The sequence below is a fragment of the Gemmobacter sp. 24YEA27 genome (assembly GCF_030052995.1).
In the GTDB taxonomy this organism is placed as follows: Bacteria; Pseudomonadota; Alphaproteobacteria; order Rhodobacterales; family Rhodobacteraceae; genus Pseudogemmobacter.
On record NZ_JASJPW010000001.1, the window covers coordinates 2,390,789 to 2,504,897 of the forward strand.

Genomic DNA, 114,109 nt, shown 5'->3' on the forward strand with positions numbered 1-114,109 from the left:
CATGTCGGGGGCAAATATGCCAGTGACCCGCAGAGGACAGGGGCTGAAATCCGGGATCAGGTCAGGGTGGCAGGACCCGATGGGGTCATTCGGCGCCTGTTAGCGCTAGCGGGGAACCTGCCCGAACGGATGGGGCGTTTTTCCATCCCAAAGCGTCGTAAAGCGCTTGCACTTTCCGCCGGGTAAGGGAAAAGTCCGCCTCAGATTACGCTTTCGTGATCCTGCGTCACAATGTCGCGCAACAAAATTGCAAGTCAAAAGTATGGATTGTAATTTTATTGCCGGATGCTATTGGGACTGCGCCTGCTCAGAAGAAGGGGGAGAACGCACTTTGAAAATTGGTGCCTTGAAAGAGATTTTCGCGGGAGAGAACCGGGTCGCGATGACCCCGGATTCCGCGTTGCAGCTGCAGAAGCTGGGTCACGACTGTCTGATTGAGACTGGTGCCGGGACCAATGCGGGGTTCACCGATGAGGCCTATAAGGCCGCAGGTGTCGCCGTGCTGCCTTCGGCGCAAGCGGTGGCGGATGCGTCGGATGTGGTCGTCAAAGTGCGCGGGCCGGAACCGGCCGAACTTGACCTGCTGCATGAGGGCGAGACGGTGATCTCGTTCTTCTGGCCGGCACAGAATCCCGAGCTGCTGGAACAGGCCAAAGCGAAGGGCGTCACTGCCGTCGCGATGGATATGGTTCCCCGGATCAGCCGCGCCCAGAAGATGGATGCGCTGTCTTCCATGGCCAATATCGCCGGCTACCGCGCGGTGATCGAGGCTGCGAACAACTTCCCGCGCTTCTTCACCGGCCAGGTGACGGCGGCGGGCAAGGTGCCGCCGGCGAAAGTGCTGGTGGTTGGAGCGGGCGTGGCCGGCCTTGCCGCGATTGGGGCCTCGGTCTCGCTCGGCGCGATCACCTATGCGTTCGACGTGCGCCCGGAAGTGGCAGAGCAGATCAATTCGATGGGCGCCGAATTCGTCTATCTTGATTTCACCGAAGCGCAGACCGATGGGGCTGCGACCGGGGGCTATGCGGCGCCGTCTTCGCCGGAATTCCGCGACGCGCAGCTGAAGAAATTCCGCGAACTCGCACCGGAGATCGACATTGTCATCACCACCGCGCTGATCCCGGGCCGTCCGGCGCCGAAGCTCTGGACCGAAGACATGGTCGGGCTGATGAAGCGCGGCTCGGTCATCATCGACCTTGCAGCGGAACGTGGTGGCAATTGCGATCTGACGGTTACCGACCAGAAGATCGTCACCGCCAATGGCGTGACGATTGTGGGCTATACCGATTTCCCATCGCGTATGGCGACCCAGGCATCGAACCTTTATTCCAACAATATCCGTCACATGCTGGCCGACCTTACGCCGGGCAAGGATGGGGTCATCAACCATAATATGGAAGATGACGTGATCCGTGGCGCGACCGTTGCAAAGGCAGGCGAGATCACCTTCCCGCCGCCGCCGCCGAAAATTGCGGCCATCGCGGTGCAAAAGCCGAAAGAAGCTGCGAAAGAGCTCACAGCGGAAGAGAAGCGCGCCGCAGAAGTGGCTGCGTTCAAAGCACAAACCCGCAACCAGTTCACGCTTCTTGCCGTGGGCGGCGGGCTTCTGCTGCTGGCAGGGCTTTATGCGCCCGCAAGCTTCATGTCGCATTTTATCGTCTTTGTGCTTTCGTGCTTCATCGGGTTCCAGGTGATCTGGAATGTGGCGCATTCGCTGCACACGCCCCTGATGGCGATCACCAATGCGATCTCGTCGATCATCATCCTTGGCGCTTTGTTGCAGATCGGCTCGGGCAACTGGCTGGTGATTGTTCTGGGGGCGCTGTCTGTCCTGATGGCCGGGGTGAATATCTTCGGCGGTTTCCTCGTCACACGGCGCATGCTCGCCATGTTCCAGAAGTCGTAAGGGAGGGGGAAACAGATGCATCTTGGTTTCACCACCGCCGCCTATGTTGTCGCGGCTGTTCTTTTCATCCTCTCGCTTGGCGGGCTCTCGAACCAGGAAAGCGCGAAACGCGCCGTCTGGTACGGGATCGCCGGTATGGCGCTGGCGGTTATCGCCACGCTGGCCGGGCCCGGCGCCGGTCTCTGGTGGCTGTCGGCGCTGCTGATCGCGGCTGGCGGTGCGGCGGGCTATGTGGTCGCGACCCGCGTCCAGATGACCGAAATGCCGCAGCTTGTGGCAGCGATGCACAGCCTTGTCGGTCTTGCGGCGGTGTTTATCGGCTTCAACACCCATATCGAGATGGCGAGCCTTGGCGCGCTCCTTGGGGCCGCCCAGGATCCGGAGGCGTTGCTGAATCTTGCCCTCGGCTCTGAGGCAGGTCTGCAATCCTTGCAGGATCTGGCGGCGACCCCTCCTTCGGGTTTCGTGGCGACCCTGATCGGTAAATCTGCGGCTGAGATCTCTATCCTGCGGGTCGAGACCTTCCTTGGCGTCTTCATCGGCGCGGTGACCTTTACCGGATCGGTGATTGCCTTTGGCAAGCTCGCGGGCCGCGTCGATGGCAAGGCGAAGAAGCTGCCGGGTGGCCATGTTCTGAACGCATCAGCCGCGCTGATCTCACTGGTGATGCTGGTGGTCTATCTGCAAACGGGCTCGTTCTGGGCGCTTGCGGTGATGACGCTGGCGGCTTTGTTCATCGGATACCACCTGATCATGGGGATCGGCGGCGCGGATATGCCGGTCGTTGTGTCGATGCTGAACAGCTATTCCGGCTGGGCGGCGGCGGCGATCGGCTTCTCGCTGTCGAATGACCTCCTGATTGTGGTCGGCGCGCTGGTCGGCTCTTCCGGGGCGATCCTGAGCTATATCATGTGTAAGGCGATGAACCGCTCGTTTGTCTCGGTGATCCTTGGCGGCTTCGGTGGCACCACCGGCCCCGCGATGGAGATCTCGGGCGAGCAGGTGGCAATTGATGCCGATGGCGTCGCCTCGGCGCTGAATGACGCGGATTCGGTGATCATCGTGCCGGGTTACGGCATGGCGGTGGCCCAGGCGCAGCAATCGGTGTCAGAGCTGACCCGCAAGCTTCGTGCCCGTGGCAAGAATGTGCGTTTCGCCATTCACCCGGTCGCGGGCCGTCTGCCGGGTCATATGAACGTGCTGCTGGCCGAGGCGAAGGTGCCTTATGACATCGTTCTGGAAATGGATGAGATCAATGAGGACTTCCCCGAGACCGATGTGGTGATCGTGATCGGCTCGAATGACATCGTGAATCCGGCGGCGCAGGAAGATCCGAACTCGCCCATCGCCGGTATGCCGGTGCTGGAAGTCTGGAAGGCACGACAGGTCTTTGTCTCAAAGCGCGGCCAGGGCACCGGCTATTCCGGCATCGAGAACCCGCTGTTCTACAAAGAGAACACGCGGATGTTCTATGGTGACGCGAAAAAGTCGATCGACCAGCTGCTGCCGATGCTCGACTGAGCGGACGGCGTGAAGCGATCGAAATGAAAGGGCCGCCCTTCGGGGCGGCCCTTCCGGTGTCTGCCCGGGGCAGGGGCGATATCGGGAAATCCGGCCGCGATCCCTTGCCGGAGCACCGGCACCCGCAATACCTGGGGGACCGGTTGCCGCGGGCAGCCATCGGAATTGCAGTTGATAACCCGGTGATGATTGTTCCCGGCCAGGGGGCGAAACGCTGGCATGGGTTAAGCGCGCATCATGCCGCCTTGCAGAACGCGAGGCCTATCCGGGCTCTGGTCAGGCGGTGGCACATGCAAAGGCGAAGGCGGGTTCGAAATGGCGCATCAGCGCCGCGTCGAGGTCGTTCAGGCTGACCGGCAGTCCCAGATCGACAAGGCTCGTCACCCCGTGATCCTGGATGCCGCAGGGCACGATGCCGGTGAAATGCGACAGATCCGGCTCGACATTGATCGAGATGCCGTGAAAGCTGACCCCCCTCCGGATCTTGATGCCGATGGCCGCGATCTTATCCTCTGCCGGGCTGCCATCGGGGCCAGGCGGGCGGTCGGGGCGCGTGACCCAGACGCCGACGCGGCCGGGGCGGATCTCGCCCTTCACCCCAAACTCCGCGAGCGTGTCAATCACCCAACGCTCCAGCGCGCGCACGAAACAGCGGACATCGCCGCCATTCGGGCCGCCGCGTTTCTTAAGATCGAGCATGGTATAGATCACCCGCTGGCCGGGCCCGTGATAAGTATATTGCCCGCCACGCCCGGCCGCAAAGACCGGAAAACGGTCGGGTTGCACCAGATCCACCGGACGCGCCGAAGTGCCGGCAGTATAGAGCGGCGGATGTTCCAGCAGCCAGACCGCCTCATCCGCTGCGCCGGCGGCAATGGCGCCGGCACGCGCCTCCATCAGGGCAAGCGTCTCGGTATAGGGCGCAAGGCCGGGAATATGGGTCCATTCGGTCACGACAGGGGCCTTCTGGCGGTTGAGAAACGGGACAGTTGGCGCGCATCGGGCGGGCAGGGCGCACGCCAGGAGTCAGCCTGCCCCAACACCTCTCTTTTGCCATGAACCAGGTGGCGCAGGCAACAAGCGGGTCGCAGCACAGACGGCAGTTCTGGCAAAGACAGGGGTAAGGCGTCGGGCCGGGGCATGATCCTGAGATAACCCTTCGGAAAGGCTGAAAAAGTATCGGCGCGAAGAAAGTTCATCTCAGGCCTGAGAAAGTTGAAATTACCCCTTTCCTTCGTCCGATAGTAAAGCTAAATACCCGCCAGCTGATCTGAAAGTGCGGATGTGGCGGAATTGGTAGACGCGCAGCGTTGAGGTCGCTGTTCCTTAACCGGAGTGAAAGTTCGAGTCTTTTCATCCGCACCAGATCAGTTTGAAGAACCCCCGGTTTCCCACCGTTTATGGGAAATCCGGGGTTTTTTCGTTTCCCGGTCTTCTTCGGCTATGCCATTTCGCTAGGTTTTTCGGATGCACCTGCATATGGCAATCGTCTGCGATGAAATAGCCTGCTTGAAAAAAAACGACCTTCAGGAAACGAGAGGGGCGAAGTTGCCCCCAGGGCGCGTGACCAGTCCACGGTTTTTCCGACTTGGACAGGCTGCGAAAGTGCGGGCCGCGCGCGATACATTGTTGAATCGCGAGGAGCATTGAACACAGCCTGGCCATGGCAATCTGAGGGATCCCTTGCTGCGCTATGCCGCGTCGGGATTCTACGGATCTGCCCGGGCTGAGATCGCCTCGACCATTTCCCGGAAATTTTCAGCACAGGCAGACGATCTCGGGCATGCCGGAAGGTGTGAAGCCAGCTCGCCGGTTCGTTTGGCCGGTGACAGCCGCAAGGCAGAAGGCGCGCTGCATGGTCTTGCGTCGCGGACAGGGGTGGTGGTCTGGTCACGGGTTGCTAAGGCTAGGGTCAGGACCCATTGATGTTGGGGTTTCAGTCTGATTCAGGCTCCGCAAGGAGACTGATGAATGAGCAACCTTTACTGGCTGACGGATGCGCAGATGGCGCGTCTTGAGCCGTTTTTTCCGAAGAGTCATGGAAAGCCGCGTGTCGATGATCGTCGCGTTTTGAGCGGTATTATATTTATAAATCGCAATGGGTTACGGTGGCGAGATGCACCCAGGGAATACGGTCCTGCGAAAACCCTCTACAACCGATGGAAGCGGTGGAGCGACCGGGGTGTGTTCGCCCGCATGATGCATGGCCTGGCGGCAGAGGCGGCGGTTCCGACGACGGTGATGATCGACGCCACATATTTGAAGGCGCACCGCACGGCCTCCAGCCTGCGGATAAAAAAGGGGGCGCAGACGACAGACGGGGGCGCGCAATCGGTCGAACCAAAGGCGGGATGAACAGCAAACTGCACGCCGTGGCTGACACGACGGGACGCCCGATCCGGTTCTTCATGACCGCAGGCCAGGTCAGTGACTACACTGGGGCCGCCGCGTTGCTGAGCGGCCTGCCACCCGCTGACTGGCTGCTTGCAGACCGTGGATACGATGCAGACTGGTTCCGAGAGGCCTTAAAAGACAAGGGGATAAAGCCGTGCATCCCGGGCAGGAAATCCCGAGCCAAGCCCGTCAAATATGACAAACGCCGCTACAAGCGCCGAAATCGGATCGAGATCATGTTCGGCAGACTGAAGGACTGGCGGCGGGTCGCAACGCGATATGACAGGTGCCCAAAGGTGTTCCTCTCGGCAATCGCCCTCGCCGCAACCATCATCTTCTGGCTATGAAACAACAACGAGTCCTGACCCTAATTTAAGGAGGTTTCATCCGGATTATGTGGTGCCGCAGATGCGTTATCCGCCCAGGTCTTAACTCGGCCAGCGTAGTGACGGGTCAATAGTGAAGCGGTGGACCAGCCGGAAGACGGGAGGTAAAGAGCCGAACCTGTGTGGAAAGTCGGCTTTATGAAAGAATTCGGCGTGGCTGAGCGGGATTGCCGTGTCGGGTTTTAACGAAGGCGTTGCGCTTGGGCTCGGCGGTCCTTTTCCCGGATCGGCTTGAGGACCGGGTCGATGAGGATCGCCTTGTACGGCTGGTCGCTCTCTGTACTGACGAACCCGATCTGGTGGGCCCGGGGTGTGTGCGGTCCGCACCGGCGCTGACGGGGCGGCCGGCAACCATCCTGCCGCAAGTCTCGTGCTGATCAAATATGGCTGGCGGAAACGTATTGCGCCCAGCTGCAGGCTGGAGAGCCAACGGGGATTTGACGTGGATGACACCCCGGCTCGCTCCTGACCTTAAGGGATCGCCGATTTTCGCCGCGACACCAGCCCCGGCATCCGCCGCACCCGCGCTCGGTCCGTGCAGCTGTGCCGCCGAAGCTTTCTGCTGAAGGGCGCCTGCGTTGCCATCGACGGCAGGAAGTTCCGCGCTGTGAACTCCCATGATCGCAACTTCAGAAAGGAAAGATCGCCAGCCGCATCGCCGATCTGGTGGCCGACATCTAACGCGATATCGCAGAGATGGTTTGGGTTGACCGGCGGGCGGACAGCGAGCTCCGGGCCGCGAAAATTGCGCAACTGGTCATGCGGTATGGCTGCGTGCCGCACCACATCCAGCATCCGCAGGCGAGGGAACAGGCGCTGGCTGATGCTCCTGACCGACCCCGATGCCCGCATGCCGGCGAGCGGTGCCTGCAACGGCGGCATGGTCGATCATAACGTCCAGACGCGCCGTCGACGCCGAGACGCATCTGATTGCCGCGCATGATCTTCTATCAGGGCCATGACCGCGATCTGCTGGGCCCTTGCCGTTTCATGGTCGTTTGAGCCTTTGGCGCGACCCTGCTTCATAGTCATGATCCCGGGCGGGCCGAACTTGGGTATCGCCGCGTTCGGCGCTTCGATACAGAAGTCGGACTTCCTTCGCCATGGTCCCCGAACCGGTGGCGGAACATGGCCCGATCTTCGGGATCCGCGAGGACAGCACATTGCGGTTGTGCCAGTCTCTGATCGCCACGGGGCAGAGGACGCCCACGCCGCATGGCCAGGCAGGTGTTGTCCGAGCACCAGACGCAGGTATCGGGCGATCGACCTGCAGTTCTCCTGGCGGATATGGATAGCTCTTGTGGCCCTTCGCTGGCCTGATGGTGGTGGGTTTCCAGATGAGATCGGCATAAGCCACAGAAAGCGCCTCAGCCGGCGTATCCGGCTTTCGTTGACGGGCGGGGTGTCGTTGCGCAGGTGCCGGGTCACTCTGCGAATCCCGAGAATCGGGGTCTGCGGGAACTGGCTGCCGATCTGGCGTATCAGTTTGAGGTTGTGCCCGGTTTCACACCTGGGCGAGTAAAAGAAAACTGCGCGCGATCGACCGCAGCTTGCCCTGCTGGCCCATGGACAGATCCGGGTGCTTCAGGCTCCCATACCCAGCTTCGGGCAGTGCCCCTCGCCAATGTTTTCAGGCCAATTGCGGACAAGGGCTCGATCTGTTGATGGATCATCGTCTGATGCACCCCCGACCGGTCGCCAGTTCGGCCGCGGTCTCCTCGCCTTTCAGAGCAGTGAGCGCGACGTTCGCCCTGTACTCAGATGCGTGCTGCCTGCGTTCAGACATCCCTGATCTCCTTTCCGTCGAAGATCGGCAGATCGCGGATCAAAGCCTGTGTCAGCCTTCGGTTTACGGTGGGGAGTTCACAAACCGATCCGACACTTCGCCGACTGGATAGCCCAACTGGGTAATCTGAGCGACCGCATCACGCCTGAACCCGACAGTGAGATTGGTGTGCCTGTCAGGGCTTCCTTGCCTGAAATCAAAGAAAATGGCGTCGACGAAACAGGGGGTTATCAAGATCGCACCGCAGTGAACCTTGCAACACCCGCTTGTTCGTCTCTGAATTCTTGTGTTTCAGCTGACGCATAAACCTGCAGCTGAGCAAGTAGTGTTCCTGGATAATAGTCAAGTTATCTCAAATCATTACGTGCAATCTTCTGCTCTCTCTTTCGGGAATATTTATCGACACAAAGTAAGATTTTCCCATTTTCTGTCGTTAAATATCCCGGCGGATTCCTCGCAAAGCGAGGACTGGGGCAGGCCCCCATTGCGGCTCAGCTCACTTGTTGCGCGTAGGTCTGTCGAACACTTTCCTGCCCATCAGCGAGCCGACCAGATCCACCATCAGCCGCGTGGTCATGCCGCGATCATCGAGGAAAGGGTTCAGTTCCACGAGATCAAGCGAGGTCACCAGCGCCGATTCATGCAACAGCTCCATCACCAGATGCGCCTCGCGGAAGGTGGTGCCGCCGGGCACGGTCGTGCCGACAGCCGGCGCGATGGCGGGGTCGAGGAAGTCGACATCGAGGCTGACATGCAGCATTCCGTTCACAGCGCGCACATGGTCGAGGAATTCCCGCAGGGGCGCCACGATGCCGCGCTCGTCGATCACCCGCATATCGTTGATCTGAATGGCGCGCTCCTGCATCGCCGCATGTTCCGCCTGATCGACCGAGCGGATGCCGAACATGCAGATCCGCTCGGCGGGCACTGGCGCGGGGAAGGGCGGGAAGCCATCAAAGCCATCGCGCCCGTTGATATAGGCCAGCGGTGTGCCATGCAGATTGCCGCTGGTTGTGGTCAGCGGCGTGTGGAAATCCGAATGTGCATCCAGCCAGAGGAGGAAGAGCGGTCGCGCCTGCGCTGCGGCCCAGGCGGCCGCTCCGGCGACCGAGCCAAGCGCCAGGGAATGATCGCCCCCATGATCACCGGAAGGCCGCCATCCTTCAGCGCGTCTTCCACGGCGACCTTCAGCGCCATGGTCCAGCCGACGGTCTCGGTCATCTGATCCACGGCAGGATTGGCACAGGGCACCGCCGCCAGGGGCGTCGCCGTGACATCGCCGCGATCTTCGACCTCATGGCCCTCCAAGGCAATCGCGCGCGCGAGCCCCGCCACACGGTAAGCCGGGGGGCCCATCAGGCAACCCGGCCGGCGTTGGCCCGAATCGACCGGGGCTCCGATAAGAATGATGCGGGTCATGGGGCCTCCGGTGAGTTTGCGCCATCCTGGCACCTCCTGCGGCGTCATTCCAGCCAGGGCGCGACCGATAAGCGCAGTAAGGTGGTACAACCAGGCATTGGAGACGCGCGCAGGGACAGCTAAGATACCCGTGATAGGGAGACAGCCAGATGTTGATCGAGCTGGGGCATTTTGCCCTGATCCTGGCGCTGATGGTGGCGCTGATACAGACCATTCTGCCGCTTTGGGGGCGCATCGGGGCAATCATATGCTCATGGCGCTGGCCGGGCCTGCGGCGGTGGTGCAATTCGCCCTGGTCGGCTTTGCCTTTGCGGTGCTGATCCACGCCTTTGTCACCTCGGATTTCTCGGTGGCGCTGGTGGTGTCGAATTCGCATTCGCTGAAGCCGATGCTTTACAAGGTCTCGGGCACCTGGGGGAATCATGAGGGCTCGCTGCTTTTGTGGACACTGATCCTCGCGCTGTTCGGGGCCTCTGCGGCCTGGTTTGGCGCCGGACTGCCCGAGCGGCTGCGTGCCCGTGTCATCGGGGTCCAGGGCTCGATCGGGGTGGCGTTTCTTGCCTTCATGATCCTGACCTCGAACCCGTTTCTCAGGATGGTCGAGGCGCCGATGGACGGGCGCGATCTGAACCCGTTGCTCCAGGATCCCGGCCTCGCCTTCCATCCGCCGTTTCTCTATCTCGGCTATGTCGGGCTTTCGATGTCTTTCAGCTTTGCCATTGCGGCGCTGATCGGGGGCAGGGTCGATGCGGCCTGGGCGCGGTGGGTGCGGCCCTGGACGCTTGCCGCCTGGATCTTCCTGACCATTGGCATCGCGCTCGGGTCCTGGTGGGCCTATTACGAGCTTGGCTGGGGCGGGTTCTGGTTCTGGGATCCGGTCGAGAATGCCAGTTTCATGCCCTGGCTCCTCGCCGCCGCGCTGTTGCATTCCGCCATCGTGGTCGAAAAACGCGAGAGCCTGAAAGCCTGGACCATTCTTCTGGCGATCCTCGCCTTCGGCTTCTCGCTGATCGGCACTTTCATCGTGCGCTCCGGTGTGATCACCAGTGTGCACAGCTTTGCCTCGGACCCCGAGCGCGGCGTGTTCATCCTTGCGATTCTTGGCTTTTTCACCGGCGGCGGCCTGGTGCTGTTCGCCGCGCGCGCGGGCACGATGGAGGCGAAGGGGATATTCGGTCTCGTCTCGCGCGAAAGCGCGCTGGTGGCGAATAATATCCTGCTCGCGGTGGCGGCTTTCGTGGTCTTTGTCGGCACCATGTGGCCGCTATTCGCCGAACTGGTGCTGGGCCGCGTGATGTCGGTGGGCGAGCCGTTCTTCAATGCCGCATTCACGCCGTTCTTTGTGGCACTGGCGCTGATCCTGCCCTTTGGCGCCATGCTGGCCTGGAAGCGGGGCGATCCCGGCCGGGTCATGGCCGATCTTGGGCCGGCGGCGCTGGCGGCGGCCGGGGTCGCGGTGCTCTCGCTTGCCCTGCTGGCGGGCCAGGGGATGATCGCGGCTGTGGCGCTGGTGGGGGCGGGCGCGGGGCTTGCCACTGTCTGGAAACAGATCCCCGCGTGGTTTCGGGCGCGGCTCCCGCTTCTGATGCTGGCGCTGGCGGTGCTGGGGCTCGTCTGGGCGGTGCAGACCGGGCGCTCGGCGCTCGGGCCTTTGGGCGTGATGCTGGGCTCCTGGGTGGTCTTTGGTGCGCTGACCGACCTTTGGGGGCGCAGCGGGCGCGGCGGTGACCGGCTTGGCCGCCTGCTGCGGCTTCCCCGCGCCGAATGGGGCAAGGTGGTGGCCCATGCCGGAATGGGGGTCACGGTATTCGCTGTCTCGGCCATGCTGGCCTGGAAGGTCGAGGAGATCAGCATCGTCAAAGAAGGCGAGAGCTTCCGCCTTGGCCCTTATGATGTGCAGCTGGCAGATGTGCGCGAGGTGCGCGGCCCGAATTACATCTCGACCATGGCCGAGATGGTGGTGACGAGGGGGGGCGCGCGGGTTGTGGTGCTTTACCCGGAAAAACGGGCCTATCCGGTGCAGGGGATGCCGACGACCGAAGCCGGGATAGATTATGGCTGGTTGCGCGATATCTACCTGGTGATCGGCGACCCGCAGGAGGGCGGTGGCTGGGCAGTCCGCGCCTATATCGAGCCCTTTGCCAACTGGCTTTGGGGCGGGTGCCTGATGATGGCATTTGGCGGTCTGATCAGCCTGACCGACCGGCGTTACCGGGTGGCTGCAAGCGGGGCAAAGGCTGCGCCCAAAGCCGCAAAGGTGCCAGCGGAATGAGGCTTAAGGCGTTTTTTATCGCGGCGCTGTTGCTCGTGGCAGGGCCGGTTCTGGCAGTACAGCCTGATGAGATCCTCCAGGATCCGGGCCTTGAAACCCGGGCCCGCATGATCAGTCGCGAGATCCGCTGCCCGGTCTGCCAGGGCGAGACCATTGACGATTCCACGGCGCCGATCAGCCGCGATCTGCGGCTGATCATCCGCGAACGCCTGCTGGCGGGCGACAGCAATGACGAGGTCATCGACTTCGTGGTGGAGCGCTATGGCGAATTCGTGCTGTTCAAGCCGCGCGCCTCAGGCTGGAACTGGGTTCTGTGGCTGTCGGGGCCGGTGGCGCTGCTGGCTGCGGGGGGCGGGATCTGGCTGACGCGCCGCCACCGCCAGGCTGCGCCGCCCGGTCCGCCAGCGCCGCTGAGCGCCGAAGAAGAGGCGCGTCTGGCCGAGATTCTGAAGGACTGACGCGGCGTCCCGCTCGCTTTTTGCCTGGCCCTGACTTCGGCTTGCGCGCCTCGCAGATTGCCGCAAAGGTGCTCCTTCGAGCAGTCGCATTATCTGAAGCGGCGAGCGACACTCATGCTCAATCTACCCCGGGTGACTTCTTCCATCGAAGATGAGGCGGATGAGGCCCGTGTCATCTTGCCGCTTCTGCGCAGAACCATCGACGCGCTTTTACCTGTGCCACCCATTGGCTGCCGTGTCATAGCGGGCCTGCTCCTGCGATAAGAACGGCGCTTTGCGCTGAAAGGATCACCGCGCGCCAGTCGGGTAACCGGGGCATGATCGGGGAGGCGGTGCCGGATGCCGGTGTCGGGGCTACGCGGCGGCGCAGGCGGCACATCTCGCCAACCGCCTGACCTGAGCCTGCCATTCCGCGAAACAGGCATCCGGGCTAGTTTCCTGCCTGATCTTTCGGCGGTGCCGGAGGACAAGACGCGGCTGCAGGGCAATCCGGGCCAGAGCGCGGATGTCCGCGACGGGGTGGCGGCGTTTCAGGAAAAACGCCCGGCGCGCTTTACCGGAGCATGAGCCCCACTTTCCTTTGATACATTCCCATGCTAGCAGCGCGCCCACACACGGGCCGCACCTATGGCCCCCCAGAATTTGGAGAGCCCCATGGCCCTTGAGCGCACCTTCTCGATCATCAAACCCGATGCCACCAAACGCAACCTCACCGGCAAGATCGTCGCGAAATTCGAAGAGGCCGGCCTGCGCGTCGTCGCGTCGAAGCGCGTGCAGCTGACCGCCGCCCAGGCTGGCGAATTCTACGGCGAGCACAAAGAGCGCCCCTTCTACGGCGAACTCGTCTCCTTCATGATCTCGGAGCCGGTGGTTCTGCAGGTGCTGGAAGGCGAAGGCGCGATTGCGAAGAACCGCGAAGTGATGGGCGCAACCGATCCGGCCGCTGCGGCTGACGGCACCATCCGCAAGGAATTCGCGCTGTCGAAAGGCGAGAACTCGGTTCACGGCTCGGACAGCCCGGAATCGGCTGCCCGCGAGATCGCCTTCTTCTTCTCGGGTCTTGAACTGGTCGGCTGAGCCGCCGGTGGAACAGGAGCCGAAATCTTAATTAAGATTTCGGCACAAATTCCTGCTCAGGAATTTGAGCGCGCCTCTGGTTCAGGGGCGCGCCTTTTTTGCTCAGGCGCCACAGTCTTTGCCGGTTGGCCTCTCTGAGGCGAGGCCCGCGAGGATGGGACAATCGGGCCGGTGATCCCCGGCGCAGGCGCTGACAAGGTCTGTAAGCGTTGCCTGCATCGCCTTCAGCTCTTTGATTTTCGCCGCGATCTGCGCGAGATGGCTTTGCGCCAGCGCTTTCACATCGGCGCTCGCCCGCGACTGATCCTCATATAGCGCCATCAGCGCCCGGCATTCTTCGATGGTGAAGCCAAGCGAGCGGGAGCGGCCGAGAAAGGCGAGCTTGTGCAGGTCGCTTTCGCGAAACGCGCGATAGCCATTGGCGGCGCGAAGCGGGCGGATCAGGCCGATTTCCTCGTAATAGCGGATGGTTTTTGCGGGCAGGCCGGCGCGCGCGGCCACGTCTTTGATGTTCATTCCACAGCCCTCACAAAGCGCAGCCGCAGCGCATTGGTCAAAACAAAGACCGACGACAGAGCCATTGCCCCCGCCGCGAGCATCGGCGAAAGCTGCGGGCCGCCGAAGGGCACCAGCACCCCCGCCGCCACCGGGATCAGCGCGGTATTGTACCCGAAAGCCCAGATCAGGTTCTCGCGGATATTCTTCATCACCGCGCGGCTGAGCCGGAGCGCCGAGGCCACCGCCAGCGGATCGCCCCGCATCAGCACGACATCGCCCGCCTCGATCGCCACATCGCTGCCCGATCCCATCGAGATCCCGACCCCGGCCGCCGCCAGCGCCGGCGCGTCATTGATGCCGTCGCCGACAAAAGCGCCGCCGATCCGGCTGACGATCGCTTGCTTGCCTTCCGGCAATACGCCGGCATGGACCTCTTCGATGCCGAGCCGGACGGCGACATGGCGCGCGGCCGCTTCGGTATCGCCCGAGATCATCGCAGGCGTCACGCCCATCTCTTTCAGCGCTGCGATGGCGCGGGCCGAGCTGGGTTTCAGCTGATCCGCCACCCGGATCAGACCGGCCACCGCGCCGTCTTTTGCGACAAAGACCAGGCTTTCGCCGCGTGCGGCGGCCGCGTCGGCACTGGCCAACAGCGCCTCGGGTATATGGTCGAACATCCGTGCGGCACCGACGGCGATGCGGCTGTCCCCGACAAGCGCCTCGGCGCCGTAGCCGGGGCGGGTGGAGAAGTCGCGCGCTTCCGGAATGGCGGCCCCGGCGGCGGCGAGGATCGCACTGGCCAGGGGATGTTCCGAGCCGCGCTCGACCGCCGCCGCGAGGGGCAGGAGGGTCGCGTCGCCCTCGATCCCGACCACACGCGGGCGGCCTTCGGTCAGCGTCCCGGTCTTGTCAAAGCTGATCCGGCTTTGATCGGAAAGCCGTTGCAGCGCCTCGCCACGCCGGAACAACACGCCCATCTGTGCCGCACGACCCGTGCCGACCAGGATCGAAACCGGGGTTGCGAGGCCCATCGCACAGGGGCAGGCGATGATCAGAACCGAAACGCCCGCCACCAGCGCCCGGGCCACATCGCCGGTCAGCGCAAGCCAAAGCCCAACCGTCACAGCGGCCACCGCCAGCACCGCCGGCACGAACCACATGGTCACGCGGTCGATCAGCGCCTCGACCGGCAGTTTCGAGCCCTGGGCTTCTTCGACCATGGCGGTGATGCGGGCCAGCACCGTATCTGCCCCCACCGCTGAGACCTCGATCACCAGCGCACCATTGCCGTTGACGGTGCCGCCGGTCACACGGTCGTCTGCCATTTTGGCCACCGGCAGCGGCTCGCCGGTGAGCATGCTTTCATCCACGGCAGACATGCCCGAGATCACCCGCCCGTCGACCGGCACCCGTTCGCCGGCGCGCAGCGCAACCCGCATCCCGGGGGTGAGATCCGCGACCGCAATATCGGTCCCGTCTTCAAGCCGCGCGGTTTTGGGCTGCAGGCCGATCAGGCCGGCAATCGCGGCACCGGCACGACCACGCGCCCGCGCTTCCATCGCGCGCCCGGCAAGGATCAGCGCCACGATCACGGCGGCGGCTTCGAAATAAACGGCGCGGGCGCTTTCGGGAAACAGCCCGGGCAGGGCCAGAACCAGCACCGAATAGGACCAGGCCGCCAGGGTGCCAAGCGCCACGAGGCTGTTCATATCGGGGGCTGCCCGCAACAGCGCCGGGATGCCTTTGACGAAAAACCGCCTGCCGGGGAAGGCCAGCACAAGGCTCGCCAGCACGAATTGCATCAGCCAGATCCAGGTCGTGCCAAAGGACATATGCAGCCAGTGATGGAAGGACGGAATCATATGGCCGCCCATCTCGGTCACAAAGACGGGCAGGGTGAGCCCCACCGCAATCAGCGTATCGCGCCACAGGATCCGTTCGTCCCGTCCCGGATCCGCCGGGGCCGCCGTTTCCAGCGGAACTGTCTTATAGCCCGATTTCGTGACTGCGCGCGCAAGGGTTGCCGGGTCGGTTGCCTGCCAAAGCGCGACCGTCGCGCGCCGTGTCGCCAGATTGGCTGTGGCCGAGATCACGCCAGGCTGCGCCTTCAGCACCCGCTCTACACGGCCGGTGCAGGAGGCGCAGGTCATGCCCTCGACCGAAAGCTCGACCGTCACAGGTTTGACCGGATAGCCGATTTTCGCGACGCTTGCGGCAAGGGCCTCCGGATCGGCCGGGGCGTGATAGCGCACCTGCGCCTCGCCGGTGGCGAAATTGGCGCTGGCCTCTTCGACGCCAGGCACGGCTTTCAGCGCGCGCTCGACCCGGCCTGTACAGGAGGCGCAGGTCATGCCCTCGAGCTGCAGGCGCGCGAGACGGGTCGCGTCGGCTTCGGTATGGCGCGGGGGTGTCAGAGTACTGGTCATGGATTGATCCCTTTCGGGTAAGACATATGGGGCTTCCTGTCACAGGAAGGTCAAGGCCCCTGGCCAGGAAAATGTCATGCGGCTTTTGCATGGCCGGTTTGTGCCATCCCGGGGCTTGACCTTACCCCTGCCGGAAGGCGCATATCACCGTGAAAGACAGGAGATCCCCATGATCAGACTTTCGGTTCCCGTTATGAATTGCGGCCATTGCAAAGCCTCGGTGGAGGCTGCGCTGAAGCCGATTGCGCAAAGCGTTGTGGTTGATCTGGCCCTGCGCGAGGTGACGGTTGCGGGCGCGGATGCCGGTGCGGCGGTGGCGGCGCTGGATGAGGCGGGCTTTCCGGCGACAGTGCTCGCCTGAGGCCGGTCTGACCCGGTTGGCGCCATTAAGGATGTACCAGCCGCGAGCATTCGCGGCATTTCGCCCACTTTCGGCGCGCTGACTGTTGCGAATGCCGCACATGTGAACATTTACGAGGGATTGGTGCCGAATCACCCACTTGTATCGTGTTTCGCGAAAGCGCAAATGAGGCATCAGAGCAGCCTCGCTGCTTTGTACCTCGTGGAGCAGTAGAATGGCGACGAAACAACAACCTCAGCAGGGTGGAAGCCAATCCCCCGCACCCCAGCAGCAGCAGCAGCAGGGCAGCAGCCCGCAGCAGCAGGGCGGGAAAACGATATTCACGGACTGGGCCTCGATCTGACCCCATCCGGATGCTCGGTGGGATGACCTTTGGTCGGAACGCCGGAACAGAGTTCAGGGTCGGCCCCGGGGGCCGGCCTTTTTGCGTTTTATTGATGCGTTGCCACCGCGTGTATTCCGGGCGCGCGGTTCGGGCAGAGCGGTTTGAGCCTGGCCGGGATCAGAGGCGGGGCTTGCAGCCCGCCGTCGGGGCTGCGAAACTTGCACCATGACACAGCCAGAGCCTGAACAGTCCGGTCCTGAACAGGGCGCCGTCGGGGACGCCGTCTCGTCGATTCCTAATCTTGGGCCGGCGACCGAGGCCGCTTTCGCGCGCGCCGGGATTCACAGCGCCAGCGAATTGCGGGCGCTTGGGGCGGATGAAGGCTATCGTCGCCTTCTGCTTTCAGGCAGCAAACCGCATTTCATCGGCTATTATGTCATCGTGATGGGCATGCAGGGGCGGCCCTGGAATGATTGCAAGGGCGATGAGAAAAAGGCGCTGCGCAAACGGTTTGATGCGGTCTGCAAAGAGACGCGCAATTCCGACAGCGGTCGGAATCTTGCGCTGGATCAGGCGCTGCGCGAAATCGGCGTGGTCTCCAAAGCGGGCTGAGCGAAGCCCCTTGCGCCGTGCTTGGGCCGTGTTGCTTCAGGCGACGCGCAACTGGCGGGCGAGGGCGTCATTGCCATCCACAAGATCACTGAGCCGCGTGGCATCGAGCTTTGCGTAAAACGCATCCAGCGCCGCGTTGAGCACACAGGTCAATCGGCAGGTTCCGGCCAGCGGGCAGTCGCCCTTTTGCGGACCAATGCAATCGCTGAAGGCCAGTACGCGTTCGAATTTGCGAAACACGTCGCCGACCGTGACCTCTTCGGGCGGGCGCGCCAGGGTCAGACCGCCCGAACGCCCCCGAATGGTTTTCAGGAACCCTTGTTGCGCCAGCAGATAAATGACCTGGGCGAGATGGTTCTCCGAGGCATTGCAGGCCTGGGCTATCTCGGTTCGCCGGACAATCCGGCCGGGGTTCACGGCACAAAACATCAGGGTCTTCATAGCGAGGCTCGTACGCGTGGTCACATGCATTCCCGGGTCTCCTGGATGACGAATACCCATGTTTTCCGGGCCTGGACCCGGATCGCGCCATGACATAGATCAGATATGCCTTTTTCAGAGGCATTTTTCCGCGCCGGAGCCGGAGCGAACTGGCTCAATATGCAGATGCAGCATTGCGCTTGAACTGCGCCGCCTGTTCATATGGGCCGTAACCGTTAGCGAGACAGGTGTTCCCAGGTGACCGACTCCAGCCATTCTTTCAGCGAGCTTCTGCCCGGCGACCTCTCGACCGACATTTTGCGGCATCTGACATTCACCCTGGGCAAAGATGGGGCCAATGCGAGCCTTTATGACTGGCGGATGGCGCTGTCCTATGCGGTCAGGGACCGGATCGTTGAGCCCTGGTTCAGATCGACCCGCAAGACCTGGGCCACAGGGCATAAGCGTGTCTGCTACCTGTCGATGGAGTTTCTGATCGGGCGGCTGCTGGAAGATGCGATCACCAATCTAGGGCTTTATGACAAGGCCGATCAGGCGATGGCGGCGGTGGGGATGGATCTGCGCGCCCTGATCGGGAACGAGCCAGATGCGGCGCTTGGGAATGGCGGGCTCGGGCGGCTTGCGGCATGTTTCATGGAATCGATGGCGACAGTGGGCTGCCCGGCTGACGGCTATGGCATCCGCTATGAACACGGTCTTTTCCGCCAGCTGTTCGAGGGGGGGCGCCAGGTCGAGACGCCGGAAGACTGGCTGAGCCAGGCCCATCCCTGGGAATTCCCGCGCCCCGAAAGCGCCTATCTGATCGGATTCAAGGGCGAGATCACCAGGAAAGACGGCAAACAGGTCTGGATCCCCGGTGAGACGGTTCTGGCCGAGGCGCATGATACGCCGGTGATCGGCTGGCAGGGCAAATGGGCCAATACGCTGCGCCTTTGGGCGGCGAAACCGACCACGCAATTTGACCTGGAACGGTTCAATCGCGGTGATTACGCCGCCGCCGCCGAGCCCGAGGCCCTGGCGCGCACGCTTTCGCGCGTGCTTTACCCCGATGACACCACCTATCAGGGCAAGGAACTCAGGCTGAAGCAGGAATTCCTGCTGACCTCTGCCGCGCTCCAGGACATCATCCGCCGCTTCCTTACTGCAAACAGCAATCTGCGCGATCTGCCGAAACATGTGGCGATCCAGATGAATGACACCCATCCCGCGATTGCGGGGCCAGAGCTGATCCGGCTTTTGACCGACGAGCACGGGATGGAGTTCGCCGATGCGCTGGAAACGGCGCAAGGCTGCCTTGGCTATACAAACCACACGCTGCTCCCCGAAGCGCTGGAACGCTGGGCGACATTCACCTTCGGAAATGTGCTGCCGCGCCATATGCAGATTGTCGAACGTATCGATACCTGGCACCGCGAGACCTATAATCCGCCGCATTATATTGGCATTGTGAAGCACCACGAAGTCCGGATGGGAGAGCTGGCTTTCATCACCTCGCATAAGGTGAACGGGGTATCGGCGCTGCATTCGGAACTGGTGAAAAAGAACCTCTTCCCCGAGCTGAACATGTTGCATCCGGGGCGGATCATCAATGAAACCAATGGTGTAACGCCGCGCCGTTGGCTGAAGATGTGCAACCGCCCGCTGGCCGGCCTGATCACCGACACCATCGGCGAGGGCTGGGAGGATGATCTCGACCGGCTGAAAGGCCTTGAGCCGCATGTCGAAGACGCCGGGTTCCGCGAGGCTTTCCATGCCGCGAAGCGTGAGAACAAGATCCGCGTCTCGAACCGGATCGGCGAGGCTTACGGGATCAAAGTCTCGCCGGATGCGATGTTCGATGTCCAGGTGAAGCGGATCCATGAATATAAGCGACAACTGCTGAACATCCTGGAAACCATCGCGCATTGGAACAAGCTCCGGACCGGGCAGATCGCCAATCCCGTGCCGCGGGTCAAGATCTTCGGCGGCAAGGCCGCGCCCGGCTATGCGGTGGCGAAAGAGATCATCCGGCTTATCAATGACGCCGCAGAAGTCATTAATAATGATCCAAAAACCGGTGATCTTCTGAAAGTGGTCTATCCGCCGAATTACAATGTCTCGATGGCGGAATGGCTGGTACCCGCGGCTGATCTGTCGGAACAGATCTCGACCGCCGGCAAAGAGGCCTCTGGCACCGGTAATATGAAATTCATGATGAACGGCGCGCCGACCATCGGCACGCTGGACGGTGCCAATGTCGAGATATTGCAGGAGGTGGGCGCTGAGAACTTCTTCCTCTTCGGCCTGACCGCCGAAGAGGTGATCGAACGGCGCAAAGAGGCGGACCATGAACGCCGCGCCATCGAGGCAAGCCAGGAATTGCAGGACGCGCTGCAGATGATCGCAGAGGGGCGTTTCTCGCCCGATCAGCCCGACCGCTATCACGGTATTGTCCATGGCGTCTGGCATCATGACTATTTCCTCGTCTCGTCGGATTTCGCCTCTTATCACGCGGCGCAATCCCGGGTGGATGCGGCCTTTGCTGACCCGGAGCGCTGGACCCGCATGGCTGCCTTAAATACGGCACGCAGTGGATTCTTCTCGTCAGACCGGACAATCCGTGGCTACATGAAAGATGTGTGGAATGTGACTTCGGCATTGTAAGCCGGTTGAAGGGAAGGCCCAGCGATGGGAACAGAGGCCGGATTGCCCGATGATGTGGATGCCCGTGCGATAGCCGAGGGCCGTCACGGCGATCCTTTTTCCGTTCTCGGGCTGCATGATTATGCGGGCCGCTGGGTCCTCACCGCGTTCATGCCCGATGCAGCGCGTCTGATCGTGGTGACACCGGGGGGCGAGTATCGGGCCAAAGCCTGGCCTGGCGTTCCAGGGGTCTTCACCTGCGACTTGCCGGGCTGGTCGGGTTATCGCCTGCGGGCCGAGGGTGCGGGCTGGTTCTGGGAATATGACGACCCCTATGCCTTCGGGCCGGTTCTGGGCGAGATTGACGAATATCTCCTGGGCGAAGGCAGCCATCAGCGGCTCTGGCAGGCGCTTGGCGGTCATCTGATCCCCATGAGGGCGTTGAGGGCGCGCATTTCGCAGTCTGGGCGCCCTCGGCCGAACGGGTCTCGGTTGTGGGCGCCTTCAACACCTGGGACGGCCGCCGGCATGTGATGCGGCAGCGCGGCCAGACCGGCATCTGGGAGATTTTCATCCCCGGCCTGAAGGAGCGCGAGAGCTATAAATACGAGATCCGGGGCCAGGACGGCCAGATCCTGCCGCTGAAATCCGACCCGGTAGGGTTTGGCTCTGAACATCCGCCGGCGAATGCCAGCGTCTTGCGGCGCCTGCCGGGCGCGCATGAAGAGGGCGCCTGGCCTGAGATCCGGGCAAAGCGGAATTCCGTCGATGCGCCGATTTCGATCTATGAGGTTCATGCAGCCTCATGGCGACGGGCAGAGGGCGGTCGGATCCTGTCCTGGGCGGAACTTTCCGAACAGTTGCTCGGTTATGTCGAGTGGATGGGCTATACCCATATCGAGCTTTTGCCGGTTTCCGAATATCCGTTCGACGGATCCTGGGGCTATCAGCCGATCGGGCTTTTCGCGCCAACCGTGCGCCATGGCACGCCCGACGAATTCCGCGCTTTCATCGCCGCCGCGCATCGGCGCGGCATCGGAGTGATCCTCGACTGGGTGCCCGGCCATTTCCCGACCGATCCTCATGGGTTGGGCCAGTTCGACGGCACCGCACTTTATGAACACCAGGACCCGATGGAAGGCTTTCACCAGGACTGGAACACGCTGATCTATAATTACGGAAGGGCCGAGGTCTCTAACTACCTGATCTCGAACGCGCTTTACTGGCTGGAGGTCTACGGCGCCGACGGGCTGCGGGTCGATGCCGTGGCCTCGATGCTCTATCGCGACTATTCGCGCGAGGCCGGGCAGTGGGTCCCGAACAAGGATGGCGGGCGCGAGAATTATGAGGCCATTGCGATGCTGCGCGCCATGAACTCCGCCGTCTATGCCCATTGCCCCTGGGCAATGACCTCCGCCGAGGAATCGACCAGCTTTCCCGGCGTGTCGCGGGCTGTGGATCAGGGCGGTCTGGGGTTCGGCTTCAAATGGAACATGGGCTGGATGAATGACAGCCTGGATTACATGCAGCTCGACCCGGTTTACCGGCAATATAACCACACTAAGATGACCTTTGCGTCATCCTATGCCTTCAGCGAAAATTTCGTGCTGCCGATCAGCCATGACGAGGTGGTGCATGGCAAAGGTTCGATGATCGGCAAGATGCCGGGGGAAGGTGAACAACAGTTCGCCAATCTCAGGGCATTTTACGGATTCATGTGGGGGCATCCGGGCAAAAAACTGTTGTTCATGGGCCAGGATTTTGCGCAAGGCCGCGAATGGAACCATGATCGTGGCCTTGACTGGGATCAGGAGGCGATCCCGGCCCATCGCGGCGTGCAGCTTTGGTTGCGCGACCTGAACCTCCTCTATCGCGATGCGCCGGCGCTTTACCGGCATGACACGCGGCCCGAGGGGTTCCGCTGGCTTTTGGCTGATGAGGCGGAGGCATCGGTCTTTGCCTGGGCCCGCTTTGGTGATGCCGGGGATGCGCCGGTCGTGGTCGTCTGTAACATGACCCCGGTCGGGCGCCAGATCAGGCTGGGCCTGCCTGGCGACGGCTTCTGGCGCGAAAGGCTCAACAGTGATGCGGCGGCCTATGGCGGCCAGGATCGCGGCAATCTCGGCGGTGTGGTCACTGAGGAAATCCCGGCTCAGGGCGAACCGGTTTCGGCCATGGTGACCCTGCCGCCACTGTCATCTGTGTTTTTGGAACGAGTGATCGCGTAACGGCCCGGTCTGACAAACCGCGATTTCCGGGGAGGGGAATATGAAGCCAAGAGTGAACAAGAGACTGTCGGCCCAGGCCATGGCTTTCGTGCTTGCAGGGGGGCGGGGGTCGCGGCTGAAAGAGCTGACCGACCGGCGGGCGAAACCGGCGGTCTATTTTGGCGGCAAGCAGCGGATTATCGATTTCGCGCTGTCGAATGCGCTGAATTCCGGCATCCGCAAAATGGCGATTGCCACCCAATACAAGGCCCATAGCCTGATCCGGCATGTCCAGCGCGGCTGGAGTTTTTTCCGCGCCGAGCGCAATGAATATCTTGACGTTCTTCCTGCCAGCCAGCGGATGGATGAGGTGAACTGGTATCGCGGCACCGCCGATGCGGTGGCGCAGAATATCGACATCATCGACAGCTATAATGTGCAGTATGTGGTGATCCTTGCCGGGGATCACATCTACAAAATGGATTACGAGATCATGCTGCAACAGCATGTCGATACCGGTGCCGATGTGACGATTGGCTGTCTGACCGTGCCGCGCGAAGAGGCCTCGGCCTTTGGCGTGATGGCGGTTGATGGTCAGATGCGGATCACCGATTTTCTGGAAAAGCCCGCCGATCCGCCGGGGATCCCCGGGGATGAGGCACATGCGCTTGCCTCAATGGGGATCTATGTTTTCGACTGGACCTTCCTGCGCGATCTTTTGATGCGCGATGTGGTCGACAGTAATTCCAGCCATGATTTCGGCAATGATCTGATCCCGGCGATTGTCAGGGGCGGCAAAGCCATCGCGCATCGCTTTGCCGACAGCTGTGTGACGACCGGCATCGAAGATGAGCCTTACTGGCGCGATGTCGGCACGCTGGATGCCTATTGGCAGGCCAATATCGACCTGACCGAATTCGTGCCCAAGCTGGATCTTTATGACCGCGACTGGCCGATCTGGACCTATGCCGAGATCGTGCCGCCGGCGAAATTCATCCATGACGAGGATGGGCGGCGCGGTCAGGCTATCTCGTCGCTGGTTTCAGGGGATTGCATCGTCTCGGGGTCTGAGGTCAGGAATTCATTGCTGTTCACCGGTTGCCGGGCGCATAGTTTTTCGGTGCTGGAACATGTGGTTGCACTTCCGAGGGTGGATATCGGCAGGAAGGCGGAACTCAGAAATTGCGTGATTGATTCCGGGGTGATGATCCCGGAGGGGTTGATTGTGGGGCATGATCCCGAGGAGGACGCGCGCTGGTTCCGCCGCAGTGAAGGCGGTGTGGTCCTGGTGACGCAAGAGATGCTTGACCGGCGCGCGCGCGGGATGTGAGCGGTGGAGCCGGGGGTTTCACACCCCCGGACCCCCGTAGGATATTTAAGGACAGATGAAAAGGAAACCACAGATGGGCGGTCGGGTTTTGTCAGTGGCGTCGGAGGCGGTGCCTCTGGTCAAAACCGGCGGGCTTGCCGATGTGGTGGGGGCGCTGCCGGAGGCGCTTGCTCCTGCGGGCTGGGACATGCGGGTGATGTTGCCGGCCTATCGGGCGTTGCGCGGGCTTTTGGCCAAAGGCAACGGCTTTCGCGAGGTGATGCGCGAAGAGGCGCTTTTTGGCGGCGAGGCCCGGGTTTTTGCCGGTGAGGCGGGCGGGCTTTCGCTGTTCTTACTGGATGCGCCGCATCTTTTTGACCGCGAAGGCGGGCCTTACCATGGCCCGGGCGGTGACTGGGGCGATAATCCGCAACGCTTTGCGACTTTGTCTTTTATGGCGGCGCGGGTGGCGCGCGAGGGGGTTCATCTGGCCCGTGGCAAGGCCTGGAAGCCGGATGTCCTGCACGCCCATGACTGGCAGGCGGGGCTTGCGCCGGCCTATCTGGCCTATCACGGATCGGGCGGCTGCGCCTCGGTGATCACGGTGCATAATATCGCCTTTCAGGGCCATGCACCGGCGCGTCTTCTGGGCGAATTGCGGCTGCCGGCGGCGGAGTTCCATGCCGATGCGCTGGAATATTACGGCGGCCTGTCCTTGCTGAAGGCAGGGCTGATCACGGCAGACCGGATCACGACGGTCTCGCCAAATTACGCGGCCGAGCTGATGCGGCCGGAATTCGGGCTGGGATTGCAAGGCGTGCTGGCGGCCCGCAGCGCCGTGGTCTCGGGGATCTTAAACGGGATCGATACCGAAATCTGGTCGCCGGAGGCCGAAGCCGTGAACGCCTATTCGGCGACATCCCTGTCCGGTAAGGCAAAGGCACGGGCGGCGTTGCAGGCCGAATTCGGGCTTTCGGTGCCCGGGCCGCTTGCGGTGCTGGTCTCGCGGCTGACCGATCAGAAGGGGGTCGATCTGCTGCCGGCCGCCTTGCCGGATTTCATCGAAGGCGGCGGCGGGCTTGCGGTGCTTGGCTCGGGCGATGCCGAAGCGGAGGCGCAGATGCTCTCGCTTGCGGCGCGCTGGCCGGGCCGGGTGTCGGTCAGGATCGGTTATGACGAGGCCCTGTCGCACCGGATGTTTCAGGGCGGCGACGCAGTTCTGGTGCCCTCCCGGTTCGAGCCTTGCGGGCTGACGCAGATGTATGGGCTGCGCTATGGCACGATCCCGGTCGTGGCCGCGGTGGGTGGGCTGGCCGATACCGTGATCCCTGCCTCGCCTGCGGCGCTGAATGCGGGCGTGGCGACCGGCATCACCTTCTGGCCGACCGATGTGCTGGCGCTGACCCAGGCCCTCCGGCGGCTGAACGCGCTATATGCGGATCAGAAAACCTGGGCCCAACTGCGTCGCAACGCGATGGGTCAGGAAAACGGCTGGGCCGGATCTGCGAGCGCCTATGCCGCGCTTTATGAGGGGATGCTGCGGTGACGGACTTCGTCACTGGCGCCGGGCAGCCCTTTCCGATGGGGGCAAGCCTGACCGCAACCGGGGTCAATTTCGCGACCTTTTCCGCCAATGCGACGGCGATTGACCTCTGTTTGTTCTCGCCTGACGGCAGCCGCGAAATCGCGCGTCTGCCCTTTGTCGAACGCAATGGTGATATCTGGCATCTCCATATCGAGGGGCTGGGCGAGGGTGCGCTTTATGGCTTTCGCGTCCATGGTCCCTGGGCGCCGGAGGAAGGGCATCGCTTTAACCCCAATAAACTGCTGATCGACCCCTGGGCGCGGGGGCTGCATGGCCGTTTCCAATGGGATGATGCGGTGTTCGGCTATGTGACCGGCGATCCGGCGGGGGATCTCAGTTTTGACACCCGCGACAGCGCGGCGTTCATCCCGAAATCGGTGGTGACCGCGCCGCTGCCGGTGGCGGATCATCCCCGGCCCGGTCACAGTCTGGCCGACAGCGTCATCTGCGAGGCGCATCTGCGTGGCGCGACCATGCTGCATCCGGGTGTGGACGAGGCGCTGCGCGGCACCTGCGGGGGGTTCGCCTCTGACATGGTGATCGGCCATCTGAGCCGCGCGGGTGTGACAGATGTCGAATTCCTGCCCGTCCATGCCATCGCTGATGAGCGGTTCCTGGTCGCGAAAGGGCTGCGCAATTACTGGGGCTATAACACGCTGAACTGGTTTGTGCCCGAGCCGCGTTATACCGGCCCGGGGGGGATGGAGGCCTGGCGCGAGATGGTCACCCATCTGCACCGTGCCGGGATCGGAGTGATCCTCGATGTCGTCTATAACCATTCGGCGGAAAGCGACGAGCATGGCCCGCATCTGTCGCTGCGCGGTCTCGACAATGCGAGCTTTTACCGGCTCGCGGGCGGACGCCATTATGCCAATGACGCAGGGACCGGGAACACGCTCGATCTGACGCATCCGATGGTGTTGCGGCTGGTGATGGACAGCTTGCGCTACTGGGTCGAGACCGGGCTGGTCGACGGGTTCCGCTTTGACCTTGCAACCGTGCTGGCGCGCGAGCCGGGGGGCTTTGATCCTGGTGCGGGTTTTCTGGATGCGCTGCGCCAGGATCCGGTTTTGTCAAAGGTTCGGCTGATCGCAGAGCCATGGGATATCGGGCCCGGAGGCTATCAGCTGGGGGGCTTTCCGCCGCCCTTCAGCGAATGGAATGACCGCTACCGCGACGGGGTGCGCCGCTTCTGGCGCGGCGAGCCTGGGCGGGCCGCCGACCTGGCCGGTGCGCTGCTGGGATCGGCGGGGGTGTTCGATCATTCAGCAAGGCAGGCAACGGCTTCGGTCAATTTCCTCACAAGCCATGATGGCTTCACGCTGCAAGACCTTGTCAGTTATAGTGAAAAACACAATGAGGCCAATGGCGAGGGCAATCGCGACGGCCATTCCGACAACCATTCCGACAATTTGGGTGTCGAGGGGCCGAGTAATGACCCGGTGATCCGGGCCGCGCGGGATTTGCGCAAACGCAACCTTCTGGCGACGCTGTTCCTGTCGCAAGGCGTTCCGATGTGGCTGATGGGCGATGAGATCGGTCATAGCCAGGGCGGCAATAACAACGCCTATGCCCAGGACAATGCCATCACCTGGGCAGACTGGAGCAAGGCGGATCAGGCGCTGACCGCCTTTGTCAGTCGCTTCGCCGCACTGCGCCGCGCGCATCCCGAACTGCGCCAGCATCGCTTCCTCCATGGCAAGATCCGCGCCGATGGGTTTCGCGACGTGATCTGGCGCCGTGCCGATGGGCAGGAGCCGTCGGCCGGGGATTGGCAGGATCCCGAATTTCTCTGTCTTTGCCTTGAGTTGCGCATGACAGCGGAGGGTGGAGAGCCGGGTTCCGGGCCGCTTTTTCTGGTCTTCAACCCGGGCGGGACCTTGCCGCTGAGATTGCCCGAAACGCAGCAGGGCTGGCAGCTGGTGCTTGACACCACGCGCCCGGATCTTACAGCTGGTGCGGTACCGGATACGGTGCCGGCGAATGCGGTTCTGGTAATGATTCCAGGCTCTTCCGTCTGAAAGCGCCCGTATTCCCCGAGGAGAGAACGGATGAAACTGACCGTTGCGACCACGCCCATTGCAGGCCAGAAGCCCGGCACCAGCGGGTTGCGCAAAAAGACCCGTGTTTTCATGGGCCCGCATTACCTGGAGAATTTCATTCAGGCGCTGTTCGACGTGGTCGGTGCCGAGGGCAAGACCTTTGTGCTTGGCGGCGACGGGCGCTATTTCAACGACCGTGCGGCTCAGGTCATCTTGCGGATGGCCGCCGCGAATGGCGCGGCCAAAGTGATCGTCGGGCAGGGTGCGCTCTTGTCAACTCCGGCCGCCAGCCATTTGATCCGGCTGTACAAAACAGATGGCGGCATCATTATGTCCGCCAGCCATAATCCTGGTGGCCCCGATGAGGATTTCGGCGTTAAATTCAACATGTCCAATGGCGGCCCCGCGCCGGAATCCGTGACTGAAGCCATGTTCGCGCGCAGCGGTGCCCTCGGCGCCTACCATATTTTCGAGGCAACCGATGTCGATCTGTCATCGCCCGGGGTGCGGCAGCTTGGCGAGATGATCGTCGAAGTGGTCGATCCGGTCGCCGATTATGCCGATCTGATGGAGACGCTGTTTGATTTCGACGCGATCCGGGCGCTGTTCGGCGCGGGTTTCAGGATGCGAATGGATTCCATGTGTGCGATCACCGGCCCCTATGCCGTTGAGATCCTTGAGAAACGGCTTGGTGCCGCCGCCGGAACCGTGGTCAATGCGACGCCTTTGCCGGATTTTGGCGGCATGCATCCTGACCCGAACCCGACCTGGGCCTCGGATCTGATGGATGAGATGATGGGCGTGGAGGCGCCCGATTTCGGCGCCGCCTCGGATGGCGATGGCGATCGCAATATGGTGGTCGGGCGCGGGATCTATGTCTCGCCCTCGGACAGTCTGGCGGTGCTGGCGGCCAACGCGCATCTGGCAAAGGGTTATAAGGCGGGCCTGAAGGGCGTTGCGCGCTCGATGCCGACCTCGGGCGCGGTGGACCGCGTTGCGAAACATCTGGGCATAGAAGCCTATGAGACCCCCACAGGCTGGAAATTCTTTGGAAATCTGCTGGATGCGGGCCGTGTTACACTCTGCGGCGAGGAGAGTTTCGGTACCGGATCCGACCATGTGCGCGAGAAGGACGGGCTTTGGGCGGTGCTCATGTGGCTGAACATCCTGGCCGTCCGCAAGGAAAGTGTGGCCGGGATTCTGGAGGCGCATTTCGCGCAGTTCGGCCGCAACTACTATTCCCGCCATGACTTCGAGGCCGTGGATTCCACCCGTGCCGACCAGATGTTCCTGACGCTGCGTGAAAAGCTGGAAACTCTTCCTGGTCAGGTATTTGCAGGTCTTTCTGTAACTGCGGCAGATGATTTTGCCTATCATGATCCGGTTGATGGCTCGCTGTCGCAAAAGCAGGGCATCCGGGTGCAGTTCGGCGATGGCACCAGGGCAGTCTACCGGCTTTCCGGCACCGGAACCGAGGGGGCAACGCTGCGGCTTTACCTTGAAGCCTTTGAATGCGGGCCCGAAGGGCTTGACAAGGATCCGCAGGAGGCGCTGGAAAACGTGATCCGCGCCGCACATGAAATCGCCAATATTCAGGGCTTTACCGGGCGAACCTCGCCTGATGTGATCACCTGATGGCGATCCCCGCCCGGCAGTTCTGCCCGGGCGGGCCTTGTTGCCGGACGATGTCGCGGATGGCCTGATCCGGCCAACTATGGTGCGGGCTTTGCATCCGGCGCCTGGAGGGCCTATATGCGATCCTTGTTACCGCTGTCAGCACGGGTTGAGCCGTTCGGAGGAATGTTATGGGCGAGGCGAGGAAGATGCAGGGAAGCTGGACGAAAACCGACTGGCGCGCTTTGCCCAGGATCCAGATGCCCGATTACCCGGATCAGACCGCGCTGAACGCCGCCGAGGCGCAGCTGTCGAAATACCCGCCGCTGGTCTTCGCGGGCGAGGCGCGGCGGCTGAAAAAGCAACTGGCGCTGGCAGCCGAGGGCAAGGCGTTCCTGCTGCAAGGCGGCGACTGCGCCGAGAGCTTTGCGGAATTCAGCGCCGATAACATCCGTGACACCTTCCGCGTCATGCTGCAAATGGCGGTGGTGCTGACCTGGGGCGCGAAAGTGCCGGTGATCAAGGTTGGCCGGATGGCGGGGCAATTCGCCAAGCCGCGTTCGGCGCCGACCGAGGTGATCAACGGGGTCGAGCTGCCATCCTATAAGGGTGACATCATCAACGGCTTTGATGCAACCGTTGACGCCAGGACGCCGGACCCGAACCGGATGTTGCAGGCCTATACCCAGGCGGCGGCGTCTTTGAACCTGCTTCGTGCCTTCTCGACCGGCGGCTTTGCCGATATCCACCGCGTGCATTCCTGGACTTTGGGATTTGCCGAACATGACAAGGCCGAGCAATATCGCGCCATGGCTGCGCGCATCTCTGACGCGCTTGATTTCATGAATGCCGCCGGCGTCAATTCGGAAACCGCGCATCAGCTCTCGGCGGTGGATTTCTACACCAGCCATGAGGCGCTGCTGCTGGAATATGAAGAGGCGCTTTGCCGCATCGATTCCATCTCGGGCCAGCCGGTGGCGGGGTCGGGCCATATGATCTGGATCGGCGATCGCACCCGGCAGCCGGATGGCGCGCATGTCGAATTCTGCCGTGGAGTGCTGAATCCGATCGGGCTGAAATGCGGGCCTTCTACCACGGCAGAAGATCTCAAAGTGCTGATGGCAAAGCTGAACCCGGAAAACGAGCCGGGCCGCCTGACCCTCATCGCGCGCTTTGGCGCCGGCAAAGTCGGCGACCACCTGCCGCGTCTGATCAAAGCCGTGCAGGGGGAAGGCGCCAATGTCGTCTGGTCCTGCGACCCGATGCACGGCAATACGATCAAAGCAGCGTCGGGCTACAAGACCCGGCCCTTTGAGTCGGTCCTGCGCGAGGTGCGTGAGTTCTTCGCGATCCACAAGGCCGAGGGCACGGTCCCGGCGGGCGTCCATTTCGAGATGACCGGCCAGGATGTCACCGAATGCACCGGCGGCCTGCGCGCGGTCTCGGATGAGAATCTGGCGGATCGCTATCACACGGCCTGCGACCCGCGTCTCAATGCCTCGCAATCGCTGGAGCTGGCCTTCCTCGTCGCTGAAGAGCTGACGCGGCAGCGCGAAGAGACCCGGCGGATCGCGCTCTGAGCCCAGGACTGAAAAGGCCCGCCACTCCGGCGGGCCTTTTGCTTTTGCGGGTCAGTTACGGACCAGTTCGACGATTTCAACCCGGCGGTTTCGCGCACGCCCCTCATCGGTGCGATTGGTGGCGACCGGGGCCACCATTCCGGCACCTGCCGGCGTCATGCGCTCGCTGGCGATGCCAAGGGCGGCGAGGGCATCAACCACCGACTGCGCCCGGCGTTGCGACAGCGAGAGGTTGTAGTCAAACGCCCCCTGGCCATCGGTATGGCCGACGATCAGCACCGAGAGCGCAGGTTCTGCCGCGAGCATGGCGGCAAGCTGATCGATCTGCGCTTTCGATTCCGGCAGGATACTGGCCTGATCAAAGTCGAACAGGATGCCGTAGATCGCGATCTTGCCATCGCGCGCCATGGTCTCCTGGATTTCAGAGGCCTCTACCACCACCATCTTATCTTCCATCGGGGCCAGCTCCGTTATGGCCATATAGACAAAGGGCCGGTTCTCCGGCTCGAAGCTGGTGACATAGAGCGCGAGATAGGCGTCTCCTTCGGGGCGGCTGATTTTGGCGGCAATATAGTGCCGCTCGTTATCGTAAAGCAGCCCGTCAAACCGTGCGCCGGGATTGATCAGCTGCCGGAACCTGGGGCCACAGTCTTTCTTGCTGCAGGTGAACAGGGTCTCGAAGCCGGCTTTGGTCAGCGCCGCCTCATAATTGCGAAACACCTCAAGCGACGAGCGTTTTTCGGGGCCACGGTAGAGGATCTCGGTGAACCTCCCTTCCAGCTCCAGGGTCTTTTCCGGCTCTGGCTCGCCATCCGTTGCAAGACCCACCGGGCCCAGCAGCAGCGTATAGGCGTCATAGGCGCTGGTTTCCCAGAATTTGATCACCGCGCCTTCATAGCGCGGGATCAGCGGGAAATCAGAGGATCCGGGCGCATCGGCGTCCTGCGCCAGGGCAGCGAGGGCAAAGAGGGGCGCGAAGATCAGCCCGGCAATGAGGGGTCGGAGAGAATGCATAGCGGTTACTCCCGGCAGAGGCCTGCAAAATCGGCGTGAAAACGGCAGTCATTGCTGCTTTCAGGCTAAAACCGGGGCGAGACAGCCGTCAAGATGTGGCTGAGCTTTGGGAAAAGCAAAACGGCCACCCGATGGCGGGTGGCCGTTGCGATTCGAAAAGCGCGGCGGTGAGCCGGGCGTATCTCAGGGCGCTTCGACAGCAGCAGCCGGTGCGGTGAGCGGGGCCGCAGCCGCCGGGGCTGCAGCGGCGCGACCGGTCGAGAGCGGATCTTCCTGGCGCTGAACCGACCCTTCGAAATGGGCGCCCGATTCGATAGCAATGGTCTTGTGGATGATGTCGCCTTCGACACGGGCGGTCGAGGTCAGGCGGACCTTGAGGCCGCGCACGCGACCGATCACGCGGCCATTCACCACGATATCGTCCGCCACGATTTCGCCGCGGATGGTGGCGCTTTCGCCGACCGTCAGCAGATGGGCGCGGATATCGCCTTCAACGGTGCCTTCGACCTGGATGTCACCCGAGGTGCGCAGGTTGCCCACAACGGTAAGGTCCGACGAGAGGACCGAGGCCACAGCCTTGCCCTTGGGCGCCGAGGGGGTGAAATCCATGGAAGGTTTCGACACGGGGGCCTCCGGCGCCTTGGGTTTGTCAGCTTCGGGCTTCGCGCCCGTTTCGTTGATGCGGCTCTTAGAAAACATTTCTCGCTGCCCTTATGAAGGTCATCGGGTTCACGGCAGTGCCCCCTATGCGGACTTCGTAGTGAAGATGAGTGCCGGTGGACCGGCCTGAATTGCCCATATCACCGATCTGGTCGCCGCGCGACACCTTTTGTCCAACCTGCACACGGATCTGTGATAAATGGGCGTAGCGGGTTTCGATGCCAAAGGCATGCCGGATCTTGATCAGGCGCCCGTAACCGTTCTGCCAGCCGGCATGAATGACGGTGCCTTCGGCAGTGGCATAAATGGGCGTGCCATAGGGGCCGGCGATATCGGTACCTTCGTGCATCCGCCCGCCGCGCCCGAACGGGTCTTCGCGGCGGCCAAAGCTCGAGGTCCAGCGCACATTGCCCGAGGTGATCGGGGTGGCAAAGGGCGCCTTCCAGGCCGCGAGACGGTAGAGATCCATTTCTTCCATATCTTTCAGGATCGCATTGGCGCGCTTCTCACCATCGCTCAGCGGCCCGCCCATGGTTGAGGCGCTGATCGGCGAGAGCGGTCCGCCCTGGCCGGAATAGCCCTTTCTGACCGTGGCGATCATGTCATCGGGGTTCATGCCGGCGGCCCGGAACATCTTTTCCAGCGGCTCGACCGAGACCGTCACCGCATCTTCCAGCTTGGTAAAGATCGCGTCATGGCGCAGCTCAAGCGCGCGGCGGTCTTCCAGGGCCAGCGCAAGCTCTTCGCGCGCGGTATCGGCCTCGGCCAGGCGGGTATCGCGTTCGCGGGCGGTGGCCTCCAGCTTCGTGGTCAGGAAATCCAGCGTCTCGCCGGTGTCGCGGATGCGGCCGATCTCGGTGGTGGCGCCACCTTGTTCTCCCAGCATCCCGGTCAGTTTCAAAACCTCGGCCCGTGCTTCGTCGCGTTCGCGGATCACGCCGCGCAGGCTGTTTTGCACGACATCAATGCCGGTCTCCAGCTCGCGGCGGCGATCTTCCGAGGCCAGAAGCATCTCCTGCATTCTGGAAACCTGTTCCAGGGCCGAGTTGAACCGCTCCTGCGCCTGGGCGGCATCGGTCACCCGCAGATCGCGGTCTGCCGAGAGGATGGCAAGCCGTTCCTCGAAGATCATCCCCTGGCGCTGGCTTTGTTCGCGCGAAGAACCGGCGCCGATGGATTGCATCATGAAAATCGAGGTCGCGACGATGGTCCAGGCAATGGCGAGGGCGCCGAAGACCACGACAAAGGCCTGGGTCGCCGGCCTGAGCCGCAGATAATGCGTGCCGTGATCGGATTTCAGATAGAGCCGCTGTTCGGGAAACACCGATTCAAGCGCCGTATTGATCCGGATGGCCAGTCTTGCGAGCACGCGGCATTCCATCTTTAAGAGCGCCCGTTCCGCCTTTTATCCCGGCTTCAAAAAGCGGGACCCGGAGGGGCTGGTGTCAGTCTGACCCGGTTTCCGCGTTACTGGCGCGAAAGACGGGCGAGGTGTGGTCATGCGGATCGGAAGCTCCGCTCCGCCCTGGGGCAGCGGCGGACGATCGGGGAAAAACAACACCATCCGAAAAAAAACATCCGGGCACATTGGCGCGTGAGTCGCACCACAGCGCCTCGGGTCAGACGTGATTAGCGGCGCAAGGGCCGGCTCGCAATATTTCCGCCATGTGTCCGCGCCGCAGCGGCTGAGCCTCGCCTGTTCCCGGCGGAAACTTGCCGATCAGAACCGGAAAACCAAAGGGGTTTCCAGGGCGTGTGGAGGCTGGTTCACAGGGTTACCCGGTTGGCTGCCCGCCGCCTCAGTCCATGTCGGCCGGATCATCCTCCGTCAGCGGCCAGTAGAAATCGGGCGGCAGCCCGGCTTCGGCCCGTTTTTCCTCGTTGAAAGGTGGCTTCAGCTGGCCGTGGAAATAACGCCGCACCAGGGCGTGGAACACGTCTTTCGGATCGGCCCCGTCGCGACCGCAGAGCCAGTTGAACCATTTCGAGCCATAGGCGACGTGGCCAACTTCCTCGGCATAGATCACCCTGAGCGCTTCCAGCGCGCCGGTTTTCTCGCCCTGATCCCGGGCGCGCTGAAACACCGCTATCATGCCGGGTGTCACATCCAGACCCCGCGCCTCCAGCACCATCGGCACCACGGCGAGACGCCCGAGAAAGTCATCCGCGGTGTCTTCGGCGGCACGCCACATGCCGGCATGGGCGGCCATGGCGCCGTAAAAGCTGCCCATCTCCTCAAGCACATCCGACAAAAGGGTAAAGTGCTTCGCTTCCTCATCCGCGGCTTTCACCCAGTCATCATAGAAGCCGGGCGGCATCGGATGGGCGGCGAAGCGGGCGATGATATCCCAGTGCAGATCGACCGCATTCAGCTCGATATGGGCCAGCGCGTGAAGCAGCGCGGCACGCCCTTCCGGGCTCCCCGTGCGGCGGCGCGGCACATCGCGTGGGGCGAGCAGATCGGGCTTTTCCGGCCGGGCCGGTCGCAAGGGCGGTTCGGCCCGGCCAATATCCGGCACCTGGCCCGCCGCGCGGGCGGCAAACCAGGTTGCGGCATGGCGCCGGCTGATCGCCGCTTTGGCGCGCCCCTCTGCCGTGGTCAGAACCTCGACCGCCATTTCCGACAGCGTCAGTGCCATCCCCGGCTCAGCCCTGCAGGGCGCGGGCGGCGGCCAGCACGTCTTCGGCATGGCCCTTGACCGTGACTTTCGGCCAGACCCTGGCGATCCGGCCATCAGCGCCGATCAGAAAGGTCGTGCGGGTGATGCCCATATAGGTCTTGCCGTAATTCTTCTTCTCACCCCAGGTGCCGTAATCCTCGCTGGTCTGACCCTCTGCATCCGAGGCCAGGATGATCCCCAGCCCGTGTTTGCGGCAGAATTTGTCATGCGCGGCGACGCTGTCTTTCGAGATCCCGATCACCGTGGTGCCAGAGGCCGCGAATTCGGCGGCAAGGCGGGTGAAATCCTGCGCTTCAAGCGTGCAGCCGGGCGTGTCATCCTTCGGGTAGAAATAAAGCACCACTTTGCCCGGTGCGAATTGCGACAGCGAAACCGTGGCGCCGCCATCGCGGGGCAGGGTGAAATCCGGGGCCTTGTCGCCTTCAGTCAGGGTCGTGGTCATTTCGGTCCTTTCCGGCATCTGCCCGGCTCTGATGTCAGGCCCGGCGCGCGACCAGCCAATATGACCAGGCAACTCCCCGCGCGGGCGCTGGCCCCTGGACTCACAAGGCTTTGTGTTTCCCCGGGCTTCGCGCCAGGATAGGGCTAAGCGGCTGCCGGTTCCAGAGGGGTAACCAGGCTGCAGGCGGTGAGGTGCCGGGGAAGGCCCGGGCCTCTGGAAGAAGCCGCAGGAATGAAGGGCGAAGAGTCGGTGACCGTGGAAAGCAGGGCGGAGCGGGACAGCACCGGAGAAAGTGCTGCGAACCGGGCATCCCCGGACCAAGTCTCTGAGACTGCTGTGCCGGTCGCTCCCGATGAGACCGGGGAGGAGACCGGGGATGACGCTGGGGCTGGCGCCCTTTCGGCGATTTCTCACACGTCAGAAGCAACTGAGGCCAGCGAGCGACCGGGCGATACGTCGCCCCTTTTGGCTGATCCCGGCGCCTGGCCCCCCGATCCGACACTGTGGGCGGAAGACGGCCAGGCAGTGGTGCCGCCGGCACAGCCGCTGGTTGCGGGGCGGCTTGCCACAGCAATGACTGGCGGGCGGCCAGAGCAAATCTTGCAGCCCGAACCCATGGCCGGGCCTGTGCCTGAAGCCCCAGGCCGAAAGGGCTTTCTGGCCCGCAGAGCTGAGGCAAGGAGGGCACGGGTTGAGAAAAGCCGCGCCAGGATCGGACTGCGCCTTGTCATCGTCCTTCTCGGGCTGGTCGCCTTTGTCGGGCTTGCGGGGTTTGTTCTGCTCGGGCGCAGTCTGACGCTGCCGGTCTGGGCCGTGGCCTCGATCGAACAGCGGCTGAACGAACAACTGGGCCAGAGCCATCTGCCCGAAGGCAGCGCGATCTCGCTGGGAGAGGTTACGGTAATGGTCGCCCGCGACCTGTCGCCAAGCTTTTTCCTGCACGATCTGCGGCTGATCGACAGCAAGGGCGCATCCGTGCTGACGCTGCCGGAACTCAGGATCGAACTGGCACCGGCGCCGCTGCTGACGGGCCAGATCCGGCCCAGCCTTGTGCGGATGACCGGGGCACAGATTGCGGTGGCCCGCGATGCCGATGGCCGGATCGCGCTCAGCTTCGCCGGGCTTTCGGGCAGCCCTGAAATGGGAACGCCCGCCGAGGTGCTGGATGCCCTGGACCGCATGTTCTCGACCGGCACGCTGAGCGATCTGGCGCTGGTCGAGATCGACGGGCTGGCGCTCACGCTGGATGATGCGCGGGCGCGGCGGAAATGGGAACTCGGTGATGGCAGGCTGGTGATTGCCAATAAGGCGGAAAGCCTTTCGGGGGAATTGTCCCTGACGCTTTTGACCGGAACAGATCCCGCGCGGGCGATGCTGACGGTCGAAACCTCGAAAGCTGACAGCTCGGCGCGGTTTTCCGCGACCGTTGACCATGTGGCCGCGCGCGATCTTGCGGTTCAGGCGGCACCGCTTGCGGCTTTTGCGGTGCTGGATGCGCCGATTTCCGGGCGGCTGAGCGGCACGCTGGATTCGCAAGGCAAGCCTGGCGTGCTGGAGGGGCGGCTTGCCCTCGGGCCAGGGGCGCTGGATCCAGGCGTCTTGCGTCCGGCCGGCGCAGAGGGCGCCCGGCCTGCACAGGCGGCGGGAGAAGGCAATGATCAACCGGCACAGGCAGATGGCTCAGAAGGTAATGCTCCGCCGGCGCCGCCGCGCCCGTTTGAATTCGAAAGCGCCGTGGTCGAGCTGCGCTATGATGCCGGACTGCAGCGGGTGTTTCTGGATGAGGTCAATGTCCAGAGCCCCTCGCTGCGGGTCACGGCCAGCGGAACCTCGGATCTGATGGATGATCTGGGCCAGCCGGTTGCGGCGGGGGCCTTGCCGAAAGCGGTGGTGACGCAGCTGCGCATTGGCGAGATGAAGGTCGATCCCGACGGGCTGTTCGAGGCTCCGGCGCGGTTTTCCTCGGGCTCGGCGGTCTGGCGGCTGCGGCTTGACCCCTTTGCGGTCGAGATCGGCGAGGTGGTTTTAAGCGAAGGAGAGGACCGGCTGGTGCTTTCTGGCCATGCCCGCGCCAATACGGATGGCACCTGGGCGGGGGCAGTCGATGTGGCGCTGAACCGGATCTCGACCGAGCGGCTGATCCGGCTCTGGCCACTGATGGCGGTGCCGCGCACGCGGTTCTGGCTTGCCGAGAATGTTGGTCAGGGCGAATTGACCGATGTGGCTGCCGCCTTGCGGTTTCGCAGCGGCGAAGAGCCGCGTTTCGCGCTGGATTACGAATTTTCCGGCGCCGAAGTGCGGGTGGTGAAATCGCTGCCCCCGATCCGGAATGGCAGTGGCCGCGCGGCGATCCAGGACAACAGCTATACTCTGGTGATCGAAGAGGGCGAGATCACCGCGCCCGAGGCCGGCGCCGATGGTGCGCGGATCCATGTCGATGGCTCGATGTTCCGGGTGCCCGATATCCGCAAAAAGCCCGCCGATGCCGAGGTGCGGCTGATTGTCGATGCCGGGCTGACCGCGACGCTCTCGCTTCTGGATCAGGAGCCGTTCCGCTTTATTTCAAAAGCCGGGCGCCAGGTCGATCTGGGCGAGGGCAGGGCGCTTCTGGTGGCCGAGCTTCGCTTTCCGCTGAAGCCAAAGCTGTTGACCGAGGACATTGCCTATGATGTCACCGGACGCATCCTCGATTTCCGTTCTGACCGGCTGGTCGCGGGCAAAGAGATCCGCAGCTCCGATCTGGCGGTAAAGGTCACGGCGGCAGGGATGGCGGTTTCGGGTGAGGGCACTCTTGCGGGTGTCCCGATCGTTGCGCGCTATACGCAGCCGTTTGGCAAGGATGCGGCGGGCAAGGCGAGTGTTTCCGGCACGGCGCGGCTCAGCGATGAAGGGCTGCGGCGGCTGGGGGTGCAGCTTCCGAAAGGCTGGATTTCGGGCGAGACGCGGGCCGCGATTGACCTCGCGCTGCCAAAGGGGGAGCCCGCAAGGCTGGTCCTGAAAAGTGATCTCAAGGGGCTCGGCCTTTCGCTGCCGCCGGTCGGCTGGAGCAAAGCGCGCGACAGCACCGGGCGGCTGCTGGTCGAGGCGGTGCTGGGTCAGGCCCCGGAAGTCACCAGGCTGGAACTGAACGGGCCGGGCCTCAGCGCAAAGGGGCGGCTGACGACAAAGGCGAATGCCGGGCTCGACCGCGCCAGTTTCCAGGAGCTGAAAGTGGGCGGCTGGCTGGATGCTGCGGTCGAGCTTACCGGGCGCGGCAAGGGCGCCGATGTGGCGGTCAAACTGACGGGCGGTACGCTGGATCTGCGCGAATTGCCCAAAAGCAAGCCGGGTTCAGGTGCGGGTGGCGCGGATGCCGGGTCTGGGGCGATAGAAGTCAATCTCGACAGGCTTGTGGTCACGGGCGGAATATCCCTGACCGGGCTCTCGGGCAAGTTTACCATGCGCCAGGGCGGGCTGGATGGCGGGTTCGTGGCTTCGGTCAATGGCAAAAGCCGGATTTCCGGCGCGACCATGCCCTATAAGGGCGGCACGGCGGTGCGGGTCACCTCGGAGGACGCGGGCAGGGTGATGGCGGCGGCCGGGCTTTTCGATATGGGGCGCGGCGGCTCGCTTGATATGACCATCCAGCCAAGGGATACGCCGGGCCAGTATAGCGGCGTGGCAAGCGTCAGCAGCTTTTCGATCCAGAATGCCCCGGTCCTGGCCGAGCTGCTTTCGGCGGCTTCGGTCGTGGGCCTGCTGGAGCAGCTTCAGGGCGGCGGCATCCAGTTTTCCGAAGGCGATGTGTCGTTTCTCATCCTGCCTGAAGGCGTTCAGATCGCCCAGGGCGCGGCGGTTGGCGCTTCGATGGGGATTTCCTTCGCGGGCTTTTACCATTCCGCCAGCAATTCTATCGACATCCAGGGCACGATCTCTCCGATCTATCTGCTGAACGGCATCGGCCAGATCTTCAGCCGCAAAGGCGAAGGGCTGTTCGGCTTCAACTACCGGCTTGCGGGCGCCGCGAAAAATCCGCAGATCAGCGTCAATCCGCTGTCGATTCTGACGCCGGGAATGTTTCGCGACATCTTCCGCCGGCCTGCGCCGGTGCTGAAGGGCGCCGGCTGAGGGGCGAGGCAGATGCAGCTGTCAGATTTCGATTTTCACCTGCCAGAAGAGCTGATTGCGACCCGGCCCGCGCGGCCGCGGTCATCGGCGCGGCTTTTGCTGGCCGAAAGCGGCGGGATCCGTGATCTGCATGTGCGCGACCTGGTCGATATTTTCCGCCCCGGCGACCGGCTGGTTCTGAACAATACCAAAGTCATCCCGGCGCGGCTGACCGGCGCACGCGCGCGTGGTGACGCGGTGGCGAAGATCGAGATCACGCTGATGGAGCCCTCGGCCACCGGAGGCTGGCGCGCGCTTGCCAAACCCCTGCGCAAGGTGAACCCGGGCGAGGTGATCCGCTTTTCCGATGACCTCTCGGCGGTGGTGGCGGAAAAGAGCGAGACCGATCTTCGGCTGGAATTCTCGCTTAGCGGCGCCGATTTCGACACGGCTCTGGCTGCGGCAGGCTCTATGCCACTGCCACCCTATATTGCCGCAAAACGCGCACCAGATGCCGCCGACAATGGCGATTACCAGACCGTCTTTGCCCGCCATGCCGGCGCGGTGGCTGCCCCGACCGCGAGCCTTCATTTCGACGAGGCCCTGCTGGCGGCCCTGCGTGCCAAAGGTGTGACTTTCACCGAAGTGACGCTGCATGTCGGCGCGGGCACCTTCCTGCCGGTCAAGGTCGAAGACGTCAAAACCCATAAGATGCATTCCGAATGGGGCGAGGTCTCACCCGCAGCCGCAGCCGAAATCGCCGCAACAAAGGCCGCAGGCGGCCGGGTGATCCCGGTCGGCACCACGGCGCTCCGGCTGATCGAGAGTGCGGCCCGCGAGAGCGGCGAAATCGCGCCCTGGTCGGGCTGGACGGATATTTTCATTTACCCGGGTTTTACCTTCCGCGTGTCGGATGCGCTGATGACCAATTTCCATTTGCCGAAATCGACGCTTCTGATGCTTGTTTCGGCGCTTATGGGACAGGACAGGATGCGCGAAATCTATGATCATGCCATCGTGAACCAATATCGCTTTTTCTCTTACGGCGACTCGTCGCTGCTGGTTCCATAACACCGCCCGCCAGCCCCTCCGGCCCGACCGGTGGAGCACACGCCAATGCCTGACCGGAGCATGTGATGCTGAGAGTCCTTTACACCACCTGGCCTTTGCTTCTGGGTGTGCTGCTGCTGATGGTGGGGAATGGGGTTCAGGGCTCGCTTCTGGGCATCCGGGGCACGATGGAGGCCTTTACCACCTTCCAGCTGTCTTTCGTGATGTCGGCCTATTTCCTCGGCTTCCTGCTGGGCTCGCGCTATGTGCCGGGAATGTTGCAGCATGTCGGCCATATCCGGGTGTTTGCGGCGCTTGGCTCGCTGATCTCGGCGGTGCTGGTGCTCTATCCGATGGTGATCCACTGGCAGGCCTGGGCGCTGATGCGGGTGATCATCGGCTTTGGCTTTGCCGGCGTCTATATCACGGCGGAAAGCTGGCTGAACGATACCGCAACCAATGAGACGCGCGGCCAGGCGCTGTCGGCCTATATGATTGTGCAGATGGCCGGCATCATCTCGGCACAGGGGCTTTTGGCCTTTGGCGATCCCTTTGGCTATGATCTCTTCCTGATCCCCTCGGTGCTGGTGTCGCTGGCCTTCCTGCCCCTGTTGCTGGCAACCTATCCCAGCCCCAGTTTCGAGACCGGCCAACGCCTTGGGTTTCGCGAGCTGTACCGGATCTCGCCCCTCGGCTGCGTCGGTATTTTCCTGATCGGCGGGGTGTTCTCGGCGATGTTCGGGATGGCTGCGGTCTGGGGTTCGGTGAGCCTGTTGTCGGTGGGGCAGATCGCGCTGTTTACCTCGGCGCTCTATATTGGCGGGCTGATCCTGCAATATCCGATCGGCCGGCTTTCTGACCGGATCGACCGGCGCAAGATCATCGTGTGGCTCTCGGTGGTGGCAACTGTGGTCATGGCGGTGGCGACGATTTTCCCGCTGCCCTTTCCGGTCTATCTGGTGGTCGCCGCGCTTTTGGGCGGCATCACCTATCCGATCTACGGGCTGATCATCGCCTATACCAATGATTATCTCTCGAAAGAGCAGATGGCAGCTGCCTCGGCAGGGCTTTTGTTCATCAACGGCGTTGGTTCGATCTTTGGCCCGCTGATCGTCGGCTGGCTGATGGGGCGCGATGTGATGGGGCCGCGCGGCTTCTTCTTCTTTGTCGGCCTGCTTTATGCCGCACTGGCGGGCTATGCTGCCTGGCGGATGACCAAACGCGCAACCCCGGTGATGACCGGCGCCTATGCCAATATCGCGCCTATGGCTTCCGCAGTCGCCTCGGTCGCGGCGGTTGAGAATGCAATCGAAATCAACCCCTCGCCCGAAAACCCCGAAGCCGCCGCCGAAGCCGCGCAGGCCCTGGTCATCCAGCGCGATCAACCCGTGCCGCCGGCATCGGAGGAGAGCGCGCCGCAGCAGCAGGGCGACCAGGCGGCAGAAGATTGGGAAAATCCCGGCCAGCGCGATGCCTGAGGTTGCACCCTGGCGCCCTCGCTGACACTCTGGCCCGAAGACTGGCCGTCAGCGGAGGTGAAGATGTCCGACCCGATCGAAGTGCTGCAATTCTGGATCGAAGAGATCGGCCACCAGGGCTGGTATGCCGGCGGCGAAGAGATTGACGATGCCTGTGCCAGCCGGTTTGGCGAGTTGTGGCAGGCGCTGCAGGATGGTGGGCTGGAACATTGGGTCGATGGCCCGGCCGGAACCCTGGCCTATCTGGTGATCGCTGATCAGTTTGCCCGCAACATCAACCGGGGCCGGGCAGAGGCTTTCGCAACCGACCCGCAGGCACGCGCCGCCGCCCGCCGCGCGCTGGACGAGGGCTGGGATCTCGATGCCCCCGAACCCGAACGCCAGTTCTTCTATATGCCGTTTGAGCATTCCGAGGATCCGGAGGACCAGGCGCTGGCAGTGCAGCTTTTTACAGAGCGTATGCCCGAAAACCCCGAAAGCCTTCTTCATGCCCGCGCCCATCAGGAAATCATCCGCCGCTTTGGCCGTTTTCCCTTCCGCAATGCGGCCCTCGGGCGCGAGACGACGGCAGCAGAGGCCGAATTCCTCGCAGCCGGGGCCTATCCCGCGCTGGTAGCAGAGATCCGTGGCAGCCATGCATCAGACGCATAGGGCTGCGGCGCCAGCTTTGTTGCTCGGTTAAACGAGATTGTTTAAGGGTGAACCAGTTTTCCCGGGGGCGTTTTCCCAGGGCCAGTTCTTCTGAGGGAGGCGGAAATGGCAGACTCGAATTTCGACGTGGTGGTGATCGGCTCCGGCCCGGCGGCTATGTGGCGGCGATAAGGGCGGCGCAGCTGGGCCAGAAAGTCGCGGTGGTCGAACGCGAAAATCTGGGCGGCATCTGTCTCAACTGGGGCTGTATTCCGACGAAAGCGCTGCTGCGCTCGTCCGAGGTCTTCCACCTGATGCATCGCGCGAAGGAGTTCGGGCTTAAGGCCGAGGGGATTTCCTATGACCTGCCGGCGGTGGTCGCCCGCTCGCGCGGCGTGGCGAAGCAGCTTGCCGGAGGCGTCGGCCATCTGCTGAAGAAAAACAAGGTCACCGTGATCATGGGCACCGCGAAGCTTGCCGGCGGCGGCAAGGTGGTGGTCACCACCGATAAGGGCAGCGAAACGCTGGTCGCGAAAAACATCATCCTGGCCACCGGCGCACGCGCACGCGAGCTGCCGGGGCTGGAGGCTGACGGAGATCTGGTCTGGTCCTATCGCCACGCGCTGGTGGCCAAACGGATGCCGAAAAAGCTGCTCGTCATCGGCTCCGGCGCCATCGGCATCGAATTCGCGAGCTTCTTCAACACGCTCGGCGCAGAGACCACCGTGGTCGAGGTGATGGATCGCATTCTGCCGGTCGAAGACGCCGAGATTGCCGCCTTCGCGAAGAAGCAATTCGTCAAACAAGGCATGAAGATCCTGGAAAAAGCGGCAGTGAAAAAGCTCGACCGCCATCCGGGCAAGGGCGTCACCGCCCATATCGAGATCGCCGGTAAGGTGGAAACCCAGGACTTCGATACGGTGATCTCGGCTGTGGGGATCGTCGGTAATGTCGAAAATCTGGGCCTGGAAGAGCTGGGAGTGAAGGTCGACCGCACACATGTCGTGACCGATGAATATTGCCGCACCGGTGTGCCGGGCCTTTATGCGATCGGCGATATCGCCGGCGCGCCCTGGCTGGCGCATAAAGCGAGCCATGAGGGCGTCATGGTGGCCGAACTGATCGCGGGCCAGCATCCTCATCCGATCAAACCGGGTTCGATTGCCGGCTGCACCTATTGCCATCCGCAGGTGGCCTCTGTCGGCCTGACCGAAGCGCGTGCGAAAGAGCAGGGCTATGAGATCCGCGTCGGCCGCTTCCCCTTTATCGGCAATGGCAAAGCGATTGCTCTGGGTGAGCCCGAGGGCTTCGTGAAAACCGTGTTCGATGCGAAAACCGGTGAGCTGCTGGGCGCGCATATGGTCGGCGCCGAAGTGACCGAGCTGATCCAGGGCTATGTGATCGGCCGCACTCTTGAGACGACCGAGGCAGAGCTGATGGAAACGGTCTTCCCGCATCCGACGCTTTCAGAGATGATGCATGAATCGGTGCTGGATGCCTATGGGCGCGCCATTCATTTCTGAGAGTGAGGAGCCACGAATGCTTCGCCGAACCGGATCACAATGCAGGGATCATCCTGCAATGGCTGAAAGATCTGGAACCTGCGAAATCTGACGCGGCAGAAATAATCGGAAACCGGGGCGAGCGCCCTGGTTTCCGCAACTGACCCGCTGGCACTGCACCGACCGCACCGTGCAGACCCGCAGGCCGGGACTCCGCTGCCTGACCTGCGCCACTGGCGGGCATATCCGGATGGGGACGAACTCCGGTCTTCCTCTTGACTGAAACACCCCGTGCGGCGCGATCCGCGGTAAATTTCGGGGGCAGCTCTTGCGCATTTCTGAACGTGCAGCTATACGCGCGGCACTTCACAGGCGGAGGCGGGCCTATGCGGGGAGAAATCCTGCAAAGGTCCACCGGTTGGGGCATCTGCTCTGAAATCCTCCGCTCAGGCGCAAACCGGAAAGGTATTTGGACATGGCGCTCCCCGATTTCTCCATGCGTCAGCTCTTGGAAGCTGGCGTTCACTACGGTCACCAGACGCAGCGCTGGAACCCGCGTATGGCCGAGTATATCTACGGCGATCGCAACGGCATCCATATCGTTGACCTGACCCAGACCGTCCCGCTGCTGGACCAGGCTCTGAAAGTCGTGCGCGACACCGTCGCCAAAGGCGGCCGTATCCTCTTTGTCGGCACCAAGCGTCAGGCTCAGAAGCCGATCGCTGAAGCCGCTGAGAAATGCGCTCAGTATTACATGAACCACCGCTGGCTCGGTGGCACGCTGACCAACTGGAAGACCATTTCCCAGTCGATCCAGCGTCTGAAGCAAATCGACGAGACCCTTGCGGCAGGCGCAGAAGGCCTGACCAAGAAAGAGCGTCTGAACATGGAACGCGACCAATCGAAGCTGCAGGCTTCGCTTGGCGGGATCCGTGAAATGGGCGGCGTGCCGGATCTGCTGTTCATCATCGATGTTGGCAAAGAAGATCTCGCCATCCTCGAAGCACAGAAACTGGGCATCCCGGTTGTCGGCATCGTCGACACCAACAACTCGCCCAAAGGCGTGAACTATGTGATCCCGGGCAATGATGACGCGGCCCGCGCGATTGCGCTCTATTGCGACCTGATTGCCCGCGCTGCTCTGGACGGGATGTCGGCTCAGCTCGGCGCTGCCGGTGTTGACCTCGGCGCTCTGGAAGCGGCGCCGGAAGAAGAAGCCACCGCCGAAGAGGCCTGATCGGGCGTGGGGGCGCTTTCTGTGCCCCGACCGTCACCGGGTTGTTGCACGGCGGGGATAGCCCCGCCGTGATCCGTTTCTACCTTTCCGAAGGAGCTGAGCTATGAGCATCACCGCAGCAATGGTGAAAGAACTGCGCGAATCGACCGGCGCAGGCATGATGGACGCCAAGAAGGCGCTGACCGAAGTAAATGGCGACATGGAAGCCGCCGTTGACTGGCTGCGCACCAAAGGCCTTGCAAAAGCGGCCAAGAAGGCTGACCGCGTTGCCGCAGAGGGTCTGATCGGCGTGACAGTGGCCACCGGCAAGGGCGTCGCCATCGAGATCAACTCGGAAACCGACTTCGTGGCGAAAAACGCTGACTTCCAGAAGCTCGTGCGCGAGATCACCGAAGTTGCGCTGACCACTGCGAATGATGTCGAAGTTCTGAAAGCCACCCATCTGAACGGCAAGCCCGTCTCGGAAGTGCTGACGGATGCCATCGCCCGTATCGGCGAGAACATGACGCTGCGCCGGATGCATGTGCTGGAAGGCGATACTGTCGTTTCCTATGTGCACAATGCGGCCACTGACGGCATGGGTCGGATCGGCGTGCTGGTTGCGCTGAAAGGCGATGCCGCCAAAGCGCAAGAGATCGGCAAGCAGTTCGCGATGCATATCGCGGCTACGAACCCGCTCTCGCTGTCGGAAGCGACCCTCGACCCGGTTATCGTCGAGCGCGAGCTGCAGGTGCAGACCGCCAAGGCGCTGGAAGAGAACTCGACCTCGGACAAGCCGAAGCCCGAGCAGGTCATTCATAACAACATCATCCCGGGCCGGATGAAGAAATTCCTCGCCGAGAACACGCTTCTTGGTCAGGCATTCGTCATCAATCCCGACCTGACCGTCGAAGCGGCGGCCAAAGAAGCCGGCGTCGAGATCACCGGCTATGCCCGTGTGGCGGTTGGCGAAGGCATCGAGAAAAAAGAAGAAGATTTCGCCGCTGAAGTCGCCAAGACTCTGGCTGGCAGCTGATCTTCCGGATCCTTTCCGGGATCCAGTTCATCCGGGGCCGTACCGCAAGGTGCGGCCCTTTTTGCGTTCAATAGCTCTGAAATGCTGGCAAGTCCGGCTGGCATCCCATTGCTTTACTGATTAATCCGGTGGTTGTCCGGGAAACTGGCAGGAACCGGGGGTCAGCTGGCGGCCTGGGCCAGCGGCTCGGGGAACTGCTGAAAGATCATGTTCAGGAGCGCGCCTTTGGCCACCGCCTGAGCCGTGGTCTCAACCGCCAGCGCATCACGTGCGAGGCGAAGGTGTTTTTCCACCATCGCCGGCGAAACGCCCATCAGCAGTGCCACATCCTGGGTGGTCTTACCATCCGCCACCCATTCCAGCGCTTCACGCTGGCGTGGGCTGAGCGTGCGGGCCTTTGAAAGCTGCGGCAGCTGGACGATCCGCAGATGCATCATATGGGCGATGGCAGTGATCTCATCGCAGCGCTCGGTGAAGATGCGCTCGACATCGGCGTGGTCAAGATTGGTATCCGCGATCAGCCCAAGCGCGCCCTTCGCCCGGGTCGAGGCTTCGGGAAAACTTACGGTAATGCCAGCTTTGATGCCCAGAGCATTGTTCTGACGTACGATTTCCGCTTCTTCCGGCGGGAGCTTGCCAGCGGCAAAAGCATCATGCACCCATTTCCAGGTGCGGATTCCGGAATTGCGCTCGGCCCAGCGGAAAACGGGGCTGCGGCTGAAAAGACCGCTTTCAAAGTAGCGGCGGGCATATTCCTGGTTCATCGTGCTGAGAAACAGCGCATCATCCGGGTCGCCGATCGTCTTGAGGTGACGAAAGCGGGTAAAGCCGTAATTCGCCCGGGCAAAGCCCATAGAGGCGAAATGCCGGCACGCGACTTGCCAGGTCTCATCAATGCTGGCCGATTGCGCGATATCGCCAAGTAGTTCGAGAACTGAACTGCGGGTCATTTGGGCCTCCTTTGACGTAGCGGTATGAGAGCCGCCAGGCCAGTTGCTACTGGTAACTTGCTTCTAACTATGCAGACGCCCGCAACCTGTCGAGCCTTGGTGAGTGTTGCAGAAAAATGTGACGGAAGATGTCATATTTCTCGGCGTGTCGTTGATGTCCGAAGCGTGAGCTGCCTGGTGATTGAGATATATGTAAATAAAGTCAATTCATTATGGGCGAAATTTGACGAAAAACATTTCATCCTGAGACGCTGCGCAATTCCTGCAGGATAAACGAATTTACGTTCGTTGCCTGATTGCCCCGGGCCATGCAGCGTAACAGCAGGAACCATTGCCAGGATCAAAAAGGAGGGCCTGTCCTTTGAGGTTCTGGCCTCGGGCGGTCAGATCCTGACGCCGCGCGGCGTCCTCCTGCAGGCCTTGACCGCTGGCCTTTTTCCGGCAGGTCGAGCCCTGGAATATGCCTGCCTCAGGCAATACTGATGCTTCGGTCACCCGGATGGAGGCGCGTGTCAGCGGCCAGGGGATCTACCTCGGCAGCAGGACGTATCAGGGAGCAGCACTCCCCGCCGGAAACAAATTCATCAACGGTTATTTCCGTCGATAGCCTGACCCGCTCAACTCTGGTGCTGGGTGAGTTGGATGGGATAATATCCCGTGGTCGGAGCTTGGCGAAAAGGGCGAGCTGCTGGAGTTCAGTGACGACAATCTGTTGGCATTCCTTGAGCTTTACCGCCCAGCCTTCGATCAGGTGAATGAGTTCATCGGGCAGCGCGCCAATTTTTTGCCGAAAGGCTGACTCTTCTCAGGCTCTGGGCTCGGCAGCAGGCGTGGCTGTCGACGCCCGAGACAAAGAAGGGGCGCGCGCGCGGCATCCTGATCGCGGAGGATGGGCGCGAGATCCAGCTTCCCGCGCTCGATGAGCTTGAGGACGCGCCGCTGCTCGCCGAAGCACTGGCATCGGTCGGCATGTGTGAGGCGAGCGAGGTTGGCCCGGTTTCGCTGTCGTGGCAGACGATCAGCGCTTGGGCCGACCTGGCCGGATATCAGCTCTCTCCGGGCGATCTGGAGGATCTGCGGGCAATGTCTGCCGAGTTCGCCGCCGGGGTCACGGATTACCGCGAGGTGGTCGTGCCGCCCCCGTATGGCGAGAGGCGGCAGAGCCAGGATCAGATGGTCGCGCTGATCGGTCTCGGCATCGGCGCCCTGACAGAAGGCGTCTATGCGCTGGCCGTGAGGTTCGGATGGGCGCGCTGATACTCCGCTGGCTCTGGAAGCCCGTCGCCGTGCTGCTGGCCCTGCTGGCGGTCTGGCTGCGGGGCAGGGCGAGCGCAAAGCAACAGACCGCGCTGGAAGCCGCAGAGGCCTATGTGCGCGGGCGGAAAGGAATGGACAAAGCAGATGCTGAGATTTCCGATGATCCTCATGTGCTGCGGTCTGCTCTCAGCGTGCGTCCGCCCGACACCAAATGACAGCGCCATCTGCGATGGATCGCGGGCGGCGCGGGCCGATCATGCGGCGGCACTGGCGAATTCGCCGGACGACCGGTCGGTGGTGAGCGGGGCCCGGCTGATCGCGCTGATCGATGCGGGGTGTCAGGCCTGATCCCGCTTTCCTGCAGGCAGATCATATACAATCTGGCAGCGGTCGCTCCATTCCCATTCGTGCTGTCTGAGCGCGACCTCGCACCCGGCGGCCCGGGCAAACTCCAGCAGCGCAGACGGCGCGTCCTCGGTGCCGGCCAGCTCGACATATCGCGCGCGGCTGTATCGGCCTGATCGGCCGCACCGGTCACAGGTCAGATGGATGGTTTCGGGCAGGGGAGTGACGGCGCGGAACATGAGCGACTCGGGGGGATGGGATTGCCAGTGCTCGCTATGCGTTCTCATGATGCAATACCTGCGCGCACTGTCTGTCCCGGCTCTGAGCGGGTTGATCACCGCAGGTATCCGTATTGCGGCCCATCGGGAGGCCGGGGGCTTTTGCTTTGGCGGATCGAATCGGGAACAAAGTCTGGGGATTGGTCTGGGACTCTCTGGGAATCCAATGCCTTTTATTGCGGTTTTGTTCCCATTGAGGCCCGAGAGAATGAGCTGGAAATCACATACCTATAGCCCTTCACGACCTTGATATTAAAGGTAAAAGACTGTGAGGAGTGCTGGAGCGGGTGAAGGGAATCGAACCCTCGTATTCAGCTTGGGAAGCCAAGACCGCATCATTGATTTCAATCGGTTGTGCGGCGCTTCGGGGATTTCTTCGGGACTCGCCCCGTGACGGCGTAATCATCGAGCGCCGTCCTCAGGTCATCGTCCAGAACGTGCGCATAGCGCATCGTCGTGTCAATCTGCTTGTGGCCAAGCAGGCGACTGACCAGTTTCAGGTTGCCGGTCTGGCGCAGCATCCTTGTCGCGAATGTGTGCCGAAGATCGTGGAAGCGGAAATTCTCGATCCCGGCGGCGACAAGCGCCTCTTTCCACTTCTCCATGATCCCACCGGTCGGTGTGATCCTGTGGCGCGGATGGCCCTTCGCCTTGTGGTTGACGTATGTCAGCACATAACGGCTGTGCGGCAGATCTTCTGCCTTGGGCAGGCTTGAAAGAAACGCCCGCACCTCATTGTTTATGGGGAATTTTCGGGTGACTTGCCCCTTTTCCCGCATAGTGATGATGCGCGCCTCAAGGTCTACGTCAGACCATTTCAGCCCGGTCAGTGCAGTAACCCGCGCGCCGGTCATCATCGCCAGCAAAACAAGCGGGTGAAGATCTTCGCGCAGGTGCTTGAAAAGTCTTGTTTGTTCGTCTCGGGTTAGTTCCCTGACTCTTTCCTCGGCCTCTTTGACCTCGACAGATTTGAGGTCCAGATCCGCGATGGTGGCGGCGTGGATTTTCTGCATGTGTCGCAGCGCGCGCCCGAGCATCTGCAGCTCGCGGTTAACGGTGCCATTTGCAACCTCTGAGCGCCGACTGGACACGTGGCGCTGGATCATCGCCATTGTAATTTCGTGCAACTTTGTTTCTGGATTTATTCCAGATACCAATGCCTTGCCTTGTGATATTGTGGTGCGAGCTGAACTCTGGTGTTGCGCAACTTCGGCATAGTAGGTGCCCAAGGCTTCGCCCAGGGTGAAAATGCCCTTGGGGCTGGCTGTGGCCTGGGACTTTGCCTCGACCCTTTTCTCAGCCTCTACGGCTTTGGCCTCCTCGAAGTCCTCGGTCCCACAAGAGCCATGAAATCTACGACCCCGGATTTGGAAGTCGTAGTGCCAGTAGCGCGTGCCTTGGGGGCGGAATGGCATTGTTGAGATTGCCTGTCGATAAATGTTGCGAGGTCGTCCTGACGATAGCGGATCGTGCCACTGGTGAGCATCACAAATGGCAAGCCCCGATCCCGGAGACGCCGCAGGGTTTTGGTAGACACCCGCAGTACAGCCGCAGCTTCGTCAGGGGTGAGAAGCGGCATTGCCCCCATCATCCATCCCTCACATCGTCAAGTTTGCGATGCAGCAAGGCAATATCGTTGGTCAGGCGGGCGCGCTCTTTGCGCCTCGCTTCCGGCACGCGCAGGGCGAGATCATCCAGGATCCGCTCTGCATCGGTGAGCGTGATGGTGCCCCATTTGCGTTCCCACGGGTTCCATAGGTCGATTGTGGTCTCCCCCATCATCCGCCCCCTTTCTCTTGCGCGGCGGCGCGGGTGAACAGGTCACCGGCCGCCTTCCTGCTGCGCCTCGTTGCTGCCGAATTCGCCGCGTGGTGCTTTGCGTCATAGCGAAGATGGCACCGCTGGCACCATGCTCGGAGGTTTTCCCGGGCGCAGTTTTCAGGCTGGTGATCGAGGTGCGCGACGGTGAGAATGATCCTGACCAGACCGCGCGTCGGATATTCTGACCCTCGCGCCATGCCCTTGTAGTCGCCGGTCTCGGCGCAATGAACCTGGCCGTGCATCAGCATATAGGTTCCCTCTGCGAACCCGGTCCCGCGCGAGATATATTCGCCGTTCGGCGCGCCGCACTTCTCGCACTTGTTGCCGGCAGCCTCACGCACCTCACGGCTGATCCGCTTCCAGTCTGCCGGATAGCGCGCTTTCTCGCTCGCCCTTATCGGCATCACTCCCCTCCTATCCTCGCCAGAGCGGCGGCTGCGATTGCCTTGGCCTCGATGAGGCGGGCCTGCGCGCCGAAAGCGTCGTGGTCCATGGCCGCGATCCGGCGCAGATCGGCCTCAATGGGATCGCGGCGGACGTATGGAATGCAGTATTCCACGCTTGGCGTGGCAAAGCTGACCACGATCTCGCTGCCGCTGCTTTTGCTGCCCCATATGAGATCTGGCATATCCCCCTCCACCGCCTCGATCAGCGCTTTAACGTCATTGGTCATGGGGTGGCTCCGATCTGGTCGATGTTTTGCCGTTGGACGGTGAAGGTGTAAGCCGCCACCCATGGGTTGAGATCCCAAGCGCCGGGTCCGTTGATCTGGTCCCAAAGTTCGGAATAGCCGCAGACGGGATCGCGATCATCGACCCCCTCGGCCAAGGCATCCGCCTCACTACAATCCTGCAGGCGCTCTACCCGGACCTCTGTCACCAGCAGCGTGATCCGGCTCGCCCAGCGTGGCATGTGGATGCCGGGGCGCCACTTTGGCTGGCCACTCCGGTCAAAGCCTTCGCGGAAAACAGCAGCGGAATAGTCGTCAGTGGGGTGTTCTCGCTGATCAATCGTCCCGGTGCCAATGCTCATGCGATACGCTGTTCGCGGCAGGATAGCATGAGCCTCTCGGACATAGAGCCGGTCGCCGACCGCATAGCGAACGGGTATCTTTTGCCATGAATTGAAGGTGGCCAGACGGACCTGCCAGCCAGCGGTTTCATGCAACCTTGTGGCGCCGGTCCACGGCCCCCGTGCAATCTCATCGGCAGACATAGCAACCCGCCGCGTCTGCGTCTTGCGCCCTTCCAGCAGCGCGCGGACCATCGGCCCGGAAAAGAGGACCGGTTTATCAGCCATGTCACGCGCCCTCCTTGGACAGGGAAACGTGCGAGCCATTCGGATGGCACATGGCAATTTCGAAGGCGAGCAGTGCTTTCGCAGGGGTGTCGCCGAAACCAGCCACTCCTTCTTGCAGGTTCTCGCCGTGCAGCGCGCACCACGCATTTCCGTCCTTGAACAGCCTAGGCTTGAGAACCGAGAACCACGTTGCATGGTATCCGGAGATTTGCTGCGCCAAGACCTCGGCGCTATGCCCCACCTGCCATGCGGCGTTTGCAATGTTTGCGTCAGTCATTGAGAGCCTCCAAAGCTATGTCTTTCATGGCGCAAACAGCGTTCACGGCGTTGTCGTATCCGTGGACTGACCACGCATTCTTGATGCAGGTTAGGGCCTCCTTGAGCTTTTCCTGTTCGTTCTCCAGCCCCGCCACCCGCTCACGCAGGGATGCGGACTCGGCCTCAAGCGCGGCGATCCGGGCGGCTGATGTTTCTGCGTCCCGGTCCATTGCTTCGGAAAGGTCAATCACCTTGCGGCCGAGCATCGGCGCCATGGCGATCAAGCGGGCGTTGGCAATGTCTCGCCCGTCATTCAAACCGCTACTGTGCGCCATGAAGCAAAGCCGGGTTTCACTGTCTGTCCAGATAATCTGGTTCCAGACCGGACCATCCGCAGACCACTCCCCCGGCGTCGCCTCACCCAGCAGCTTGCGCAGATCCTCGGTCATTGGCTGGCCTCGCGGGCGGCGATAAAGGTATCGGCTGCGATGAATGCCGCCTTGGAAAAGCGCAGCGCGGTCTCGCCAATTACCGCGGCCTCGTCCTGTGCGTCAGGTTTATGGCCAATCACTGAGGTGCGGGCTTTGAGCCGGGATTGCAGGTCGTCGCGGATCTGCTGGTCGGATACGGGCATGTCAGCCTCCCCACCCGAAGAACCAGTTTACCGTCGCTACGAGGCCAATCATCCAAAGGCCGACCGTGAAAAACAGGATCGCGCCTGCCAGAATGAGATTTGCCATTGCTTCCATGTCTTGCTCCTGTGGTCTGGCGCTCGGGATGCCGCCCTGCGTGAGGGCGGTCACCGGAAAGCCTGATGGTTCAGAAACCGATCTCATCGTCACGGTTCTGATAGCCGCCCCGGTCGTCGTATCCGCCGCCGTAGCCGCCGGTCTGGGGGCCTTGACCGCGATTATCTTGCTGGCCGCGCCCGTCATTGCCGCCGCGATTGTCCTCGCGGGGTTTCGGGTCAAATGCGCTGATCAGGATCTGATCGCTTCCCTGCTTGAAAGGGACGCCGGCGGGGTTGAAATGACGGTCCAGCAGGATGAATGTATTGGTCTCGCCACGGTCATTGGTGCTTTCCATCAGGGCACCGATGTTGTGGTAACGGTTCTTCATCTGACCGCTGTTGCGGTCCTCATAGCTGCCGGTAGCCACCGCCAGCTCCTTCAAAACTCTCACTGCCATTAGAATGCTTCCTTCTCTTCCCAGACCCGGACACCGGAGATCTGGCGGGTTTTGTGGTTGCGGCGGACGTATTCCTCGACAAAAGCCGTGATCGCGTCCGGGTCGTTCTGGGCGATATCGTTCAGCGCCATCCGGTGGCCGCCGCGCGGGTTCGCCTCGGTAGGCTCTTCAAAGGCGTAGCGCGTGACGGTGCGCATGCCCTTCACGGTGTCTTTGCTGGCCTTGGATGCAGCGATGCGCGCCTGCTCAGCCTCTCGGGCAGCGGCCTCGGCGGCGCGCTGCGCCTCCAGATCGGCGGGATTATGGCGCGCGAGGGCGGCCGCCGCTTCAACCTCGCGCTGCTTGCGGGCTTCTTCCTCGCGGGCCAGCCGGGCAATCTCGGCCTTACGGGCATCCTCGGCGCGCTTGAACGCATCAACGCCTGCAACAATGCAGCCCTCGATCCGCTTTGCATCGGCAATGGTCGGCTTCCAGCGATCAAGCTCCGACTGGTAGGCATCGCGCAGGGGGGTGGTGGCTTCCTTCTGACCCTTCTCAAGGTCCAGCCGCCATCGCTGCATCGACTTGCGCAGCGTATCGGCCTCCTTCATCTGGGCTTCATTCTCAACCTTCGCGCCATCAGCCCAGCTTTCAGCGGCAAGCCTGTCGCCTTCATAGCGGGCATTGATTTCGTCAATCGGGTCAGGGGCGCCGTTGTGGCCGATCCCTATCGGGGTCATGTCGTTCATTGGTCAATCCTCAATAGGGGATTTCGTCATCGTCAAGGATCTCGCCGGAGATCGGCTGCTTGCGCTTGCAGGCCTCAATCTCGACGTCGACCATTGCGGCCAGTTCGGGCGCACGGCTGCGGAGAGTGGCGAGATCGCGCTGCAGGTTGGGATCGTTCACGGCTTTCATGCCGTGCTGCTTGATCCCAGCGACCATTCCGTCCGCCATGCGCTTGTCGCCAATCGTCGGGCCTGCCGGCTGGTTGATGCGCTGCTGCTCCTGCTGACGGTTCTGGCGCGGGTCGTCAGATTGACGCTGATCCGGACGCGGCGCGGCGCTTTGGGCGTCGTCATCAACCTCGGCAGAAAGGCCAAGGGCCGCTTTGAGGGTGTAGCGCTGGAGATAGGTCACTGCACTGCCAGCAGCCTGAAAGGAGTTTTTGTTCCCAGACTGATCTGGTGGGCCAGAGAGGGAGTTTTCCTCGCTATGCCCGCCAGCATGAGAGACAATGCAGATCACCCGAACGCGTCCATTTTGGCTGTCATCAGTGCGGAAGCGATACGACAGTCCATGGCGCGAAAGGATCGGGTCAATCACCTTGGCGATGCCTGCCAGCGTTTCATGCTTGTAGTGCGTCCGGCCCTTGGCGCTGGAGAAATCGACCGTGGCATCCTTCGTGATGGGTGGAATCTCGGCACGGGCCGCAGCCAGAGCGGCAGCAAATGCAACGCTGGCGCCGTGAGCGTCCATGCGCTCCTTCATGGCCAGCATGCGCTCAAGCTTATCCAGGTCGGCATCGGGGTTCATAACCACGCGCTCAATCATGGAGGCCCAGGCATCATTTCCACCGGGTGCCGCAACGGCGGTGCCGCCCTCGATCTTCGTGACTTCGGTCATTTGATCTGCTCCATGCTCTGGATGATGCGGATATCGGCCTGTGCGCGAGCAAAGGCGTCGGACATGTGGTTCGCGAAGAAGATGGTTCCGGCGATCAGCGCAGCCCAAAACAGCCAGCGGCGGATCAGGCCGGGGTTCTTGGCGCGGCGGGAAACCTTGAGGCGGCGGAAGTCGGCCACAAACTGATCACGCGCGGCTGCAACCGCTGCCTGATGGAGCTGCCCCGGTGTCGGGATGCGCTCGGCATATTCCGCGCTCATGGAGGTGCTATCGAGGGGCATGGCGTTCTCCGGGTTTTTGGAAAATACCCCCGGCCAAAATCGGGACGGGCCGGGGGCTAGTTGCTGGGCGGGGAGGACAGGGAGGCAGAAACCCCGGGCCAGCGCGAAAATCATGCGGCGCGGTCGATCTGCTGATCCCTGCGCCAGTCGCCGAAATCGTCGCGAGCCTCACGCGCGGCTGTGGATGCAGCGGCCTGTTGGCTGCGCAGATCGCTGATCGCGGATTGCTCGGTCTGGCCAGTGCCGGTCAGGGGGCAGCCGTCCAGCGTTGCGACCCAAAGCGGATCGCCATATTCATCCTCACCCTCTTCGGTGATGATCCAGGGCTCGTCGTCAAACAGTGCCATTGGGGTTTCTCCGGACATGTGGTTGTCGGCATATTCGCGCGCCGCACATTCTGCGGCGAAGGCCTCCGGGCTGACGCCGGGCGGAAGGTCGAGATATTCGGGGCGCATCACGAGAGGGTGCGCATCGTTGCGCCCGGTGCCGTGGCAGAGGTCGCAGCGGACGGCGAGGCCTTTGCACTGCTGGCAGCGGGCGCCGATATCCATCAGGCAGCCCGCCTGGCTGCATCGCGGGCCTTTTGAACGGTGAGGGCGGTGCGGATATCTGCCAGCAGTTGCTCGCAGTCGTCACCGGGGTTGCCGTAGCCAAGCGCCTCGAAAATCTCGGTCATGATCTGGATCGAGTCCTCGGGATAGCCCCTGGGCATGTCAGCCTCGATGCGGGTTCCATCTTCGGCGATGATCGCGAGGCGAAGCGGACGCTTCTCCGAGGCAACCCATGAATTACCGCCGCGAAATCCCTCAATGGTTTCGACGGTCCCGATATCGAGCTCGCCCACGTTGAGTTCGACATGTGCCATCACGCAGCCCTCGCCACTGCCGCCGGAGCGCCGCCCTGGGGCGGGGTGGGGTCGGGGAACAGGCCGAAGATCACGTTGCTGCGGATCAGGTCGTCCTCCACCTCGGCACGGCGGGGGAAGAGGATAACGTTGCAGCCCTTGCCGAGACTGACGCTTTCCTTGCGGGCGCGGCCTTCGCGGAAATCAGCCAGGGCATCAAGTCGCGCTGCGCGGCAAAACGTGTCGCGGTAGTCCATGGCGGCAATCTCAGCTTCGGTCATTACGTGACCTGTGATCGCGCCCCGCTCACGCGGGAACAAACTGACAAGCGGGGTATTTTTCACTGTTCGGGTTCCTTGTTTGGGGAGTGTCGAGGCTCAGGCCCTCGGGATGCTGCCTGACGCGCAGGCAGGCACCGGAAGGTCAGGCGACGACAGCTTCGGCCTCGGCGAGGCGCTTCATGTCGTTCAGGGCTTCTGAATTGGTGGCGTACCAGCTTGGAACGCGCTCTAGCTTCGGATCGCTGGCTTGGTAGATCAGCGCTGCCGCAGCGTCCGTTCCATAGACACCTTCGAGCACTTTGCCGCCCGGTCCAGCGAGAACGCAGACCCATCCGGCGCGGCAATGGGTGGTGCCGCAGTAGCCGTCCTGATGCCAAGAACCCATATTCAGGGCTTCAGGGGCGCTGGCGGCCGCGTAGACCTTCTGGTGAATGTTCTCGATGCGAGGAATCCAGTCAGCACCGCGCAGGTCAGCACCGCGCAGGACAGCACCGCGCAGGACAGCACCGCTCAGGACAGCATCGCGCAGGACAGCACCGCTCAGGTCAGCACCGCTCAGGTCAGCACCGCTCAGGTCAGCACCGCGCAGGACAGCACCGCTCAGGTCAGCACCGCGCAGGACAGCATCGCGCAGGACAGCACCGCTCAGGTCAGCACCGCTCAGGTCAGCACCGCTCAGGTCAGCACCGCGCAGGACAGCACCGCTCAGGTCAGCACCGCGCAGGACAGCTTTCCGACCCACTGCGATCTTCACTGCGAGGCCAAGCCGAAAGCCTTCGCTGGTATTCTCGCTCGCCTCAATATCGCACTCAAAGACGATATTGCTGGACCATCTGGACTTGATCTGGATCTTCACTGCGCCCTCCATCCTGTTAAGGTTTCCGCAGGATCGGCCCGGGCGGGTTTCAGCGCTGCGTTGAGATGAATATGAAGTGCCGATTGGCACATTGCAAGATAAAAATATGCCAATAGGCACAGAATTATTGCCCCACCCCTCCCACCCATGCTAGAATCACCCGTATGGAAACGAGGTCAGGAGGGCAGGGGATCGGTCTGGCCACTGGCCGGGCAGGGCGCTAAACCCCCGGCATGGCAACCGCGATACATGACCCAGACAAGCAGACCTTCACCCTTCGCGTGACGGGCTGGTTTGACACCTATCCGATCAGCGATCTTCCAAAGTGGCTGACCTTCTACCGCAGGATGCGGGAGGAACACCCGAAGTCAGGCACCAGCTATGATGCGACGATAGCAGCGCTGGAGAATCTGGCGGCCGAGCTGGGCGTGAAGGTGGTAGAATGAAGAAGAGGGCCATGATCTGGGCTGGCGCCGCATTCAAGAAGCTGGGCGGTTGCACTCTCGCATTGTGGCGCTGGTTCCGCAGGCTCTCCATTTGGTGGCAGGCGGTGCTAGCAATCCCCTTGGCTGGCCTGATCCTGATGATGACATTGGTCGGGAACATGGGACTGGCCGCAATGGGGGGTGCTATCGCGCTCTATGCGTGGCTGATCGGTCCCGCCCTCGGGCTCATTTCAGTGCTGTTTGCAAAGGCATTTTCAATAGTGTGGCGGGATACTTGGAAACCTATGCTGCAGCGCTTCTGGCGTCGCATTCGGGGCGCATGAAGAAGCCCGCCGGTGAGGGCGGGCTGGGGGTCAGTGAACTGCCGGTGAAATCTCTTCGGCGATCCTGGCAATAGCCGCCGTCGCATCGCCCTCATACACGGCAACAACGTCTAACCTGTTGTGGGCCCGCGTTCTGGTTTTAGCTGGGGCGGATTTCTCACGCTCCATAATAGCGGCTACTTTTGGCCTGTTATGCAAATTGGCAGTCTCTGACCTAAGGAGCATCGCCTCAAGCAAAGAAACCTCAGTTTGTGCAAGATATAGCGCGACAGGCCGCTGGCCCTCCGCCTGCAGGACAATATCGGCCACCAAGTCACCGACCCTTGGATCAGGGGGGCATTCTCGGTTATTGTGACGCCTGGCAGTATCGACCGAAGGGATGCTGTCACGTCATCCCTGAAGGTGCTCTTCACTCTTTCTTGCGTCCAGCCGCCGAGTTCCGCGACTTTACTCAATGCGGAGAAAAAACGGATCGCGGTAGCTGGTACCTCTTTCTCAGGGATACCATCTGCGAAAATTTCAAATGTGTCGTGGTCAAATTTGATACCGCTTCTTTCGAGTATTTCCTCGAAAACCTGCATTCTCGAAGTGGAGGACAGATCATAGCCAGATGCTGAGAGCATCGGCGCTACCCATCCGCTGTCATCAATCCGCCACTTGCCATTCGTCCGGTTGGGGATGGCGTAGATGCCTACAGGGTCACCATGTGCTTCGAACATACTGCTGCTAATGCCGAACCCGCTTCCGTTGGGGAGGTCGACAACCTTCACACTCTCACAGAAAGCTTTGCAGATCAGTTCCTTCATATCAGGTTGCCACTGTGCGTCTCGAAACGAAAGAGCCTGTCAGCCACGGATATGGCCCAAGCCTCGAAGCCTGATACCATATTCGGGCCGAAACTTGTATCTCCGCCGCAATCACGCTTTCGCAACCGTGGGAAGTTGGTCACGCCAGTAAGGAATGGTCGTTCTGCCTGATAGTGCACATGCCAGCCTGGATGAGAACCGTGATGTTCGACACGGCAGAGCATGGTGGCCTCTTTCCCAGCGTGAACCAGCATGGCCAAAAAGTCACCACGTTCGGCCCGGTGTGCCAACAAAATGCTGTAAGGATGCCCTTCAGCGTTGAAGGTGATTATCCGCCAAGACCAAGAACCAGCCAGAACGTACGGCGCTTTTGTCTTGATGCATGTCTTGGGCATTCTACCCGTTTTCCACGCGCCAGTTTGCACCTCGGTTTTATCCGCAGCCCTGACCCAAGATGCCGATCTCATCAAATACCTCTAGGCAATGCCTTTTTACCTTCCACACCCCCATCCGATTCTGCAACCGTCGCGCGATCAGGCGCCATCTTCCCCGCCAGCGCCCTCAGCGCCGCTCGAGTTCCATCGCCACCAGCAGGGCCAGCCGTGCGGTGGCCGGATCTGCAGCAGGATCGTCCGCCGCCTCGCGGAAGCCCTTCGCCAGCTCGGCCCGGCCCTCCGCGCTTGGTGCGATACCCTCTGCCATCCCCATGATGATCGAAACGGCGGCCCGGCGGGTGTCGGCCAGCTCGCGCTCCAGCTCGATTATACGAAGGTCTTTGTCCATGTGTGCCAATCTGCCGAGAGGACCGGATTCGGGCAAGTGGAATGGAAAGGGCCCCGCCGAAGCGAGGCCCGCAAGTCAGTGGCAGTGAACCCTGCCACCTTGGCTGTTGTCTGCGTGGCAGCACTTTCCAGGGGGAGAACTCTTGCGACAGCCGCCACCGTGGGCATTGGCGCTGGTTGCGAGACATGCCAAGATCAACGCCACAATGGAAATGTAACCAGTTGCTTTCATAGTATTATACCCACTTTAAGTTATGCTGCGCACTTCTTCGCAAGCTTCTCAGATTCAATTTTCTGGATGTGACCTTTGGTCAATGAAATGGCTGCCTCCTTGTCATTCCCAGACATGCTGGAAACGGGCAGCCCGAGTAGGAATACCCCCCACGCGTCCCCACTTGCCGCGCTCTGCTGGGCAGCACTCAGGTTTTCAAGGTTCTGCTTCTGTGTCAGCAGGTGCTTATTGAGTGAGGCGCATGACTGACCGCCATACGGGTTCGGCCCTATATCAGCAGCCGGGATTTGATCTGGCTTCTTCGCACAACCCGCAGCAATGCAAGAGGCCGCCAGTACAATAAAAATAGCGCGCAATTTGATCTCCAACTGAATATGCGCCATCTGCATCACATACCCGTGAGATTCGTTAAAGTTGTATTTTCTTGGCATCATTCGCCACCCAGAACATCCACAGAACAATCCCCAGGAAATCCTTAACGCTCGGCACCCTGCGGTTGACTCACGCTCAGGGCGTTCTCAGTATGTTCTCATTGGGAGTAGGGGATTGCATGACGGAAGATGAATGGGATGGACTCGGTGAAGCATCCAGGCAGCGTATAGTGGCGGATGCTGTCAGGATGATTTCCGAGCACGCTGCGAAAGAACGCCCTGGATCTGTGCTTCCAAGAGTTGCGATTCTTCTGGCAGAAGCAGGTCAAAGAGGTTTTGAACCCGATCCTTGTCGGTAACCTCTTGCCGCATGACGAACTGGTTGACCGTCTTGCCGTAGAACGCTGCGATAAGCATGGCATTCTCTACGGTTGTGGAGGCGTCGTCACGAGCTTTCAGCTTATTGATGACATCGCGAGACACGCCGGTGCGCGTCACAAGGTCTACGATTGTGGTCTTGTGCTGGTCCATGTGCCAGAGCAGCGCTGAACGAAAGTCGTTTGCCATGCGGGAAGTTAGAGTGCCAAACGGCACGGGCTTCAATGTGTCAATAGGCACTTGACCTTTAACATGCCAATTGGCACAGTGTTTGGCATGTCCGACATTCATGCCATCATCTCCGAACTGGACGCATATTGCGCCGAGACCGGGCTTTCGCCTGCTACCGTTTGCAACCGCGCCAGAAACAATGCCCGTCTATACGACCGGCTGAAATCCAAGGCTGAGAAGCTCGATGAGGACGTATCTGCGCTGCGCGCGTGGATGGCGGCCCACCCGGCTTCTGAGCGCAGTGGGGAAGCATCATGTTGAGCGTTGGGGATCATCCCCCGCACATGGTGCGCCCACAGCCCCCGCGCAAGCCCCCGGCAGAAAGGGGGCGGCGTGATGCAGCTGTCTACCTACATCGTTTGGGCGGCTATGTGCTTTGTCGCCTCATGGGGCGCGGACGAGTTGTTCGCGCTTGACGTCAGCGCGTCACACTTCGCCGCGTGGCTTGCCCTTCTTATTGCGATCAGGGGCAGGGAGGTCTCGCCGTGACATGGGGCCATGCTTCGAATGCAAAGCCCCAGGGGCTTACGGCCACCGACTTCCGGGCCTTGCTTCGCAACAGCGAAGGCCAGGCTATCTCTGGGCCTGTCATGCTCACCGAGCCGCAGCAGAGGTTCGCTGGCGTTCTGGCATTGACGCAGATCGAGGTCATGTCAGCAGCGCAAGGCGCGATGCGCAAGAGCGACCCGCGCCGGAACAAACTCGCCAGGGCGACCTGTTCGGTTCGTGACGCAATCCTGCGGGGTGGCAAATGACCCTGCGCGTTGTCCTGCCGTGGGCAAAGACCAGCGAGCTTTCCGGCAACGGCAGGCTTCACTGGCGCGCCCGCAATAACCTGATCGGGAAGCAGAAGGAGGATGCGACCAAGCGCGCCTGGGAAGCTGGTCTCCACCTTGTCCGTATCCCGGACGGGGTGGATATCCCGCTGCACCTGACCATCTGCCCCCCCACGGCTGGGGGCTGGCCCGACGACGACAATGTGATTGCCGCTCAGAAGGGCGCGCTGGACGCCTTGGCTGCCGTCCTGAAGGTCAATGATCGCCGCTTCCGCATACAGGAGCCGATCCGGGGCGAACGCTGCAAAGGCGGCGCTGTGATCGTGGAAATCCGCCCTGCGCTGGTTCTGATCCCTCATGAAGGGGTGGTGTTGTGAGCGAGGGCGCAATCCCATGGTTCCGGTTCTACCCGGCTGACTTCATGCATGGCGTTCGCGGCATGTCCGCGACCGAGGTCGGGCTGTATCAGATGCTGCTCTGCCGGATCTACGAGGAAAACGGTCCGGTTGAATATAGCCCTCTGCGCCTCTCGACCTATGCCGGGATGCGCGAGGCGACGTTCCTCAAAACCTTCGAAAAGCTGGTAGCGCTCGGCAAGCTGACGCTGATCGACGGCATGGTCTCAAATGCCCGCGCTGAAATCGAAATTTCAAATCGTGCGGACGATCTGAAAAATAGTTCCAAGGCCGGAAAGGCAAGTGCCCAAAAAAGGCAACAAAAACAACGGCAGGAAGCAACGCCCGTTCAACAGGCGTTCAACCATACAGATACAGATACAGATACAGATACAGAAGATGGTGGTGGTGATGCGCGAGCGCGCGATGATCATCCTGATGCTTCTCAGCAAGATCTGACCTTCCGGGAGCGGATCCTCGTTGCCTGCGGCGTCTCTACCTCCGGCTTCACCGGCAGAGGCGGTCAGATGATCGGCCGCTCCGGCGAGATAGCAGAGATCAACGCCAGAATGACCGAGCGCCGGATTTCCGAGGCCGAGGTTCTGCAGATCGTTTCCGAGGAGATGGCGGCGAAGAACGCCGGTCGCGATCCGGGGCCGCCTTCTTCGCTGCGCTTCTTTCTCTCAGCCCTGGACCGGTTACTATCGCAAGCTGAAGGAATTGCAGTGGGCGAACCTGCTGAGCGAGGACAATCGCAGTGATCTGGCTCAGGATCTGTCGAATTGGGGCAGCTATTTCGGGCAACTGCACGGACTGACCGGCTCCAGTCTTGATGGCCTATTGAAACTCCAACAGGGCTTCTCGGCCGCCACAGCGCTGATCAATGCCTGGGAGGGTTACACAACCGTCCTGCGCGATCCTACTGTACCTTACTGGGGCAAAATGCTGGCGGCCGGAAAGGTTCTCGCAGCCGGCCTTGGCGCGGTCAGTGCGATCAAGGGGGCCGGCAAAGGCGGCGCACGAACCTCGGCAGGTGGATCGTCCGGGTCAACGACTGCCGCAGCAACGCAGGACAGCAATCCGGTCGCCGTGACCATCCAAGGCCTCGACCCTGACAGCCTGTACAGCGGTAAGCAGGTCATTGGCATGACCGATGCTGTGCAGAAAGAGCTCAAGCGGCGCGGCGTCGTTCTCACCTACACCTCCTGAGGCTCACATGATCCATATCGAGAACAGCGCGACTGGCACCCGGGCGAGCTCTGTCGCATATCGCAACGTCCTCGTCGAGGGCGTGCTGTCTTGGTCCAGTCAGACGCCAGACGGTTTTGCCGCGAACGCCCTAGGACCGCAGACCAATGACGCATGGAAGCCATCCGCGATGCCAGCCACGCTGTCTGTGATCCTGCCCGTGGCGGTAGACTGTGACTGCGCCGCTATCATCGCTCACACCCTCGGCTCCAGCGGCGCCACGGTGCATGTTGAGGGCAGTCTTACAGGGGCGTCATGGGTCACGGTATCGACCGTCACGCCGACAGATGACCGCGATCTGATCATGCTGTTCGCGTCGGACGTGCCATATCCGCGCTGGCGCATCCGGATCACCGGCCCGACCGCGCCCCATATCGGCATCGCATGGATCGGGCCGAGGTTCTTCATTCCTGACGGAGTTGCCGCAGGATACGTGCCGGTCAACATGGCGCTGGATATCGAGCTTAAGCCCAGCGTCACCAGGGGCGGGCAGTATCTCGGCGTCAGCGTCAAAAAGAAGGGGGCCGGCACCAGCATCTCGCTGACCCCGCAGAGGCGCTGGTGGATCCAGAGCGATGCCGCGCCCTTCATCGAGCATTACAATCTCGGGCGTCCTTTCCTTTGGATGAGCTGCCCGGATCTGTTCCCGGATGATGGCCACTATTGCTGGCGGGCGGGCGATACCCTCTCGGCCAACTTTGGCGCCGGCGCGGTCTATGGCGATCTGAGCATGGAGGTGAGCGCTTATGTTGGCATCTAAGGGCGATGTTTGGATATCTGGTGCGGGCCGCCGCCTCGAATGGCAGACTGATCTGCGGCTATTTGATCCTCTGACCGCTTCGAGCATCTTGATTGATGGCGAAAAGGTCTGTCCGGGCGATCCGCTTCCCGATGATTTCCTTGTGCTGAGCCACGGTGGCGCTTACGAGCGGCATCCCGACGTGCAGGTGATCCGGTATGAGTGATCGTGAGCCATTCTCCTGGATCGAGATCGACATGGACGGCTGCGGGCGGGTGTTCGGGCAGGGGGATTGCCCCGCCGCCCTGGGCGTCGGCGATGTGCAGCGCAAGTGCTTCAACACCTTCGCGACCTGCCGGGCAAAAGCCGCGTTCCTGCATGACAAGGCCTTCCGCACCCTCCGCATCTGCGAGCCTCGGGCGAACCTGCCGAAGGATGGAACGTGGTTCCCGATGCTGCAAAGCGTCTCGGAGGAGCCTGGGCGCGTGAACATCGCCGGCAGCGATGATGATATGGCCGCGCTAGGCCGCCGCGCCACGATGAAGGCAACGGTATCCGACGCGCCGTATCATGACCGGTTCCTCGATCCCTATCAGGCGGAGCGCGTCAGCGGTGCGGCACAGATTGACGAGCCCGGATATGATCCGTCCGCGCGCGGGACGCTGTGGGGCAAGACCGTGGCGCGCTGGCCCTATTACGCGGGCCGCCCGATCCGCCGCTGCCTCGGCTATCTGGTCAACGGCCAGATCGTGGATGTGAAGAAGCGGCACTATGTGCTGACGAGTCGCTCTGGCCCCGGCACCAGCGGCAGCGTGTCTTTTGAGGCCGCCGATGTGCTGGATCTGGCAAAGAATGAGAAAGCCGTGGCCCGAAGCCGAGCAACGGCGCGCTGGCGGAAGCCATGGAAATTGACGCGACCACGCTCACCCTCGTGCCTCCAGGCATCGGCGATGCCGAATACCCGAGCTCAGGCCGGGCCTGCATCGGGTCTGAAATCGTCACTTTCACCCGCGCGGGTGATGCGGTGACCCTGACCGGGCGCGGGATCGCCCGGACAGCTAAGGCCGGTCACAATGAGGGCGACACCTTCCAGCAGGTGCTCTTTTTCGACCGCAAGCGCATCCATGAGATCATTCAGACCCTGCTCGCGGATTATACCACCGTCGATCCGGCCCGCTTCCCGGGCCCGGAGGATGCCGCGGAGATTATGCGCTGGCTGCCGGGCGTCCTGCTGACCCGGAACATCGTTAAACCCACCGGCGTCGACAGCCTGATCGGCGAGCTGTCCTTGTTTGGCGTCTCGATATGGCCATCGAACATCCTCAACCGGATCAGGCTCAAGGCAAACCGGCCCGTCGATAATGACGAGATTTTCGACCTTTCGGACCGGAACGATATCATCGAGGTCACGCGGAAGGATCGCGACGACAAGCGCCTGACGCAGATCCATGTCCATAGCGTTCTGTCTGACCCGACCAAGGGCAGCACCAGCGCCGAGAATTACGACCGCCTGATGGCAACGGTTGATCTTTCGGCACAGGAGGCCTGGGCTTACGGTGAGACCCGTATCCGCAAGATCTACACCGCCTGGCTGGAAGAGGGCGGCGACAGCATCATCCGCATCTCATCCCTTCGCCTGCTGCGACGCTTCCTCGCAGCCCCGGCACATCTGACGCTCCTGCTGGATGAAAAGGACGGCACCATTGATCTTGCCGATGTGCTGCGCCTGTCAACCGATGCCATTCAGGATGAAACGGGAAGGGCGGTCACCAGCCTCTATCAAGTCATCGAGCGCTCGGAGCCGGATCCGGGCCACCAGTTCGAGGTCGTGTCTCAGGCCTATCAGTTTGACGGCCGGTTCGGGGTGATCCGCCGAATGGGACGCCGGCATATTCCGACACGTCTCCCGAGCAGCGTGATCGCTTCATGTTCATCACCGCAAACAGCGCGCCCTGGCTTCCAGACGGCTCGCCTCATTACGAGATTTTCTGATGATCTATGGCTATGACTACCGGCTCATCACCGAGAGCGAGACTGATCCATATCAGCCGCCGACGACCGACCTTTTTAAGGCACTGGCGAAAAACCCCATCGCCATGTTCGAAGGCGCCCAGGGTGCGCCCCGCCTCAGCCTCGGCGCGCTGCCCCGGCTGACAGCCGGCAATCAGATCCGGTCCCGGATCGATGCGGAGCAACTCGCTACGGCAACTGGCGTAAGTGTCTTAGCACGCCTTGAAGCGTATTCGTTCGGTATGCTCCAGAGTGGCACTGTCCGGATGAGCTTCTCTCACCGCAGCAGCGCTGGCTCCGGTGGCTCCGGTGGTGGCAATTGCCAACTGGTGCGCGTCAGGGGCGGCGCCAGCGTGGTCGTTGCGACCTATGTAAACACGACGACCTATGCCAATCGCGTCATTGATGTGCCCGTTTTGCCGGGTGACTTGCTGCGGATCGAGGCGACCAGCCCTGTCTCTCCCACCGGTGGCGGCGGAACTGTGCAGGTTTTCACCTCGAATATCCGCCTCAGCAACGGCGGCGAGGATCTCTGGCCCGGCATTCCGGCACCTTTGGAGGGGATGACCTATGCCTGAATATCGCAACGCTGAGCAAACGGTGATCTTCTGGCCGGGCGCCCCGGGCGGGCGCGATCTGGTGTTGGAGCCGGGGCATCCGCTCTGGACTGCGGCGGTCGCGGCGGGGGTGGAGCCCTTTGTCGTGCCAGCAGCAGATCCATGGGTTGCGCTGCGCGCCGAGCGTGACCGCCGCCTCGCGTGGTCCGACCCTCGCGCGCTGCCGGACTTCCCCCAGACTGAGGCCTCGCGCGCTGCATGGCTGGCCTACCGCCAGGCGCTCCGCGATCTGCCTGACGTGACGACTGACCCGCTGGCCGCTGTTTGGCCCGAGCCCCCGCAGGGCTGACCTTTCGCACAATCCGATCTGACACCCCCCGCCGCGTGCGGGCTTTTTTACGTGGATATGCCATGGCTTTGACCACCATCATCACGGGCCGCGTGCCAATCACGACTGATCGCCCTTTCAAGGCGGCAGAGCTGGTATTCACGTTGTCGGACTGGGATAAGGCCGGCGCTGATATCTTCCCGCCGGCTGCTGTGCGATCCGTGTTGCTGACGGCTGACGGGACGATCCCGGTTGGTTTCGCTCTGTGGCGAAACTCAGCGGGGGCACGCAGCACCACATATCACGTCACGGCTCGCTGGACCGAAGATGACAGGCAACGCCAGGCGATACCGCGTGAAGTGCTGCTTGGTAAGATCTACCTGACCGGCCCCGGTCCTGTCGCCCTTGCCGACCTTCTGGCAATCCCGGCCCCTGTGCCGACCGTGCCGGATGCGGTGGCGCAGGCGCTTGGGGGGCTGCGGCCTCGAAGGCTGATGCTGAACGGGCGGAGGGGTTCCGCGACGAAGCCGCCACCTCCGCCGCACAGGCCGCGCTGTTTGACGGCCCATGGCTCAAAAACATGGCGACGCTCATCGCGGATACCACCCTGACCATGACGCCCGGCACCCCATCCAGCGTAACGGCAGGTACCATCGTCAGGATCAAAGAAGAGGGCCTGTCCTTTGAGGTGCTGGCCTCTGGCGGGGAGATCCTGACGCCGGGCGGGGTGCGCTTGCGGGCGGTGACCACGGGTCTTGTGCGTCAGGTCGAGGCCTATAACGTACCGGCTTCTGCCAATGCTGATGCAGCGTTCACGCGCATGGAGGCGCGTGTCAGCGGACAGGTGATCGACCTCGGCGGACGGACGTATCAGGTCGCAGCGCTGCCGGCGGGCAATAAATACGTCAACGGTTTTTTCACCTTGGGTGGTCTGACCCGCTCAACTCTGGTGCTGGGTGAGCTGGATGACGCCCCTGCGGCAGTCTGGCGCTTCGGCGGGCAGATCGCACAGCTGGCCCGCGCGCTTGGTGACCCCTTCCGCCAGTACCTGAAAATCAGCCTTCTGGGCGACAGCATCACCTGGGGCCAGACGCTTCCCGAGAATGGCGCGGACGCCCCGCGCGATGCCACCGGTTCGGATGCCAGGAACCTTTACAACACGGCCTCCTGGGCCAATGAGCTTAAGCGCTGGATCGGGCAGCAGTATGCGAACGGGGCCGCGCCGGTTCTGTCGAATTGGCCCGCCAGCCCCTCGGGCGAAAGCATCGCGACCTTCTCGCGCACGGATGGGGTATTCCCGGCCGGGCCGAAATTCACTGTCACCATCACCGGGGGCAGCTTTACGCAGCAGACCCTTTACAACGCCGCCTATCCCTATGGCGCACAGCATAGGTTTACTGACGGATCTGGCGGGGGCAGTTCGGGCAAATATGCCTTCAAGATGACGGGCAAAGAGTTCACGTTCTGCTTTGCTGCACTGGCCTCCGGCTGTCTTGATTATACGGTCTGGGTCAATGGGGTGCAGCTTGGCGGTGTCTATTCAACCACGCTGGGCGAGGATGGCAATACCGCGCTCACCCGCCGCCACCACGCCTTGCCCGCCTATACCGTCGATGCGAATATCGAGATCCGCACGGTGAACAATGCCGGGGCCGGGGCGACACAGTCGCTTTACACCTATGCCATCGAGTTCCGCCGCCAGATCGTGATTTCCAATCAGGGGATCAACGGCACGTCCTTTATGACCTATCGCAACAACATGCTGACCTCGGGCGGCCATGGCGATGGTCTGGCGGTTGATGCCGAGGACGGGTTTATCTTCATCCAGCTCGGGACCAATGACCGAGGCAAGCGCCCGGACCTGTCCTACACCCTGTCCGAGGCGCGCGGACATGCGCAGGCGCTGATCGACACGGTGAAAACCCTCTCGCCCACCGCCAAACTGATCATGATGTGCGCCAACCGCCCGACGCTGGACGGCCCGCCGGACTTCAAATGCACGATGGGCGACATTCGACAGATGCTGCTGGAGGCGGCGCAGGATAACACGCTGGATCTGATCGACAACTATGCGCCTTTTGTGCGCGCGGATGCGGACAAATTCCTCGCGGATAAGCTCCATCCCAACCGCCCTGGCCATGGGCTGCTAGGCCGCAATGTGATCAACGCCATCCGGGGCATGTGATCCTTCCGACAATCCGACCTGACATGCCCCGCCTCGCGCGGGCTTTTTCATGCGCAATAGTCCAGAGCGCCTCACTGAAAAGCTGAGCGGCGGGAGGGCTTTTGGGGGTGCCGCTCCCGCCTTGTCGCATTGCCCCGACCGGCCAGGGAACCTCGGGGCAGCGCGTCGGCACCGGATTGAGCCCTGCCGACATGCACAGTGTGCCCGCTCCGACCTTCTCCCGATATTCGTGAAATCCCGTAGCGCTGGAGGCGCCTTTGACTGATCTTCCCCCGCCCGATCCCGGCCTGATTGCAACCATCAACCAATTCATCGGCGGGGCCGCGACTGCGCTGTTAGCCGCGTTCTCCGGTCGCGCGATGTATCACGCGGGCGAGGTCCGGGCCCGGCGCCGACCGATCCTGTCCTATGACCTCGTTTGGGAAATCCCGACCGCCGTGGGCATGGCCATCGCCGGGGATGCGCTCGGCGCCTATATGGGCCTCTCGCGTGAGGTCACGGTCGGGCTGATCGCGGTCCTGTCCTATCTCGGCCCGCGCGGTGCCGGGGCGATGGTGGAGCGGTGGGCCAGCCGGAAGGGGTGACGCGAAGAGCCCTTAGCTGCCCTTGGTCCTGAAGACACGATGCGGCATAGCTTGGGCTTTCGCAATATGCCGGTGTCACATTGAACAGCGAAACGCTTCTGCTCTCGATAGCATTTCTGATCACCGCATTGGTCTATGCAGCGGTCGGGCAGGCCGGGGCATCGGGATACATCGCCATCATGGGTTTGGCTGGCTTTGGACCGCTTGCCATGAAAACGACCGCGCTTTCTCTGAACCTGTTGGTTGCAGGTATCGGCACCGCCCTGTTTCTTAGGGCGGGGCGACTGTCATGGCGAAATGTATGGCCCTTTGCCATTCTAGGGTTCCCCTTTTCGATGCTGGGTGGCGCACTCCACCTGCCCGAGCGCGTCTATTTCCCGCTTGTCGGGGTGGTTCTGATCTTTTCCGCGTTTCAGATGGCCCGCACAGCGTTCTTGGACAAAACTGCGGGAGCGGATGCACCCGCCACGCCGCCGTTCTCGGCAGCCCTCGCAATCGGGGCTGTCATCGGGTTCATTTCAGGGACGACAGGAACCGGGGGCGGCGTGTTCCTCGCGCCGATCATCCTGACGATGAATTGGGGCACGGCTCGGCAAACTGCCGCCACCACTGCTGTCTACAATTTCATAAATTCCTTCGCGGCGTTGATCGGGGCCATTGCCGCTTGGGATCAAATCCCCTCAACCCTCCCGGCGTGGCTGGTTGCTGTCGCAGTCGGCGGCACCGTCGGTGCCTATATTGGTAGTCGCTATCTCTCTGACCGCTGGTTGCGTGGGATACTGTCGATCCTGCTGCTCATGACTGGCATCAAGCTCGTCTTTTGACCGGCAGCTTTGTCCGCATAGCTGCCACCGCCGCCCTGGTCCCGCGCGGCGGGCAGTGCCAAGCCGTCAGGATCGACGCGAATAGCCCATTGCGGTCACTGAATGTTGAAGCGATATGCTATCTGCCGAGATCGGCCACAGTATTGGGTCGCAAGGTTTGTGAGGAAATTCATGCAGTGGCAGGCGGTAAAGCTTCGGACTGAGCGACTGCGGATAAAGCCGTTTTCGCCCGATGACGCTGACGAAGCCTTCATTGAGCTGACCCCGTCCTTGACGCGCTTCATGTCGTTCGATCCACCGCCTTCGCGAGCTGCATTCGAGACCGTGTGGAAAGCATGGCTGAAGACGATTGAGGATGGCTCGGATCTGACCTTTGTTCTCCGTCTGCGCGACACCCGCCGGTTCATAGGTTTGGCTGGATTGCACAATACCGGCTCTGCCGAGCCCGAGCTCGGCATTTGGGTGGCGGAAAGAGAACATGGTAACGGCTATGGGCGAGAAGCCGTCCATGGTGTAGCGCGGTGGGGTGCTACGGCTTTTGGTGCGATTGCGTTTCGCTATCCTGTTGCCGTGGCGAACAGCCCAAGTCGACGCTTGGCAGAAGCACTGGGCGGGCTGGAAATCGGCAATGAGACGGCGCCCAAATATGAGTCGGTCATCTATAGAATACCGTCGGTCGGCTTGTAGAGTTTGGAACTACTCTACCTCTAGCATCCAGCTTACTAGAACAGGTCTTGAGCGTCAGCTTCGTCCCGCATAGCCGCCGCCATTGGCCCGGTCCAACGCCGCTGGCGGGGCGGGCGGTCAGATCGACGCTCAGAGCCCATTGCGGACGTTCCTGACCCGAGAGAAGCTGTGCAGAGCACAAGATTAGGGTGGGTCGATGTTTGCAATCTGGGCGGATGGAAAACTAATCGGGCGGTCAGTACTGGAATTTGGAGATCCGCCGATGGGCGTGGCTTACGGGAAATTCATCGCCACCACGAATTTTCCCGCGTTCCATGACACGCATCCTCCTGAGGATTTCGGCGACAAACTACCATCACTTCGCTGGGAAGGTGGGCTTTCAGTTAGCACGGAAGGAGGGGACTTGCTGGACTGCGTTGCCGTGGCACTGCTCGCATATGATATGCCCGAAGCATGGGAGTATGAAGTGACCGTACTGGGCATTTCTTCGCCGCATTACGCCGACCTGTTTCCGTGACATGTTGCAGCCTACGAGAAAAGCTTCGGGACAGGTGGTCAGTGACTACTCTAATCGCAAAGCTGCGAGGGTTGGTCCGGTCCAGTGCTACTGACCGAGCCAAGCGGCCCGGATCGTAGCCCGGAGCCCGTTGCTCTGAGACTGTACATAAAACAGAGTTTCACTACGCAGTTCCGCATCGTACGATTTCTTGATTCGCCGCCAATATCATGAAAGGTAAGCACGTGGAGAAATATTGTATTGAAGAAGCCATATCTAAAGAATCAGAAAGAGGGTATAATTTTAATGAGAGCCCATAATGACAAATGATCCAGAGGTGGATGGATGGCGTCGTTTGGATGAAACGATAATCGAAAAAATATATTGCGGCGCTACTCTAAAATTTAAAACGAATGACTCTGGTCCACACGATCAGTACCAGTTCGCAATGGCCCTGAAACTGGATGGAAATCACCAGCTCATGTTCGTATCGCTTGAAGGGCAAAACTGGGCGCATGGGCCTTTTCCCCTTCCCCCAGAGTCAAACGATGAGACGGGGCCTTACACGGTTTCGATTAATTGGCTGAAAAATAATCTATCTGTAATAGCAAAAATTGACGACGCCGGAGATGTCTGGCTGACTGAGGGGATTTATCCAATCCCACATGTATAAAAATACATCGCGAAGCAGAAGCTTGGGAGTTCGCCACCTCTCTGATCTGGGGGGACTGCATCTTAATATTTCTCGCCAGCGGTGGGGAATGTAGATCTCGTGTCCGTCGCCACCCGATGGCACGCGTTTGCGCCAGAATCGTCAAGAGGACCGAACTCTTCTTGGTGCCTTGTTCTTGAAAGGCACCTTGCTATCCGCCCTGCAACAAGCAGGATATGGAAAATATGCAAAGCGAAAAAATGCCGACTTGTTCGTAAGCGGTGTCCGCTTCCCACCTTCCAGCACAGCTGCCACGGGCGGCCCGGTCCAGCACTGCTGGATCGACCGGGCTGCATGATCGACGTTCAGAGCCCACTGCGGTCATTGACCAGATAAGCGTCACAGGGCAGCGTGCACCCAAAGGAGCCGAGATGCAAATGTCTTCTTTCTCATACCCAACGCGCGACGAAGTGCCTTATCTCGAATGGTTTAGCCCGCACTTCACTTCTGTTTTCATTGCTTTGACCCCTTTCATCAGAGACGCTGATGGGGAACCGTATCGCGACGGCAGTTGGACGCCCCCCGAGGTCATAGGGCGAGCCAAAACGTGCGGGAAGGAATGTGCTGTTACGTGGGCCGACGTCGCATCTCAGTGTGGCTTTAAATCGCTCTCAGCTGTCAATCAGGCACTCCGACTGACCGGATCTAAGCGCATCGACCCTGAATATGCTTCGATTGAGAACACTGAAGTTCTGCTGAAATATTGCCGAGAGGGCCACCTCTATCCACCTGATGAGGGCTATCCATCTCCCCCTTTCGAGTGGTCTTTAGCCGACTTTTGCAGAGCTGCAGGTCAAGACACTCTCGTCGCCGGGAACAGTCATGGAGCGAGCCAAGTCCAACTACCGGTCTCGAAGCTTACTGATCCAGAGCAAACCAACGAGTTTTCTGAATTCGCCGCGTTAGACAATTCATTCTACGTTGTGATCTATACGGACTACCATTACTGGCTCATCTGCCAGACTGCAGGATCGCTTTCCAAGGTGCGGCCAGATGAATTCTTCGAAGGTTTCTACGCGAGTACCACGACAAACGATTTCTGGGGAATTGAAAAAACAAGATAAAGCGAATGGTCGCTTCGTCCGCATAGCTACCGCTGCTGGCCCGGTCCAGCCCTGCGGGCGGGACGCCGCGTCAGGATCGACGCACAGAGCGGACGCTTTCAGGTCAGATTTCAAAATCCAGATCGATCAATCGATTCTTAAGTTCTGGATCGAGGTTGATGAGAACAGTGGCAAGCGCTGGATCGCCTTTCGCAATGGCTTGGGCTGCAAGCGCCGAGCGAAGTGTTGGCTCATCCCAGGCATCACTTTTATGCATGTGAGCGCATTCCATCAGTCTCGATATCGCCGATGAATAGGCGCCGCTCAAGTCGGCACTCATCTGTGGCCCTGAACCTCGCCAGCGCGACAACTCAATACTTACCGGTAGCAGGTAGAAGCCAAAATCTATCGGCCCTTCCACCTCGCATCCGATCCGAACAATGTGCGGCAAGGCTGCGTAAGATGCATCGTAAACGTCGTCCTGATGGCACAGCCGGGACCATAACTGCTCCCATATCTCTTCACTCTTCGGCTCAGAGGGTCCAGGGCTAACCGCCAGTCGGTGCAGCAGGTTTGGAACATCTGCGGCGGAGCCATATGCATCTGACAGCTTTGCCCAGTGAGCGCTTTCTAATGGCAGCACCTATCATCTCCACGATACTTCTAGCGACCAATATGGGCATTCTCCCAAGCGAGATGCAATGTCCGCTTCGTCCCGCATAGCTGACCCTCGCCACACCTGAAGCGCAATCCGCTTCTCATCATGCCCGGCCGCCGCGCCGGGCTTTTTCACAACCCCACCCATCGGCTCGCTTCGGCGGGCCTTTTTCTATGGAGCAACGACATGACCGAGGCATTTTTTGCCGCGATCCGAACGCTATTCGGCGGCAGCCTGAAACAGCCACAGGTTGATGGCCTCAACGCCATCCTTGCCGCCACCACGACCCTGCCGCGCAGCTTCCGCGCTTACATCCTCGCCACGGCGTATCATGAGACGGCGCACACCATGCAGCCGATCCGGGAATATGGCCGGGGCAAGGGTAAGAAATACGGCGTGGTCGATCAGACCGGCAAAGCGCCATATGGCCGGGGCTATGTCCAGCTCACCTGGCGCGAGAACTACCAGCGTGCTGATCGTGAGCTTGGGCTCGGCGGCCGGCTGGCGAAGGATTACGACCTCGCGCTTGATCCGGCCATATCCGCGCAGATCCTTGTCGAGGGAATGCTCGACGGCTGGTTCACCGGCAAGGCGCTGCGGGACTATCTGCCCGGCGATTATGTCGGGGCGCGGCGCATCGTCAACGGCACCGACCGGGCGCAGCAGATCGCGGGCTATGCCAAGGCCTTCGAGGCGGCGCTCGTCGCGGGCGGTGATCCTGTCCCTGCGGCGCAACCGCCTGCGTCCGGGGGCGGCCTGATGTCCGCACTTCTCAATCTCATCACCCGCATCTTCGGAGGCAAGAAATGACCATCGTCATCGCGCGGATCATCGCGCGCTATCTGGCCGGGGCGCTGGTGGCCTATGGGCTACTGGAGCATCCCGACGCCCGGGCCGTGGAGCCTGACCTTGCCATCCTGATCGGGGCAGGGATCGGGATGCTGACAGAGGGTGCCTATGCGCTGGCGCGGCGCTTCGGGTGGGCGACGTGATCGCCTGGCTTCTCAGCGAGTTCGGCGGCTGGCTGGCTGGTGCGGGGGCGGTGATCGTCGCCCTTGTCACCGCTTGGTGGCGGGGCCGGGTCAGCGCAAAACAACAGACCGCGCTGAAGGCAGCGGAGGGCTACAGCAAAACCCGCAGGAGGATGGATGATGCGGACACTGAAATTCATGGCGCCGATCCTGACGCTGCTCGCCGCTGGCTGCGTGAGCGGGACGCAAACCAGCGATGATGCGATCTGCGATGGATCGAGGGCGGCGCGGGCCGATCATGCGGCGGTCCTGGCGGTGTCGCCGGATGACCGGGCCGTAGTGAGCGGGGCTCGGCTGATCGCGCTGATCGATGCAGGGTGTGGCTGATTTTGTGATTTGCAGAATCGGTGAATGTTCTTCAAATGTTCCTGCATGTTCGCTCACCATCTCCACCTCACCTGTCGATGCGGTCACCACCGCCAGATCCGCGCTGAGGATATTCCCGAGGCATGGCAGCAGGATCGGCTGAACATCCGGCCTGAGGTATTCGAGAGGATGCTTTGCCTCGTCTGCGGTAAGCGCGGGCGCCCACAGTCGACCATCATTGACCCCGTTCATACCGGGCCAGCCGGCGATGGCTGGCTGCGCAAAAGCCAATCACAGGATCAGTGAGGCACCCATGATCATCCTCTACACCTCGCCGGGCTGTGGCCCGTGCGTTGCAACGAAGCGCGCGCTGGATCGGGCAGGGCTGGCCTATGAGGAGCGGGCTGGGGCTGACTGGCCGGAAGAGGTCGAGCGTCTGGCCCGGATCGCCGGCTCGCGGCAGGGGCCGCTGGTGGTGGCCGGGGATCAGGTGTGGTCGGGGTTTCGTGGCGATCTGATTGCGAGGCTGGCGGTTGTGTGATTGAGAGCGCCAGCCGCTCAAGCCCGAATCGCGAACATCCTTCGGGACTTTCTTCGGGACTCCCTGGGACTTTCCTGCCTGAGTTGGCCGATGTTGTCCGAATGTTCCAAAATCGCCAAATGCGGGAAATCTCCGTAATTGGCGATTTAACCAATTAATATCAGATAGTTACTTGGAGGGGCGCTGGAGCGGGTGAAGGGAATCGAACCCTCGTATTCAGCTTGGGAAGCTGCTGCTCTGCCATTGAGCTACACCCGCATAGCTGTTCAGCTACGCGAGTGGCGGTGTAAGGTCAAGCGGGGCTCTGCGGCGGATTGCGATTTTCGGGCTTCAGCGCCGGCGCCGGCGGCCTTCTCCTCCGCCTGATCCTCCGGTGTTGAAGGAGACCTCGGGCAGGGTGACCACTTTCGCGAGTTCGGGGAAGAGATCGACCGCATTGGGAATTGCGCTTGCATTGACGAAATGCTCCTGGAAGCGCGGCTCGATCGCGGTCTCGACTTTGTGAATCTCGTGCACGGTCGCTTCGATCTGATCGCGCGCCGCTCGGTTCAGGAGCGCGATCCGCGCGCCGGTGCCGGCAGCATTGCCGGCCGAGGTGACATGATCCAGCGGCACATCCGGGATCATCCCCAGCACCATCGCGTGTTTCGGCGAGATATGCGCGCCAAACGCGCCGGCCAGCGTCACGCGGTCGACATGATCGATGCCCATCGCATCCATCAGAAGCTTTGCCCCGGCATAGAGTGCCGATTTAGCCAGTTGAATCGCGCGGATATCGCCCTGTGTTACAGTGATCCTGGGGCCACCCTCTGCGCTGCCATCATGGATCAGATAAGAGAAGGTACGGCCATGCGGCTCGGCGCGCGCCGTGCCGGTCTGGTCAGGGCCGCCAATCAATCCACTCGGATCGACGAGGCCCGCCATCCGCATCTCGGCCACGGCTTCGATGATGCCGGAGCCGCAGATGCCGGTAATGCCGGTTGTTGCGGTCGCTTCGGTGAACCCGGGCTCATCCGACCAGAGTTCGGATCCGATCACCCGGAAGCGCGGCTCTTTCGTGATCGGGTCGATGGTGAGGCGCTCGATCGCGCCAGCGGCCGCGCGCTGGCCGGAAGAAATCTGTGCCCCTTCAAAGGCGGGACCGGTCGGAGAGGAACAGGCCAGGACACGGCTTTCATTCCCGAGCAGGATCTCGGCATTGGTCCCAACATCAACAATGAGCACCATGTCTTTGGATTTATTCGGTTCTTCTGAAAGTGCCACGGCTGCGGCATCGGCGCCGACATGACCTGCGATACAGGGCAGGACATAGACCCGGGCATTGTGGTTCATCGCCGTCAGATCCAGCGCGCGCGCGTCGAGCGAGAGCGAATCCGAGGTCGCCAGCGCGAAAGGCGCCTGGCCGAGTTCCACCGGATCAATCCCGAGGAAGAGGTGATGCATCACGGGATTGAAAACAATCACCATTTCATAGATTTGCGAAGGCGAAATGCCGGCTTCCTCCGAGATCGAGACCACCAGATTGTTGATCGCCTCGCGTACGGCTTTGGTCATCTCGACATCGCCGCCCGGGTTCATCATCGCGTAGGAGACCCGGCTCATCAGGTCTTCGCCAAAACGGATCTGCGGGTTCATCAGGCCAGACGAGGCCAGCACCTTGCCGGTCGAAAGGTCGCAAAGATGCGCCGCGATTGTGGTGGAGCCGAGATCGACCGCGAGGCCGTAAAGCGGCTCTTCAGCATAGCCGGGGAAGAGGTCGAGGATGCGATGCGCCGCGTCGTGATTGCCCTGGTTCAGGATCGCGGTGACCTTCCATTCGCCCTTGCGAAGCACGGTCTGGAGTTTGCGCAGAATGGTAAGATCTGCCGTTACATCTTTGATATTCCACTGCTCTTGCAACGCGCGCTTAAGGCGTTCGAAATCGCCGGTGGGGATATGCATGTCGGGCTCTTCCACCTCGACATAGAAGCTGCGGGTGGCGGGATCCATCGCGATGTCGCGCTCTGTCGCGGACTTGCGGATGACCTGTTTATGGACCTGGCTTTCGGGCGGCACGTCGATGACGATATCGCCCATGACTTTGGCCTGGCAGCCAAGCCGGCGGCCCTCTTTCAGGCCGCGGATGCGGTTGTAGCGATCCTCGACCGCGTTCCAATCGGAAAGCGCGCCGGGTTCGACGGTGACGCCATGTTTCGGGAATTCGCCATAACCCGGGGTGATCTGGCATTTCGAACAGATGCCGCGGCCGCCGCATACAGAATCGAGATCGACGCCGAGGCTGCGCGCGGCCTGGAGGACCGGGGTGCCATGCGCGAAACGTCCGCGTTTGCCCGATGGGGTGAAAATGACGAGTGCGTCTTCTGACATGGGTTTGGCCTCTGGTCCTCTCGCGCAACCCCGGTTCTAACGGAATGGGCGGCGGGGCAAGGGCGGGAAGCGTCAGGTTGCGCCCTGTTCGCGGCGTGATCACGACAGGAATGGTGCGGCGTGGGGGCAAGGGCGCAGTCGGGGGCCAGCCTCCGAACCCCCGGAGTATTTTTATCAGAAGGAAAAGGAGGAGTTGACGGCATGCAAGGCTGCGCATAGCGGAGGCGCATGGCACGCGCACCTCTTCTTCAGCTTTCGGGGATTTCGCTGACTTTCGGCGGCAATCCGGTATTTGATGATCTTTCGCTGACCGTTCAGCCGGGTGACCGGGTGGCGCTGGTCGGGCGCAATGGCACCGGAAAATCCACACTCATGAAAGTGATGGCCGGCCTTGTTGAGGCGGATAAGGGCCAGGTCGTGGTGCCCGCCGGCGTCACGGTCGGCTATATGGAGCAGGATCCGGATCTGTCCGGCTTTGCGACTCTGGGTGAATTCGCGGCCTCGAAATTGCCCGAGGATGAGGCATGGCGGCTCTCGACCGTGGCGGATGGGCTGAAATTCGACCCGGATGTGCCGGTGGCGACGGCGTCCGGCGGCGAGAAACGCCGGGCGGCTCTGGCGAAACTGCTCGCCGAGGCACCGGAACTCATGCTCCTCGATGAGCCGACCAACCATCTGGACATCCAGGCCATTGAATGGCTGGAAAATGAGCTGCGCGACACGCGGGCGGCCTTCGTGCTGATCAGCCATGACCGCACGTTTCTGAAGGCCCTGACACGCGCCACTTTGTGGATAGATCGCGGCGAGGTGCGGCGGCGCGAATCCGGGTTCGACGGTTTCGAGGACTGGCGCGAGACGATCTGGGCCGAAGAAGACGAGGCGCGTCACAAGCTGGATCGCAAGATCAAGGCCGAGGCGAAATGGGCGGTCGAGGGCATTTCTGCCCGCCGCAAGCGCAATCAGGGCCGGGTCCGGGCGCTCGCGGCTCTGCGCGAGGAGCGGTCCTCGCAGATCCGCCGCCAGGGCACGGCGGCGATGGCGCTGGAAAGCGGGCCGGTCTCGGGCAAACGGGTGATTGAGGCGGTCGGGCTGACCAAGGGGTTTGGCGATAAGACGATTGTCAGGGATTTTGACCTGCGGGTGCAGCGCGGTGACCGTGTGGCTTTTGTCGGCCCGAACGGGGTTGGCAAGACCACGCTGCTGAAACTGCTGACCGGCGAGATTGCACCTGATGCCGGGACGGTCACGCTTGGGACCAGTCTTGAGATCGCGGTTTTCGACCAGACGCGTTCGCGCCTCGATCCGGATGCGAGCCTTTGGGAAAACCTGACCGGTGACCCGCTGATGGCAGTTTCGGGGGCGTCGGACCAGGTCATGGTGCGGGGTATACCGAAACATGTGGTCGGCTATCTGAAGGATTTCCTCTTTGATGAGGGACAGGCGCGGGCGCCGGTGCGCTCGCTGTCGGGCGGCGAGAAGGCGCGGCTTTTGCTGGCTAAAATTATGGCCTTGCCGTCCAATCTTCTGATCTTGGACGAGCCGACCAATGACCTTGATGTCGAAACGCTTGATCTGCTGCAGGATATCCTGGGCGAATTTGACGGGACGGTGCTGCTGGTCAGCCATGACCGCGATTTCATCGACCGGGTGGCGACTGCAACGGTGGCGATGGAGGGGGATGGCCAGGTGACGGCCTATCCCGGCGGCTGGTCGGATTATGTGCGCCAAAGGCCTGACCGGCAGGCGCAAATGATCGCAGCCCCAAAGGCCGCGCCAAAAGCCGTCGAGAAAGAAACCGCAGCCACTTCAAATGGTTCTGCTCTGTCTTTCACAGAAAAAAAGCGGCTCGCGGACCTGCCGTCGCAGATGGAAAAGCTGGAGGCAGAGATCAACCGCCTCAGCGACCTTCTTGCCCAGGCCGATCTGTTCGAACGCGAACCAGTCAAGTTCCGCAAGGCCAGTGAGATGCTGGCCGAACGTGAGGCGGCACTGGCTGCGGCGGAAGCGGAATGGCTCGGCCTCGCGGAACGGGCCGAAGGCCAGGGCTGAACGCTCTCCAATCTGCTCTGACTGGCATTCCGCCCGGCGACACGGGCGGAATGCAGCCGGTTTTCAATCTGGCCCAGGCGGCTTTTGGCCAGGGGTGAACCGACCTGTTCACAATTGATCGCGCAATGCTCACGCCCTGGTGAGGTCGGGTTGCGCAGCGGCTCAAAGGCTCCGATGTCTTGCGCAGCACATCCCCGGCGGAGGCGGCTTCCGGTAATCCGGATGCTGTCTGGCAAGTGACGAGGGAATGGCGCTCCTGCTCCTCATGGATCAGCGCGGCGCTTTTCTCTGAAGGCACTGTCCGGAGCCCGATCGGGGGGATGCGGAACAAAGGAGTTAACGAATGAAACGTATCGCAGCGATCCTCGCTTTCAGTGCACTGGCAGCCCCTGCTTTTGCCGGCGGCCCGGCCGTCGTGGTGGATGAGCCAGTGGTGATCGCCCCGGCGCCGGTCGTGGTCTCGGCCCCGCAAGGCAACTGGGCTGGCTTTTACGGTGGTGCAAGCCTTGGTTATGGCAACTTCGACGGCGAAACCGCCGGCGTGAAAGTGCTGGATGGCGACGGCGCAATCGGCGGCGTGCAGCTCGGCTATCGCTGGGACCTCGGCAATACCGTGATCGGTGTTGAAGGGGCTTTCGCGGGCTCGAACATCAAGGATGATGCGGTCGACGCCAAGCTGAAGAACAAAACCGACCTCAAGCTGCAGCTCGGCTATGATCTCGGCCAGTCGCTGATCTATGCGACCGCCGGTGCGTCCTGGGCCAAGGCCAGCATCGCAGGCACCAATTACTCGGACAATGGCTGGGTCGCCGGTCTCGGCTATGACTATGACCTCGGCAATAACTGGGTCGTGGGTGCCGAATACCTGTACAACAAATACGACAATTTCGACAATTCCGGCGTCGATCTTGACGGCAGCACTTTCGCGATCCGGGCGAACTACCGCTTCTGATCCAGGGCACTGACCCATCTGCAATCCGGGCGCCGCCAGCCATTGGCGGCGCCTTTTTTTTCCGACGTCGTGGCTCAGGGCGCAGGAAAGGTCTTGGACTCGCCGCACAGCCATGGCACAGAGCAACACGACGACAAATAGTGAAATGGGGCGCAGGACCCCAAAGTGAAGGGGCCGGTCGAATGACAAGATTGCGCATGACCTTCATCTGCTGCATTACCCGCTGATCCAGGATCGCGCGGGCGGCTTCGTCTTATCCCAGACAGAACCGGTAAGCCCCGCGCGGGGGAGAAGCATCGCGCGAGGAGCATAACGGGTGACCATCCGGCTGACCAATACGAAGACGCGTCGCAAGGAAGTGTTTGAGCCGATCAACAGGGATCGGGTGCGGATCTATGTCTGTGGCCCGACCGTCTATGACCGCGCCCATATCGGTAATGCCCGCCCGGTGGTTGTGTTCGACACACTGTTCCGGTTGGTGCGGCATGTTTATGGCGATAATTCAGTGGTTTATGCGCGAAACTTCACGGATGTTGATGACAAGATCAACGCCCGCGCCGCCGAAACCGGCCGCCCGATCCGCGACATCACCGATGAAACCATCCGCTGGTATCACGAAGATATGGATGCGCTTGGCGCGTTGCGCCCGACGCATGAGCCGCGCGCAACCGAATATATTGGCGCGATGATCACGATGATCGAGGGGCTGATCGAAAGCGGCCATGCCTATGCCGCCTCGGGTCATGCTCTGTTCCGGGTGCGCAGCTACCAGGATTACGGCGCGCTGTCGGGGCGTTCGGTCGATGATATGATCGCCGGCGCCCGGGTCGAGGTTGCGCCCTATAAAGAAGACCCGATGGATTTCGTGCTCTGGAAGCCTTCGGACGAAGGCGTTCCCGGCTGGGAAAGCCCCTGGGGGTACGGAAGGCCCGGCTGGCATATCGAATGCTCGGCAATGTCATATGAATTGCTTGGCGAGAGCTTCGACATTCACGGCGGTGGGCTCGATCTGCAATTCCCGCATCATGAGAATGAGATCGCGCAAAGCTGCTGCGCCCATCCGCATGGGTCTTTTGCACGGGTCTGGATGCATAATGAGATGCTCCAGGTCGAAGGCAAGAAGATGTCCAAATCCCTCGGCAATTTCTTCACTGTGCGCGATCTGCTGGATCAGGGCTATCCGGGCGAGGTGATCCGGATGGTCTATCTGGGCACCCATTACGGCAAGCCGATGGACTGGACGCATGAAAAGGCGATCCAGGCCGAGGGGACATTGCGCAAATGGCGTCAGCTGGTGGAAGGCGTGTCGCCGGGCGAGCCTGCACCCCGGGTGGTCGAGGCGCTGTCAGATGATCTGAACACGGCGGGCGCGATTGCGGTCTTGCATGAACTGGCCCGCGACGGCGATGCGGCGGGGCTGAAGGCCTCGGCCGTGATGCTGGGTCTTCTGGAGGATCACATGGGGGCCTGGACGGGGGCAGGGATTGACCTCGCTCCCTGGGCTGCCCGGCTGGCATCCTTGCGCGAAGCGGCGATGGTATCGAAAGATTTCGCGCCAGTTGATGCGATGAAAGCCGCGTTGTTGGCGGCAGGCGTTGAGGTGCGGATGTCGAAAGCGGGGGTAGAACTGATGCCGGGCCCCGGTTTTGACGCAGCAAGGCTGGAGGCGCTGGACTGATGGATGCGGCAGGCAGCGGGGGCTTTCTGCTCCCCACACCCCCGGGAATATTTGCTTCAAGAAGAAGGGGCGCCGGAATGAAAGAGCGTCTTTATCTCTTTGATACCACTTTGCGTGACGGGCAGCAGACCCAGGGCGTGCAATTCTCGGCCGCAGAGAAAGTGGCGATTGCGCGGGCGCTCGACCGGCTTGGGGTGGATTACATCGAGGGCGGCTGGCCGGGCGCGAACCCGACCGACAGCGATTTCTTCCGCGAGGCGCCACAGACCCGGGCGGTGATGACCGCTTTTGGCATGACAAAGCGGGTCGGACGGTCGGCCGAGAATGACGATATGCTGGCGGCGGTGCTGGATGCGGGAACGCCGGCGGTTTGCCTGGTGGGCAAGACCCATGAGTTTCATGTCACCACCGCGCTTGGTGTGACGCTGGAGGAAAACCTCGACGCGATTTCAGCGTCTTTGCGCCATGTCGTGGCGAAAGGGCGCGAGGCTTTGTTTGATGCCGAGCATTTCTTTGATGGTTACCGCGCCAATCCGGGCTACGCGCTGGATTGTCTGCGCGAAGCCGAAGCGGCGGGCGCGCGCTGGATCGTGCTTTGCGACACCAATGGCGGAACACTTCCAGGTGAGGTCGGGCAGGTGGTGCGCGAGGTGATCGCGGCGGGCATTCCGGGGGCGAGGCTTGGCATCCATTGCCATGACGATACCGGCAATGCTGTCGCCAATTCGCTGGCGGCGGTCGAGGCTGGGTGCCGTCAGATCCAGGGCACGCTGAATGGGCTGGGCGAGCGCTGCGGCAATGCCAATCTGGTGACGCTGATCCCGACACTGAAGTTGAAAGCGCCCTTTGTGGAGGCGCTTGAAACCGGGGTCACCGATCAGGCGATGGCCACGCTGGTGAAGACCAGCCGGATGCTGGACGATATCCTGAACCGGGTGCCGTTGCGCTCGGCGCCCTATGTGGGGGCCTCGGCTTTTGCCCATAAGGCGGGTCTGCATGCCAGTGCGATCCTCAAGGATCCCTCGACCTATGAGCATATGGATCCGGGGCTTGTCGGCAATACCCGCCAGATCCCGATGTCGAACCAGGCCGGGCAGTCAAACCTGCGTGCGCAGCTGGCGGCAGCGGGGATCATGGTCGATCCGAAAGACCCGCGCCTTGCGCTGATCCTTGAAGAGGTGAAACGGCGTGAAGATCAGGGCTATGCCTATGATGGCGCCCAGGCCTCGTTCGAGATGGTGGCGCGGCGCGAACTGGGGCTGGCTGCGCATTTTTTCGAAGTGCTGCGCTACCGGGTGACGGTCGAGCGGCGCGATGAGCCCGATGGCAGCCGCCGGACCCTCTCAGAGGCGGTGGTGGTGGTCGATGCCGGGGGTGAACGGATGCTTTCGGTTTCGGAAAGCCAGGACGGGGCGGGGAATGACCGCGGCCCGGTCAATGCCTTGTGGAAGGCACTGGCCAAGGATCTCGGCCCCTGGCAGGCGCTGATCGGGGATATGCGGCTCGTGGATTTCAAGGTCCGGATCACGCAGGGCGGCACCGAGGCGGTTACCCGGGTGATCATCGACAGTGAGGATGGCAAGGGACGTCGCTGGTCGACGGTTGGGGTCTCGCCCAACATAGTTGATGCGTCTTTCGAGGCGCTGCTTGACGCGGTGCGCTGGAAGCTGACCCGCGATACGGAGGCGGCATCGTGAGCCTTGACGCCTGTGCCGCGCTGGTTGCGCGCGGCGATCCCGACCGCTGGCAGGCGCTGATGGCGGCGCCGGTTCAGGCGCGGGCTGATCTTTTGCCGCTTTACGCGTTCAATCTGGAACTGGCGCGCATCCCCTGGGCCACGAAAGAGCCGATGATCGCCGAGATGCGGCTGCAGTGGTGGCGCGAGGTGGTCGAGGCCGCGATTGCCGGAGAGCCCGCGCGTGCGCATGAGGTGGCGGGGCCGCTGAACGCGCTGATCCGCGACAAATCGCTGCCATTCGAGGCCTTTGACCAGATGATCGAGGCGCGCCGCCATGACGCCTGGGGTGGGGTTTTCACCTCGGAGACCGCCTTTTACGACTATCTGGGCGCGACCGGTGGCGGGCTGATGTGGCTTTCGGCGCTGGCGCTTGGGGCAGGGCCTGCGGCAGAAGAGCAGGTGCGGCTTTATGGCCGGGCCTCGGCGATGGCGGGCTATTTCCTCGCGGTGCCGGAACTGACCGCGCGGGGCCGTCACCCCTTGCCCGAGGCCGCGCCGGAGGCGCTGGCGCGTGAGGGGCTCGGGTGGCTGAAGGCGGCAAGGGCAGGGCGACGCCGCATCCCGCGGGCGGCGCGGGCGGCGCTTTTGCCGGGCTGGCAGGCCGGGGCGGTTCTGGCGCGCGCTTCGGCTGATCCGGCTGCGATCGCCGAGGGCCGGCTGACACTTGCGGAATTCAGCCGGCGCGGCGGGTTGTTATGGCAGGCGCTCAGCGGGCGGTTCTGATCACGCCTCTTTCGGGCGCAGCCAGAGCCAGATCAGCGCCCCGCCGGCCAGCACGAGGAAAGGCAGCATCGCAAGATTGACCATCTGCCAGCCGGTCTGGGGCGATCCCCCGAGCAGTTCATCAGCCCGCCTGAGGACAGCGACGCCAGCGTCACGCCCCCGAATACGACCAGATCATTCAGCCCCTGCAGGCGGCCACGCTCTTCCGGGCGCTGTGCGGCGGTCAGCATCGTGGTCGCGCCGATGAAGCCGAAATTCCAGCCAAGGCCAAGCAGGATCAGCGCGGCGTAAAAATGCTCAAGCTGGACGCCGGTCATCGCGACCGCTCCGGCACCGGCGAGGATCATCAGCCCGATGGCGATGATCTTCTCGACCCCGAAACGGGCGATCAGATGGCCCGTGAAGAAACTTGGCAGATACATGGCCAGCACATGGGCCGAGACGATGTTCGAGGCGTCGGATTTCTCAAAGCCGCAGCCCACCACGGCCAGCGGCGACGAGGTCATGACGAGGTTCATCAGCGCGTAAGAGACCGTGGCGCAGATCATCGCGACTGCGATCACGGGGGTGCGGATCAGCTCGCCCCGGCTGCGGCCCTGGCCAGTATCGACACGCGCAACAGGGCGTGGGATTTTCAGCGCGAAGAACAGGAAAAGACCTATCAGGTTGATTGCGATGATGGCGAGATAGCTGCCGGTAAAGGTGATGACCAGCGCATCCGAGGTCGCGCGGAAGATCAGCGGCGCCAGCATCGCGGAAAGCAGCCCGCCCCCCATGACCCAGGAAATGGCGCGTGGGCGGAAGCTGTCTGATGCGGTATCCGCCGCGGCGAACCGGTAGAAGCCCTGCGCGCTCATATAGATGCCGGAACAGAAAGCTCCGATGCAAAAGAGGGTGAAACTGCCCACCCACAGCCCCCAGGCGCCGAAGCCCCCGCCGAGCGCGCCGCCAAGCGCACCGAGGATAAACCCTGCCGCCCGCCCGTAGCGCTGCATGAAGGCCGATATCGGCGTGGCACTCAGCATCGAACCCAGCACCGTGAGCGTGATCGGAAGCGTCGCCCAGCAGATGTTTGAGGCAAGGCTCTGCCCCGCCAGCCCCGCCACGGTGAAGATCAGCGGCATCTGTGCGCCCAGGAGTGCCTGGGCGATGATCAGGATCATCACATTGCGCCTGGCCAGCGCGTCGGAAGCGGGAGAGGGATGAGTCGCGGTCATGGCCTGAGGTAAGGGCTTCCCGGGGGGCAGGGTCAAGGGGCCGCCAGCACCGTGGCACTGCGGCGGATTGCCATTGGCCGCGGCTCATGATCAGGATGCGCCCATGACCACGCCCCGCATCATTCTGGGCGAGCCCTGTCTCGCCGAAGGGATCGACTGGCTCTCGCGCCTCGATCCGCGCTTTGCCCGTGCCGCCGGGCTGACCGGAATGCCGCCATTGCGGCTGCGCGCCGACGGATTCGAAGCGCTGCTGGATGCAATCATCTCGCAGCAGGTCTCGGTCGCTTCGGCCACAGCGATCCGGGCACGGATGGCGGCGGCGGGCTATCTCGATGAGGACCGCATTGACGCGGCCAGCGAAGAGGATCTGCGCGCGGCCGGCCTTTCACGACAGAAGGCACGCTATGCCAGGGCGTTAGCAGCGGCGCGGCTGGATTATGCGGGCCTCAGGCAGGCGCCGACCGATGGGGTGATTGCAACGCTGGTGGCGCTGCCCGGGATCGGGCGCTGGACCGCCGAGATCTATGCGATGTTCGCGCTTGGCCATGCCGATGTCTTCGCGCCCGGCGATCTGGCTTTGCAGGAATCCGCGCGCAGGCTGTTTGGCCTCGACGAACGCCCCTCGGAAAAGGATCTTCGCGCCATGTCACTGGCCTGGGCCCCCTGGAGATCGGTTGCGGCACGGCTTTTGTGGTCCTACTACCGGGTGGACAGGGGCCGTGAAGGGATCATGGGATGAGAGAGCTGAATTTCGGACGCAAGGGTGCAGCGCAGGGACGGGCGAAATCGCTGATCGTGTTCCTGCATGGTTACGGCGCCGACGGAAATGACCTTCTGGGCCTTGCCGATGCTTTGGCGCCGCATCTGCCGGATACGGCCTTTGCCGCGCCCGACGCGCCGGAACCCTGCGCCGGCACGCCATTCGGGCGGCAGTGGTTCCCGATCCCATGGCTTGACGGCTCCTCCGAAGAAGCGGCGCGCCAGGGGTTGCTTGCGGCGGCAGAAGACCTGAACGGCTTTCTGGATGCGAGGCTGAAAGACGAGGGGCTGGAGCCATCTGCCCTTGCGCTGATCGGGTTTTCACAAGGCGCGATGATGAGCCTGCATGTCGCCCCCCGCCGCAGCCTGCCACTGGCGGGTATTGTCGCTATTTCCGGACGGCTGCTCGCTCCGGAATTGCTCTCAGCCGAGGCGAAGGTGAAGCCCCGGTGCTGCTGATCCATGGCGATCAGGATCCGGTGGTCCCCTTTGAGGATATGTCCCTTGCAGGAAACGCGCTGGTCAGCGCCGGATTCGAGACCTATGCGCATGTGATGCAGGGAACCGGTCACGGTATCGCGCCCGACGGCCTTGGCGCGGCGCTCGGCTTCCTGAAAGAACGCCTGCCGGGGTGATTTTCACTGGTCGGGCTGGGGGCGCTGCCCCCGTCCCGTTCCGGGACTCCCCGGGATATTTAGAGACAGATGAAAGTCCTCAGCTGATTTCATCTGTCTCTAAATATCCCCGCCGGAGGCTTCCGCAATCAGCCGGAGGCGCAGCGTTTCAATGCGGGCGCAGCGCCTCAAGCCAGGCGGCGCAGCCGGTCAGGGCGGCGTAGTCATCTTCCACGACCGAGACGCGGAAGGCATGGGTCAGGAGATCGACCCGGCGCGGTTCGCGGAACTGTGCGGCGAGGTGATGCTGTTCGAACCAGGGCGTCATCGCCCGGGCCATGCCGCCGATCAGATAGATGCCGCCCCAGGGCAGATAGCTCAGCGCCAGATCAGAGAGAAAACCGGCCAGGATATGGCTGTAGAGCCTTGCGGCATCTGTTGCGACCGGGTTTCCCGCCGTCAGCAGCCTGAGGATTTCGGCAGAGGATTTCTCGTCCCGGTTGCCGGCCCGATGGCTTGCAAAACTGTAGAGATTGGCAAGGCCACGCCCGGCAAGGACTTCCTCGACGCCGCAATGTGCGACCTCACCGCGATCCTGCAGCAGCGCCTCGATGAACCGCAGAAGCGCGAGGTCCTCCTCGCTGCGGACCGGCATGTTCATATGGCCGCTTTCAGAGGGCGGCACCACGCGATCGGCCCCGTGGCCATAGACCGGTGCGGCATTGACCCCGGTCCCGAGCCCCACAACCAGCATGGTCTGGCCCGGAACCGCCGCACCGTCGATCAGCGGCCTCAGGCAACCGGGCGCGATATGGCCGAGCGCGTGGCCCTGGGCCTGGAGATCATTCAGGATCGAGACCCGATGCGCGCCGGTGGCGCCGCGCAATTTGTCTTCATCCATTACCCAGTCGAGATTGGTCATGGTCGCGACCCCGTCCTGCACCGGGCCGGCGGCGGCGACACAGACGCCCTCAACCATCGCGCCGGCATCCGCGAGATAGTCGCGCAGGATCGCGGCAATGTCCTGGCCACGCGCCTTGTATTCCGCATTCGGAAAGCGCCGGATCGAGCCTTCGACCACCTGTGCCCCATCAGCCAGGGCGACCCGCGTATTGGTGCCGCCGATATCGGCAAGGATCGCCAGGGCCATAGGTCACTCCATCACAAGACCGGACAGCGGGATGTTCCCGCTGCCGTTATCGCTATCATCTGCCGATTGATACCGGGTCAGACCCGGTCACGGCAAGCCTCAGCCGCGTTTCCCGCGCGCATGGAAGATGAAACCGAGGAAATTCAGCAGCACCTGGGCCGCAAGGATCTGCGTCGAGCCGGAGTGATCATAGTCCGGCGCCACCTCGACCAGGTCCATGCCGACCACCTCATGGCGGTTGGCGACGGCCTGCAGCACTTCGAGCACTTCATAATAGAGGAAGCCGCCATGCGAGGGCGTGCCGGTGCCCGGCGCGATCGAGGGGCAGAAGCCGTCAATGTCGATCGTCACATAGACGCGGGCATCTGCCGGGATGCGCGCCAGGACGCCCTCGGTGCCCAGTTTGCGGGCCTGGCGCACCGAGATGATGTCATCGCCCATCTTGCGCGCCGCGTCATAGCCGTCTTTCGCGGTTGAGGACACATTGCGGATCCCGAGAGCGGTGATCCCGGTGACATAGTCCTTTTCGGCGGCGCGGCGCATCGGGTTGCCATGGCCGTGACGCACGCCATGCCGGATATCGACGAAATCGAGATGCGCGTCGATTTGCAGGATATGAATCGGGCCACGGCCCTCAAAGGCGCGGATACAGGGGATATTGATCGAATGATCTCCGCCCAGCACCACCGGAAGCGCGCCGGCATCGAGCATGGCGCGCACGCCGGCCTCGATATTGGCGTGGCTGGTTTCGGTATCGGTATGGACGATATCCGCATCGCCGATATCGACGATCCGCACATCCTCGGCCAGATAGGTCGCGTCATCCTCGTGATCATAGGCGCCGCCCAGACCGAAGGAAAACAGCGTCGAGGCTTCGCGGATCGCGCGCGGCCCGAAACGGGCGCCGGCGCGGAACTGGGTTCCAAAGTCGAAAGGCGCGCCCATCACCGCCACATCGGCGTCAATCTTGTCCCAGTCAGGCTGGTAAGCGTTTTTGCCGAAAGTGGAAATTCCCACGAAGGGCAGGTTCAGCCGGGCGGGCTTTGTGGTGTTCGAAGTCATAAGGTCTCTCCCCGTTTCGCGCGACATTGGTGCTGACGTTGCAGAATGGCAAGCCCGGCCGCGACATCAGATCGCCTTGAGGCGACCGCAATTCCCGGCTTTGCTGCGCAGAGGAGGTGACCATGTCCCAGGATCCTGCAGAGTTCCGCCCCAAACGCTTTCCGGCGCCGGAATTTCCGCCGCACCAGACCCGGATTTTTGCCCGGACGCCGCCGGTGATTTTTACCGCGCTGGCCGGGCTGATGTCGGTGCCTCTGGTTCTGCGCGAGGTGCTGATTGCCACCGATCTGCCGGTGGCGGCGGCAGAAATGGCGGCGGGGATCTTACTGGCGTTCTGGCTGTTCTGTATCTTCGCGTTGATTGCGAGGATCGTTCGGCGACCTTCTGTAATTACAGATGATTTTCGGGTTATCGTTTCCCGCAACGGGCTGTTTTCGGCGATGATTTCTGGGATGATTGCGGGCCAGATGATCCGGCCTCTCTGGCCTGCGATCTCATTGGGGCTGACCCTGGTCGCGCTGGTGTCACATCTGGGTCTGGCCCTGGTCTTTTTCACCCTGGCATGGCGCAAGTGGCGCGAAGCCGGGTCTCATTCATGGGTCTGGCGAGATCCGGGGATGCAGTTGATTTACGCAGGGCCATTGGTTGCGGTGCCTGCACTGATTGGGCAAGGCTGGACCGGCGCAGCCCTTGGTCTGAGCGTGATTTGTCTGGTGCCAGCAGGTCTTGCTTTGCTGGCCGGGCTGATCGGGCTGTTGCGCGAGCAGACTCCGGCACCTCTGCGGCCAATGCTGGTGCTGCATCTGGCGCCGGTTGCACTTTGCGCCATTGTCGCGCTTAGTTTTGGTCAGGAAACCCTGGCTGCGGTTCTGGGACTGGCCGCTCATATTATGCTGTTCGTGATTGTCGCAGCAGCCGGCTGGCTGGGACGGGCGGGATTCACACCGATCTGGGGCAGTGCGATCTGGCCGGTTGTTCTGGTGGCAGACAGCCTGGTACAGGGTGGCGCCACAGGGACATCCGCTGCCGTCTTGCTGGCCGTTTCTGTATTTGCAGCAGTGGTTTGCTGGCGGATTTTCAGGCTTTGGCCAAAGGGAAGGCTCGCCGATATGACCAATACCGGCGAGGCCTGACCGCTCAGATCAGGGCGACCCAGGCGCGGGCCAGGGCGAGGCCGGTTTCATCGGCAGCCGCGCCCCATTTTTCGGCCTCGGCCGGCATGTCTTGAACCCATCCTTTGCGGGTGCCTTCGATTACATCGGGGAATTCGCGGTTCCATGCGGCGGCGACGTTGCGGTTCGCTTCGAAATGGAACTGCATGCCGTAAGTGGCGCGGCCGATACGGAAACACTGGTTCTCTGCGACCGGAGAACTGGCCAGACGCACCGCATTTTCAGGCAGCGTAAAGGTGTCGGTATGCATCTGATAGATGCGGAATGGCCCGGTCGCTGCCTGCATCACCGCGTCCTCCGCCGCCTCGGGCAAGGGCGTGACCTCGCACCAGCCGGCCTCGACCGCGACGCCGCGCAGGTTCTGCCCGCCAAAGGCGCGCGCAAGGATCTGCGAGCCGAGGCAGATCCCCAGAACCGGCTTATCGGCCAGGCTATAGGCGCGCATCAGATCGGCCAGCGGGTCGAGATAGGGATGCGTCTCGACATCATCGGCATATTGTTCGCCGCCAAATACCACCAGCGCATCGGTATCGGGCGAAAGCGGCAGAGCCTCGCCATTCCGCGGCTTGATCAGGTTGATCGCGGCGCCCGCCTCATGCAGCGCGATGCCGACCTGGCCGTGCTGGGTGCTGGGAGTGTTTTCGACGATAGTGACGCGCATGGGCCGGTCCCTGGGAAAGAATTATTCCTGCCATATCGTCAGGGCGCCCGCGAACAGGCAAGGGGGCAAAGCGGGTGAAAGACGTATTTCACGGATCTGTTTCACAAAAGCCGGGCAGACCCCCTTGCGCAACCGGCGGGGAAGTGAAAAGGGGAACCGCCAAACGACGATCCCTGAGGAGATTCCTATGGAGATTCGCGAGGCTCTCACCTTCGACGATGTCCTGCTTGTTCCCGCAGCAAGCTCGGTTCTGCCAAACACGGCAGATACCTCGACCTTTGTGACGAAATCCATCCGGATGAACATCCCGCTTCTGTCCAGCGCGATGGATACGGTGACCGAGGGGCGAATGGCGATTGCCATGGCCCAGTCCGGTGGCATCGGGGTGATCCACCGCAATCTCGATATTGAGACCCAGGCCCGCGAAGTGCGCCGGGTGAAGCGGTTCGAATCCGGCGTGGTCTATGCGCCGATCACCCTGCGCGCCGATCAGACGCTGGCAGATGCCAAAGAGCTGATGGAGCGCTACAACATCACCGGCTTCCCGGTGGTGGACGGCGATAACCGCGTCGTTGGCATTGTGACCAATCGCGATATGCGTTTTGCCTCGGATGACAAAACGCCGGTCTCGGTGATGATGTCGTCGGACAATCTCGCGCTGCTGCACGAGCCGGTCGACCGTGATGCCGCGATCAGTCTGATGAAGGCGCGCCGCATCGAGAAATTGCTGGTGACCGACGGAACGGGCAAGCTGACTGGCCTTCTGACCCTGAAAGACACCGAGCAATCGGTCCTGAACCCGCAGGCCTGTAAGGATGATCTCGGGCGGCTGCGTGTTGCTGCAGCGTCGACCGTTGGCGAAGAAGGCTTTGCCCGCTCGAAAGCTCTGATCGAGGCCGGGGTGGATATGGTGGTGATCGACACCGCGCATGGCCATTCGGAAGGCGTGGCGATTGCAGTCGAGCGGATCAAGAATTTCTCGAACTCGGTCCAGGTGGTCGCGGGCAATGTGGCGACCGGCAAGGCGACCGCTGCGCTGATCAGGGCAGGGGCGGATGCGGTCAAAGTGGGGATCGGCCCGGGCTCGATCTGCACCACCCGGATTGTCGCGGGTGTGGGCGTGCCGCAGCTGACCGCAATCATGGAATCGGCAGCCGCTGCCGGAGACGTGCCGGTGATCGCCGATGGCGGCATCAAATTCTCGGGCGATTTCGCGAAAGCCATCGCGGCGGGCGCCAGCTGCGCCATGGTCGGATCGGCCATTGCGGGCACGGATGAGAGCCCCGGCGAAGTGATCCTGTGGAACGGCCGCTCGTATAAAAGCTATCGTGGCATGGGCAGCCTCGGCGCCATGGCGCGCGGCTCGGCGGACCGTTATTTCCAGAAGGATGCGGCCTCGGACAAGCTGGTCCCGGAAGGGATCGAAGGCCAGGTGCCCTATAAAGGCCCGGTCGCAACGGTGCTGCATCAGATGGTGGGCGGGCTGCGCGCCGCGATGGGCTATACCGGCAATGCTACGGTGGCCGATATGCGCAATGGCTGCGAATTTGTCCGCATCACCGGGGCAGGGCTTAAGGAAAGCCATGTCCATGATGTGCAGATCACCCGCGAGAGCCCGAATTACCGCGTCGGCTGAGCCCAAGACAGATAACTGAAAAAAGGCGGTCCTGCGGGGCCGCCTTTTTCACATCCGTGGATCAGGCCAGCCTCCAGGCGCCCTGGGTGTGCTTTGGCAAGTTATTGTATCTTAACCAGTGTTTTATCATCCTCAGGAAGATGGCTCCCGATCCACCTGCGAGAAGCAAACCTGAAGCGAGAGGAACGGGACTGGCTCTCTCCAACCGCGTTTATCGAGCGCCAGGGTCTGGTTGCGGACGCAATGAAGGTCGGACTGAATAGCCCCATGTTTCGTGGACGCCTTCTTTGCTAATTTTGAGGCAAGGAGGCCATGATGGGCACAACCACTTTCAGCGACGACTTCAAGCGCGATGCGGTCGCTCAGATCACGGAGCGGGGCTACCCGGTCAGCGAGGTTTCTGAACGGCTCGGGGTGAGCAAGCACTCGCTCTATGCCTGGCTACAGGCTCCGATGAGTGCACGAGCCCAGGAAGACAGGCGCCAGACTGAACTGCAGCGGAGCGCCTCGGCGGAGAGTGGGAAAGTCTACGGATATCGCAAGCTGCATGACGATCTGGTTGAACAGGGCGAAAGCATCTGTCCGAACCGGGTCGCCCGGCTGGCACAGATTGCGGGGATCAAGGCTCAGACAGGCTATAAACGCCGCCCCGGCAGCTATGGCGGCAAGCCATCAGTCGTGGTCGATATCGAGCCGGTGAGCGCCACCGGTTCGAGAGAACCGGCGAGGCCTCGACCGGCAGTGCGACGTCGAGGCCCCGGACAGGGTTTGGGTGACGGACATCACCTACATCCGGACCCTGGAGGGCTTCGCCTGTCTCGCTGTGGTCATCGACCTCTATTCCCGGCGCGTGATTGGTTGGTCGATGCAAAGCAGGCAGACAACGGATATCGTTCTGCAGGCCCTGCTCATGGCTGTCTGGCGGCGCAAACCGAAGGGAAAGGTGCTGATCCACTCAGATCAGGGCAGCCAGTTCGACCTGCATGGATTGGGCTGCGTTGCCTCACGCGCCCACAATCTTGAGCATTCGATGAGCCGCCGCGGCAACTGCCACGACAACGCGGTCGCCGAGAGTTTCTTCAACCGCCTCAAGCGCGAGCGGATCAGGCGCAGGACCTACCGGACCCGCGAAGACGCAAGGCAGGACGTGTTCGATTACATCGAGATGTTCTACAATCCAAAGCGCAAGCATGCGAGGAACGGGATGCTGTCGCCCCCGAGTTCGAACGGCAGCAGAAGATGAGATGCGAAGGCGTCTAAGAAAATCGGGGACATTCAGAAGATGGGGGCAGCACCTTCGCGATTATGTGATCGTCATCCTTTTCCGTGCCTCTGTCGCCAGGGCAACGCCGGCCCCGAAACCCAGACTCTGCACTTTGATACGGCGCGTGATGAGGTGCGGACCGTTGCAACCAACAGTGCATCTCGATTTCTGGATCGTTTACAGCTCAGCTCCAGACAAGCCCTGGCACAGGGGGTCTTAACCGCAACAGTCCAGCCGGAACATCGGGGAGCGATGTCGTGGCGCGTCTTCTTTTCCGGGGCCACCGATATGAGCGCCCCACTCACCATGTGGCCTCAGCCTGAAAATGCAGGATGACCCTTCCTTGCGGTCTGAAGGCACTGCACCTGGGGCGGCGACGCAGATCTTGCAGGCCTGCCGCTGGCCTTTGCTGTGTCGGATTTCGTTTTTGGTTCAGGGGATCACCGGTCGGAGTGCTGCGCAGGCCCAGGATGTGGCGATCAACCAGCTGCGCCGTGCATCTCAAATCTGAAAGGATGTGCTGGCGAAACCGCAAACATGGCCCGGGCTCGGGGGATGAACCTGCGTTACAGCGACATCGCGTTAATCACTACCGGCATGATCAACAGCGGCGGCACTATCCGGATCAGAGGCTGCCGCAGCAGGCTGAGGGCGGTGTTTGATGCCTGGCTGGGCAGGCCTGAACCGGTATCGGATCTGACCACAACGCCCCGCCGCATCAAGGCTGTCGCGCGGCAGGGTGATCCATTTAAGGCGATGGTCTTGCCTTGGGCGCGGTTTCATCCGATCAGGGCCAGGCCAGTCTTATGACGTGATCCCCTGTCACAGGGCCGTCGATCACAGGAAGGAAACCGACATGCGTTCCCCGGGCCGCGCCGCCGCAGCAATCGAGATCCTCGATCAGATCCTGGCCGGAGCCCCGGCCGAAAAGGCGCTGATTGCCTGGGGCAGGGCCTCGCGCTTTGCCGGCTCGAAAGACCGCGCGGCGGTGCGTGATCTCGTCTTCGATGCGCTGCGCCAGCGGCGTTCGGCGCTTGCCATGGCAGGAGCGGGGGGGCGTGCAGGACCCGATGCGGCGGCGGCCAGCGGCCGGGCACTTGTGCTGGGCGTTTTGCGGCTCAGGGGCGAGAATATCGGACTCTGGTTTGACGGTTCCGACCACGCGCCGGCGCCTCTGAGCGAGTCCGAGACGCCGCGTTCCGCCGAAGGGGCCGAGGCCTTCGACATTCCCGACTGGCTTGAGCTCCCGTTGCGCGAGGCGCTCGGGGCCGATTTCGTGCCGGTCATGGCGGCGATGCGGTTGCGTGCCCCGGTGATCCTGCGCGTTAACACCGCCCGGATCAGCCGCGGGGCCGCCATCGTGGCGCTTGCGGCGGAAGGGATCGAGACCGTGCCGCATCCGCTTGCCGCAACCGCATTGGAGGCGCGCTCCGGCCAGCGGCTGATCGCATCGGGCAGGGTCTTTGCCGATGGGCTGGTCGAATTGCAGGATGCCGCCTCGCAGGCGGTGGTGCTGGGGCTGCCCCTGAAAGACGGGATGAAGGTTCTGGATCTTTGTGCCGGCGGCGGCGGCAAAACCCTGGCGATGGGGGCGATGGCGCGGCTGGCGCTGACCGCCCATGACGCCAGCCCGCGCCGGATGGAAGATCTGAAAACCCGTGCCGCCCGTGCGGGCCTGCAGGTTCGGCTCAGCGCAAGGCCCGAGGAGGCTGCGCCCTATGATCTGGTGCTGACCGATGTGCCCTGTTCCGGCTCGGGCAGCTGGCGGCGCGACCCGGAAGGGAAATGGCAGTTGACGCCGGAGCGACTGGGCGCACTGACCCACCTCCAGGCGGAAATTCTCGACCGTGCGGCCGCGATGACCGTGCCCGGCGGCTGGCTCGCCTATGCGACCTGTTCTTTCCTGCGCGCGGAAAACGAGGATCAGGTTGAAGCCTTTCTGGCCCGCCATACCGGCTGGACCCTGGCCTCCAGTCGCCGCTATGGCCCGCTTGAGGGCGGCGACGGCTTTTTCTCGGCGCTGTTGTCGCGGGCCTGATCCGCCGCTCCGGTCATTTTTGCCCGCCTTGAAAGGTGGTGCCAGGGCGGCATCCTGCCCGGAAAGTGGCGCTCACGTCATCGAGGTTAAGACGACGTTAACGAATTCCGGTCTTTGCTCGCCAGGTGCAATGGCGTGGAAGCGGAGGAATGGGTGCAATCTCCGGGGTATGAAGGCGGCGGGATCCTGAACGGCGCACGCAGCCTTGCGGTTCGTGCCGGCTGGCTGGTTGCGGTCGCCGCCGTGTGCCTTGCACTTGCGATCCTGGTGGGGGAAAGCGGCTTCCGCTTTACGCTCGCGGTGACAGGGCTGGCGCTTTTGCTGCTGACCTGCGTGCTCTGGGCGATGGCGCGGATCGCGCGGCGCGAGGAAGAGCAGATGAATGCACGGCTGTCCCTGCTGATCGGCGAGGATGTAGCCCCCTGTTTTTCCACTGATATCATGGGGCAGATCCTGTTTCGCAACAGCGCCGCGATTGCGCGTTTCGGCGAACAGACCCCGGCGACCCTCGCGGCACACCTGCATGAACAGATCGCCTCGCCTTCGGCGGTCATGTACCGGCTGCAATCGCGGGCAGCCCAACATGGCGGCGTGCATGAGGATATCGTGACCCGGCGGGGGCATTTGCGGCTCTCGGTCCATCGGATTGCCAGTGATAAATTCCTGTGGCGGATCGAGGAATTTGAAGATCGCAGCCCCGCCGGGCGCGGTGCCGAGGGGCTGAGCCTGCCGATGGTGGTCGCAAACCGCGCCGGAGTGGTGCTGTTTTCCAACGAGGCGATGCGCCGGGTGCTGGGCGAGCGCCCCAAACGGCTGGACCGTATTTTCCTGCAACCGAAGGTGACCAGCGGCGAAGAGGTCGAGGTTGCGACGGCCACCGGCTCGATGCGTGCCATCGTGGCAGAGCTGGACGGGCCGGGGGACCGGCGCGAGATATTTCTGCTTCCCGCGCCCGCGCAGCGCGAAGAAGACACGGTGCAGGTCGATTTCGAGAACGTGCCGGTCGCGCTGATGAAATTCGGCCTTGACGGGGGGCTGCGGCTGGCGAACCGGGCGGCGCGCGATCTTCTTGGCGAACGCTCGGTCGAGACGATGACCCTGCATGATTTATTCGAGGATCTCGGCCGTCCTGTGAATGACTGGCTGGCCGATGTGATCGAACAGCGCCTGCCGGCCGGGGCCGAGATGTTGCGGCTGCGGGGCAGTTCCGGCAGCATATCGGGGGGCGGGGACGAGGAGAATTTCGTTCAGGTCCAGCTGAGCCGGTTCGTTGAAAAGGGCAGGGCGCAGGCGCTCGCGATCCTCTCGGATGTGACGGCGCTGAAGAAGATGGAGGCGCAGTTTGATCAAAGCCAGAAAATGCAGGCGATCGGCCAGCTCACCGGCGGTATTGCGCATGATTTCAACAATTTACTGACTGCGATCTCCGGCCATTGCGACCTGCTTTTGCTCCGCCACGGCCATGAGGACACCGATTTCTCGGACCTGGAACAGATCCGCCAGAATGCCAATCGCGCCGCGGCACTTGTCAGCCAGCTGCTGGCCTTTTCGCGCAAACAGACGCTGAAGCCAGAGCGGCTCGACCTCTCGGATGTGCTGAGTGAGGTCGCGCATCTCCTGAACCGGCTGGTCGGCGAGCGCATCACGCTGAGCCTGAAAAACGACCCCGGTCTGGGTGAGGTGCGGGCCGACAGACGGCGGCTGGAACAGGTGCTGATGAACCTCGTCGTCAATGCGCGCGATGCGATGTCCGGCAAGGGCACGATCCTGATCGAGACCGAAGATATCAGCCTCTCGCAGCCGGTCAGCCGCGACGGCGCGACGGTGCCGGCTGGTCGCTGGGCGGTGATCCGGGTCACAGACAGCGGCTGCGGCATCCCGCCCGACCGGATCGGCAAGATTTTCGAGCCCTTCTTCACCACCAAACGCCCGGGCGAGGGCACCGGGCTCGGCCTCTCGACGGTTTACGGCATCGTCAAACAATCCGGCGGCTATGTCTTTGTCGACAGCGCGCCGGATCAGGGCACCACATTCGAGATCCTGTTCCCCGTCCGCGAGGGCCTGACCGCCGGGGAAATCCAGGCCGAGGAGCCCGTGCGCCCGCTGATGCTGCGCAATGGCGCCGGTGTTGTGCTGCTGGTCGAGGATGAGGCTGCGGTGCGCGCCTTTGCCAGCCGTGCGCTGAAGATGCGCGGCTATACCGTGATCGAGGCCGCCAATGCCGAAGAAGCGCTAGATCTTTTGCAGGATCCTTCGCTGGTGGTCGATATTTTCGTGACCGATGTGGTGATGCCTGGCCTTGACGGCCCGACCTGGGTGAAACGCGCGCTGGAGGACCGCCCCGATGCGAGGGTGGTCTTCGTTTCGGGCTATACCGAAGATCACCTCGCCGCCGATCAGTCACAGATCCCGAACTCGGTCTTCCTGCCGAAACCGTTCTCGCTCAATGATCTGACGGCGACGGTTCAGGGGCAGCTGCATTGACGCTGGCCGGACCGGATCGATGACCCGGTGCAGGTGTCAGGCCTGTTCGGGATGTTTCAGCGTCTCATAAAGCGCGAAATCGGCGCTGGCGACCCGATGCAGCAGCGCTTCGGTTTCCGGCGTCAGATGGGTTTCCCCGGGGGGAGAGACATTCACATGTGGCAAGATGATTTCACAGCCAAGGCGGTCTTCGAGAAAATCGACGAAGACATCAATCTCGTCATAGCGGAACAGCCGGTCAACTCCCTGACCCTGACGCGGGCGCAGGAATTTCTCCTGGGCGCCGACATCGGCAAAGGCGGGGCGCGGGTCGGAACACCAGGCGCGCACGAAATCATCGAAGCTCATGCCTTTGGTCGATTTCACCGGATCGGTCTGATCCTCGCGCGAGCGAAACCGATACCAGGAATTCAGCCAGTCACGCGGCTCGCGCATCAGCGCCACAACCGTCCAGCCGGTCTTTGATGTGGCCTCGAGATAGGGGCCGACAAAGCGGCGATAGCGATGGACGGTGGTGTGTTTCAGCACCGGCGGACGCTGGACCGAGACCGAGGCAAGCGATTCGAGCGCCGTCGCAAGCGAGGTCGAGCCGGTCTTTGGCGTGGCGAGCAGAACGAGCTTTTGGTCCCAGAATACCAGCACCTGCGGATACCTCTTCGGTTTTTGGCGGCTTTTTCGCTTCTAGCGCGGAATGTGGCGCTGAAAACAGCCTCGCGGGGCAAAATTCCCCTTCCGTTGTAAACCGGACATTAAGCTTTCCGCGATCAGGATCGTTTAAAGAAATGTGTTGATATTTTCCCTGTTTGTTCTCATAAGCGACAAGAACAAATTATAAACATGCCTCGGGATTGCCGCTCCGGCGCGGCTGTGAAATAAAGGAAAAAAGCCATGGCGACAGCCAGTCTGCTGGACTTCGGGAGCAAGAAAGACATGGATAAGCAAAAGGCGCTGGAAAGCGCCCTCCAGCAGATCGAACGGCAATTCGGCAAGGGCTCGATCATGAAGCTCGGCGCGGACAGCCCGGCGATGGAGATCGAGGCGACCTCGACCGGCTCGCTGGGGCTGGATATCGCGCTTGGGATCGGTGGGCTGCCGAAGGGGCGGATCGTCGAGATTTACGGACCGGAAAGCTCGGGCAAGACCACGCTGACCCTGCATGCGGTTGCGGAAGAGCAGAAAAAGGGCGGCGTCTGTGCCTTTGTGGACGCCGAACACGCGCTGGACCCGAGCTATGCCAAAAAGCTTGGCGTCAATCTTGATGAACTCCTGATCTCGCAGCCCGATACCGGCGAGCAGGCGCTTGAAATTGTTGATACCCTGGTGCGCTCGGGCGCGGTTTCGATGATTGTCGTGGACTCGGTCGCCGCGCTGACGCCGAAGGCAGAGCTTGAGGGCGATATGGGCGATGCGACCGTCGGCGCCCAGGCCCGCCTGATGAGCCAGGCGATGCGCAAACTCACTGCCTCGATCGGCAAATCGAACTGCATGGTGATTTTCATCAACCAGATCCGCATGAAGATCGGCGTGATGTTCGGCTCGCCCGAGACCACCACCGGCGGCAATGCGCTGAAATTCTACGCGTCTGTCCGGCTCGACATCCGCCGCATCGGCGCGATCAAGGACCGCGAAGAGGTGGTTGGCAACTCGACCCGCGTGAAAGTGGTCAAGAACAAGGTCGCGCCGCCGTTCAAGCAGGTCGAATTCGACATCATGTATGGCGAAGGGATCTCGAAAACCGGTGAGCTGGTGGATATCGGCGTCAAAGCCGGCGTGGTCGAGAAGTCGGGCGCCTGGTATTCTTACGGCGATGAGCGGATCGGCCAGGGGCGTGAAAATGCCAAAACCTTCCTGAAGAACAATCCGGCCACCGCCCATGCGATTGAAGAAAAGATCCGGGCGGCCAATGGGCTTGATTTTCACATTTCCCCGAGGAAAGCGTTGTCGAGGACGACGCCTGATCCGGCACCTGCCTGGATTTGAGGTCTGTGCCTGAGATGGCGGCCTGAGATCGGGTCCGGACCTGGTCATAAATACATTGCCGGAAGCCCCGCTTCTCAGCTGCTGCCGGTTTGCCGGACACGAAGACAAGATCGTGACCGGCAAACCGCAGCGTGCTTATGACGAGCCGGAAGTCAGGTCGTGAGCTCAGGATCGGTGCCCTCAGGCTGGCACAGGGGGCGGTATCGCTGAGGCTCAGACCGAGCCCGCCCTCGATATGAGCGCGCGGCAGCAGTGGAGGAAAGTGCTGGCAGCGAGGTCTGCCGCAGCATTTTCCGGAAACGGGCGGTTGCGGGAAGATCTGGCCAGGAATTGGGTTCTGAAGTCTGGCTGCGCCATTGATACGGGCAGATATGCGATGGCCCGGCTGCGTGGGGAATTTGACACGCCTCGAAAGAATGCGGGGTGGGTATCCATGAACGGGGACCGACGGCGGTATCGGCCGCCCCGGGCCTCGGGCGCGGATCGCAAGAGCCCCCGGCGCCCGAGGCCCTGTCTGTTCGTGACTGAGCCCGCCCTCCGTGGCATCGTCACGGCCAGTCTCGTGAGCCGCTGGACCTTGCAGCAGGTCAAGGGTTGGCTGAGGGTCACGTATCCCGGCAGGAGCGATCTGCATCTGCCTCACAAGGTCACCTGCCGAAGCCTCTCCGTCGAGGCTGGCGGTGCGCTGAAGACGGAGCTTCTTGCACCTCTGCGCAGCCACAGTGTCATGTGCAGGGGCAAGATTGCCAGCAACTCGGGGAAAATCAGGGGACAGATCCGGGAGGAAATCAGCGGCGCGGTGTCGATCCGGTAATGAGCGGCCAGAATTGCGGGCCGTGCCGTGCCAGGTTCCTGAGGGGGCGACCTGCACAGTGGCGCGCGCTGCAGCCACTTCGCCACGCGGGTCGAGCTCCCGTCCCGCTTTGTCATGCTTGTGCGGGTCAGCAGTACGGTCCCAGGCAGTGTCGTCGAGGCACTGGTGCGCCAGGTCGGTCGCTTGCCACAGGGAGTGATGGCGTCCCTGATCTCGGAAAGCCGAGCAGGGATGGCATTCCTCCGTCGCTTAATCCCAACCTCGCTTCTGGCAACAGATGTTGGAGCCTGTTTCTGCGACCCGCAAACTCCCTGTCAGTGCGGCAGCAACGAGACCATCAGCGGCCCCTTCGGCAATATTTACGGAGGGGCGGCATGGGCCTTTCAGGCCTGCCCCGCGACGATCCCTGTCCAGTGGCTCTGAGCCTGAAGACACAGCCCCGAAAGATCCCAGGCTACAGGACACCGGCTGATACCACGGGCGGAGCTGTTGCCCTGACCGGTGGAACCCGGCGGCGTCGCAACAGGGCGCCGATCGCCATAACGCCTGCGATCTCCTCCCGTTTCGGCGATGTCTGGCAAGCAGGCCCACCGGATCCGGGCTGCGAGGGAAATCCCTCCTTTGGCGACCAGGCCCCCGAAACCCGACACGGCAGGCTTGCCAGGTGCGCACCCGATATCGGTGAGGGTCTCACCGGCCTTCCACCGCTGCCAAAGCACGACAGTCTGTTTGATCCATATTCCCCGACACACTGGCCGCGCCATCGATCCACCGCGCCAGAGCATCAGAAGACGCGTAATCTTGCCCTGACCGGTCGAACCCACCTTGGCTTTCGCCGGACTATCCTGCTCCTCCGTGACCCGCGACAGATCACATTTGCGCCCGCAGATCGCATCTGCTTGCTGCCCGAAATACCGAGCAAAGCGTCAGAAAATCCAGCGGCTCTTCAAAGGAGCGAAATATTTGGGAGGCGTTCCGCCAGAGCTCCGGAACCTGCGGCATTCTACAGGAGAGGAGATCCCGGACCCGACACCCGCCTCTTCGCCGGAGAGGACTGAGGAGATCTCGCGACAGAACCGGCATAGGGTCGAACGCAGACTGATAAGCGGCCAGTCTGGCCTCAAGACAGGCGGCCCACATGGACCGCACAGGTTTTACCGACAGGACGGATCCGATCTGCGCCGTCCCCTCATTATCCTGACAGCCAAAGCCCGACTGTTGCGACGGCGGAGTCAGCCCGTCGAATTTACGAGCCATGAGGTCAAACCGCGAGGTTCAGCGGCTGAATTGCGAGAGCGGGAACATCAGCCAGATGGGCCGCGCGGAAAACCTCTTCGAACGGGCCACGAGCTTTCTGCTGCCCCGCGTACCCATGGCTGACACGGCATTGAAGAGCTTCTTAGCAACGCTGAAGACTGAATGGGCGGCCAGCAGGCTCTTTCAATCTCACAAGGAAGCGCGTGCTCAAAACTGCCGGATCGTTGTACGCATCGGCGCACCGCGCAGACGACACCCGGGCCGGTCGCCCGGGCGCAAGGGAGTTTAAGGCCCCCGATATGCCGGCTAAACCTGCTGTCCAGGACAACGGCGCCTGCTCATTTCCGGCCTTTTTTCGGTCCCGACGCATCCCACCGTGGACAGGGGGGGAAGGCGCCGTTACATGGAAGGCCGAAAACTGATCATCCTCCATGAAGAGGCCCGGCCATGGCGTCGCTGAATGACATCCGCACCACCTATCTCGACTTCTTTAAGAAGAACGGGCACCGCGTTGTGGAAAGCTCGCCGCTGGTGCCGCGCAACGACCCGACGCTGATGTTCACCAATTCGGGCATGGTGCAGTTCAAAAACCTGTTCACCGGCACCGAACATCGCGATTACAAGCGCGCCACCACCGCGCAGAAATGCGTGCGGGCCGGCGGGAAACACAATGATCTCGACAATGTCGGCTATACCGCGCGCCACCATACCTTCTTTGAAATGCTGGGGAATTTCTCCTTTGGCGATTACTTCAAGGATCAGGCCATTGCCTTCGCCTGGGAGCTGCTGACCAAAGATTTCGGCCTCGCGAAAGACAAGTTGCTGGTCACGATCTACCATACCGATGACGAAGCTGCGGCGATCTGGAAGAAGGTCTCGGGCCTGTCGGATGATCGCATCATCCGTATCGCGTCGGATGATAATTTCTGGCGCATGGGGCCAACCGGCCCCTGTGGCCCCTGCACCGAGATTTTCTACGACCACGGTCCTTCGATCTGGGGTGGCCCGCCCGGTTCGGCGGATGAGGATGGCGACCGTTTCATCGAGATCTGGAACAACGTTTTCATGCAAAACGAGCAGTTCGAGGATGGCACGATGCGCCCGCTCGACATGCAGTCGATCGATACCGGAATGGGGCTGGAGCGGATCGGCGCGCTGCTGCAGGGTAAGCACGACAATTATGACACCGATCTGATGCGGAGCCTGATCGAGGCCTCGGCGCATGTGACCTCGTCTGACCCTGATGGGACCGGCAAAGTGCATCACCGGGTGATTGCGGACCATCTGCGCTCGACCTCGTTCCTGATCGCGGATGGGGTGATGCCCTCGAATGAAGGGCGCGGCTATGTGCTGCGCCGCATCCTGCGCCGTGCGGCGCGCCATGCGCATATGCTGGGCGCCAAGGATCCGGTGATGCACCGCCTGGTGCCGGCGCTGGTGCGGCAGATGGGCGCGGCCTATCCGGAACTGACCCGTGCCCAGAGCCTGATCGAGGAAACGCTGAAGCTGGAAGAGACCAAATTCGGCCAGACCCTGGATCGCGGGCTGAAACTGCTGGACGAAGAACTTGGTCGTATCCCGGAAGGCGCCGATCTGCCCGGGGGGGCTGCGTTTAAGCTTTACGACACCTACGGATTCCCGCTTGACCTGACCCAGGACGCGCTGCGCGAGATGGGGCGCAATGTCGATGTCGCCGGTTTCGAGGCTGCGATGGCCGAACAGCGTCAGAAAGCGCGCGCCGCCTGGTCCGGCACCGGCGAGGCCAAAGATGCGAAGATCTGGTTCGAACTCGCTGAATCGAAAGGCGTAACCGAGTTTCTTGGCTATGAGACCGAGGCCGCCGAAGCTGTCGTTCAGGCGCTGGTGCGCGATGGCGCCGAGATCGGCGCGGCACAAACCGGTGAAAGCGTGCAGGTCGTCGTCAACCAGACCCCGTTTTACGCTGAAAGCGGCGGCCAGGTCGGCGATACCGGCTTCATCCGCACCGATACCGGCGTGGTCGAGGTGACGGATACCAAAAAGGCGGCCGGCATCTTCATTCATATCGGCAAGGTGGTCGAGGGCGGCATCTCGCGGGGCAGCCCGCGCGACTGGAGGTTTCGCATATCCGCCGTTCGGCGATCCGCGCCAACCATTCCGCAACTCACCTGCTGCATGAGGCGCTGCGCGCGGCCCTTGGCGATCACGTGGCGCAGAAGGGCTCGCTCAATGCGCCCGACCGGCTGCGGTTTGACTTTTCGCATGGTCAGGGGCTGAGTGCTGCCGAACTGGCGCAGGTCGAGGCGGAGGTGAATGACTATATCCGCCAGAACACCGCCGTTGAAACCCGGATCATGACGCCGGATGACGCGCGCGGCATCGGGGCCCAGGCGCTCTTTGGCGAAAAATATGGCGATGAGGTCCGCGTCGTTTCGATGGGCCAGCTTCCTGCCTCGGGCAAGGGGGCTGATGGGGCCACCTATAGCCTCGAGCTTTGCGGCGGTACGCATGTCAAACGCACCGGCGATATCGGCGCCTTCGTGCTCCTGGGCGATTCCGCGTCTTCGGCTGGTGTGCGCCGGATCGAAGCGCTGACCGGCGAAGCAGCACTGCAACATCTGCGCGCCCAGGAGCAACGCCTCGCAGAGGTCGCCTCGGTTCTGAAAGCACCGGTCGCTGAGGTGGTGGAAAGGGTGCGCGCGCTGGCCGAAGAGCGCAGGACCCTTGCGAATGAAATCGCCACCCTGCGGCGCGAGCTTGCGATGAGCGGTGGCGGCACTGCGGGGCCCGAGGCCAAAGAAATCAACGGTGTGAAGCTGATTGCTCAGGTGCTGAAAGGCGTTTCGGGCAAGGATCTTCCGGCGCTGATCGACGAGATGAAAGCCCGGATCGGTTCGGGCGCGGTCCTGCTGATCGCCGATACCGGCGCGAAACCGGCGGTGGCGGCGGGCGTGACCCAGGATCTTACCGGCAAAGTCTCGGCCGTGGATCTGGTCAAGGCGGCAGCGGCCGCGCTCGGCGGCAAAGGCGGCGGCGGTCGCCCGGATATGGCGCAGGCCGGCGGCAATGATATCGCCGGTGCCGAGGCTGCGATCAGGGCGGCCGAAGCCGTGCTGGGGAGCTGAGCCATGCCAGCAGCCTATTGGATCGCCCATGTCCATGTGACCGATGCCGAGGCCTATGCGCGCTATGCCAAAGGCGCGACCATAGCCATCGAGGCGCATGGCGGCAGCTTCCTCGCAAGGGGGGGGCGCTATGTGCAGCTCGAAGGCAATGACCGTTCGCGCAATGTGCTGGCGCGCTTCCCCGATCTCGAAACGGCGGTCGCCTGCTACAATTCGCCCGAATATCAGGCCGCGCTGGATCATGCCCGTGGTGCTGCGGTCCGTGATCTCGTCGTGGTTGAAGCGGCAGAGTAGCCGCCGCATCTCCAGGCAATTCTTTGCTTTGGTAATCTTTCGTGAACGGCCCGGGGCTTATCATGCCCCGGGCCTTTCGCTATTCTGGCCCAAAATCGCAGCGTGGGGCAATAACCCGCGATCGGGCAGAGGACAGTGATCATGTGTCGTTGGGCGGCCTATACGGGCGAGCCGATTTTTCTGGAAGATATCGTTTCACGCCCTGGTCATTCGCTGATCCATCAAAGCCATGGCGCCACCCAATGCCGCACCGCGATCAATGCCGACGGCTTCGGCATCGCCTGGTATGGGGATCGGTCTGAACCCGGGCTTTACCGCGATGTCATGCCGGCCTGGTCGGATCCGAACCTGAAAAGCCTCACCGCCCAGGTGAAATCGGGCCTTTTCCTTGCCCATGTCCGCGCCTCGACCGGCACCGCCACCAGCCGCAACAATTGCCACCCCTTCACCGCCGGGCGGTGGAGCTTCATGCATAACGGCCAGGTCGGCGGTTATGACGCCTTTCGCCGCGATGCTGAAATGCTGATCCCCGACACGCTTTACGCGCAGCGCAAAGGCGCAACCGACAGCGAGGCGCTCTTCCTCGTCGCCCTTGCCGATGGCCTCGAAACCGATCCGCGCACAGCCCTTGAACGCGCCTGCGCCCGGTTCATTTCCCTCGCCCGTCGCAAAGGCGCAGCGCCCTTTCTCAGGATGACCGCCGCGCTGTCAGATGGCGAAACGCTTTATGCGGTGCGTTATGCCAGCGACGACCTGGCGCCCTCGCTCTGGTATCGCTGGTCCGACAGCCGCAAAGGCATGGCCGTGGTCTCCGAGCCGCTCGAGGCCGGAGAGGGTGACTGGACCGAAGTGCCGGCCAATTCCTTCTGCACCTTCAGTGCGGTCGATGTCAGAACTCAGTCCTTCATGCCCTGCAGTCTCAAAGAGGCTGCATAGAAAAAGGGCACCCGGAACAGGTGCCCATTTCCTCCTGACAGAAATACGCCACGGGGGCGTGGGGGTGTGAAACCCCCACCTCCGCCGCCAGCCTGATCAGTCCAGCGCCCTGAAGTTCAGCGAGGCACCTTCCTTGATCCCCGAGAACCAGCGCGCCGTCACCGTCTTGGTCTTGGTGTAGAAGCGCAGTGCATCCGGGCCATATTGGTTCAGGTCACCAAAGGACGACTTCTTCCAGCCGCCAAAGGTGTAGTAGCTCAGCGGCACCGGGATCGGGAAGTTCACGCCCACCATCCCGACATTGACCCGGCTTGCAAAGTCACGCGCCGTGTCGCCATCGGCGGTAAAGATCGCCGTGCCATTGCCATATTCATTGTCGATCACCAGTTGCAGCGCATCCTCATAGGTCTCGGCGCGCACCTGGGTCAGCACCGGCCCGAAGATCTCCTGCTTGTAGATCTCCATATCGCGGGTCGCATGGTCAAAGAGCGATGGTCCGACGAAGAAGCCGTTCTCATAGCCCTGGAGGCTGAAATTCCGGCCATCGACGACCAGTTTCGCGCCCTGTTCAACACCGGAATCGATCAGGCCACGGATCCGCTGCGCCGAGGCCGAGGTGATCACCGGTCCGAAATCAACATCATCACCAGCGGTATAGGGGCCGACTTTCAGCTTTTCGATGCGCGGCACCAGCTTTTCGATCAGCGCATCGGCGGTTTCCTTGCCCACCGGCACCGCGACCGAAATTGCCATGCAGCGTTCGCCCGCCGCGCCGAAACCGGCGCCGATCAGGGCATCTGCCGCCTTGTCGAGATCGGCATCCGGCATGATGACCATATGGTTCTTCGCGCCGCCGAAGCACTGCGCGCGTTTGCCGTTCGCTGCCGCGCGGCCGTAGATATATTGCGCGATCGGGGTCGAACCAACGAAGCCGACCGCCTGGATCACCTCGTGATCAAGGATCGCATCGACGATTTCCTTGTCGCCGTTCACCACCTGCAACACGCCATCCGGCAGGCCTGCTTCTTTCAGGAGTTCCGCCAGGTAGAGAGCCGTCGAGGGGCAGCGCTCGGACGGTTTCAGGATCATCGCATTGCCTGCAACCAGAGCCGGGGCCATTTTCCACAGCGGGATCATCGCCGGGAAGTTGAAAGGCGTGATGCCTGCGACAACGCCAAGCGCCTGACGCATCGAATAAATATCGATCCCCGGGCCGGCACTGTCGGTATATTCGCCTTTCAGAAGCGCAGGCGCCCCCATGCAGACCTCGACGACTTCCAGACCGCGCTGTACGTCGCCTTTCGCATCCGGAATGGTCTTGCCATGCTCGCGCGACACCAGCTCTGCGAGCTTTTCCATGTCACGGTTGATCAGGGCCGCAAAGGCCATCATCACACGGGCGCGGCGCTGCGGGTTGACCGCCTGCCATTTCAGCTGCGCTGCAGCCGCCGACTGGATGGCGGCGTCAAGCTCTGCCGGCGTGGCCAGCGCAAGGCGCGCCTGGACTTCGCCGGTGGCGGGGTTGAAGACATCAGTGAAGCGGCCCGACGTGCCCTTCGCCAGCTTGCCGTCGATCCAGTGACCAATCTCAGCGACCATGGCAGAACCTCCCATATGGAATTGCATATACCGCTTTTACCCTTGCGAATTCGCGGATCAAAGCGCCAATAGACCAAAGGCGTTTTGCATTTTCGCAAAAGGGTGCGGCTTGGCGGGGACGGAATGGATTGGGACGATCTGCGGATTTTTCTGGAAGTTGCGCGCCATGAAAGCCTGTCGGGCGCGGGCAAGCGGCTTAAGATCGATGCGGCGACGGTCGGGCGGCGGGTGCAGCGCTTTGAAGAGGCGCTTGGCCAGCGGCTATTTGCCCGCAGCCCCCAGGGCTATCAGCTGAGCCAGGCCGGTGAGCGTCTTTTGCCGGCGGCCGAACGTGCCGAGGCCGCGATGCTGGCGGCAGGCGAAGCGCTGAGCGGTGACCGGCCGGGGCAGGGGCTGACCGGGCTGATCCGGCTTGGCGCCCCCGATGGCTGCGCCAATTACCTCTTGCCGCCGGTGATCGCGCGGATCTGCGACCAGAATCCGGGGCTTGAGGTGCAGCTGGTGGCGCTGCCGCGCGTCTTTAACCTTTCGAAGCGAGAGGCCGATATGGCGATCGGCGTCTCGCGGCCTGAAACCGGGCGGCTCACGGTACAGAAGCTGACCGATTACCGGCTGGTGCTGGCGGCCTCTGACGCCTGGCTCGCGCGTAACCCTGAGCCGCAGGATCTGGCCGATCTGCGCGAGCTGCGATTCGTCGGCTATATCCCGGATCTGATTTTCGACAAGGAACTGGACTACCTGGCCGAGCTTGGTGCGCCCCAGGTGGCTATTTCATCTAACTCGGTCTCGGTGCAGCTGAATTTTTTGCGACAGGGGGTGGGAATCGGCATTGTTCATGATTTCGCCCTGCCGGCCGCGCCTGAACTCAGGCAGCTCCTGCCCGATAAGGTAGGGCTGACCCGGTCGTTCTGGCTGATCCGTCACGCCGATGACGGGCGGGTTCAGCGGTTGAACCGCTTTGCGCAAAGCCTTGTGCGCGAGACAAAGGTCGAGATGGCCAGGCATGAAAAGACTGTTCCGCCCGGTGGTTACGGCCACGGGGCTTGACAGAATCCCTGGGCTCAAAGACCCTTCCTCTGACAGACGCGGGAAAGTGAGGAACAGCCCATGCTTGTCAGCCAGATCCTTAAGACAAAACCGGCAGGGGTGATCACGATTGCCCCCGAGGCCACTGTTGCCGAAGCTGCCGCATTGCTGTCCGAGAAACGGATCGGGGCGATCATCGTCTCATCCGACGGCAAGACGGCCCTCGGGATTCTCTCCGAGCGCGATATCGTCCGCGAGCTCGGGCGCACCGGCGTGACCTGCCTTTCGGCAAAGGTCACCGAGCTGATGACGTCAAAGCTCGTCTCCTGCACCAGCGGCGATCTGAATATGGATATCCTGAAAACCATGACCGATGGCCGGTTCCGCCATATGCCGGTGATCGAAAATGGCGAAATGCTGGCGATCATCACCCTGGGCGATGTGGTGAAGGCACGGTTGCAGGAGCTGAGCGCCGAGAAGGATGCCCTTGAAGGCATGATCATGGGTCATTGACCGGCAGTGTCGACTGCGCCGGCTTTTGCTGCGCTGCGGCGGTTTTGATCTTGCGCAGGCGCAGGCAATATTGTTGCGTGCGCCTGCAGCGGAGGGATCAGGGAGGATTTACCCATGCGCATCGGCCTTTATCCGGGCACCTTTGATCCGGTAACGCTTGGGCATACCGATATTATCCGGCGGGCTATGGTGCTGGTTGACCGGCTGGTGATTGGCGTGGCGATCAACCGGGACAAGGGCCCCTTGTTCAGCCTTGATGACCGGGTTGCGATGCTGCGCGCTGAATGTGCCGCGATCACTGAGATCACCGGCGGTGAGATTCTGGTGCACCCGTTCGAGAATCTGCTGATCGACTGCGCCCGCGACGTGGGGGCGAATGTGATCGTGCGCGGGCTCAGGGCAGTGGCGGATTTCGAATATGAATTCCAGATGGTCGGGATGAACCGGGCGCTCGACGATTCTGTCGAGACGGTCTTCCTGATGGCCGATGCGCGCCGCCAGGCGATTGCTTCAAAACTGGTGAAAGAAATCGCAAGACTGGGCGGCGATGTGAGCCGCTTCGTGCCGGCCCCGGTCGCCACGGCCCTGAAAGCGAAATACGGCTGAACAAGGGGCCGATTTCTTCAAAGAAATCGGCGCGGATTTTTTGAAAAATCCGCGCCCCTGGTCGAGGTCGCTCTGCCCAGTCAGGGATCAGATCAGCTTACCCATCACGACGGCGGTATCGGCCATCCGGTTCGAGAAGCCCCATTCATTGTCATACCAGCTCAGGACCGAAACCATGGTTCCGTCCATTACCTTGGTCTGGTCGATATGGAAGATCGACGAATGGGGGTCATGGTTGAAGTCTGACGAGACATTCTTGAACTTCGTATAGCCCAGGATGCCTTTCAGCGGGCCGTCTGCGGCCGCGATGATTGCATCATTGATCTCTTCCACCGTAGTTGCGCGCTTCGCGATGAATTTCAGATCCACGACCGAGACATTCGGGTCGGCACGCGGATCGCGAAGCCATCAAGCTTGCCCTTCAGCTCGGGCAGCACCAGACCCACGGCCTTTGCCGCACCGGTCGAGGTCGGGATCATTGAGAGCGCTGCCGCGCGGGCTCGGTAGAGATCCTTATGCATCGTGTCCAGCGTCGGCTGGTCGCCGGTATAGGAGTGGATCGTCGTCATCATGCCTTTTTCGATGCCGATGGCGTCATGCAGCACTTTTGCGACCGGCGAGAGGCAGTTGGTGGTGCAGCTCGCGTTCGAGACGATCAGGTCTTCGGCAGTCAGCGTATTGTCATTCACGCCGAAGACGATGGTCTTGTCAGCATTCTCGCCCGGGGCCGAGATCAGCACACGTTTTGATCCGTTTTCCAGATGGGCCTGGCATTTCTCTTTCGAGGTGAAGATGCCGGTGCATTCCAGCACGACATCGACATCCGACCAGGGCAGTTCGGCCGGATTGCGCAGTGCGGTCACCCTGATGGGGCCGCGACCGACATCGATCCAGTCCGGACCGGTGGTCACTTCGGCCGGGAAACGGCCATGAACCGAGTCGAAGCGCAGCAGATGCGCATTGGTCTCGACAGGGCCGAGATCGTTCAGCGCCACGACTTCGATGTCGGTACGTCCCGATTCGATGATCGCGCGCAGGATATTGCGCCCGATACGACCGAACCCATTGATTGCAACCTTGACAGCCATGACCTTCCTCCGGTGCTGCGGTGTCTTTTGCGCTTTCAAAGCTGAGAGCGCCCTCATGCCGGCGCGATGGTGCCGGAATGCTAGCGCTAACAACCGCAGAACGCGCGGAAATGCAATCGAATCCTGCCAGCATCAGCGCCAGAATTGAACCCAGTCGACAAGATGGAGGAATTTTTTCGCCAGAAACATCAGGATCTGCCCCTGAGTGAGGAGCAGATCCAGCCCGATTGCCACAGCAAGCGTCAATGCGATGTAGAGAGCGACACGATCTGTCACGCGAAATCCCCGGGTTTGGCCGGGGAGTGCGCCCGGTCTCAGCCTGCGAGCCGTCCCATGGCGCCGGCCACATCGGCCATGCGGCAGGAGAAGCCCCATTCATTATCATACCATGCCAGAACGCGGACGGAACGGCCAACCACTCGTGTCTGATCCGGCGCGAAGATCGACGATTGCGGGGTATGGTTGAAGTCGATCGAGACCTTGGGCTCGGGGTCATAGGCCATGACCATGCCCATATAGCCATTGGCGGCCTCGCGCACGATCTGGTTCACCTCGTCCGCGGTGACCGATTTCGCGGCGATGAAGGTCAGATCCACCGCCGAGACATTCGGGGTCGGCACGCGGATGGCCGAGCCATCGAGCTTGCCTTTCAGCTCGGGCAGGACCTCGCCAAGCGCTTTCGCGGCGCCGGTCGAGGTCGGGATCATCGCCATCGCTGCCGAGCGTGCGCGGTAGAGGTC

Annotated in this window: 102 protein-coding genes, 2 tRNA genes and 10 pseudogenes (1 of these 114 only partly in view); 69 read left to right on the plus strand and 45 right to left on the minus strand. The window is 62.0% G+C overall.

Annotated elements, in window-relative coordinates; all coding sequences use genetic code 11:
• The first annotated feature begins 331 nt into the window (after nt 1-331).
• Nucleotides 332-1,906 (plus strand): Re/Si-specific NAD(P)(+) transhydrogenase subunit alpha, encoded by a 1,575-nt coding sequence (locus tag QNO18_RS11950; RefSeq protein WP_283177831.1) that lies wholly within the window; start codon nt 332-334, stop codon nt 1,904-1,906.
• Between the two features lie 15 nt (nt 1,907-1,921).
• Nucleotides 1,922-3,427 (plus strand): NAD(P)(+) transhydrogenase (Re/Si-specific) subunit beta, encoded by a 1,506-nt coding sequence (locus QNO18_RS11955; protein ID WP_283177832.1) that lies wholly within the window; start codon nt 1,922-1,924, stop codon nt 3,425-3,427.
• 276 nt (nt 3,428-3,703) lie between these two features.
• Here QNO18_RS11955 and lipB read toward each other — a convergent pair whose 3' ends face one another.
• Nucleotides 3,704-4,381, minus strand: a complete 678-nt coding sequence (lipB, locus tag QNO18_RS11960; protein ID WP_283177833.1) for a lipoyl(octanoyl) transferase LipB — start codon at nt 4,379-4,381, stop codon at nt 3,704-3,706.
• Between the two features lie 324 nt (nt 4,382-4,705).
• Here lipB and QNO18_RS11965 point away from each other — a divergent pair.
• Nucleotides 4,706-4,792 (plus strand) — tRNA-Leu (locus QNO18_RS11965).
• Between the two features lie 606 nt (nt 4,793-5,398).
• Nucleotides 5,399-6,168, plus strand: a pseudogene (locus QNO18_RS11970) (IS5 family transposase).
• A 510-nt stretch (nt 6,169-6,678) separates the two neighbouring features.
• On the opposite strand, the gene QNO18_RS11975 reads toward QNO18_RS11970, so the two are convergent.
• Together QNO18_RS11975 and rocF are read right to left on the minus strand one after the other, a co-directional pair.
• Nucleotides 6,679-7,089, minus strand: a complete 411-nt coding sequence (locus tag QNO18_RS11975) for a hypothetical protein (RefSeq protein ID WP_283177834.1) — start codon at nt 7,087-7,089, stop codon at nt 6,679-6,681.
• A 1,400-nt stretch (nt 7,090-8,489) separates the two neighbouring features.
• Nucleotides 8,490-9,412 (minus strand): annotated as a pseudogene (gene rocF, locus QNO18_RS11980) (arginase).
• Nucleotides 9,413-9,561: 149 nt separating this feature from the next.
• Here rocF and QNO18_RS11985 point away from each other — a divergent pair.
• From QNO18_RS11985 to ndk, 4 genes and pseudogenes are all read left to right on the plus strand, one after another.
• A pseudogene (locus QNO18_RS11985) lies at nt 9,562-11,684 on the plus strand (heme lyase CcmF/NrfE family subunit).
• Nucleotides 11,681-12,142, plus strand: a complete 462-nt coding sequence (locus QNO18_RS11990; RefSeq protein WP_283177835.1) for a cytochrome c-type biogenesis protein — start codon at nt 11,681-11,683, stop codon at nt 12,140-12,142. The pseudogene QNO18_RS11985 and the gene QNO18_RS11990 overlap by 4 nt, the downstream one beginning before the upstream one ends.
• A gap of 339 nt (nt 12,143-12,481) precedes the next feature.
• Nucleotides 12,482-12,709, plus strand: a complete 228-nt coding sequence (locus tag QNO18_RS11995; protein ID WP_283177836.1) for a hypothetical protein — start codon at nt 12,482-12,484, stop codon at nt 12,707-12,709.
• Between the two features lie 87 nt (nt 12,710-12,796).
• Nucleotides 12,797-13,219: a nucleoside-diphosphate kinase gene (gene ndk / locus QNO18_RS12000; protein WP_283177837.1), complete on the plus strand. Its 423-nt coding sequence runs from the start codon at nt 12,797-12,799 to the stop codon at nt 13,217-13,219.
• 102 nt (nt 13,220-13,321) lie between these two features.
• Here ndk and cueR read toward each other — a convergent pair whose 3' ends face one another.
• Nucleotides 13,322-13,735: a Cu(I)-responsive transcriptional regulator gene (cueR, locus tag QNO18_RS12005; protein WP_283177838.1), complete on the minus strand. Its 414-nt coding sequence runs from the start codon at nt 13,733-13,735 to the stop codon at nt 13,322-13,324.
• Nucleotides 13,732-16,143, minus strand: a complete 2,412-nt coding sequence (locus QNO18_RS12010; protein WP_283177839.1) for a heavy metal translocating P-type ATPase — start codon at nt 16,141-16,143, stop codon at nt 13,732-13,734. Before QNO18_RS12010 ends, cueR begins: the two co-directional genes overlap by 4 nt.
• A gap of 169 nt (nt 16,144-16,312) precedes the next feature.
• Here QNO18_RS12010 and QNO18_RS12015 point away from each other — a divergent pair, with 169 nt between their 5' ends.
• The 3 genes from QNO18_RS12015 to QNO18_RS12025 all read left to right on the plus strand — a co-directional run bounded on the left by QNO18_RS12015 (nt 16,313) and on the right by QNO18_RS12025 (nt 17,441).
• Nucleotides 16,313-16,504: a cation transporter gene (locus tag QNO18_RS12015; RefSeq protein WP_283177840.1), complete on the plus strand. Its 192-nt coding sequence runs from the start codon at nt 16,313-16,315 to the stop codon at nt 16,502-16,504.
• Between the two features lie 214 nt (nt 16,505-16,718).
• Entirely contained in the window at nt 16,719-16,847 is a 129-nt protein-coding gene (locus tag QNO18_RS12020; RefSeq protein ID WP_283177841.1) for a hypothetical protein, read from the plus strand.
• A gap of 207 nt (nt 16,848-17,054) precedes the next feature.
• On the plus strand, nt 17,055-17,441 hold the full coding sequence (locus QNO18_RS12025) for a TfoX/Sxy family protein (RefSeq protein ID WP_283177842.1): 387 nt from the start codon (nt 17,055-17,057) through the stop codon (nt 17,439-17,441).
• Nucleotides 17,442-17,477: 36 nt separating this feature from the next.
• On the opposite strand, the gene QNO18_RS12030 is transcribed toward QNO18_RS12025, so the two are convergent.
• Nucleotides 17,478-17,912: an Rrf2 family transcriptional regulator gene (locus QNO18_RS12030; RefSeq protein WP_283177843.1), complete on the minus strand. Its 435-nt coding sequence runs from the start codon at nt 17,910-17,912 to the stop codon at nt 17,478-17,480.
• A 207-nt stretch (nt 17,913-18,119) separates the two neighbouring features.
• On the opposite strand from QNO18_RS12030, the gene QNO18_RS12035 reads away from it, so the two are divergent.
• The 7 genes and pseudogenes from QNO18_RS12035 to QNO18_RS12065 all read left to right on the plus strand — a co-directional run bounded on the left by QNO18_RS12035 (nt 18,120) and on the right by QNO18_RS12065 (nt 30,841).
• Nucleotides 18,120-20,525: a glycogen/starch/alpha-glucan phosphorylase gene (locus QNO18_RS12035; protein ID WP_283177844.1), complete on the plus strand. Its 2,406-nt coding sequence runs from the start codon at nt 18,120-18,122 to the stop codon at nt 20,523-20,525.
• 24 nt (nt 20,526-20,549) lie between these two features.
• Nucleotides 20,550-22,732: pseudogene (gene glgB, locus QNO18_RS12040) on the plus strand (1,4-alpha-glucan branching protein GlgB).
• Between the two features lie 40 nt (nt 22,733-22,772).
• The gene (gene glgC, locus QNO18_RS12045) at nt 22,773-24,041 is read left to right on the plus strand and encodes a glucose-1-phosphate adenylyltransferase (protein WP_283177845.1); all 1,269 of its coding nucleotides are present in this window, start codon (nt 22,773-22,775) and stop codon (nt 24,039-24,041) included.
• 55 nt (nt 24,042-24,096) lie between these two features.
• On the plus strand, nt 24,097-25,566 hold the full coding sequence (glgA, locus tag QNO18_RS12050; RefSeq protein WP_283177846.1) for a glycogen synthase GlgA: 1,470 nt from the start codon (nt 24,097-24,099) through the stop codon (nt 25,564-25,566).
• Nucleotides 25,563-27,626 (plus strand): glycogen debranching protein GlgX, encoded by a 2,064-nt coding sequence (glgX, locus tag QNO18_RS12055; protein WP_283177847.1) that lies wholly within the window; start codon nt 25,563-25,565, stop codon nt 27,624-27,626. The genes glgA and glgX overlap by 4 nt, the downstream gene beginning before the upstream one ends.
• Before the next feature lie 30 nt (nt 27,627-27,656).
• A complete protein-coding gene (locus tag QNO18_RS12060; protein WP_283177848.1) occupies nt 27,657-29,282 on the plus strand; it encodes an alpha-D-glucose phosphate-specific phosphoglucomutase in 1,626 nt (541 codons plus the stop codon).
• A 188-nt stretch (nt 29,283-29,470) separates the two neighbouring features.
• Complete coding sequence (locus QNO18_RS12065; protein ID WP_283177849.1) at nt 29,471-30,841, plus strand: class II 3-deoxy-7-phosphoheptulonate synthase; 1,371 nt, start codon at nt 29,471-29,473, stop codon at nt 30,839-30,841.
• Between the two features lie 51 nt (nt 30,842-30,892).
• Here QNO18_RS12065 and QNO18_RS12070 read toward each other — a convergent pair whose 3' ends face one another.
• From QNO18_RS12070 to bcp, 5 genes are all read right to left on the minus strand, one after another.
• On the minus strand, nt 30,893-31,855 hold the full coding sequence (locus tag QNO18_RS12070) for an OmpA family protein (protein ID WP_283177850.1): 963 nt from the start codon (nt 31,853-31,855) through the stop codon (nt 30,893-30,895).
• Nucleotides 31,856-32,038: 183 nt separating this feature from the next.
• The gene (locus QNO18_RS12075; protein ID WP_283177851.1) at nt 32,039-32,554 is read right to left on the minus strand and encodes a polymer-forming cytoskeletal protein; all 516 of its coding nucleotides are present in this window, start codon (nt 32,552-32,554) and stop codon (nt 32,039-32,041) included.
• On the minus strand, nt 32,544-33,884 hold the full coding sequence (locus QNO18_RS12080; protein WP_283177852.1) for a M23 family metallopeptidase: 1,341 nt from the start codon (nt 33,882-33,884) through the stop codon (nt 32,544-32,546). Before QNO18_RS12080 ends, QNO18_RS12075 begins: the two co-directional genes overlap by 11 nt.
• 430 nt (nt 33,885-34,314) lie before the next feature.
• Nucleotides 34,315-35,154 (minus strand): ferritin-like domain-containing protein, encoded by an 840-nt coding sequence (locus QNO18_RS12085; RefSeq protein WP_283177853.1) that lies wholly within the window; start codon nt 35,152-35,154, stop codon nt 34,315-34,317.
• 7 nt (nt 35,155-35,161) lie between these two features.
• The gene (bcp, locus tag QNO18_RS12090) at nt 35,162-35,638 is read right to left on the minus strand and encodes a thioredoxin-dependent thiol peroxidase (RefSeq protein WP_283177854.1); all 477 of its coding nucleotides are present in this window, start codon (nt 35,636-35,638) and stop codon (nt 35,162-35,164) included.
• Nucleotides 35,639-35,974: 336 nt separating this feature from the next.
• Here bcp and QNO18_RS12095 point away from each other — a divergent pair, with 336 nt between their 5' ends.
• The 7 genes and pseudogenes from QNO18_RS12095 (at nt 35,975) to tsf (ending at nt 46,636) form a co-directional block, all read left to right on the plus strand.
• Nucleotides 35,975-39,745 (plus strand): hypothetical protein, encoded by a 3,771-nt coding sequence (locus tag QNO18_RS12095; protein ID WP_283177855.1) that lies wholly within the window; start codon nt 35,975-35,977, stop codon nt 39,743-39,745.
• A gap of 12 nt (nt 39,746-39,757) precedes the next feature.
• Nucleotides 39,758-40,795, plus strand: coding sequence for a tRNA preQ1(34) S-adenosylmethionine ribosyltransferase-isomerase QueA (queA, locus tag QNO18_RS12100; protein ID WP_283177856.1), 1,038 nt, complete (start codon nt 39,758-39,760; stop codon nt 40,793-40,795).
• A gap of 65 nt (nt 40,796-40,860) precedes the next feature.
• Nucleotides 40,861-42,252, plus strand: coding sequence for an MFS transporter (locus QNO18_RS12105; RefSeq protein ID WP_283177857.1), 1,392 nt, complete (start codon nt 40,861-40,863; stop codon nt 42,250-42,252).
• A gap of 63 nt (nt 42,253-42,315) precedes the next feature.
• Nucleotides 42,316-42,903 carry a DUF924 family protein gene (locus QNO18_RS12110; protein WP_283177858.1) on the plus strand — a complete coding sequence of 196 codons (588 nt, stop codon included), beginning with the start codon at nt 42,316-42,318 and terminating at the stop codon, nt 42,901-42,903.
• Between the two features lie 105 nt (nt 42,904-43,008).
• Nucleotides 43,009-44,405: pseudogene (lpdA, locus tag QNO18_RS12115) on the plus strand (dihydrolipoyl dehydrogenase).
• A 454-nt stretch (nt 44,406-44,859) separates the two neighbouring features.
• Nucleotides 44,860-45,621 (plus strand): 30S ribosomal protein S2, encoded by a 762-nt coding sequence (gene rpsB / locus QNO18_RS12120; protein ID WP_198836858.1) that lies wholly within the window; start codon nt 44,860-44,862, stop codon nt 45,619-45,621.
• Between the two features lie 103 nt (nt 45,622-45,724).
• Entirely contained in the window at nt 45,725-46,636 is a 912-nt protein-coding gene (gene tsf / locus QNO18_RS12125; RefSeq protein WP_283177859.1) for a translation elongation factor Ts, read from the plus strand.
• A gap of 161 nt (nt 46,637-46,797) precedes the next feature.
• Here the strand turns inward: tsf and QNO18_RS12130 are convergent, their stop codons facing one another.
• Nucleotides 46,798-47,586 carry a LuxR family transcriptional regulator gene (locus QNO18_RS12130; RefSeq protein ID WP_283177860.1) on the minus strand — a complete coding sequence of 263 codons (789 nt, stop codon included), beginning with the start codon at nt 47,584-47,586 and terminating at the stop codon, nt 46,798-46,800.
• Nucleotides 47,587-48,555: 969 nt separating this feature from the next.
• Between QNO18_RS12130 and QNO18_RS12135 the strand changes: the two genes are divergently transcribed.
• Together QNO18_RS12135 and QNO18_RS12140 are read left to right on the plus strand one after the other, a co-directional pair.
• On the plus strand, nt 48,556-48,843 hold the full coding sequence (locus QNO18_RS12135; protein ID WP_283177861.1) for a hypothetical protein: 288 nt from the start codon (nt 48,556-48,558) through the stop codon (nt 48,841-48,843).
• Nucleotides 48,831-49,058, plus strand: a complete 228-nt coding sequence (locus tag QNO18_RS12140) for a hypothetical protein (RefSeq protein WP_283177862.1) — start codon at nt 48,831-48,833, stop codon at nt 49,056-49,058. Before QNO18_RS12135 ends, QNO18_RS12140 begins: the two co-directional genes overlap by 13 nt.
• A gap of 123 nt (nt 49,059-49,181) precedes the next feature.
• On the opposite strand, the gene QNO18_RS12145 is transcribed toward QNO18_RS12140, so the two are convergent.
• The 17 genes from QNO18_RS12145 to QNO18_RS12225 all read right to left on the minus strand — a co-directional run bounded on the left by QNO18_RS12145 (nt 49,182) and on the right by QNO18_RS12225 (nt 57,899).
• Complete coding sequence (locus QNO18_RS12145) at nt 49,182-49,526, minus strand: hypothetical protein (RefSeq protein WP_283177863.1); 345 nt, start codon at nt 49,524-49,526, stop codon at nt 49,182-49,184.
• Between the two features lie 284 nt (nt 49,527-49,810).
• A complete protein-coding gene (locus tag QNO18_RS12150) occupies nt 49,811-50,881 on the minus strand; it encodes a site-specific integrase (protein ID WP_283177864.1) in 1,071 nt (356 codons plus the stop codon).
• A gap of 172 nt (nt 50,882-51,053) precedes the next feature.
• Complete coding sequence (locus QNO18_RS12155) at nt 51,054-51,245, minus strand: hypothetical protein (protein ID WP_283177865.1); 192 nt, start codon at nt 51,243-51,245, stop codon at nt 51,054-51,056.
• Entirely contained in the window at nt 51,245-51,628 is a 384-nt protein-coding gene (locus tag QNO18_RS12160; RefSeq protein WP_283177866.1) for a hypothetical protein, read from the minus strand. The genes QNO18_RS12155 and QNO18_RS12160 overlap by 1 nt, the downstream gene beginning before the upstream one ends.
• 62 nt (nt 51,629-51,690) lie before the next feature.
• Nucleotides 51,691-51,960, minus strand: coding sequence for a hypothetical protein (locus QNO18_RS12165; RefSeq protein WP_283177867.1), 270 nt, complete (start codon nt 51,958-51,960; stop codon nt 51,691-51,693).
• Nucleotides 51,957-52,586, minus strand: a complete 630-nt coding sequence (locus QNO18_RS12170) for a hypothetical protein (RefSeq protein ID WP_283177868.1) — start codon at nt 52,584-52,586, stop codon at nt 51,957-51,959. The genes QNO18_RS12165 and QNO18_RS12170 overlap by 4 nt, the downstream gene beginning before the upstream one ends.
• Before the next feature lies 1 nt (nt 52,587).
• Nucleotides 52,588-52,863, minus strand: coding sequence for a hypothetical protein (locus QNO18_RS12175; protein ID WP_283177869.1), 276 nt, complete (start codon nt 52,861-52,863; stop codon nt 52,588-52,590).
• On the minus strand, nt 52,856-53,293 hold the full coding sequence (locus tag QNO18_RS12180; protein WP_283177870.1) for a hypothetical protein: 438 nt from the start codon (nt 53,291-53,293) through the stop codon (nt 52,856-52,858). Before QNO18_RS12180 ends, QNO18_RS12175 begins: the two co-directional genes overlap by 8 nt.
• Entirely contained in the window at nt 53,290-53,478 is a 189-nt protein-coding gene (locus tag QNO18_RS12185) for a hypothetical protein (protein ID WP_283177871.1), read from the minus strand. Before QNO18_RS12185 ends, QNO18_RS12180 begins: the two co-directional genes overlap by 4 nt.
• 185 nt (nt 53,479-53,663) lie before the next feature.
• Nucleotides 53,664-54,002, minus strand: a complete 339-nt coding sequence (locus QNO18_RS12190) for a hypothetical protein (RefSeq protein WP_283177872.1) — start codon at nt 54,000-54,002, stop codon at nt 53,664-53,666.
• A gap of 29 nt (nt 54,003-54,031) precedes the next feature.
• A complete protein-coding gene (locus QNO18_RS12195) occupies nt 54,032-54,760 on the minus strand; it encodes a hypothetical protein (protein ID WP_283177873.1) in 729 nt (242 codons plus the stop codon).
• A gap of 10 nt (nt 54,761-54,770) precedes the next feature.
• Nucleotides 54,771-55,637 carry an ERF family protein gene (locus tag QNO18_RS12200; protein WP_283177874.1) on the minus strand — a complete coding sequence of 289 codons (867 nt, stop codon included), beginning with the start codon at nt 55,635-55,637 and terminating at the stop codon, nt 54,771-54,773.
• Nucleotides 55,634-55,918, minus strand: coding sequence for a hypothetical protein (locus QNO18_RS12205; RefSeq protein ID WP_283177875.1), 285 nt, complete (start codon nt 55,916-55,918; stop codon nt 55,634-55,636). Before QNO18_RS12205 ends, QNO18_RS12200 begins: the two co-directional genes overlap by 4 nt.
• A 110-nt stretch (nt 55,919-56,028) precedes the next feature.
• The gene (locus QNO18_RS12210; protein ID WP_283177876.1) at nt 56,029-56,469 is read right to left on the minus strand and encodes a hypothetical protein; all 441 of its coding nucleotides are present in this window, start codon (nt 56,467-56,469) and stop codon (nt 56,029-56,031) included.
• Nucleotides 56,469-56,783 carry a hypothetical protein gene (locus QNO18_RS12215; RefSeq protein ID WP_283177877.1) on the minus strand — a complete coding sequence of 105 codons (315 nt, stop codon included), beginning with the start codon at nt 56,781-56,783 and terminating at the stop codon, nt 56,469-56,471. The genes QNO18_RS12210 and QNO18_RS12215 overlap by 1 nt, the downstream gene beginning before the upstream one ends.
• Nucleotides 56,783-57,106, minus strand: a complete 324-nt coding sequence (locus QNO18_RS12220) for a hypothetical protein (protein WP_283177878.1) — start codon at nt 57,104-57,106, stop codon at nt 56,783-56,785. The genes QNO18_RS12215 and QNO18_RS12220 overlap by 1 nt, the downstream gene beginning before the upstream one ends.
• A 79-nt stretch (nt 57,107-57,185) precedes the next feature.
• The gene (locus QNO18_RS12225; RefSeq protein WP_283177879.1) at nt 57,186-57,899 is read right to left on the minus strand and encodes a pentapeptide repeat-containing protein; all 714 of its coding nucleotides are present in this window, start codon (nt 57,897-57,899) and stop codon (nt 57,186-57,188) included.
• Nucleotides 57,900-58,132: 233 nt separating this feature from the next.
• Between QNO18_RS12225 and QNO18_RS12230 the strand changes: the two genes are divergently transcribed.
• On the plus strand, nt 58,133-58,345 hold the full coding sequence (locus tag QNO18_RS12230) for a hypothetical protein (protein ID WP_283177880.1): 213 nt from the start codon (nt 58,133-58,135) through the stop codon (nt 58,343-58,345).
• The gene (locus QNO18_RS12235; RefSeq protein ID WP_283177881.1) at nt 58,342-58,668 is read left to right on the plus strand and encodes a hypothetical protein; all 327 of its coding nucleotides are present in this window, start codon (nt 58,342-58,344) and stop codon (nt 58,666-58,668) included. The genes QNO18_RS12230 and QNO18_RS12235 overlap by 4 nt, the downstream gene beginning before the upstream one ends.
• Before the next feature lie 802 nt (nt 58,669-59,470).
• On the opposite strand, the gene QNO18_RS12240 is transcribed toward QNO18_RS12235, so the two are convergent.
• From QNO18_RS12240 to QNO18_RS12255, 4 genes are all read right to left on the minus strand, one after another.
• Nucleotides 59,471-59,869: a hypothetical protein gene (locus QNO18_RS12240; protein WP_283177882.1), complete on the minus strand. Its 399-nt coding sequence runs from the start codon at nt 59,867-59,869 to the stop codon at nt 59,471-59,473.
• A 166-nt stretch (nt 59,870-60,035) separates the two neighbouring features.
• The gene (locus tag QNO18_RS12245; RefSeq protein WP_283177883.1) at nt 60,036-60,257 is read right to left on the minus strand and encodes a hypothetical protein; all 222 of its coding nucleotides are present in this window, start codon (nt 60,255-60,257) and stop codon (nt 60,036-60,038) included.
• 251 nt (nt 60,258-60,508) lie between these two features.
• Nucleotides 60,509-60,919, minus strand: coding sequence for a hypothetical protein (locus QNO18_RS12250; RefSeq protein WP_283177884.1), 411 nt, complete (start codon nt 60,917-60,919; stop codon nt 60,509-60,511).
• Between the two features lie 183 nt (nt 60,920-61,102).
• Entirely contained in the window at nt 61,103-61,528 is a 426-nt protein-coding gene (locus QNO18_RS12255; RefSeq protein ID WP_283177885.1) for a hypothetical protein, read from the minus strand.
• Between the two features lie 691 nt (nt 61,529-62,219).
• Here QNO18_RS12255 and QNO18_RS12260 point away from each other — a divergent pair.
• The 15 genes from QNO18_RS12260 to QNO18_RS12330 all read left to right on the plus strand — a co-directional run bounded on the left by QNO18_RS12260 (nt 62,220) and on the right by QNO18_RS12330 (nt 74,073).
• Nucleotides 62,220-62,621, plus strand: coding sequence for a hypothetical protein (locus QNO18_RS12260; RefSeq protein WP_283177886.1), 402 nt, complete (start codon nt 62,220-62,222; stop codon nt 62,619-62,621).
• A complete protein-coding gene (locus tag QNO18_RS12265) occupies nt 62,618-63,400 on the plus strand; it encodes a DUF1376 domain-containing protein (RefSeq protein WP_283177887.1) in 783 nt (260 codons plus the stop codon). The genes QNO18_RS12260 and QNO18_RS12265 overlap by 4 nt, the downstream gene beginning before the upstream one ends.
• On the plus strand, nt 63,360-63,848 hold the full coding sequence (locus QNO18_RS12270; RefSeq protein WP_283177888.1) for a hypothetical protein: 489 nt from the start codon (nt 63,360-63,362) through the stop codon (nt 63,846-63,848). The genes QNO18_RS12265 and QNO18_RS12270 overlap by 41 nt, the downstream gene beginning before the upstream one ends.
• A gap of 7 nt (nt 63,849-63,855) precedes the next feature.
• Nucleotides 63,856-64,647, plus strand: a complete 792-nt coding sequence (locus QNO18_RS12275; RefSeq protein WP_283177889.1) for a hypothetical protein — start codon at nt 63,856-63,858, stop codon at nt 64,645-64,647.
• Nucleotides 64,634-64,852, plus strand: a complete 219-nt coding sequence (locus QNO18_RS12280) for a hypothetical protein (protein ID WP_283177890.1) — start codon at nt 64,634-64,636, stop codon at nt 64,850-64,852. Before QNO18_RS12275 ends, QNO18_RS12280 begins: the two co-directional genes overlap by 14 nt.
• 675 nt (nt 64,853-65,527) lie before the next feature.
• Nucleotides 65,528-66,634 (plus strand): hypothetical protein, encoded by a 1,107-nt coding sequence (locus QNO18_RS12285; RefSeq protein WP_283177891.1) that lies wholly within the window; start codon nt 65,528-65,530, stop codon nt 66,632-66,634.
• Nucleotides 66,618-67,214, plus strand: coding sequence for a hypothetical protein (locus QNO18_RS12290; RefSeq protein ID WP_283177892.1), 597 nt, complete (start codon nt 66,618-66,620; stop codon nt 67,212-67,214). Before QNO18_RS12285 ends, QNO18_RS12290 begins: the two co-directional genes overlap by 17 nt.
• Nucleotides 67,207-67,542, plus strand: a complete 336-nt coding sequence (locus tag QNO18_RS12295) for a tail fiber assembly protein (protein ID WP_283177893.1) — start codon at nt 67,207-67,209, stop codon at nt 67,540-67,542. The genes QNO18_RS12290 and QNO18_RS12295 overlap by 8 nt, the downstream gene beginning before the upstream one ends.
• Nucleotides 67,543-68,101: 559 nt before the next feature.
• Nucleotides 68,102-69,706 carry an SGNH/GDSL hydrolase family protein gene (locus QNO18_RS12300; RefSeq protein ID WP_283177894.1) on the plus strand — a complete coding sequence of 535 codons (1,605 nt, stop codon included), beginning with the start codon at nt 68,102-68,104 and terminating at the stop codon, nt 69,704-69,706.
• A 257-nt stretch (nt 69,707-69,963) separates the two neighbouring features.
• Nucleotides 69,964-70,290, plus strand: coding sequence for a phage holin family protein (locus QNO18_RS12305; RefSeq protein WP_283177895.1), 327 nt, complete (start codon nt 69,964-69,966; stop codon nt 70,288-70,290).
• 80 nt (nt 70,291-70,370) lie between these two features.
• Nucleotides 70,371-71,114, plus strand: coding sequence for a sulfite exporter TauE/SafE family protein (locus tag QNO18_RS12310; protein WP_283177896.1), 744 nt, complete (start codon nt 70,371-70,373; stop codon nt 71,112-71,114).
• Between the two features lie 171 nt (nt 71,115-71,285).
• Entirely contained in the window at nt 71,286-71,801 is a 516-nt protein-coding gene (locus QNO18_RS12315; protein WP_283177897.1) for a GNAT family N-acetyltransferase, read from the plus strand.
• Nucleotides 71,802-71,997: 196 nt separating this feature from the next.
• Nucleotides 71,998-72,318, plus strand: a complete 321-nt coding sequence (locus QNO18_RS12320; protein WP_283177898.1) for a hypothetical protein — start codon at nt 71,998-72,000, stop codon at nt 72,316-72,318.
• Nucleotides 72,319-72,616: 298 nt separating this feature from the next.
• Nucleotides 72,617-72,970 (plus strand): hypothetical protein, encoded by a 354-nt coding sequence (locus QNO18_RS12325; RefSeq protein ID WP_283177899.1) that lies wholly within the window; start codon nt 72,617-72,619, stop codon nt 72,968-72,970.
• A gap of 410 nt (nt 72,971-73,380) precedes the next feature.
• Nucleotides 73,381-74,073, plus strand: coding sequence for a hypothetical protein (locus QNO18_RS12330; RefSeq protein ID WP_283177900.1), 693 nt, complete (start codon nt 73,381-73,383; stop codon nt 74,071-74,073).
• Between the two features lie 103 nt (nt 74,074-74,176).
• Here the strand turns inward: QNO18_RS12330 and QNO18_RS12335 are convergent, their stop codons facing one another.
• Nucleotides 74,177-74,695, minus strand: a complete 519-nt coding sequence (locus tag QNO18_RS12335) for a hypothetical protein (protein WP_283177901.1) — start codon at nt 74,693-74,695, stop codon at nt 74,177-74,179.
• Nucleotides 74,696-74,896: 201 nt separating this feature from the next.
• On the opposite strand from QNO18_RS12335, the gene QNO18_RS12340 reads away from it, so the two are divergent.
• The 4 genes from QNO18_RS12340 (at nt 74,897) to QNO18_RS12355 (ending at nt 76,588) form a co-directional block, all read left to right on the plus strand.
• Nucleotides 74,897-75,520, plus strand: a complete 624-nt coding sequence (locus tag QNO18_RS12340; protein ID WP_283177902.1) for a hypothetical protein — start codon at nt 74,897-74,899, stop codon at nt 75,518-75,520.
• Nucleotides 75,517-75,702 (plus strand): hypothetical protein, encoded by a 186-nt coding sequence (locus QNO18_RS12345; RefSeq protein ID WP_283177903.1) that lies wholly within the window; start codon nt 75,517-75,519, stop codon nt 75,700-75,702. The genes QNO18_RS12340 and QNO18_RS12345 overlap by 4 nt, the downstream gene beginning before the upstream one ends.
• Nucleotides 75,703-75,861: 159 nt before the next feature.
• Nucleotides 75,862-76,068: a hypothetical protein gene (locus tag QNO18_RS12350; protein ID WP_283177904.1), complete on the plus strand. Its 207-nt coding sequence runs from the start codon at nt 75,862-75,864 to the stop codon at nt 76,066-76,068.
• Between the two features lie 292 nt (nt 76,069-76,360).
• On the plus strand, nt 76,361-76,588 hold the full coding sequence (locus QNO18_RS12355; protein WP_283177905.1) for a glutaredoxin family protein: 228 nt from the start codon (nt 76,361-76,363) through the stop codon (nt 76,586-76,588).
• A 184-nt stretch (nt 76,589-76,772) separates the two neighbouring features.
• Here QNO18_RS12355 and QNO18_RS12360 read toward each other — a convergent pair.
• A tRNA-Gly gene (locus tag QNO18_RS12360) sits at nt 76,773-76,846 on the minus strand.
• Between the two features lie 72 nt (nt 76,847-76,918).
• On the minus strand, nt 76,919-78,955 hold the full coding sequence (locus tag QNO18_RS12365) for an ASKHA domain-containing protein (RefSeq protein ID WP_283177906.1): 2,037 nt from the start codon (nt 78,953-78,955) through the stop codon (nt 76,919-76,921).
• A gap of 228 nt (nt 78,956-79,183) precedes the next feature.
• Here QNO18_RS12365 and QNO18_RS12370 point away from each other — a divergent pair, with 228 nt between their 5' ends.
• From QNO18_RS12370 to QNO18_RS12390, 5 genes are all read left to right on the plus strand, one after another.
• The gene (locus QNO18_RS12370) at nt 79,184-81,004 is read left to right on the plus strand and encodes an ATP-binding cassette domain-containing protein (RefSeq protein WP_283177907.1); all 1,821 of its coding nucleotides are present in this window, start codon (nt 79,184-79,186) and stop codon (nt 81,002-81,004) included.
• A 343-nt stretch (nt 81,005-81,347) separates the two neighbouring features.
• Entirely contained in the window at nt 81,348-81,956 is a 609-nt protein-coding gene (locus tag QNO18_RS12375) for an outer membrane beta-barrel protein (protein ID WP_283177908.1), read from the plus strand.
• Nucleotides 81,957-82,272: 316 nt separating this feature from the next.
• Nucleotides 82,273-83,634 (plus strand): cysteine--tRNA ligase, encoded by a 1,362-nt coding sequence (gene cysS, locus QNO18_RS12380; RefSeq protein WP_283177909.1) that lies wholly within the window; start codon nt 82,273-82,275, stop codon nt 83,632-83,634.
• 77 nt (nt 83,635-83,711) lie between these two features.
• On the plus strand, nt 83,712-85,331 hold the full coding sequence (cimA, locus tag QNO18_RS12385) for a citramalate synthase (RefSeq protein ID WP_283177910.1): 1,620 nt from the start codon (nt 83,712-83,714) through the stop codon (nt 85,329-85,331).
• Entirely contained in the window at nt 85,328-86,095 is a 768-nt protein-coding gene (locus tag QNO18_RS12390) for a squalene/phytoene synthase family protein (RefSeq protein ID WP_283177911.1), read from the plus strand. Before cimA ends, QNO18_RS12390 begins: the two co-directional genes overlap by 4 nt.
• On the opposite strand, the pseudogene QNO18_RS12395 reads toward QNO18_RS12390, so the two are convergent.
• Nucleotides 86,096-87,312, minus strand: a pseudogene (locus QNO18_RS12395) (MFS transporter). It lies immediately after the preceding gene.
• 103 nt (nt 87,313-87,415) lie between these two features.
• Between QNO18_RS12395 and QNO18_RS12400 the strand changes: the two are divergent.
• Both QNO18_RS12400 and QNO18_RS12405 read left to right on the plus strand, forming a co-directional pair.
• Nucleotides 87,416-88,051 (plus strand): DNA-3-methyladenine glycosylase 2 family protein, encoded by a 636-nt coding sequence (locus QNO18_RS12400; RefSeq protein ID WP_283177912.1) that lies wholly within the window; start codon nt 87,416-87,418, stop codon nt 88,049-88,051.
• Nucleotides 88,048-88,706 (plus strand): annotated as a pseudogene (locus tag QNO18_RS12405) (dienelactone hydrolase family protein). Before QNO18_RS12400 ends, QNO18_RS12405 begins: the two are co-directional and overlap by 4 nt.
• 148 nt (nt 88,707-88,854) lie before the next feature.
• Here QNO18_RS12405 and QNO18_RS12410 read toward each other — a convergent pair.
• Nucleotides 88,855-89,835 carry an ROK family protein gene (locus QNO18_RS12410; protein ID WP_283177913.1) on the minus strand — a complete coding sequence of 327 codons (981 nt, stop codon included), beginning with the start codon at nt 89,833-89,835 and terminating at the stop codon, nt 88,855-88,857.
• A gap of 99 nt (nt 89,836-89,934) precedes the next feature.
• Nucleotides 89,935-90,897 (minus strand): agmatinase, encoded by a 963-nt coding sequence (gene speB / locus QNO18_RS12415; RefSeq protein ID WP_283177914.1) that lies wholly within the window; start codon nt 90,895-90,897, stop codon nt 89,935-89,937.
• Between the two features lie 122 nt (nt 90,898-91,019).
• Between speB and QNO18_RS12420 the strand changes: the two genes are divergently transcribed.
• Complete coding sequence (locus QNO18_RS12420) at nt 91,020-92,030, plus strand: hypothetical protein (protein WP_283177915.1); 1,011 nt, start codon at nt 91,020-91,022, stop codon at nt 92,028-92,030.
• A 4-nt stretch (nt 92,031-92,034) separates the two neighbouring features.
• Here the strand turns inward: QNO18_RS12420 and QNO18_RS12425 are convergent, their stop codons facing one another.
• Nucleotides 92,035-92,730 (minus strand): type 1 glutamine amidotransferase, encoded by a 696-nt coding sequence (locus tag QNO18_RS12425; protein ID WP_283177916.1) that lies wholly within the window; start codon nt 92,728-92,730, stop codon nt 92,035-92,037.
• Between the two features lie 187 nt (nt 92,731-92,917).
• Between QNO18_RS12425 and guaB the strand changes: the two genes are divergently transcribed.
• From guaB to QNO18_RS12450, 5 genes and pseudogenes are all read left to right on the plus strand, one after another.
• On the plus strand, nt 92,918-94,366 hold the full coding sequence (gene guaB / locus QNO18_RS12430; protein ID WP_283177917.1) for an IMP dehydrogenase: 1,449 nt from the start codon (nt 92,918-92,920) through the stop codon (nt 94,364-94,366).
• A 315-nt stretch (nt 94,367-94,681) separates the two neighbouring features.
• Nucleotides 94,682-95,626 (plus strand): annotated as a pseudogene (locus QNO18_RS12435) (IS3 family transposase).
• 559 nt (nt 95,627-96,185) lie between these two features.
• Nucleotides 96,186-96,440: a hypothetical protein gene (locus QNO18_RS12440; protein WP_283177918.1), complete on the plus strand. Its 255-nt coding sequence runs from the start codon at nt 96,186-96,188 to the stop codon at nt 96,438-96,440.
• Between the two features lie 46 nt (nt 96,441-96,486).
• Nucleotides 96,487-97,668, plus strand: a complete 1,182-nt coding sequence (locus QNO18_RS12445) for an RsmB/NOP family class I SAM-dependent RNA methyltransferase (RefSeq protein WP_283177919.1) — start codon at nt 96,487-96,489, stop codon at nt 97,666-97,668.
• Between the two features lie 153 nt (nt 97,669-97,821).
• Nucleotides 97,822-100,152 carry an ATP-binding protein gene (locus tag QNO18_RS12450; RefSeq protein ID WP_283177920.1) on the plus strand — a complete coding sequence of 777 codons (2,331 nt, stop codon included), beginning with the start codon at nt 97,822-97,824 and terminating at the stop codon, nt 100,150-100,152.
• A gap of 36 nt (nt 100,153-100,188) precedes the next feature.
• Here the strand turns inward: QNO18_RS12450 and QNO18_RS12455 are convergent, their stop codons facing one another.
• Nucleotides 100,189-100,794: a hypothetical protein gene (locus QNO18_RS12455; RefSeq protein WP_198838729.1), complete on the minus strand. Its 606-nt coding sequence runs from the start codon at nt 100,792-100,794 to the stop codon at nt 100,189-100,191.
• Nucleotides 100,795-101,040: 246 nt separating this feature from the next.
• Between QNO18_RS12455 and recA the strand changes: the two genes are divergently transcribed.
• From recA to QNO18_RS12480, 5 genes and pseudogenes are all read left to right on the plus strand, one after another.
• Nucleotides 101,041-102,132 (plus strand): recombinase RecA, encoded by a 1,092-nt coding sequence (gene recA, locus QNO18_RS12460; protein WP_283177921.1) that lies wholly within the window; start codon nt 101,041-101,043, stop codon nt 102,130-102,132.
• Nucleotides 102,133-102,694: 562 nt separating this feature from the next.
• On the plus strand, nt 102,695-102,946 hold the full coding sequence (locus QNO18_RS12465; protein ID WP_283177922.1) for a hypothetical protein: 252 nt from the start codon (nt 102,695-102,697) through the stop codon (nt 102,944-102,946).
• A 1,704-nt stretch (nt 102,947-104,650) separates the two neighbouring features.
• Nucleotides 104,651-107,307, plus strand: a pseudogene (gene alaS / locus QNO18_RS12470) (alanine--tRNA ligase).
• Between the two features lie 3 nt (nt 107,308-107,310).
• Nucleotides 107,311-107,601, plus strand: coding sequence for a DUF1330 domain-containing protein (locus QNO18_RS12475; protein ID WP_283177923.1), 291 nt, complete (start codon nt 107,311-107,313; stop codon nt 107,599-107,601).
• Between the two features lie 141 nt (nt 107,602-107,742).
• Entirely contained in the window at nt 107,743-108,537 is a 795-nt protein-coding gene (locus QNO18_RS12480) for a class II glutamine amidotransferase (RefSeq protein ID WP_283177924.1), read from the plus strand.
• A 96-nt stretch (nt 108,538-108,633) separates the two neighbouring features.
• Here the strand turns inward: QNO18_RS12480 and QNO18_RS12485 are convergent, their stop codons facing one another.
• A complete protein-coding gene (locus QNO18_RS12485; RefSeq protein ID WP_283177925.1) occupies nt 108,634-110,136 on the minus strand; it encodes a CoA-acylating methylmalonate-semialdehyde dehydrogenase in 1,503 nt (500 codons plus the stop codon).
• Nucleotides 110,137-110,259: 123 nt separating this feature from the next.
• On the opposite strand from QNO18_RS12485, the gene QNO18_RS12490 reads away from it, so the two are divergent.
• From QNO18_RS12490 to coaD, 3 genes are all read left to right on the plus strand, one after another.
• Complete coding sequence (locus QNO18_RS12490; protein WP_283177926.1) at nt 110,260-111,183, plus strand: LysR family transcriptional regulator; 924 nt, start codon at nt 110,260-110,262, stop codon at nt 111,181-111,183.
• Nucleotides 111,184-111,243: 60 nt separating this feature from the next.
• Complete coding sequence (locus QNO18_RS12495; protein ID WP_283177927.1) at nt 111,244-111,675, plus strand: CBS domain-containing protein; 432 nt, start codon at nt 111,244-111,246, stop codon at nt 111,673-111,675.
• Between the two features lie 114 nt (nt 111,676-111,789).
• A complete protein-coding gene (gene coaD / locus QNO18_RS12500) occupies nt 111,790-112,281 on the plus strand; it encodes a pantetheine-phosphate adenylyltransferase (RefSeq protein WP_283177928.1) in 492 nt (163 codons plus the stop codon).
• Between the two features lie 87 nt (nt 112,282-112,368).
• Here coaD and gap (QNO18_RS12505) read toward each other — a convergent pair.
• The 3 genes and pseudogenes from gap (QNO18_RS12505) to gap (QNO18_RS12515) form a co-directional block, all read right to left on the minus strand.
• A pseudogene (gap, locus tag QNO18_RS12505) lies at nt 112,369-113,369 on the minus strand (type I glyceraldehyde-3-phosphate dehydrogenase).
• A gap of 132 nt (nt 113,370-113,501) precedes the next feature.
• A complete protein-coding gene (locus tag QNO18_RS12510; protein WP_092897589.1) occupies nt 113,502-113,645 on the minus strand; it encodes a hypothetical protein in 144 nt (47 codons plus the stop codon).
• A 38-nt stretch (nt 113,646-113,683) separates the two neighbouring features.
• Nucleotides 113,684-114,109, minus strand: partial view of a type I glyceraldehyde-3-phosphate dehydrogenase gene (gap, locus tag QNO18_RS12515; protein WP_198838739.1) — the end only. Its footprint extends 576 nt past the window's final position; only the last 426 of its 1,002 coding nucleotides appear in the window; its start codon lies beyond the right edge, outside the window — the gene reads right to left on this strand; its stop codon occupies nt 113,684-113,686.

Excerpts from the sequence above, each read along its gene's own strand:
- QNO18_RS11955 (WP_283177832.1), top strand. The coding sequence starts at position 1,922 with ATGCATCTTGGTTTCACCACCGCCGCCTATGTTGTCGCGGCTGTTCTT.
- QNO18_RS11975 (WP_283177834.1), bottom strand. The coding sequence starts at position 7,089 with ATGCCGCCGTTGCAGGCACCGCTCGCCGGCATGCGGGCATCGGGGTCG.
- QNO18_RS11990 (WP_283177835.1), top strand. The coding sequence starts at position 11,681 with ATGAGGCTTAAGGCGTTTTTTATCGCGGCGCTGTTGCTCGTGGCAGGG.
- QNO18_RS11995 (WP_283177836.1), top strand. The coding sequence starts at position 12,482 with ATGCCGGTGTCGGGGCTACGCGGCGGCGCAGGCGGCACATCTCGCCAA.
- ndk (WP_283177837.1), top strand. The coding sequence starts at position 12,797 with ATGGCCCTTGAGCGCACCTTCTCGATCATCAAACCCGATGCCACCAAA.
- cueR (WP_283177838.1), bottom strand. The coding sequence starts at position 13,735 with ATGAACATCAAAGACGTGGCCGCGCGCGCCGGCCTGCCCGCAAAAACC.
- QNO18_RS12010 (WP_283177839.1), bottom strand. The coding sequence starts at position 16,143 with ATGACCAGTACTCTGACACCCCCGCGCCATACCGAAGCCGACGCGACC.
- QNO18_RS12015 (WP_283177840.1), top strand. The coding sequence starts at position 16,313 with ATGATCAGACTTTCGGTTCCCGTTATGAATTGCGGCCATTGCAAAGCC.
- QNO18_RS12020 (WP_283177841.1), top strand. The coding sequence starts at position 16,719 with ATGGCGACGAAACAACAACCTCAGCAGGGTGGAAGCCAATCCCCCGCA.
- QNO18_RS12025 (WP_283177842.1), top strand. The coding sequence starts at position 17,055 with ATGACACAGCCAGAGCCTGAACAGTCCGGTCCTGAACAGGGCGCCGTC.
- QNO18_RS12030 (WP_283177843.1), bottom strand. The coding sequence starts at position 17,912 with ATGCATGTGACCACGCGTACGAGCCTCGCTATGAAGACCCTGATGTTT.
- glgC (WP_283177845.1), top strand. The coding sequence starts at position 22,773 with ATGAAGCCAAGAGTGAACAAGAGACTGTCGGCCCAGGCCATGGCTTTC.
- glgA (WP_283177846.1), top strand. The coding sequence starts at position 24,097 with ATGAAAAGGAAACCACAGATGGGCGGTCGGGTTTTGTCAGTGGCGTCG.
- QNO18_RS12060 (WP_283177848.1), top strand. The coding sequence starts at position 27,657 with ATGAAACTGACCGTTGCGACCACGCCCATTGCAGGCCAGAAGCCCGGC.
- QNO18_RS12065 (WP_283177849.1), top strand. The coding sequence starts at position 29,471 with ATGCAGGGAAGCTGGACGAAAACCGACTGGCGCGCTTTGCCCAGGATC.
- QNO18_RS12070 (WP_283177850.1), bottom strand. The coding sequence starts at position 31,855 with ATGCATTCTCTCCGACCCCTCATTGCCGGGCTGATCTTCGCGCCCCTC.
- QNO18_RS12075 (WP_283177851.1), bottom strand. The coding sequence starts at position 32,554 with ATGTTTTCTAAGAGCCGCATCAACGAAACGGGCGCGAAGCCCGAAGCT.
- QNO18_RS12085 (WP_283177853.1), bottom strand. The coding sequence starts at position 35,154 with ATGGCACTGACGCTGTCGGAAATGGCGGTCGAGGTTCTGACCACGGCA.
- bcp (WP_283177854.1), bottom strand. The coding sequence starts at position 35,638 with ATGACCACGACCCTGACTGAAGGCGACAAGGCCCCGGATTTCACCCTG.
- queA (WP_283177856.1), top strand. The coding sequence starts at position 39,758 with ATGCAGCTGTCAGATTTCGATTTTCACCTGCCAGAAGAGCTGATTGCG.
- QNO18_RS12105 (WP_283177857.1), top strand. The coding sequence starts at position 40,861 with ATGCTGAGAGTCCTTTACACCACCTGGCCTTTGCTTCTGGGTGTGCTG.
- QNO18_RS12110 (WP_283177858.1), top strand. The coding sequence starts at position 42,316 with ATGTCCGACCCGATCGAAGTGCTGCAATTCTGGATCGAAGAGATCGGC.
- rpsB (WP_198836858.1), top strand. The coding sequence starts at position 44,860 with ATGGCGCTCCCCGATTTCTCCATGCGTCAGCTCTTGGAAGCTGGCGTT.
- tsf (WP_283177859.1), top strand. The coding sequence starts at position 45,725 with ATGAGCATCACCGCAGCAATGGTGAAAGAACTGCGCGAATCGACCGGC.
- QNO18_RS12130 (WP_283177860.1), bottom strand. The coding sequence starts at position 47,586 with ATGACCCGCAGTTCAGTTCTCGAACTACTTGGCGATATCGCGCAATCG.
- QNO18_RS12135 (WP_283177861.1), top strand. The coding sequence starts at position 48,556 with ATGTGTGAGGCGAGCGAGGTTGGCCCGGTTTCGCTGTCGTGGCAGACG.
- QNO18_RS12140 (WP_283177862.1), top strand. The coding sequence starts at position 48,831 with ATGGGCGCGCTGATACTCCGCTGGCTCTGGAAGCCCGTCGCCGTGCTG.
- QNO18_RS12150 (WP_283177864.1), bottom strand. The coding sequence starts at position 50,881 with ATGCCATTCCGCCCCCAAGGCACGCGCTACTGGCACTACGACTTCCAA.
- QNO18_RS12155 (WP_283177865.1), bottom strand. The coding sequence starts at position 51,245 with ATGGGGGAGACCACAATCGACCTATGGAACCCGTGGGAACGCAAATGG.
- QNO18_RS12165 (WP_283177867.1), bottom strand. The coding sequence starts at position 51,960 with ATGACCAATGACGTTAAAGCGCTGATCGAGGCGGTGGAGGGGGATATG.
- QNO18_RS12170 (WP_283177868.1), bottom strand. The coding sequence starts at position 52,586 with ATGGCTGATAAACCGGTCCTCTTTTCCGGGCCGATGGTCCGCGCGCTG.
- QNO18_RS12175 (WP_283177869.1), bottom strand. The coding sequence starts at position 52,863 with ATGACTGACGCAAACATTGCAAACGCCGCATGGCAGGTGGGGCATAGC.
- QNO18_RS12180 (WP_283177870.1), bottom strand. The coding sequence starts at position 53,293 with ATGACCGAGGATCTGCGCAAGCTGCTGGGTGAGGCGACGCCGGGGGAG.
- QNO18_RS12185 (WP_283177871.1), bottom strand. The coding sequence starts at position 53,478 with ATGCCCGTATCCGACCAGCAGATCCGCGACGACCTGCAATCCCGGCTC.
- QNO18_RS12195 (WP_283177873.1), bottom strand. The coding sequence starts at position 54,760 with ATGAACGACATGACCCCGATAGGGATCGGCCACAACGGCGCCCCTGAC.
- QNO18_RS12200 (WP_283177874.1), bottom strand. The coding sequence starts at position 55,637 with ATGACCGAAGTCACGAAGATCGAGGGCGGCACCGCCGTTGCGGCACCC.
- QNO18_RS12205 (WP_283177875.1), bottom strand. The coding sequence starts at position 55,918 with ATGCCCCTCGATAGCACCTCCATGAGCGCGGAATATGCCGAGCGCATC.
- QNO18_RS12210 (WP_283177876.1), bottom strand. The coding sequence starts at position 56,469 with ATGGATATCGGCGCCCGCTGCCAGCAGTGCAAAGGCCTCGCCGTCCGC.
- QNO18_RS12215 (WP_283177877.1), bottom strand. The coding sequence starts at position 56,783 with ATGGCACATGTCGAACTCAACGTGGGCGAGCTCGATATCGGGACCGTC.
- QNO18_RS12230 (WP_283177880.1), top strand. The coding sequence starts at position 58,133 with ATGGCAACCGCGATACATGACCCAGACAAGCAGACCTTCACCCTTCGC.
- QNO18_RS12235 (WP_283177881.1), top strand. The coding sequence starts at position 58,342 with ATGAAGAAGAGGGCCATGATCTGGGCTGGCGCCGCATTCAAGAAGCTG.
- QNO18_RS12240 (WP_283177882.1), bottom strand. The coding sequence starts at position 59,869 with ATGCCCAAGACATGCATCAAGACAAAAGCGCCGTACGTTCTGGCTGGT.
- QNO18_RS12245 (WP_283177883.1), bottom strand. The coding sequence starts at position 60,257 with ATGGACAAAGACCTTCGTATAATCGAGCTGGAGCGCGAGCTGGCCGAC.
- QNO18_RS12250 (WP_283177884.1), bottom strand. The coding sequence starts at position 60,919 with ATGCCAAGAAAATACAACTTTAACGAATCTCACGGGTATGTGATGCAG.
- QNO18_RS12255 (WP_283177885.1), bottom strand. The coding sequence starts at position 61,528 with ATGAATGTCGGACATGCCAAACACTGTGCCAATTGGCATGTTAAAGGT.
- QNO18_RS12260 (WP_283177886.1), top strand. The coding sequence starts at position 62,220 with ATGACCCTGCGCGTTGTCCTGCCGTGGGCAAAGACCAGCGAGCTTTCC.
- QNO18_RS12275 (WP_283177889.1), top strand. The coding sequence starts at position 63,856 with ATGATCCATATCGAGAACAGCGCGACTGGCACCCGGGCGAGCTCTGTC.
- QNO18_RS12280 (WP_283177890.1), top strand. The coding sequence starts at position 64,634 with ATGTTGGCATCTAAGGGCGATGTTTGGATATCTGGTGCGGGCCGCCGC.
- QNO18_RS12285 (WP_283177891.1), top strand. The coding sequence starts at position 65,528 with ATGGAAATTGACGCGACCACGCTCACCCTCGTGCCTCCAGGCATCGGC.
- QNO18_RS12290 (WP_283177892.1), top strand. The coding sequence starts at position 66,618 with ATGATCTATGGCTATGACTACCGGCTCATCACCGAGAGCGAGACTGAT.
- QNO18_RS12295 (WP_283177893.1), top strand. The coding sequence starts at position 67,207 with ATGCCTGAATATCGCAACGCTGAGCAAACGGTGATCTTCTGGCCGGGC.
- QNO18_RS12300 (WP_283177894.1), top strand. The coding sequence starts at position 68,102 with ATGGCGACGCTCATCGCGGATACCACCCTGACCATGACGCCCGGCACC.
- QNO18_RS12315 (WP_283177897.1), top strand. The coding sequence starts at position 71,286 with ATGCAGTGGCAGGCGGTAAAGCTTCGGACTGAGCGACTGCGGATAAAG.
- QNO18_RS12320 (WP_283177898.1), top strand. The coding sequence starts at position 71,998 with ATGTTTGCAATCTGGGCGGATGGAAAACTAATCGGGCGGTCAGTACTG.
- QNO18_RS12325 (WP_283177899.1), top strand. The coding sequence starts at position 72,617 with ATGACAAATGATCCAGAGGTGGATGGATGGCGTCGTTTGGATGAAACG.
- QNO18_RS12330 (WP_283177900.1), top strand. The coding sequence starts at position 73,381 with ATGCAAATGTCTTCTTTCTCATACCCAACGCGCGACGAAGTGCCTTAT.
- QNO18_RS12340 (WP_283177902.1), top strand. The coding sequence starts at position 74,897 with ATGACCGAGGCATTTTTTGCCGCGATCCGAACGCTATTCGGCGGCAGC.
- QNO18_RS12345 (WP_283177903.1), top strand. The coding sequence starts at position 75,517 with ATGACCATCGTCATCGCGCGGATCATCGCGCGCTATCTGGCCGGGGCG.
- QNO18_RS12350 (WP_283177904.1), top strand. The coding sequence starts at position 75,862 with ATGCGGACACTGAAATTCATGGCGCCGATCCTGACGCTGCTCGCCGCT.
- QNO18_RS12355 (WP_283177905.1), top strand. The coding sequence starts at position 76,361 with ATGATCATCCTCTACACCTCGCCGGGCTGTGGCCCGTGCGTTGCAACG.
- QNO18_RS12365 (WP_283177906.1), bottom strand. The coding sequence starts at position 78,955 with ATGTCAGAAGACGCACTCGTCATTTTCACCCCATCGGGCAAACGCGGA.
- QNO18_RS12370 (WP_283177907.1), top strand. The coding sequence starts at position 79,184 with ATGGCACGCGCACCTCTTCTTCAGCTTTCGGGGATTTCGCTGACTTTC.
- QNO18_RS12375 (WP_283177908.1), top strand. The coding sequence starts at position 81,348 with ATGAAACGTATCGCAGCGATCCTCGCTTTCAGTGCACTGGCAGCCCCT.
- cimA (WP_283177910.1), top strand. The coding sequence starts at position 83,712 with ATGAAAGAGCGTCTTTATCTCTTTGATACCACTTTGCGTGACGGGCAG.
- QNO18_RS12400 (WP_283177912.1), top strand. The coding sequence starts at position 87,416 with ATGACCACGCCCCGCATCATTCTGGGCGAGCCCTGTCTCGCCGAAGGG.
- QNO18_RS12410 (WP_283177913.1), bottom strand. The coding sequence starts at position 89,835 with ATGGCCCTGGCGATCCTTGCCGATATCGGCGGCACCAATACGCGGGTC.
- speB (WP_283177914.1), bottom strand. The coding sequence starts at position 90,897 with ATGACTTCGAACACCACAAAGCCCGCCCGGCTGAACCTGCCCTTCGTG.
- QNO18_RS12420 (WP_283177915.1), top strand. The coding sequence starts at position 91,020 with ATGTCCCAGGATCCTGCAGAGTTCCGCCCCAAACGCTTTCCGGCGCCG.
- QNO18_RS12425 (WP_283177916.1), bottom strand. The coding sequence starts at position 92,730 with ATGCGCGTCACTATCGTCGAAAACACTCCCAGCACCCAGCACGGCCAG.
- guaB (WP_283177917.1), top strand. The coding sequence starts at position 92,918 with ATGGAGATTCGCGAGGCTCTCACCTTCGACGATGTCCTGCTTGTTCCC.
- QNO18_RS12440 (WP_283177918.1), top strand. The coding sequence starts at position 96,186 with ATGAACCTGCGTTACAGCGACATCGCGTTAATCACTACCGGCATGATC.
- QNO18_RS12445 (WP_283177919.1), top strand. The coding sequence starts at position 96,487 with ATGCGTTCCCCGGGCCGCGCCGCCGCAGCAATCGAGATCCTCGATCAG.
- recA (WP_283177921.1), top strand. The coding sequence starts at position 101,041 with ATGGCGACAGCCAGTCTGCTGGACTTCGGGAGCAAGAAAGACATGGAT.
- QNO18_RS12475 (WP_283177923.1), top strand. The coding sequence starts at position 107,311 with ATGCCAGCAGCCTATTGGATCGCCCATGTCCATGTGACCGATGCCGAG.
- QNO18_RS12480 (WP_283177924.1), top strand. The coding sequence starts at position 107,743 with ATGTGTCGTTGGGCGGCCTATACGGGCGAGCCGATTTTTCTGGAAGAT.
- QNO18_RS12485 (WP_283177925.1), bottom strand. The coding sequence starts at position 110,136 with ATGGTCGCTGAGATTGGTCACTGGATCGACGGCAAGCTGGCGAAGGGC.
- QNO18_RS12490 (WP_283177926.1), top strand. The coding sequence starts at position 110,260 with ATGGATTGGGACGATCTGCGGATTTTTCTGGAAGTTGCGCGCCATGAA.
- QNO18_RS12495 (WP_283177927.1), top strand. The coding sequence starts at position 111,244 with ATGCTTGTCAGCCAGATCCTTAAGACAAAACCGGCAGGGGTGATCACG.
- coaD (WP_283177928.1), top strand. The coding sequence starts at position 111,790 with ATGCGCATCGGCCTTTATCCGGGCACCTTTGATCCGGTAACGCTTGGG.